At 71.3% G+C, this 114171-nt stretch carries 104 protein-coding genes, 4 tRNA genes, 1 pseudogene and 1 riboswitch (1 of these 110 running past the window's edge); of the genes and pseudogenes, 70 read left to right on the top strand and 39 right to left on the bottom strand.

Translation table 11 applies throughout. The features are described from left to right. Both BJ965_RS16035 and BJ965_RS16030 read right to left on the bottom strand, forming a co-directional pair. Positions 1-90, bottom strand: partial view of a hypothetical protein gene (locus BJ965_RS16035; protein ID WP_376777923.1) — the beginning only. It extends 966 nt beyond the left edge of the window; the window shows 90 of its 1056 coding nt (coding positions 1-90); the start codon lies at positions 88-90; its stop codon lies off the left edge, out of view. Next, positions 87-737 (bottom strand): hypothetical protein, encoded by a 651-nt coding sequence (locus tag BJ965_RS16030; RefSeq protein WP_184909234.1) that lies wholly within the window; start codon positions 735-737, stop codon positions 87-89. The genes BJ965_RS16035 and BJ965_RS16030 overlap by 4 nt, the downstream gene beginning before the upstream one ends. 448 nt (positions 738-1185) lie before the next feature. Here BJ965_RS16030 and BJ965_RS16025 point away from each other — a divergent pair, with 448 nt between their 5' ends. Then, on the top strand, positions 1186-4080 hold the full coding sequence (locus BJ965_RS16025; RefSeq protein ID WP_184909233.1) for a BTAD domain-containing putative transcriptional regulator: 2895 nt from the start codon (positions 1186-1188) through the stop codon (positions 4078-4080). Beyond that, positions 4077-4805, top strand: a complete 729-nt coding sequence (locus BJ965_RS16020) for a prepilin peptidase (RefSeq protein WP_184909231.1) — start codon at positions 4077-4079, stop codon at positions 4803-4805. Before BJ965_RS16025 ends, BJ965_RS16020 begins: the two co-directional genes overlap by 4 nt. A 25-nt stretch (positions 4806-4830) precedes the next feature. Here BJ965_RS16020 and BJ965_RS16015 read toward each other — a convergent pair whose 3' ends face one another. Beyond that, complete coding sequence (locus tag BJ965_RS16015) at positions 4831-5139, bottom strand: hypothetical protein (protein WP_184909229.1); 309 nt, start codon at positions 5137-5139, stop codon at positions 4831-4833. Between the two features lie 80 nt (positions 5140-5219). On the opposite strand from BJ965_RS16015, the gene BJ965_RS16010 reads away from it, so the two are divergent. From BJ965_RS16010 to BJ965_RS16000, 3 genes are all read left to right on the top strand, one after another. Then, positions 5220-6353: a CPBP family intramembrane glutamic endopeptidase gene (locus BJ965_RS16010; protein ID WP_246545908.1), complete on the top strand. Its 1134-nt coding sequence runs from the start codon at positions 5220-5222 to the stop codon at positions 6351-6353. Positions 6354-6423: 70 nt separating this feature from the next. Beyond that, positions 6424-7623, top strand: coding sequence for a cyclic dehypoxanthinyl futalosine synthase (gene mqnC / locus BJ965_RS16005; RefSeq protein ID WP_184909228.1), 1200 nt, complete (start codon positions 6424-6426; stop codon positions 7621-7623). 7 nt (positions 7624-7630) lie between these two features. After that, positions 7631-8308, top strand: a complete 678-nt coding sequence (locus BJ965_RS16000) for an imidazolonepropionase-like domain-containing protein (RefSeq protein WP_184909226.1) — start codon at positions 7631-7633, stop codon at positions 8306-8308. Positions 8309-8419: 111 nt separating this feature from the next. Here BJ965_RS16000 and BJ965_RS15995 read toward each other — a convergent pair whose 3' ends face one another. Further along, the gene (locus tag BJ965_RS15995) at positions 8420-9442 is read right to left on the bottom strand and encodes a chitinase (RefSeq protein ID WP_184909224.1); all 1023 of its coding nucleotides are present in this window, start codon (positions 9440-9442) and stop codon (positions 8420-8422) included. Positions 9443-9828: 386 nt separating this feature from the next. Here BJ965_RS15995 and BJ965_RS15990 point away from each other — a divergent pair, with 386 nt between their 5' ends. Next, positions 9829-10524 (top strand): demethylmenaquinone methyltransferase, encoded by a 696-nt coding sequence (locus BJ965_RS15990; RefSeq protein ID WP_031105539.1) that lies wholly within the window; start codon positions 9829-9831, stop codon positions 10522-10524. An 18-nt stretch (positions 10525-10542) separates the two neighbouring features. Here the strand turns inward: BJ965_RS15990 and BJ965_RS15985 are convergent, their stop codons facing one another. Together BJ965_RS15985 and BJ965_RS15980 are read right to left on the bottom strand one after the other, a co-directional pair. After that, on the bottom strand, positions 10543-10875 hold the full coding sequence (locus BJ965_RS15985; RefSeq protein WP_184909222.1) for a PASTA domain-containing protein: 333 nt from the start codon (positions 10873-10875) through the stop codon (positions 10543-10545). An 89-nt stretch (positions 10876-10964) separates the two neighbouring features. Further along, entirely contained in the window at positions 10965-11489 is a 525-nt protein-coding gene (locus BJ965_RS15980) for a GNAT family N-acetyltransferase (RefSeq protein ID WP_184909220.1), read from the bottom strand. 100 nt (positions 11490-11589) lie between these two features. Between BJ965_RS15980 and BJ965_RS15975 the strand changes: the two genes are divergently transcribed. Then, complete coding sequence (locus BJ965_RS15975; RefSeq protein WP_184909218.1) at positions 11590-12882, top strand: geranylgeranyl reductase family protein; 1293 nt, start codon at positions 11590-11592, stop codon at positions 12880-12882. Here the strand turns inward: BJ965_RS15975 and def are convergent, their stop codons facing one another. Together def and BJ965_RS15965 are read right to left on the bottom strand one after the other, a co-directional pair. Then, the gene (gene def / locus BJ965_RS15970; RefSeq protein ID WP_184909216.1) at positions 12883-13509 is read right to left on the bottom strand and encodes a peptide deformylase; all 627 of its coding nucleotides are present in this window, start codon (positions 13507-13509) and stop codon (positions 12883-12885) included. Positions 13510-13890: 381 nt separating this feature from the next. Then, on the bottom strand, positions 13891-14724 hold the full coding sequence (locus BJ965_RS15965; protein WP_184917212.1) for a C40 family peptidase: 834 nt from the start codon (positions 14722-14724) through the stop codon (positions 13891-13893). 724 nt (positions 14725-15448) lie between these two features. Here BJ965_RS15965 and BJ965_RS15960 point away from each other — a divergent pair. The 15 genes from BJ965_RS15960 (at position 15449) to recQ (ending at position 33841) form a co-directional block, all read left to right on the top strand. Beyond that, positions 15449-15808, top strand: a complete 360-nt coding sequence (locus BJ965_RS15960; RefSeq protein ID WP_003974383.1) for an NADH-quinone oxidoreductase subunit A — start codon at positions 15449-15451, stop codon at positions 15806-15808. 13 nt (positions 15809-15821) lie between these two features. Next, the gene (locus tag BJ965_RS15955; RefSeq protein ID WP_018528252.1) at positions 15822-16376 is read left to right on the top strand and encodes a NuoB/complex I 20 kDa subunit family protein; all 555 of its coding nucleotides are present in this window, start codon (positions 15822-15824) and stop codon (positions 16374-16376) included. Next, positions 16373-17113, top strand: coding sequence for an NADH-quinone oxidoreductase subunit C (locus BJ965_RS15950; RefSeq protein WP_184909214.1), 741 nt, complete (start codon positions 16373-16375; stop codon positions 17111-17113). Before BJ965_RS15955 ends, BJ965_RS15950 begins: the two co-directional genes overlap by 4 nt. Further along, positions 17110-18432: an NADH-quinone oxidoreductase subunit D gene (locus BJ965_RS15945; protein WP_030839947.1), complete on the top strand. Its 1323-nt coding sequence runs from the start codon at positions 17110-17112 to the stop codon at positions 18430-18432. Before BJ965_RS15950 ends, BJ965_RS15945 begins: the two co-directional genes overlap by 4 nt. Then, positions 18429-19289, top strand: coding sequence for an NADH-quinone oxidoreductase subunit NuoE (nuoE, locus tag BJ965_RS15940; protein ID WP_184909212.1), 861 nt, complete (start codon positions 18429-18431; stop codon positions 19287-19289). The genes BJ965_RS15945 and nuoE overlap by 4 nt, the downstream gene beginning before the upstream one ends. After that, positions 19289-20635, top strand: coding sequence for an NADH-quinone oxidoreductase subunit NuoF (nuoF, locus tag BJ965_RS15935; RefSeq protein ID WP_221513138.1), 1347 nt, complete (start codon positions 19289-19291; stop codon positions 20633-20635). The genes nuoE and nuoF overlap by 1 nt, the downstream gene beginning before the upstream one ends. Continuing rightward, positions 20632-23136 (top strand): NADH-quinone oxidoreductase subunit G, encoded by a 2505-nt coding sequence (locus BJ965_RS15930; protein ID WP_184909208.1) that lies wholly within the window; start codon positions 20632-20634, stop codon positions 23134-23136. The genes nuoF and BJ965_RS15930 overlap by 4 nt, the downstream gene beginning before the upstream one ends. Next, positions 23133-24506 carry an NADH-quinone oxidoreductase subunit NuoH gene (gene nuoH, locus BJ965_RS15925; protein WP_104785713.1) on the top strand — a complete coding sequence of 458 codons (1374 nt, stop codon included), beginning with the start codon at positions 23133-23135 and terminating at the stop codon, positions 24504-24506. The genes BJ965_RS15930 and nuoH overlap by 4 nt, the downstream gene beginning before the upstream one ends. After that, positions 24499-25164 carry an NADH-quinone oxidoreductase subunit NuoI gene (nuoI, locus tag BJ965_RS15920; RefSeq protein WP_142160724.1) on the top strand — a complete coding sequence of 222 codons (666 nt, stop codon included), beginning with the start codon at positions 24499-24501 and terminating at the stop codon, positions 25162-25164. Before nuoH ends, nuoI begins: the two co-directional genes overlap by 8 nt. Then, positions 25161-26003, top strand: coding sequence for an NADH-quinone oxidoreductase subunit J (locus BJ965_RS15915; RefSeq protein WP_184909207.1), 843 nt, complete (start codon positions 25161-25163; stop codon positions 26001-26003). The genes nuoI and BJ965_RS15915 overlap by 4 nt, the downstream gene beginning before the upstream one ends. After that, a complete protein-coding gene (gene nuoK / locus BJ965_RS15910; protein ID WP_003992252.1) occupies positions 26000-26299 on the top strand; it encodes an NADH-quinone oxidoreductase subunit NuoK in 300 nt (99 codons plus the stop codon). Before BJ965_RS15915 ends, nuoK (BJ965_RS15910) begins: the two co-directional genes overlap by 4 nt. 15 nt (positions 26300-26314) lie before the next feature. Continuing rightward, positions 26315-28279, top strand: a complete 1965-nt coding sequence (gene nuoL / locus BJ965_RS15905) for an NADH-quinone oxidoreductase subunit L (RefSeq protein WP_184909206.1) — start codon at positions 26315-26317, stop codon at positions 28277-28279. 5 nt (positions 28280-28284) lie between these two features. Then, positions 28285-29856, top strand: coding sequence for an NADH-quinone oxidoreductase subunit M (locus BJ965_RS15900; protein WP_184909205.1), 1572 nt, complete (start codon positions 28285-28287; stop codon positions 29854-29856). After that, positions 29853-31502, top strand: a complete 1650-nt coding sequence (gene nuoN / locus BJ965_RS15895; RefSeq protein WP_184909204.1) for an NADH-quinone oxidoreductase subunit NuoN — start codon at positions 29853-29855, stop codon at positions 31500-31502. Before BJ965_RS15900 ends, nuoN begins: the two co-directional genes overlap by 4 nt. Before the next feature lie 236 nt (positions 31503-31738). Next, a complete protein-coding gene (gene recQ, locus BJ965_RS15890) occupies positions 31739-33841 on the top strand; it encodes a DNA helicase RecQ (RefSeq protein WP_376777978.1) in 2103 nt (700 codons plus the stop codon). Between the two features lie 47 nt (positions 33842-33888). Here recQ and BJ965_RS15885 read toward each other — a convergent pair whose 3' ends face one another. The 8 genes from BJ965_RS15885 to fahA all read right to left on the bottom strand — a co-directional run bounded on the left by BJ965_RS15885 (position 33889) and on the right by fahA (position 43550). Beyond that, positions 33889-36741 (bottom strand): fumarate reductase/succinate dehydrogenase flavoprotein subunit, encoded by a 2853-nt coding sequence (locus BJ965_RS15885; RefSeq protein WP_376777922.1) that lies wholly within the window; start codon positions 36739-36741, stop codon positions 33889-33891. A gap of 11 nt (positions 36742-36752) precedes the next feature. After that, positions 36753-37646, bottom strand: coding sequence for an ABC transporter ATP-binding protein (locus tag BJ965_RS15880; protein WP_246545906.1), 894 nt, complete (start codon positions 37644-37646; stop codon positions 36753-36755). Continuing rightward, complete coding sequence (locus BJ965_RS15875; RefSeq protein ID WP_184909203.1) at positions 37630-38514, bottom strand: ABC transporter permease; 885 nt, start codon at positions 38512-38514, stop codon at positions 37630-37632. The genes BJ965_RS15880 and BJ965_RS15875 overlap by 17 nt, the downstream gene beginning before the upstream one ends. Beyond that, positions 38511-39857 carry an ABC transporter substrate-binding protein gene (locus BJ965_RS15870; RefSeq protein WP_184917200.1) on the bottom strand — a complete coding sequence of 449 codons (1347 nt, stop codon included), beginning with the start codon at positions 39855-39857 and terminating at the stop codon, positions 38511-38513. The genes BJ965_RS15875 and BJ965_RS15870 overlap by 4 nt, the downstream gene beginning before the upstream one ends. A gap of 60 nt (positions 39858-39917) precedes the next feature. After that, positions 39918-40145, bottom strand: coding sequence for a 4Fe-4S dicluster domain-containing protein (locus tag BJ965_RS15865; RefSeq protein WP_043497678.1), 228 nt, complete (start codon positions 40143-40145; stop codon positions 39918-39920). Positions 40146-40178: 33 nt separating this feature from the next. Continuing rightward, complete coding sequence (locus BJ965_RS15860; protein ID WP_184909202.1) at positions 40179-40967, bottom strand: GntR family transcriptional regulator; 789 nt, start codon at positions 40965-40967, stop codon at positions 40179-40181. Between the two features lie 215 nt (positions 40968-41182). Beyond that, complete coding sequence (locus BJ965_RS15855) at positions 41183-42121, bottom strand: M56 family metallopeptidase (RefSeq protein WP_184917197.1); 939 nt, start codon at positions 42119-42121, stop codon at positions 41183-41185. A 217-nt stretch (positions 42122-42338) separates the two neighbouring features. After that, positions 42339-43550, bottom strand: a complete 1212-nt coding sequence (gene fahA, locus BJ965_RS15850; protein WP_184909201.1) for a fumarylacetoacetase — start codon at positions 43548-43550, stop codon at positions 42339-42341. Between the two features lie 309 nt (positions 43551-43859). Between fahA and BJ965_RS15845 the strand changes: the two genes are divergently transcribed. The 5 genes from BJ965_RS15845 to BJ965_RS15825 all read left to right on the top strand — a co-directional run bounded on the left by BJ965_RS15845 (position 43860) and on the right by BJ965_RS15825 (position 51063). After that, positions 43860-45119: a DegT/DnrJ/EryC1/StrS family aminotransferase gene (locus tag BJ965_RS15845; RefSeq protein ID WP_184909200.1), complete on the top strand. Its 1260-nt coding sequence runs from the start codon at positions 43860-43862 to the stop codon at positions 45117-45119. Further along, positions 45112-47403, top strand: a complete 2292-nt coding sequence (locus tag BJ965_RS15840; RefSeq protein ID WP_313666889.1) for a lipopolysaccharide biosynthesis protein — start codon at positions 45112-45114, stop codon at positions 47401-47403. The genes BJ965_RS15845 and BJ965_RS15840 overlap by 8 nt, the downstream gene beginning before the upstream one ends. Positions 47404-47663: 260 nt before the next feature. Then, a complete protein-coding gene (locus BJ965_RS15835) occupies positions 47664-49496 on the top strand; it encodes a glycosyltransferase (protein WP_184917194.1) in 1833 nt (610 codons plus the stop codon). Further along, the gene (locus BJ965_RS15830) at positions 49493-49921 is read left to right on the top strand and encodes a hypothetical protein (protein ID WP_184909199.1); all 429 of its coding nucleotides are present in this window, start codon (positions 49493-49495) and stop codon (positions 49919-49921) included. Before BJ965_RS15835 ends, BJ965_RS15830 begins: the two co-directional genes overlap by 4 nt. Next, on the top strand, positions 49918-51063 hold the full coding sequence (locus BJ965_RS15825) for a glycosyl hydrolase (RefSeq protein ID WP_376777921.1): 1146 nt from the start codon (positions 49918-49920) through the stop codon (positions 51061-51063). The genes BJ965_RS15830 and BJ965_RS15825 overlap by 4 nt, the downstream gene beginning before the upstream one ends. A gap of 34 nt (positions 51064-51097) precedes the next feature. On the opposite strand, the gene BJ965_RS15820 is transcribed toward BJ965_RS15825, so the two are convergent. The 3 genes from BJ965_RS15820 to BJ965_RS15810 form a co-directional block, all read right to left on the bottom strand. Continuing rightward, positions 51098-51853, bottom strand: coding sequence for a polysaccharide deacetylase family protein (locus tag BJ965_RS15820; RefSeq protein WP_184909197.1), 756 nt, complete (start codon positions 51851-51853; stop codon positions 51098-51100). An 83-nt stretch (positions 51854-51936) separates the two neighbouring features. Then, positions 51937-53256 (bottom strand): glycosyltransferase, encoded by a 1320-nt coding sequence (locus BJ965_RS15815; RefSeq protein WP_184909196.1) that lies wholly within the window; start codon positions 53254-53256, stop codon positions 51937-51939. A 29-nt stretch (positions 53257-53285) separates the two neighbouring features. Next, the gene (locus tag BJ965_RS15810; RefSeq protein WP_376777977.1) at positions 53286-54356 is read right to left on the bottom strand and encodes a GNAT family N-acetyltransferase; all 1071 of its coding nucleotides are present in this window, start codon (positions 54354-54356) and stop codon (positions 53286-53288) included. 186 nt (positions 54357-54542) lie between these two features. Here BJ965_RS15810 and BJ965_RS15805 point away from each other — a divergent pair, with 186 nt between their 5' ends. Continuing rightward, positions 54543-55397 (top strand): Cof-type HAD-IIB family hydrolase, encoded by an 855-nt coding sequence (locus BJ965_RS15805; RefSeq protein WP_184909194.1) that lies wholly within the window; start codon positions 54543-54545, stop codon positions 55395-55397. Here BJ965_RS15805 and BJ965_RS15800 read toward each other — a convergent pair. Continuing rightward, positions 55361-56140 (bottom strand): transglycosylase SLT domain-containing protein, encoded by a 780-nt coding sequence (locus tag BJ965_RS15800; RefSeq protein WP_184909193.1) that lies wholly within the window; start codon positions 56138-56140, stop codon positions 55361-55363. The genes BJ965_RS15805 and BJ965_RS15800 overlap by 37 nt on opposite strands. Positions 56141-56143: 3 nt before the next feature. Beyond that, positions 56144-56319, bottom strand: a riboswitch (cyclic di-AMP (ydaO/yuaA leader). Positions 56320-56821: 502 nt separating this feature from the next. Between BJ965_RS15800 and BJ965_RS15795 the strand changes: the two genes are divergently transcribed. The 4 genes from BJ965_RS15795 to BJ965_RS15780 all read left to right on the top strand — a co-directional run bounded on the left by BJ965_RS15795 (position 56822) and on the right by BJ965_RS15780 (position 61218). Beyond that, the gene (locus BJ965_RS15795) at positions 56822-57832 is read left to right on the top strand and encodes a polyprenyl synthetase family protein (RefSeq protein WP_184909192.1); all 1011 of its coding nucleotides are present in this window, start codon (positions 56822-56824) and stop codon (positions 57830-57832) included. Positions 57833-58063: 231 nt separating this feature from the next. Continuing rightward, the gene (locus BJ965_RS15790) at positions 58064-59317 is read left to right on the top strand and encodes a LolA family protein (protein WP_184909191.1); all 1254 of its coding nucleotides are present in this window, start codon (positions 58064-58066) and stop codon (positions 59315-59317) included. A 43-nt stretch (positions 59318-59360) separates the two neighbouring features. After that, a complete protein-coding gene (locus tag BJ965_RS15785; RefSeq protein ID WP_184909190.1) occupies positions 59361-60347 on the top strand; it encodes an ABC transporter ATP-binding protein in 987 nt (328 codons plus the stop codon). Next, on the top strand, positions 60334-61218 hold the full coding sequence (locus tag BJ965_RS15780) for an ABC transporter permease (RefSeq protein WP_184909189.1): 885 nt from the start codon (positions 60334-60336) through the stop codon (positions 61216-61218). Before BJ965_RS15785 ends, BJ965_RS15780 begins: the two co-directional genes overlap by 14 nt. Before the next feature lie 21 nt (positions 61219-61239). Here BJ965_RS15780 and BJ965_RS15775 read toward each other — a convergent pair whose 3' ends face one another. From BJ965_RS15775 to BJ965_RS15765, 3 genes are all read right to left on the bottom strand, one after another. After that, positions 61240-61821 carry a flavodoxin family protein gene (locus BJ965_RS15775; protein ID WP_184909188.1) on the bottom strand — a complete coding sequence of 194 codons (582 nt, stop codon included), beginning with the start codon at positions 61819-61821 and terminating at the stop codon, positions 61240-61242. A 156-nt stretch (positions 61822-61977) separates the two neighbouring features. After that, positions 61978-63132, bottom strand: coding sequence for an amidase (locus BJ965_RS15770; protein ID WP_184909187.1), 1155 nt, complete (start codon positions 63130-63132; stop codon positions 61978-61980). 26 nt (positions 63133-63158) lie between these two features. Then, positions 63159-63662 carry a DUF6668 family protein gene (locus tag BJ965_RS15765; protein WP_184909186.1) on the bottom strand — a complete coding sequence of 168 codons (504 nt, stop codon included), beginning with the start codon at positions 63660-63662 and terminating at the stop codon, positions 63159-63161. Between the two features lie 159 nt (positions 63663-63821). On the opposite strand from BJ965_RS15765, the gene BJ965_RS15760 reads away from it, so the two are divergent. Beyond that, entirely contained in the window at positions 63822-65171 is a 1350-nt protein-coding gene (locus BJ965_RS15760) for a tetratricopeptide repeat protein (protein ID WP_184909185.1), read from the top strand. A 16-nt stretch (positions 65172-65187) separates the two neighbouring features. Here BJ965_RS15760 and BJ965_RS15755 read toward each other — a convergent pair whose 3' ends face one another. Beyond that, positions 65188-66138 carry a M28 family metallopeptidase gene (locus BJ965_RS15755; RefSeq protein WP_184909184.1) on the bottom strand — a complete coding sequence of 317 codons (951 nt, stop codon included), beginning with the start codon at positions 66136-66138 and terminating at the stop codon, positions 65188-65190. A 190-nt stretch (positions 66139-66328) separates the two neighbouring features. Beyond that, positions 66329-66802 (bottom strand): VOC family protein, encoded by a 474-nt coding sequence (locus tag BJ965_RS15750; RefSeq protein WP_184909183.1) that lies wholly within the window; start codon positions 66800-66802, stop codon positions 66329-66331. Positions 66803-66871: 69 nt separating this feature from the next. On the opposite strand from BJ965_RS15750, the gene BJ965_RS15745 reads away from it, so the two are divergent. Continuing rightward, the gene (locus BJ965_RS15745) at positions 66872-67447 is read left to right on the top strand and encodes a CGNR zinc finger domain-containing protein (protein WP_184917191.1); all 576 of its coding nucleotides are present in this window, start codon (positions 66872-66874) and stop codon (positions 67445-67447) included. On the opposite strand, the gene BJ965_RS15740 is transcribed toward BJ965_RS15745, so the two are convergent. Then, on the bottom strand, positions 67434-67883 hold the full coding sequence (locus BJ965_RS15740) for a winged helix-turn-helix transcriptional regulator (RefSeq protein WP_184909182.1): 450 nt from the start codon (positions 67881-67883) through the stop codon (positions 67434-67436). The two genes, BJ965_RS15745 and BJ965_RS15740, sit on opposite strands and share 14 nt — an antisense overlap. A gap of 92 nt (positions 67884-67975) precedes the next feature. Here BJ965_RS15740 and BJ965_RS15735 point away from each other — a divergent pair. Beyond that, positions 67976-69130: pseudogene (locus BJ965_RS15735) on the top strand (MFS transporter); the annotation flags it as partial. An 80-nt stretch (positions 69131-69210) separates the two neighbouring features. On the opposite strand, the gene rarD reads toward BJ965_RS15735, so the two are convergent. Continuing rightward, complete coding sequence (rarD, locus tag BJ965_RS15730) at positions 69211-70224, bottom strand: EamA family transporter RarD (protein WP_313666884.1); 1014 nt, start codon at positions 70222-70224, stop codon at positions 69211-69213. Between the two features lie 124 nt (positions 70225-70348). Beyond that, complete coding sequence (locus BJ965_RS15725; RefSeq protein WP_184909180.1) at positions 70349-71203, bottom strand: SDR family oxidoreductase; 855 nt, start codon at positions 71201-71203, stop codon at positions 70349-70351. Between the two features lie 91 nt (positions 71204-71294). Between BJ965_RS15725 and BJ965_RS15720 the strand changes: the two genes are divergently transcribed. After that, complete coding sequence (locus BJ965_RS15720) at positions 71295-71675, top strand: winged helix-turn-helix transcriptional regulator (protein WP_184909179.1); 381 nt, start codon at positions 71295-71297, stop codon at positions 71673-71675. A gap of 33 nt (positions 71676-71708) precedes the next feature. Here BJ965_RS15720 and BJ965_RS15715 read toward each other — a convergent pair whose 3' ends face one another. The 5 genes from BJ965_RS15715 to BJ965_RS15695 form a co-directional block, all read right to left on the bottom strand. Further along, positions 71709-72788: a 2-oxoacid:ferredoxin oxidoreductase subunit beta gene (locus BJ965_RS15715; RefSeq protein ID WP_184909178.1), complete on the bottom strand. Its 1080-nt coding sequence runs from the start codon at positions 72786-72788 to the stop codon at positions 71709-71711. Beyond that, a complete protein-coding gene (locus tag BJ965_RS15710; RefSeq protein ID WP_184909177.1) occupies positions 72781-74709 on the bottom strand; it encodes a 2-oxoacid:acceptor oxidoreductase subunit alpha in 1929 nt (642 codons plus the stop codon). Before BJ965_RS15710 ends, BJ965_RS15715 begins: the two co-directional genes overlap by 8 nt. A 261-nt stretch (positions 74710-74970) precedes the next feature. Further along, positions 74971-75642 carry a response regulator transcription factor gene (locus tag BJ965_RS15705; protein ID WP_030839810.1) on the bottom strand — a complete coding sequence of 224 codons (672 nt, stop codon included), beginning with the start codon at positions 75640-75642 and terminating at the stop codon, positions 74971-74973. Positions 75643-75857: 215 nt separating this feature from the next. Continuing rightward, a complete protein-coding gene (locus tag BJ965_RS15700; RefSeq protein ID WP_184909176.1) occupies positions 75858-77219 on the bottom strand; it encodes a sensor histidine kinase in 1362 nt (453 codons plus the stop codon). 297 nt (positions 77220-77516) lie between these two features. Further along, positions 77517-78725 (bottom strand): sensor histidine kinase, encoded by a 1209-nt coding sequence (locus tag BJ965_RS15695; protein WP_184909175.1) that lies wholly within the window; start codon positions 78723-78725, stop codon positions 77517-77519. Between the two features lie 223 nt (positions 78726-78948). Between BJ965_RS15695 and BJ965_RS15690 the strand changes: the two genes are divergently transcribed. The 12 genes from BJ965_RS15690 (at position 78949) to BJ965_RS15635 (ending at position 91101) form a co-directional block, all read left to right on the top strand. After that, a complete protein-coding gene (locus tag BJ965_RS15690; protein ID WP_030234112.1) occupies positions 78949-79356 on the top strand; it encodes an NADH-quinone oxidoreductase subunit A in 408 nt (135 codons plus the stop codon). Continuing rightward, positions 79347-79997, top strand: a complete 651-nt coding sequence (locus BJ965_RS15685; RefSeq protein WP_184909174.1) for an NADH-quinone oxidoreductase subunit B — start codon at positions 79347-79349, stop codon at positions 79995-79997. The genes BJ965_RS15690 and BJ965_RS15685 overlap by 10 nt, the downstream gene beginning before the upstream one ends. Continuing rightward, positions 79994-81712 carry an NADH-quinone oxidoreductase subunit C gene (locus tag BJ965_RS15680; protein ID WP_184909173.1) on the top strand — a complete coding sequence of 573 codons (1719 nt, stop codon included), beginning with the start codon at positions 79994-79996 and terminating at the stop codon, positions 81710-81712. Before BJ965_RS15685 ends, BJ965_RS15680 begins: the two co-directional genes overlap by 4 nt. After that, the gene (locus BJ965_RS15675) at positions 81709-82677 is read left to right on the top strand and encodes a complex I subunit 1/NuoH family protein (protein ID WP_030839798.1); all 969 of its coding nucleotides are present in this window, start codon (positions 81709-81711) and stop codon (positions 82675-82677) included. The genes BJ965_RS15680 and BJ965_RS15675 overlap by 4 nt, the downstream gene beginning before the upstream one ends. A 2-nt stretch (positions 82678-82679) precedes the next feature. Further along, a complete protein-coding gene (locus BJ965_RS15670) occupies positions 82680-83375 on the top strand; it encodes a NuoI/complex I 23 kDa subunit family protein (protein WP_184909172.1) in 696 nt (231 codons plus the stop codon). Next, the gene (locus BJ965_RS15665) at positions 83372-84055 is read left to right on the top strand and encodes an NADH-quinone oxidoreductase subunit J family protein (RefSeq protein WP_221513137.1); all 684 of its coding nucleotides are present in this window, start codon (positions 83372-83374) and stop codon (positions 84053-84055) included. Before BJ965_RS15670 ends, BJ965_RS15665 begins: the two co-directional genes overlap by 4 nt. Next, the gene (gene nuoK / locus BJ965_RS15660) at positions 84055-84453 is read left to right on the top strand and encodes an NADH-quinone oxidoreductase subunit NuoK (protein ID WP_184909171.1); all 399 of its coding nucleotides are present in this window, start codon (positions 84055-84057) and stop codon (positions 84451-84453) included. The genes BJ965_RS15665 and nuoK (BJ965_RS15660) overlap by 1 nt, the downstream gene beginning before the upstream one ends. Continuing rightward, on the top strand, positions 84450-86444 hold the full coding sequence (locus BJ965_RS15655; protein WP_184909170.1) for an NADH-quinone oxidoreductase subunit 5 family protein: 1995 nt from the start codon (positions 84450-84452) through the stop codon (positions 86442-86444). The genes nuoK (BJ965_RS15660) and BJ965_RS15655 overlap by 4 nt, the downstream gene beginning before the upstream one ends. Positions 86445-86450: 6 nt before the next feature. Further along, the gene (locus tag BJ965_RS15650; RefSeq protein WP_184909169.1) at positions 86451-88025 is read left to right on the top strand and encodes a complex I subunit 4 family protein; all 1575 of its coding nucleotides are present in this window, start codon (positions 86451-86453) and stop codon (positions 88023-88025) included. After that, positions 88022-89545, top strand: coding sequence for an NADH-quinone oxidoreductase subunit N (locus BJ965_RS15645; protein WP_184909168.1), 1524 nt, complete (start codon positions 88022-88024; stop codon positions 89543-89545). Before BJ965_RS15650 ends, BJ965_RS15645 begins: the two co-directional genes overlap by 4 nt. 303 nt (positions 89546-89848) lie before the next feature. Further along, complete coding sequence (htpX, locus tag BJ965_RS15640) at positions 89849-90712, top strand: zinc metalloprotease HtpX (RefSeq protein WP_184909167.1); 864 nt, start codon at positions 89849-89851, stop codon at positions 90710-90712. After that, complete coding sequence (locus BJ965_RS15635) at positions 90709-91101, top strand: YccF domain-containing protein (protein ID WP_031108328.1); 393 nt, start codon at positions 90709-90711, stop codon at positions 91099-91101. Before htpX ends, BJ965_RS15635 begins: the two co-directional genes overlap by 4 nt. A 310-nt stretch (positions 91102-91411) precedes the next feature. Here the strand turns inward: BJ965_RS15635 and BJ965_RS15630 are convergent, their stop codons facing one another. Beyond that, positions 91412-92668 (bottom strand): APC family permease, encoded by a 1257-nt coding sequence (locus BJ965_RS15630; RefSeq protein WP_184909166.1) that lies wholly within the window; start codon positions 92666-92668, stop codon positions 91412-91414. 194 nt (positions 92669-92862) lie between these two features. Between BJ965_RS15630 and BJ965_RS15625 the strand changes: the two genes are divergently transcribed. Further along, positions 92863-93129 (top strand): GlsB/YeaQ/YmgE family stress response membrane protein, encoded by a 267-nt coding sequence (locus tag BJ965_RS15625; RefSeq protein ID WP_184909165.1) that lies wholly within the window; start codon positions 92863-92865, stop codon positions 93127-93129. Positions 93130-93354: 225 nt separating this feature from the next. On the opposite strand, the gene BJ965_RS15620 is transcribed toward BJ965_RS15625, so the two are convergent. Further along, positions 93355-93843, bottom strand: a complete 489-nt coding sequence (locus BJ965_RS15620) for a YajQ family cyclic di-GMP-binding protein (RefSeq protein WP_031108414.1) — start codon at positions 93841-93843, stop codon at positions 93355-93357. A 221-nt stretch (positions 93844-94064) separates the two neighbouring features. Between BJ965_RS15620 and BJ965_RS15615 the strand changes: the two genes are divergently transcribed. The 4 genes from BJ965_RS15615 to BJ965_RS15595 all read left to right on the top strand — a co-directional run bounded on the left by BJ965_RS15615 (position 94065) and on the right by BJ965_RS15595 (position 97567). Beyond that, positions 94065-94146: transfer RNA gene (locus BJ965_RS15615), tRNA-Tyr, on the top strand. A 548-nt stretch (positions 94147-94694) separates the two neighbouring features. Continuing rightward, entirely contained in the window at positions 94695-95252 is a 558-nt protein-coding gene (locus BJ965_RS15610; protein ID WP_184909164.1) for a CAP domain-containing protein, read from the top strand. A 232-nt stretch (positions 95253-95484) separates the two neighbouring features. After that, on the top strand, positions 95485-97017 hold the full coding sequence (locus BJ965_RS15605; protein WP_221513136.1) for an FAD-dependent monooxygenase: 1533 nt from the start codon (positions 95485-95487) through the stop codon (positions 97015-97017). A gap of 337 nt (positions 97018-97354) precedes the next feature. Continuing rightward, on the top strand, positions 97355-97567 hold the full coding sequence (locus BJ965_RS15595) for a hypothetical protein (protein WP_030839769.1): 213 nt from the start codon (positions 97355-97357) through the stop codon (positions 97565-97567). A 31-nt stretch (positions 97568-97598) separates the two neighbouring features. On the opposite strand, the gene BJ965_RS15590 is transcribed toward BJ965_RS15595, so the two are convergent. Both BJ965_RS15590 and BJ965_RS15585 read right to left on the bottom strand, forming a co-directional pair. Next, positions 97599-98255, bottom strand: coding sequence for an NAD(P)H-binding protein (locus BJ965_RS15590; protein ID WP_184909163.1), 657 nt, complete (start codon positions 98253-98255; stop codon positions 97599-97601). A gap of 169 nt (positions 98256-98424) precedes the next feature. Then, positions 98425-99684, bottom strand: a complete 1260-nt coding sequence (locus tag BJ965_RS15585; RefSeq protein WP_184909162.1) for an amidohydrolase family protein — start codon at positions 99682-99684, stop codon at positions 98425-98427. Between the two features lie 237 nt (positions 99685-99921). Between BJ965_RS15585 and BJ965_RS15580 the strand changes: the two genes are divergently transcribed. From BJ965_RS15580 to BJ965_RS15540, 9 genes are all read left to right on the top strand, one after another. Next, positions 99922-99994 (top strand) — tRNA-Thr (locus BJ965_RS15580). A gap of 47 nt (positions 99995-100041) precedes the next feature. Beyond that, positions 100042-100114 (top strand) — tRNA-Met (locus BJ965_RS15575). Positions 100115-100204: 90 nt separating this feature from the next. Further along, positions 100205-100369 carry a 50S ribosomal protein L33 gene (gene rpmG, locus BJ965_RS15570; protein ID WP_003948671.1) on the top strand — a complete coding sequence of 55 codons (165 nt, stop codon included), beginning with the start codon at positions 100205-100207 and terminating at the stop codon, positions 100367-100369. A gap of 102 nt (positions 100370-100471) precedes the next feature. After that, a complete protein-coding gene (locus BJ965_RS15565) occupies positions 100472-100924 on the top strand; it encodes a MaoC family dehydratase N-terminal domain-containing protein (protein ID WP_142160623.1) in 453 nt (150 codons plus the stop codon). 8 nt (positions 100925-100932) lie between these two features. After that, the gene (locus BJ965_RS15560; RefSeq protein ID WP_030839760.1) at positions 100933-101361 is read left to right on the top strand and encodes a MaoC family dehydratase; all 429 of its coding nucleotides are present in this window, start codon (positions 100933-100935) and stop codon (positions 101359-101361) included. Between the two features lie 146 nt (positions 101362-101507). Further along, positions 101508-102062, top strand: coding sequence for a TetR/AcrR family transcriptional regulator (locus tag BJ965_RS15555; protein ID WP_184909161.1), 555 nt, complete (start codon positions 101508-101510; stop codon positions 102060-102062). Positions 102063-102154: 92 nt separating this feature from the next. Next, on the top strand, positions 102155-103591 hold the full coding sequence (locus BJ965_RS15550) for an MFS transporter (RefSeq protein ID WP_184909160.1): 1437 nt from the start codon (positions 102155-102157) through the stop codon (positions 103589-103591). Between the two features lie 30 nt (positions 103592-103621). Further along, complete coding sequence (locus BJ965_RS15545; RefSeq protein WP_184909159.1) at positions 103622-104002, top strand: DUF3291 domain-containing protein; 381 nt, start codon at positions 103622-103624, stop codon at positions 104000-104002. A gap of 97 nt (positions 104003-104099) precedes the next feature. After that, on the top strand, positions 104100-105155 hold the full coding sequence (locus BJ965_RS15540) for a UDP-N-acetylmuramate dehydrogenase (protein WP_184909158.1): 1056 nt from the start codon (positions 104100-104102) through the stop codon (positions 105153-105155). An 811-nt stretch (positions 105156-105966) separates the two neighbouring features. Here the strand turns inward: BJ965_RS15540 and BJ965_RS15535 are convergent. Together BJ965_RS15535 and BJ965_RS15530 are read right to left on the bottom strand one after the other, a co-directional pair. After that, positions 105967-106998, bottom strand: coding sequence for an adenosine deaminase (locus BJ965_RS15535; RefSeq protein WP_184909157.1), 1032 nt, complete (start codon positions 106996-106998; stop codon positions 105967-105969). A 137-nt stretch (positions 106999-107135) separates the two neighbouring features. Continuing rightward, positions 107136-108362 carry a pyridoxal phosphate-dependent aminotransferase gene (locus tag BJ965_RS15530; RefSeq protein ID WP_184909156.1) on the bottom strand — a complete coding sequence of 409 codons (1227 nt, stop codon included), beginning with the start codon at positions 108360-108362 and terminating at the stop codon, positions 107136-107138. A gap of 306 nt (positions 108363-108668) precedes the next feature. Here BJ965_RS15530 and BJ965_RS15525 point away from each other — a divergent pair. From BJ965_RS15525 to rplL, 8 genes are all read left to right on the top strand, one after another. After that, positions 108669-108741, top strand: a tRNA-Trp gene (locus BJ965_RS15525). Positions 108742-108849: 108 nt separating this feature from the next. After that, positions 108850-109134 (top strand): preprotein translocase subunit SecE, encoded by a 285-nt coding sequence (gene secE, locus BJ965_RS15520; protein ID WP_030839741.1) that lies wholly within the window; start codon positions 108850-108852, stop codon positions 109132-109134. 80 nt (positions 109135-109214) lie between these two features. Next, a complete protein-coding gene (gene nusG, locus BJ965_RS15515; RefSeq protein ID WP_184909155.1) occupies positions 109215-110063 on the top strand; it encodes a transcription termination/antitermination protein NusG in 849 nt (282 codons plus the stop codon). Positions 110064-110229: 166 nt separating this feature from the next. Beyond that, complete coding sequence (gene rplK / locus BJ965_RS15510) at positions 110230-110664, top strand: 50S ribosomal protein L11 (protein ID WP_003992325.1); 435 nt, start codon at positions 110230-110232, stop codon at positions 110662-110664. A gap of 78 nt (positions 110665-110742) precedes the next feature. Next, positions 110743-111468, top strand: a complete 726-nt coding sequence (gene rplA / locus BJ965_RS15505) for a 50S ribosomal protein L1 (RefSeq protein ID WP_031102571.1) — start codon at positions 110743-110745, stop codon at positions 111466-111468. A 128-nt stretch (positions 111469-111596) separates the two neighbouring features. Next, positions 111597-112454, top strand: a complete 858-nt coding sequence (locus tag BJ965_RS15500; RefSeq protein WP_184909154.1) for a hypothetical protein — start codon at positions 111597-111599, stop codon at positions 112452-112454. Positions 112455-112802: 348 nt separating this feature from the next. Next, on the top strand, positions 112803-113333 hold the full coding sequence (gene rplJ / locus BJ965_RS15495; protein ID WP_030839726.1) for a 50S ribosomal protein L10: 531 nt from the start codon (positions 112803-112805) through the stop codon (positions 113331-113333). A 114-nt stretch (positions 113334-113447) separates the two neighbouring features. Continuing rightward, positions 113448-113831: a 50S ribosomal protein L7/L12 gene (gene rplL, locus BJ965_RS15490; RefSeq protein WP_030839722.1), complete on the top strand. Its 384-nt coding sequence runs from the start codon at positions 113448-113450 to the stop codon at positions 113829-113831. The last annotated feature ends 340 nt before the right edge of the window (positions 113832-114171 follow it).

Raw genomic sequence — 114171 nt, 5'->3', positions numbered from 1 at the left:
GCCTCCGAACGCGCCGGCGGGCGTCGATGCCAGCAGGGCCGAAGCGAGTGACGTGACGATCAGTGGTATCGCCCGGTAGCGCGCCCTCACTTGGAGCACCCGCCTCGCTCGGAGTGCACCGACGCGTTCTGCCACACGCCCTGCTCGCTCTTCGCCAGGGAGACCGAGTAGCTGACGTAGGGGTTCGTACCCGCCGGATTCCCCTCCATCTTGCCGGTCTTGCGGTCCCTGGTCTTCGCCCGGGTCTCGTCGGTGCAGTAGCTGAGCGAGGCTCCCTTGCCGTCCTTGGCCACGTTGACCTTGGGGGCGAACACGGGCAGCTCGCCGATGACGGTGAGGTTCTTGTCCGTGTAGGTCTTGATCCATTCCTTGGTCTGCCCACGGACGCCCTCGGTGTCGTAGAACGCGACGGCTTCACTGTCCGGGTCGTTGGCGATGATCGCCGCGTAACCGGCCCGGACTTCTTCCTTCGCGTCGTTCAGCACCGCCTGCTCCACCGGATCGCTGCTCGTCCAGTTCTCGAACGTCAGCTGGAAGCTGCTCGGGAGCTTGGTCACCGGGCGCTTGACGTCGGACCCCGCGGAGGGCGAAGCCGGTGCCGAGGGGCTGTTGGAGCTGTTGCCCGCGCCCTTGATGTCGTCCGACGACGAGTCGTCGCCCCCGCCACAGGCGGTCAGAAGCAACGCCGCCGTCACGGCGAACGCTGCTGCAGTGGTGGTCAGTGCGCGGCGGGCCACGGCTTCTCCCCCGAAGTTCGGTGTGTGCAACAGAGAACGAAGCTATCAGTGACCCGTGGTGCCCCCTGAACGACCATGAGAGGTTGTGTGGGGAACGTGACGAGCCTGCGTGGCAGTTGCGAAGGCGGAGTTCCTGGTCGTGCGGGCGCAGCGGCAACTGTCCCCGGCTAAAGGGGTAAACCGGACGTCGGTGGCGTTCCCTCACTCCGCCCTTCGACGACCCCGATAAGAGTCCATAAGATCTCTGTAGGCTCAGCACACCCCTCACCTCACAGCTCGGCCTCACCTCACTCGGCTCACTCCACACTCGACACTCGACCCCAGGACACCCGCCATGCCGCGACGCCGCACCTCAAGCTCGTCAAGCTCGACGGGAAGTACGTCGGGAAGTACGACGGGAACGACGGCGGGGGCCACGGCCGCCCCGCGGAACCGGACCCCGCAGGCCGTGCGGATCCGGCGACGCTCGTTCGGGGACTTCGTGAAGGCGTTCTTCGCCTTCCTCGCCCTGGCCGTGCTGCTCGTCGGTGTGCCGGGCGCGCTGGCCACGCAGATCGGGTGGCCGCTGCCGGACGGGGTGCCCAGTTTCGACTGGCTGCAGCAAGAGATCACCGTTCATACCTTCCTGAACATCCTCACCGTCATCGTGTGGCTGGCGTGGGCGCAGTTCACGGCGTGCGTGCTCGTGGAGATGAAGGCCGCGCTGTCGGGTGTCGGCGTGCCGGGCCGGGTGCCGGGCGCGGGGCCGAGCCAGTTGCTGGCGCGCCAGCTCGTCGCCGCGCTGCTGCTCGTCGGCGCGACCGCCGCCAGCTTCACGCCCGGGCTGTCGCAGCTGGGGAACGGCTACGACGCCAACCAGAAGCCGACCGTCGCGGCCGCCCAGGCCACCCCGGGCATCTTCGCCCAGCAGCAGGAGCAGGCCTCCGGCGCCGCCGCGGCCCTCGCCGAGCAGGCCTCGCACGCCGCCGCCCACGCCGATGCCGGCGGCAGCACCGCCAAGCAGGGCGACACGAAGTTCTACCGGATCCAGCCGCCCGAGGGGCGTCACCACGACTCACTCTGGGAGATAGCCCAACGGCACCTCGGTGACGGGCGCCGCTACAAGGAGATCTTCGAGCTCAACAAGGACCGCGTGCAGCCGGACGGGTCCAAGCTCTCCGAGGCCAGTCTCATCCGGCCCGGCTGGATCATGGAGATGCCGGGCGACGCCCGCGGCGGCGACCTCGTCGAGATGCCCGACGAGGCGCCCCACGTGTCGCCGGACGTGCAGCAGCAGATCAGCGACTACGCCCGGACCGGGGACCACGCCCAGGGCGGTGGCGGCTCCGGCGCCCAGGGCGGCGGACACGAGCACGCCGGTGGCGGCGCCACCCAGGTGTCCGTCCCCGACCAGCAGCGGCCCGCCCCCGGCACCGGGCACCAGCAGGCCACCGCCGTCGGCGCCGAGTCCGACAGCTCCTTCGGCCTCCCCGAAGCCCTCCTCACCGCGCCCCTCCTCGCCGCCGGTCTCCTCGGCGCCCTGGGCCGGCGGCGCCGGCAGGCGCTGTGGCAGTCGGCGTTCGGTGCCGTCGGCGGGCGCCGCGGCATGGAGCCGCCCACGCCGAGCGGCGACGCGCAGGACGTCCAGGACGCGCTGCTCGTCGGCGCCGACCCCGAGGGCGTACGGCTGCTCGACCGGAGCCTGCGCGGTCTCGCCGCCTCCCTCGCCGAGGAATCGCGCGCGCTGCCGGTCGTCTACGCGGCCTGGCTCAGCAGCGGCGACCTGCACCTCCAGCTCGCCCAGCCCGCCGGGAAGCCCCCGGCCCCCTGGCAGCAGGGGCAGGACCAGACGTTCTGGATGCTGTCCCGGACCGACGCCGAGCGCTACGAGGACACCGACACCGCAGCGCCCTACCCGGGGCTGGTCAGCCTCGGCACCATGGACGACTCTCGGCTGCTGCTCAACCTGGAGGCCGTGCCCGGCATCGTGTCGCTGAGCGGCCGGGAGGCCGACCGGGCCGCCGTCTTCGCGTCCGTCGCCGCCGAGTTGGCGACCAACGGCTGGTCCGACCGCATGACCATCACGCTCGTCGGGTTCGGCGAGGACCTCACCCCCCTCGCCCCGAACCGGATCCGCCACCTCGAGGACATCGAGGCGCTCGTCGAGACCATGGAGGCCGAGACGCGACAGCGGCGCGGAGCGCTGGGCGCCGCCGGGCACGACTCCGTCCTCACCGGGCGTACCGGCCCCGCCCAGCACACCCGCTGGGCCCCGCACCTCGTCCTGCTCGCCGCCCAGCCGTCCGCCGAGGAGGCCGTCACGCTCGCCGAACTGGCCGCCGACGCCAGCCGTCTCGGCATCGGCTACCTCGTCGGCACCGAGACCGGCGATCTGCCGGGCGCCGCCTGGGAGATGGAGATCACCGGCGAGGGCAAGCTGCTCGCACCCCTCCTCGGACTCGAACTCGACGCCCAGTTGTTGCCGGTCGCCCAGCAGCGGGCCGTGGTCGAGCTGTTCGTCGAGTCCGACCCGGAGCGCGACACGGACGGACCCGCGACCGCCCCGCCGTTCCTCGTCGACATCAGCGAGCAAGGGCGGCCGGCCGTGTACGCCCGGCTCGTCGGACCGTACGAGATCATCGGCCTGGACACCCCGGACGGGGAGCGCAGCGCGCTGCTGCACGAGGCGCTCGCCCTGCTGCTCCTGCACCGCGAGGGTGTGCACCCGCGGGTGCTGTCCTCCGCGCTGTGGCCGCGCGGCGTCACCGACGACGTGCGCAACGCGCTGCTCGACCGGCTGCGGATCTGGCTCGGCACCGACCCCGACGGCACGCCCCGCCTCGGCCGGGACGCGAGCGGGCGGCTCACGCTCGCCAAGACGGTCGTCTCCGACCTCGACGTGCTGCGGTCCCTCTACCACGAGGCCACGCAGGGCAAGGGCGTCGGCAGCCGGGCCGTGCGCGGGCGGCTGCTCACCGACGCGCTCGTGCTGGTGCGCGGGCCGCTGCTCGCCGACCGGCCCGAGGGGCGCTACCGGTGGCTCACGCACGAGATCGTCGACGCCCAGCTGCCGCTGCTCGTCGCGGACACGGGACTCGCGCTGTGCGAGTTCCACATGGAGAAGGACCGTACGGAGAAGGCCATCGAGGCGCTGAACGCGGCGCTGCGTACCGCTCCGGCCGACGAGCGCCTGTGGCACGAGCTGCTGCGCGCCACGCACTCCACCGGCGACGCGGTCCGGCTGACCGAGCTCGCCACCGACCTCATCGGCCGCAGCGGGGCCCGCGGGCTGCCGCCGCGCACCGAGGCGCTGCTCGACGAGCTGCTGCCGACGTGGCGTGACGCGATCGCCGCGGTGGGATGAGTACCGGGCCGCTGGTCGTCGCCGCCGCGCTGTGGGGTGCGGTGGCGGGAGCGCTGCTGCCGCGCGCGGCCTACCGGTTTTCGGCGCCCTCGGGTGAGGCATGGCGCGGGGAGTGCCCCGGCGGTCACGCCCTCGGGGGCTGGCTGGGGCGCGCGGCGTGCCCGGCGTGCGAGGAGCGCGGATACGGGCCGCGTACGGTCCCCCTGATGGTCGCCACCGCCCTGGTCTGCGCGCTCCTCGCCGCCGCGACCGGCACCCGCCCGGAGCTGGGCGTCTGGCTGCTGCTGGCCCCGGCCGGCGTGCTGCTCACGGTCGTCGACTTCCGCGTACGGCGCCTGCCCGACCCGCTCACGCTCCCCTTCGCCGGTGCCGCACTCGCCCTGCTGGGCCTCACCGCCCTCGTCCCCGAACACGCGGGCGTCTGGACGACCGCCCTGCTCGGCTCCCTCGCCCTGGGCGGCGGCTACTTCGTCCTGTTCCTCATCAACCCCGCGGGCATGGGCTTCGGCGACGTCAAGCTCGCCCTCGGTACCGGCGCCGCCCTCGGCTGGTACGGCTGGCCGACCGTCATGCTCGGCACCTTCGCCGGCTTCCTCCTGGGCGCCCTGTACGGCGGAGCCCTGCTGGTCACCCGCCGGGCCACCCGCAAAACGGCCATCCCCTTCGGCCCGTTCCTGATCACGGGGGCGTACCTGGGCCTGCTGGTGGGCGCGTACACGGCTTGACACCGGTGCCCGGCGTCTCACGGGATCATCCCGTGAGGTCGTGGAGGACGCGAAACGTGACGTACAGGCCGTAGGCAGCGAGAAGTGCGCCGAGTAAGCGTGTCCAGCCGGGCTGGGCGCGGCGCTGGTGTGTGGCCCACATCCGCCGCAGACATACGGCGGCGCTCACCACGCCGAGCACGGCCACGGCCGCGAACAGCCCGAACAGCACGGGCCGGTCGCCGGCCGACGCCTTCGCGGTCCCGGCGTCGGCCAGGACGAGCAGAAGGTAGGGGGCGATGTACCGAGCGGGGCCGAAGTCCCGGGGCTCGGCGGAGCGGGCGGAGTCGATCATCTGGGTGCCTCCTGGGCGAGGTGGGCGAGTGCGCTGAAAGGCGTGTGATCCACGCAACCGGCGCTGTCATGATGCTGATCATGACAAACGCATCGCCCTACCCCGCCTACCCGACCGCGCACCCCGTCGGCCCGCTCCCGGACCCCACCCCTCACCCGTACCACCGCATGGACCGCACCACCGGATGTCACCGCTGGTGGCGGCCGTTGGTCGGCACCGTGCTGATGAGCTTCGCCTACGTCGTCCTCCTGCTCGTGCTGCTGGCCGTCACCTACGGTCTGGGCACGGCGCTCGGCGCGCCGGAACTGCCCGACGGGGGCGTCGACTTAGGGCCGCTCGGGAACACGGCGATGGATCTGGTGTCCCTCGCGATAGCCCTGCCCCTGGTGCTGCTGGCCACACTGTGGCCGGCGAGACGGCGCGCCGGCACAGTCTCCTCGGTGACCGGCCGACTGCGGATCGGCTGGCTCGGGAGGTGTCTGCTGGCCGGGCTGCTGCCCATCCTCCTGCTCACGGGGACGGCGTTCCTCCTGCCGGGCGACTCGGGCGAGTCCGACACCTGGGTGGGGTGGAGTTCCTTCCTCACGGCCCTGGCCGTACTGGCCGTCCTCGTGCCGCTGCAGGCCGCGGCCGAGGAGTACGTGTTCCGGGGCTGGCTGACCCAGGCGGTCGGGGCGTTCGTGCGCTCCCCGTGGTTCGCCGTGCTTCCGCAGGCCGTGCTGTTCGCCGCCGCCCACGGCTGGGGGACCCGGTGGGGCTTCCTCGGTCTGCTGGTGAACGGCCTGGTGGCGGGGCTCCTCACGATCCGCACCGGCGGGCTGGAAGCGGCGATCGCCCTGCACGTCCTGAACAACCTGCTGGCCTTCGGCGCCTCCGCCGCGGTCGTCGACGGACTGACGTCGGACGAGACCGCCGCCGACGCGCCCTGGCCGCTGGCCCTCACCGCCGTGGTCACCGACCTGCTCTACGCCGCGCTCGTGCTGTGGCTCGCCCGGCGTCACAAGCCCCAGCGCCTCTCGTCCCCGGCGCCGCCGCCCACCCCGTACCCCGGGCACCCCGTGACCCCCGCGACCCCTGGATACCCCGTGGCTCCCGGGTACACCGCGGCTCCCGGGCACCCCGTGACCTCCGACCACCCCGTGACCTCCGACCACCCTGCGCCCGCCGACCACCCCGCGCCCCCCGACCACCCCGGCCCCGCCCGCACGGCCTGACGTCCAGCCCGCCGAACCCCTGGCGTACGCTGGGCTGGTCCGTCCACAACCCTTACGAAAGGGACGCCCGGTGACCGAGAAGGCCGACCTTCAGCCCATCCTCGACCGTGCAGCCGCCGGTGGGCGGATCACCCCGGACGAGGCACTCGTGCTGTACCGGGACGCCCCGCTGCACGCGCTGGGCGCCGCCGCCGACGCCGTACGCCGCCGCCGGTACGCCGGGACCGAGCACATCGCGACGTACATCATCGAGCGCAACATCAACTACACGAACGTGTGCGTCACGGCGTGCAAGTTCTGCGCGTTCTACGCCCCGCCGAAGGCCACGGACAAGGGCTGGACGCGTGACCTGGACGACATCCTGCGCCGCTGCGCGGAGACCGTCGAGCTGGGCGGCACCCAGATCATGTTCCAGGGCGGGCACCACCCGGACTACGGCGTCGAGTACTACGAGAAGCACTTCGCGGCGATCAAGAAGGAGTTCCCGCAGCTGGTCATCCACAGCCTGGGGGCGTCCGAGGTCGAGCACATGGCCCGGATCTCCAAGGTGAGCGTGGAGGAGGCCATCCAGCGCATCCACGCCGCCGGCCTCGACTCCTTCGCCGGCGCCGGTGCCGAACTGCTGCCCGAGCGGCCCCGCAAGGCCATCGCCCCGCTGAAGGAGTCCGGCGAGCGCTGGCTGGAGATCATGGAGATCGCGCACAACCTGGGCGTGGAGTCCACCTCCACCATGCTCATGGGCACCGGCGAGACCAACGCCGAGCGCATCGAGCACCTGCGCATGATCCGGGAGGTCCAGGACCGCACGGGCGGCTTCCGCGCGTTCATCCCGTACACCTACCAGCCCGAGAACAACCACCTGAAGGGCCGCACGCAGGCGACGCTCTTCGAGTACCTGCGGATGATCGCCATCGCGCGGCTGTTCATGGACAACATCGCCCACATCCAGGGCTCGTGGCTGACCACGGGCAAGGAGGTCGGGCAGCTCTCCCTGCACTACGGCGCCGACGACCTCGGCTCGATCATGCTGGAGGAGAACGTGGTGTCGTCGGCCGGTGCCAAGCACCGGTCCAACCGGATGGAGATCATCGATCTGATCCGGAAGGCCGGCCGGGTGCCCGCCCAGCGCGCGACCACGTACGAGCACCTCGTCGTCCACGACGACCCGGCGAACGACCCGGTCGACGACCGCGTCGTCTCGCACATCTCCTCGACGGCCATCGAGGGCGGCACGGCTCACCCCGAGCTGAAGCTGCTGGCGCCCAACTGACCCGGCCGTGCTGACGATTCACGCCGCCCCGCTGGTCCTCCCGGCGGGCGTGGACCCCGGCATGGACGGGCCCGTGGTGGACGGCGCCGTGGTGGTCGACGGCGACCGGATCACCGCCGTCGGGCCCTACGACGAGGTCGCCGAAGACGCGCCCGGCGCGCGGGTGCGGCGCTGGCCCGGCGTGCTCACCCCGGGTCTGCGCCAGTGGCATCCGCTGTGGCTGCTGCGCCACTGCTACCACCCCGACCCGCGCGAAGCCGACGAGCTGGGCGAACAGCCCCTGTGGGGCGAGCGGTTGGCCGCCCTGGGCGACCTCACCGAGACCCGCTGGTCGGGCAGCGTGCGGCGCGGTGTGCAGCGGATGCTGCGCCACGGCACGACGGCGGTCGCCGCACCCGGCGCCCGCTTCCGCGATCCGATGGTGGCCACGGCCGTCGCCCGGTCCGGGCTGACCGTCGTGGGGACCACGGGCGCTCCCGGCACACTGCTGGGGGAGCGGCCGGACCTCGACCCGTTCGCCGAGGGGTACGACCTCCCCGGCACGGTTTACGGCCCGCTGACCGTCGGTGGCCGGGCCGACCTGGCCGTGTTCGACGTGCCCGACGAGTCGGCCCTGCGCGAGCGCGGCGCCGCGACCTGTGTGGCGACCGTGCTGGCCGGCCGACTGGTGTACCGGGGCCGCTGACCCCGGGCGTTCGATTCAGCCGCGAAACCCTGACCGCCCCCCGGTTTCAGCCCGCGAACCGCGTACCGCCCCCCGTTTCAGCCCGCGAACCCCTTACCTCCCCCCCCCGTTTCAGCCCGCGAACGCCTTCCCGAACGCGCCCGCCCTTTGCGTCACCCCGCTGCAATCCGTCGCAGCCTTGGCCGAATCGGAGCCGTCCGCGCACTGGCGGTCCCGGGCCGTCGCCCACATCGACACCCAGGCGATGCCCTTCTCCTCGGCGAACGCCCGCACCTCGGCGGCGTCCTCGAGCGTGAAGGTCTCGTTCGCGACGTCGTTGACGCCGATCATCGAGGTGAGCGCCAGGCCCTGCCAGGCGGTCGCGTCCGAGGTGCCGAAGACCTTCTTCAGCTGGGTGTGCGCGGCCTTGGCGGACGTGAGGGCGTAGCCACCCATGTCCTCGTCGTACGAGGAGCCGTAGTTCATCGTCATGAGATTGACGGTGGAGACTCGCACGCCGTTGTCGTTGGCGGAGCCGAGCAGTGCCAGGCCCTCCTCGTCCAGGCCCGAGGGCATCACCGGGAGCGTGAACGAGACCTCCAGGCCGGTCCGTTCCTTCTGCAGCTGCGCGATCGCCTTCGAACGCAGGGCGATGGAGGCGGAGTCGGAGAGTTCGTCGCCCTCGATGTCGAAGTCGGCGAGGGTGGTGCCGGCCGCGTCCAGGGCCTTGCCGTACGCCGCCGCCAGTTCCGCGGGGCTGTCGCAGTTCGCCGCGAGTTCCTTGCCGGAGGCGCCGCCGAAGGAGACCCGGACCCGGCCGCCGTCCTCCTTGAGCTTCGCGATCCGGGACGCGACCGTCGCGTCGCCGATGGCGTGCGTGCCGTTCCAGCGCGGGGTGCAGTCGTCGCCGTCGGCGATGACGAACGCCAGGTTGTACGCCGTGGGGGAGCCGGCCGCGTCGGTGCCGGCGGCCTCGGTCGCGCTGAGGTACGGGGCGTACGAGGTGCCGGCCGCGGCCGTCGCCGTGGGGGACGTGGTGGACGTGGGGGCCTCTGAGGCCGCGGGTGCCGCGTCGCCCTGCCCGGAGCATGCGGCGGTGGCGAGGGCGAACAGACAGCCCAGCCCGGCCGCCGCCGGTTTCCGGTAACTCCTCATGACGTGCGCTCCCGTTCTCGTGAGGTCAGGGGGTAGGACAGGAGGTACGTTTTCCGGCAGCAAACGTCTCACGAGGTCGGATGTGCGCGGCGAGTTCCGCGGGCCTCCCCGGGAACTCCCAGAGAAAGGACGGCCTCTGTCGTTTCTCATGGGTCTCTCACGAAAAACCCGAGTTTAGGGCACATAAGGCGCCCTGCCGTCCGGGGAATGCGTTCCGAGTCCGCCATGGAAAACCGCGCTCCTCGCGGTCGCCGCAGCAAACGCGGCAACGGCTGCCCCGTCGAAGGCTCCGTGGGTGTTCGTGCTGTTGTGCGGCTGGTGGAGGACGTCGCGGCGCGCAGGCGGCCGGGGCTCCTGCCCGGAGGGGGTGCTGCAAGAATGGGCCCGTGACCCGCGCATCCCTGGACAAGCAGCCGCACGAAGTCGCCTCGATGTTCGACGACGTGGCGGAACGGTACGACCTGACCAACGACGTGCTGTCCCTCGGCCAGGACCGGCGATGGCGCAAGGAGGTCGCCAAGGCGGTCGACGCGCGCCCGGCGCAGAAGATCCTCGACCTGGCGGCGGGCACGGGCACCTCCTCGCTGCCCTTCGCCCGCACCGGCGCCTACGTCGTCCCCTGTGACTTCTCCCAGGGCATGCTCCAGGTCGGCAAGCAGCGGCAGCCCTGGCTGCCGTACACCGCCGGCGACGCGACCCGGCTCCCCTTCAAGGACGACACCTTCGACGCCGTCACCATCTCCTTCGGGCTGCGCAACGTGCAGGACACGGACGCGGGCCTGCGCGAGATGCTCCGGGTGACCCGGCCCGGCGGGCGGATCGTGATCTGCGAGTTCTCGCACCCGACGTGGGCGCCGTTCCGCACGGTGTACACGGAGTACCTGATGCGCGCCCTGCCGCCGGTCGCCCGGGCCGTGTCCTCCAGCCCCGACGCCTACGTCTACCTCGCCGAGTCGATCCGTGCCTGGCCCGACCAGCCCGCCCTCGCGGAGCGGCTGGGCAAGGCCGGCTGGTCGCGGGTGGCCTGGCGCAACCTGAGCGGCGGGATCGTCGCCCTGCACCGGGGCTTCAAGGCCGAGTGAGGCCGGGTCCAGTCGGTCCTAGGGCGAGCTGAGGACCATGGAGGGGTCGCCCGGCTCGTCCAGCTCGCGCTGGAGACCGCCCCTGGGCGGACGCGGGATCCGCGGTTCGTGCACGCCCCCGCCGCCCTCACCGGGGCCGAAGTCGAACCACACGTAGACCATCGAGTCCCGCGGCACCTCGGCACCGGGCTGCGGGTACTGGCGTACGACGTAGTCGACGACGGCGAGAGGGAGCTCGGGCCGGTCCGGTGCGGTGAGGAGGAGGCCCCGCGCCCGGGCCGTCTCCCTCGCGTCCACGGCCATCAGGCCGACCAGACGCGGTACGCGCACCTCGGGTGTCTTGCGGGACATGTGCACAGATGTCACCCCCAGCGGTACGGGAAGGGTAACTCCCGCCCCGTACCGACCGGAAGCGACTGATGTCTTTCCGTGACAGTCGACTACGTTGCGTCAGCGCTCTGGAGGTCGAGCCGGTAGCAGTGCCCCACCCGCCGCGGGGCCGGGGTCGTGAACGTCTCGGCGAGGCGCATCCCCAGGCGCTGTGTCACCGCGATGGACCGGCTGTTGCGCGCGTCGACCATCGCGACGACGCCCGGGACGCCCCTCGCCCGCATCCGCTCCAGCGTCTGCCGCGCGGCCGCGGTGACGTAGCCCTTGCCCCAGTGCTCCCGGCCCAGCCGCCAGCCGATCTCGATCTCGCCGGCCGGGCCCCAGGACCGCTCCCACGGCTGGGCGCCGGTGAAGCCGATGACCTGCCCCGACCCGTCGAGCACGGTCCACAGGCAGAAGCCGAGCTCCGCGTCGTGCCGACGCTGGCGGGCGGTGAGCTCCTCGTAGACCGAGAGCTCCGCGGCCCTGCCGCCCTGGAACTCCATGACGTCCGGATCGTCGAAGATCCGGTGCCAGGCGAACGCGTCCTCGTGGGTGGGGACGCGAAGCCGCACGGCGGGGAGAACTCGGTTCACGAAGGCAGCCCTTCAGCCGGGTGATGAATGCTGCTGCATAGACTGCCCATGTCCAGTGCCGGTCGGCACGCAAGATTGACGAACTTGGGGAGATCCCGCCGTGACCGTCGTGACCGAGCCCCTCTCCGAGAACACCGCCGATGTGATCGTCGTGGGCGCGGGGCCGGCCGGCTCCACCACCGCCTACCACCTCGCCAAGGCCGGACTCGACGTCCTCCTGCTGGAGAAGACCGAGTTCCCCCGCGAGAAGGTCTGCGGCGACGGCCTCACCCCTCGTGCCGTCAAGCAGCTGGTGGCGATGGGCATCGACATCTCGGAAGAGGCCGGCTGGCTGCGCAACAAGGGCCTGCGCATCATCGGCGGCGGGGTGCGGCTCCAGCTCGACTGGCCGGATCTCGCCTCCTTCCCCGACTACGGCCTCGTCCGCAAGCGGGACGACTTCGACGAGCAGCTCGCCCGGCAGGCCCAGAAGGCCGGAGCCCGGCTCTTCGAGCGGTGCAACGTGGGCGCGCCGATCGTCGACGAGCGCACGGGCCGCATCACCGGGGTGCACGCCAAGCTCGGTGAGGAGAAGCGCGAGGTCACCTTCCGCGCGCCGCTGGTCGTGGCCGCCGACGGCAACTCCACCCGGCTGTCGCTGGCGATGGGCCTGCACCGCCGCGAGGACCGCCCGATGGGCGTGGCGGTGCGCACGTACTTCACCAGCCCGCGCCACGAGGACGACTACCTGGAGTCCTGGCTGGAGCTGTGGGACCGCCGCGGCGCCGAGGACCGCCTGCTGCCCGGCTACGGCTGGATCTTCGGCATGGGCGACGGCACGTCGAACGTCGGCCTCGGCGTGCTCAACACCTCCGACTCCTTCAAGGAGCTGGACTGGCGCGAGGTCCTGAAGGCCTGGTGCGCGTCCATGCCGGAGGACTGGGGGTACACCCCCGACAACATGACCGGCCCGATCCGTGGCGCCGCGCTCCCCATGGCCTTCAACCGCCAGCCGCACTACACCAAGGGCCTGCTGCTCGTCGGTGACGCCGGCGGCCTGGTGAACCCCTTCAACGGCGAGGGCATCGCCTACGCCATGGAGTCCGGCCAGATCGCCGCCGACGTCATCGTCCAGGCCCACGCCCGTCCGACGCCCGCGAGCCGCGAACTGGCCCTCCAGCGTTACCCGCGCGTCCTGAAGGACACCTACGGCGGCTACTACACGCTCGGCCGCGCCTTCGTGAAGCTCATCGGCAACCCGAAGGTCATGCAGATCGCCGCCCAGCGCGGTCTCACCCACCCGATGCTGATGAAGTTCACCCTGAAGCTCCTCGCGAACCTCACCGACCCGACGGGCGGCGACGCGATGGACCGCATCATCAACGGGCTGAGCAGGGTGGCCCCGAAGGCCTGATCAGGCGTTCAACGCCGCGATGTTGGCGGCCCGGCGTGCGTACACCGACTCGCGCCGGTCCGCCGTCTGCCGCAGCGCGGCCTTCCGCTCCCGTGCGGAGAGCCGGTCCAGATAGAGCTGCCCGTCGCAGTGATCGGCCTCGTGCGCGAGGCAGCGGGCGAAGTAGCCGGTGCCCTCGATCACGAGCGGCTCGCCGTCCCGGTCGACGCCGCGCACCACGGCCCGGTCCGGACGCGGCACGTCCATGGTGGCGCCCGGCACGGAGAGGCAGCCCTCCGCCTCGTCGAGGAGCCTCCTGCGCGACGCGTCGGGCGGATCCAGGACCGGGTTGACGATGTGCCCGACGTGCCGCACCCCGTCGTCGTCGGGGCAGTCGTACACGAACACCCGCACACCGACCCCGACCTGGTTCGCCGCGAGCCCGGCCCCGTCCGCGGTGTACATGGTCAGGAACATGTCGGCGATGAGCGCGGCGAGGTCCGGACCGAACTCGGTGACGTCCCGGCACGGCTTGTGCAGGACCTCCTCGCCGGCTTCGGTGATGCGCCGGACCTTCCCCCGGCGGGCCTCGGGCGCGAGCCGCGGGTACGAGTCGACGGGCCGTCCCTGGACGAAGACGCTCGGCATCGGTTGTCTCCCTGTGTTGGTGCCGTGGTGGCGGGAGAGCGGGCTTCCGGCGTCGGGAGCCCGCCCCGCCCTTCGGCACTCATCACAACAGAACACCCGGGCCGGTCCCAGGAGCAGTCCGGCCACGCGGGACCGTCGGCGCCAACATCCGGCCAGGCCGTGACAATTCGGGCGCGAGATGTCGGAGTGACGGGAGTGCACGGGCGGGTCGCGATGCCGGGTGGCCCCCAGGAGGGCCCTGACGGCCCCTGGGGCGGCCCGGGGGCGGGCCGGGAGGGTGACGGGGCCTGAACGGCCCCGGACAGGCCGGGAGGGCCGATGCCTCACAGCGGCAACGGCCCTCGAGCCCGAACGAACGGATGCGTCAGAGGACGCGTGACGTCAGAGGACGCGCACCGCGCCCGACGCCGGGTAGCCCGACAGGTCCTGGATGACGACGCCCTTGGACGGGTTGGCCGCGTCCAGGTACTGGCCGTCGCCGATGTAGACACCCACGTGGTACGCGGAGCCCTTACCGCCCCAGTACAGGATGTCGCCGACCTGGACGCTGGACAGCGGCACGTCCGTGCCGGCCATCGACTGGTCCTGCGAGACGCGCGGCAGATCCACACCAACCTGCTTGTACGCGGCCTGCACGAGGGAGGAGCAGTCCCAGGCGTTGGGACCGGTGGCGCCCATGACGTAGGCGTCGCCCACCTGGGCCTTGAGGAACGCGATGACCGTCGCGACGCTGCCGCCGGCGGGCGCCGACACGGACGTCGAGGTGGACGCGGAGGCGGACAGGGTGGCGCGCTCGGTGCTGCGGTTGGCACGCTCGGCGGCGGCCTTGCGGGCGGCCTCGGCGGCCTTCTTCTTGGCCTCCGCCTTCTTCTTCGCCTCGGCGAGGTCCTTCTTGGCCTCCGTCGCGGCCTTGGCGGCGGCGGCGTCACGCTCGGCGCGCAGTTCGTAGTTCGCGGCGGCCTGCTGGGTGGCGGCCGCGGACTGGGCGACCTGAGCGGACAGGTCGGCCGTCAGGGTGGGCAGTTCGATGGTCTGCGTCACCGGCTCGGCGGCGCTCGCCGAGGCCGACGCACCAGCCGCTGCCATGCTGAGAACGCCACCGGCAACGCCGGCGCGCAGAGCGATCGATGAGGTCGCGCTGCGGCGGGGTTTCCGGTGGCTGCGTATGTGAGCGGTGTGGGACATGGGAATAACCGGTACCAGGGGCTCCTTCATATCTTCAAGAAACGTGTGCTGCGCCACAGTTGTTCATCCGAGCCCTCAAAACCCCCCAACGGGCCCCTTTATTGACGCCGTAACGGACATTGCGGGCGCACCGTGATCGGCCTGTGATCACGGTGTTTGATCAATACGCCCGAATTGCCCCGCGCCTACCATCGGTTGGGTTGATTGGCCAAGCCCCGTTCTCATGGATCTCTCATCCATGTGACGGAGGTCACGGAACGGCCGCCCCGCCGGTCGCGTCCCGGTGCGTGGATCACGGCGGAGTCACGACCTCGCGAAGATCGTGAACGCGTGCACGCGTCCACACTCCGCCTCGCATGCCCCCTGATGTGTGAACGCGCCTCTATCAAGAGATCGAGTTCAGCTCCAATTTGCATGCAAGGGAACCCTCTTGATATTGAGACGACCCCTCCGGCCTGCACTGACGAGCCAAAATGTCACCTCTCGTGATCACTCGGACGCTTCGCGTGTGAAGATCACCGCTCATCCGACTTCATGATCGATCGTCAGGTGGCAGAGATCACAAAGGTTGAGTAATACCCCGTGTCGCAGATCACAGAGCGTCGGGCATAAGATGCACGCGGTTGGGCTTGTGACCTGCTTCACATGTTCCCGATCTTCGCCGGGGCGGGCGGGGTTCGAGGGACAGGTGGGGCGGAAGTGAGCCCGACGCAAACCGCCAGCAGTCAGTGCCGACTGAGAGGAGCGAGGAGCGGTGAACGCTTATGCGCCCATCCTCGTACTGGGAGCCCTCGGGGCAGGCTTTGCGATCTTCTCCGTGGTCATGGCCACGTTGATCGGGCCCAAGCGGTACAACCGGGCCAAGCTCGAGGCCTACGAGTGCGGTATCGAGCCGACCCCCACGCCGGCCGGCGGCGGGCGCTTCCCCATCAAGTACTACCTGACGGCGATGCTCTTCATCATTTTCGATATCGAGATCGTCTTCCTCTACCCCTGGGCCGTCACCTTCGACGCCCTGGGGATCTTCGGGCTCGTGGAGATGCTGCTCTTCGTGCTCACCGTCTTCGTCGCGTACGCGTACGTATGGCGGCGCGGCGGCCTGGAATGGGACTGAGGGGCCACACGTCATGGGACTCGAAGAAAAGCTGCCGAGCGGCTTCCTGCTGACCACCGTCGAGCAGGCCGCGGGCTGGGTGCGCAAGTCGTCCGTCTTTCCGGCCACGTTCGGCCTCGCCTGCTGTGCCATCGAGATGATGACCACCGGCGCGGGCCGCTACGACCTGGCGCGCTTCGGCATGGAGGTCTTCCGCGGCTCGCCGCGCCAGGCGGACCTGATGATCGTCGCCGGCCGGGTGAGCCAGAAGATGGCGCCGGTGCTCCGGCAGGTCTACGACCAGATGCCGAACCCCAAGTGGGTGATCTCCATGGGGGTCTGCGCCTCGTCCGGCGGCATGTTCAACAACTACGCCATCGTCCAGGGCGTCGACCACATCGTGCCGGTCGACATCTACCTCCCCGGTTGTCCGCCCCGGCCGGAGATGCTCATGGACGCGATCCTCAAGCTCCACCAGAAGATCCAGAGCTCCAAGCTCGGCGTGAATGCCGAGGAGGCGGCCCGCGAGGCGGAGGAGGCGGCGCTCAAGGCCCTGCCCACGATCGAGATGAAGGGGCTGCTGCGGTGAGCGACGCGAACGGCAACGGTGTCAATCCCGAGAAGGACCTCTCCGCGGAGAACCTCCCGGGCCAGCGCGGCCAGGGCGGTGAGGAGATCCGCGTCCAGCGCGGCATGTTCGGCGCCGACAACGGCGGCGACACCTCCGGCTACGGCGGCCTGGTCCGCTCGGTCCGGCTCCCGGGACCGGCGAGCCGCCCCTACGGCGGATGGTTCGACGAGGTCGCCGACGAGCTGGAAGGCGCGCTGGAGGAGCAGGACCTGGTCCCCGGCAACGCCATCGAGAAGACGGTCGTCGACCGCGACGAGCTGACCTTCCACATCGAGCGCGAGCACCTCGTCCGCGTCGCCCGCACCCTGCGCGACGACCCGGCCCTGCGCTTCGAGCTGTGCACGGGCGTCAGCGGCGTGCACTACCCGAACGACAAGGGCCGCGAGCTGCACGCCGTCTACCACCTGCGGTCGATCACCCACAACCGGGTGATCCGCCTGGAGGTCAGCGCCCCCGACAGCGACCCGCACATCCCGTCGCTGTTCGAGGTCTACCCGACGAACGACTGGCACGAGCGCGAGACGTACGACTTCTTCGGAATCGTCTTCGACGGTCACCCGGCCCTGACACGGATCATGATGCCGGACGACTGGCAGGGCTTCCCGCAGCGCAAGGACTACCCCCTCGGCGGCATCCCCGTCGAATACAAGGGCGCCCAGATCCCGGCTCCGGACCAGCGGAGGTCGTACTCATGAGCACATCGCACGCCTCCCCCCGGGAGACCACCGAGGGCACCGTCTACACCGTCACCGGCGGCGACTGGGACGAGGTCGTCCAGTCCGCGGCCCGCGCCGACGACGAGCGCATCGTCGTCAACATGGGCCCGCAGCACCCGTCCACCCACGGTGTGCTCCGCCTGATCCTGGAGATCGACGGCGAGACCGTCACCGAGGCCCGCTGCGGAATCGGTTATCTGCACACCGGCATCGAGAAGAACCTCGAGTACCGCACGTGGACCCAGGGCACCACGTTCGTGACGCGCATGGACTACCTGACGCCGTTCTTCAACGAGACGGCGTACTGCCTCGGCGTCGAGAAGCTCCTCGGCATCGAGGACCAGATCCCGGACCGCGCCTCGATCATCCGCGTGCTCCTGATGGAGCTGAACCGGCTCTCCTCGCACCTGGTGTGCATCGCCACAGGCGGCATGGAGCTCGGCGCGACCACGATCATGATCTACGGCTTTCGTGATCGTGAACTCATTCTCGATATCTACGAGCTGATCACCGGCCTGCGGATGAACCACGCGTACATCCGCCCCGGCGGACTCGCCCAGGACCTGCCGCCCGGCGCGGTGGACCAGATCCGCGAGTTCGTGAAGAAGATGAAGAAGAACCTCCCGGAGTACGACAAGCTCGCCACCGGGAACCCCATCTTCAAGGCCCGTATGCAGGACGTCGGCTACCTCGACCTGGCCGGCTGCATGGCCCTCGGCGCGACGGGCCCGGTCCTGCGCTCCACCGGCCTGCCGCACGACCTGCGCAAGGCGCAGCCCTACTGCGGCTACGAGACCTACGACTTCGAGATCCCGACCGCCGACACCTGCGACTCCTACGGCCGCTTCCTCATCCGGCTGGAGGAGATGCGCCAGTCCCTCCGGATCGTCGAGCAGTGCCTGGACCGGCTCCAGCCCGGCCCGGTCATGGTCGCCGACAAGAAGATCGCCTGGCCGGCCCAGCTCGCCCTGGGCCCCGACGGCCTCGGCAACTCCCTCGACCACATCAAGAAGATCATGGGCACCTCCATGGAGGCCCTGATCCACCACTTCAAGCTGGTCACCGAGGGCTTCCGCGTCCCGCCGGGACAGGCGTACGCGGCGGTCGAGTCGCCCAAGGGCGAACTCGGGGTGCACGTCGTGTCCGACGGCGGCACCCGCCCCTACCGGGTCCACTTCCGGGACCCGTCCTTCACCAACCTTCAGGCCATGGCGGCGATGTGCGAGGGCGGCCAGGTCGCCGACGTCATCGTCGCCGTCGCGTCCATCGATCCCGTGATGGGAGGCGTCGACCGGTGACCACATCGTCTTCCGAGCGGGGCGTCAGCCTGGGCATGCCCGAACTGCCCGCACCCGCCTACCCGGACGAGGTCCGGGCCCGTCTGGAGTCGGACGCGCGGGAGATCATCGCCCGCTACCCGGACTCCCGGTCCGCCCTGCTGCCGCTGCTGCACCTCGTGCAGGCCGAGGAGGGGCACGTCACCCGCACCGGCATGCGGTTCTGCGCGGACGTGCTCGGCCTGACCACGGCCGAGGTCACCGCGGTCGCCACCTTCTACACGATGTACCGGCGCAGGCCGAGCGGTGACTACCAGGTGGGGGTGTGCACCAACACCCTGTGCGCCGTCATGGGCGGGGACGCGATCTTCGAGGAGCTCCAGGAGCACCTGGGCCTCGGCAATGGCGAGACCACCGGCGACGGCAAGGTCACGCTGGAGCACATCGAGTGCAACGCGGCCTGCGACTTCGCGCCGGTCGTGATGGTCAACTGGGAGTTCTTCGACAACCAGACCCCGGCCAGCGCCAAGAGCCTCGTCGACGACCTGCGCGCGGGACGGCCGGTCACGCCCACCCGCGGGGCGCGCATGTGCACCTTCAAGGAGACCGCCCGGATCCTGGCCGGCTTCCCCGACGAGCGGGACGGCGCCGTGGAGTCCGGCGGAAGCGCGGGACCCGCCTCCCTGATCGGCCTGAAGCTCGCCAAGGGGGAGGCCTCGCCCGCCCGCGTGGTGCACCCGCGCGGTGAGGCGGCCCGGACCGGGGCACCGCACGAGCCGTCACCGACCGAGCACCTGAGCTCGCACGACGCGCCGCAGGACACATCGGCCTCCGACCCGGCCCACCCGGCCGGGCCCACCGCCGAGGAGGGGGAGTGATGACCTTGGCACCCGAGTTGAAGGACACCAGCCCCGAGAAGCTGCTCGCACCGGTGCTGTCGGCCTTCTGGGACGAGGACAAGTCCTGGACGCTGGACGTGTACCGCAGGCACGACGGCTACGAGGGGCTGCGCAAGGCGCTCGCCATGACGCCGGATGACGTGATCGCGTACGTCAAGGAATCCGGTCTGCGCGGCCGCGGCGGCGCGGGCTTCCCCACCGGCATGAAGTGGCAGTTCATCCCGCAGGGGGACGGCAAGCCGCACTATCTTGTTGTCAACGCCGACGAGTCGGAGCCGGGGACGTGCAAGGACATCCCGCTCCTCTTCGCGAACCCGCACAGCCTCATCGAGGGCATGATCATCGCGTGCTACGCCATCAGGTCGTCGCATGCCTTCATCTATCTGCGTGGTGAAGTCGTCCCGGTGCTGCGGCGGTTGCACTCGGCCGTGCGCGAGGCGTACGAGGCCGGCTTCCTCGGCGAGAACATCCAGGGCAGCGGACTCGACCTCGACATCACCGTGCACGCGGGCGCGGGCGCGTATATCTGCGGCGAGGAGACCGCACTGCTCGACTCGCTCGAAGGCCGCCGGGGCCAGCCGCGGCTTCGTCCCCCCTTCCCTGCCGTCGCGGGCCTCTATGCGTGCCCGACTGTGGTGAACAACGTCGAATCGATCGCGTCGGTTCCCGCGATCATGCAGCGGGGCAAGGAGTGGTTCCGGTCGATGGGGAGTGAGAAGTCGCCCGGCTTCACGCTCTACTCCCTCTCCGGCCATGTCGCCGGCCCCGGCCAGTACGAGGCACCGCTCGGGATCACGCTCCGCCAGCTCCTCGACATGAGCGGCGGGATGCGCCCCGGGCACCGCCTCAAGTTCTGGACGCCGGGCGGCTCCTCGACCCCGATGTTCACCGACGAGCACCTCGACGTCCCCCTCGACTACGAAGGGGTGGGCGCCGCGGGTTCCATGCTCGGCACCAAGGCCCTCCAGTGCTTCGACGAGACGACCTGCGTGGTCCGTGCCGTCACCCGCTGGACGGAGTTCTACGCCCACGAGTCCTGCGGCAAGTGCACGCCCTGCCGCGAAGGGACTTACTGGCTCGTGCAGTTGCTGCGCGACATCGAGGCAGGCAAGGGACGGATGTCCGACCTCGACAAGCTGAACGACATCGCCGACAACATCAACGGCAAGTCCTTCTGCGCCCTCGGCGACGGCGCCGCCTCGCCGATCTTCTCCTCGCTCAAGTACTTCCGCGAGGAGTACGAGCAGCACATCACGGGCCGGGGCTGTCCCTTCGACCCGGCCAAGTCGACGGCCTGGGCCGACCGCACGGAGGTGAACGCATGACCGTGACCACCAGCTCTCCCTCCGGCGGGGGAGAAGCGGCGGTCCCGCCGGAGGACCTCGTGTCGCTGACGATCGACGGCGCGGAGATCAGTGTGCCCAAGGGCACCCTGGTCATCCGGGCCGCCGAACAGCTCGGCATCGAGATCCCCCGGTTCTGCGACCACCCCCTGCTCGACCCGGCCGGCGCCTGCCGCCAGTGCATCGTCGAGGTCGAGGGCCAGCGCAAGCCCATGGCGTCCTGCACCATCACCTGCACCGACGGGATGGTGGTCAAGACCCACCTCACCTCCCCGGTCGCGGAGAAGGCCCAGAAGGGTGTGATGGAGCTCCTGCTCATCAACCACCCGCTGGACTGCCCGGTCTGCGACAAGGGCGGCGAGTGCCCGCTGCAGAACCAGGCCATGTCGCACGGCGCTGCCGACTCCCGCTTCGAGGGCCGCAAGCGGACCTACGAGAAGCCCGTCCCGATCTCCACGCAGGTGCTGCTCGACCGCGAGCGGTGCGTACTGTGCGCCCGCTGCACCAGGTTCTCCAACCAGGTCGCGGGCGACCCGATGATCGAGCTGATCGAGCGGGGCGCGCTCCAGCAGGTCGGCACCGGCGAGGGCGACCCGTTCGAGTCGTACTTCTCCGGCAACACCATCCAGATCTGCCCGGTCGGCGCGCTGACCTCGGCGGCGTACCGATTCCGCTCCCGCCCCTTCGACCTGGTCTCCTCCCCGTCGGTGTGCGAGCACTGCTCCGGCGGCTGCGCCACGCGCACCGACCACCGGCGCGGCAAGGTCATGCGGCGCCTCGCCGCCGACGACCCCGAGGTCAACGAGGAGTGGATCTGCGACAAGGGGCGGTTCGGGTTCCGGTACGCGCAGCAGCACGACCGGCTTCAGACGCCGCTGGTGCGCAACGCCGAGGGCGAGCTGGAACCGGCCTCCTGGCCGGAGGCGCTCCAGATCGCGGCCCAGGGGCTGCTGGCCTCCCGGGGCCGCACCGGAGTCCTGACCGGCGGCCGCCTCACCGTCGAGGACGCCTACGCGTACAGCAAGTTCGCGCGCGTGGCGCTCGACACCAACGACATCGACTTCCGTGCGCGCGTGCACAGCAGTGAGGAGGCCGACTTCCTCGCCGCCGAGATCGCCGGGCGCGGCCGGGACCTCGACGGCACGGGCGTCACGTACACCGCGCTGGAGAAGGCACCCGCCGTCCTGCTCGTCGGGTTCGAGGCGGAGGAGGAGGCCCCCGGCGTCTTCCTGCGGCTGCGCAAGGCCTGGCGGGGACACGGGCAGAAGGTCTACTCCCTGGCCACACACGCCACGCGCGGTCTGGAGAAGGCCGGTGGCACGCTGCTGCCGGCGGCTCCGGGCACCGAGACCGAGTGGCTGGACGCGCTCGCGAGCGGCGGCGGCCTGGAGGACGACGGTGCGCTCGCCGCCGAGGCGCTGCGCGCCGAGGGCGCGGTGATCGTCGTCGGCGAGCGGCTGGCCGCGGTGGCCGGCGGGCTCACCGCCGCCGCGCGCACGGCCTCCGCGACCGGCGCCCAACTGGTGTGGATCCCGCGCCGGGCCGGGGAACGCGGTGCGATCGAGGCGGGCGCGCTGCCGTCGCTGCTGCCGGGCGGGCGCCCGGCCACCGACCCCCGCGCGCGTGACGAGGTCGCCGGCGTCTGGGGCGTCGCGGGTCTCCCGCACCGCTACGGCCGTGACACCGGCCAGATCGTGGAGGCCGCCGCGACCGGCGAGCTCCAGGCCCTGCTGGTGGCGGGCGTGGAGATCGCCGACCTGCCCGACCCGGCACGCGCGCGTGCGGCACTCGACGAGGTCGGCTTCCTGGTCTCGCTCGAACTGCGGCCCAGCGAGATCACCCGCAAGGCCGCCGTCGTCCTGCCCGTGGCCGCGGTCGCCGAGAAGGCCGGCGCCTTCCTCAACTGGGAAGGGCGGGTCCGCTTCTTCGAGGCCGCGCTCAAGCCCGACCAGATGACCCGCAGCTCCGCGCCCACCGACGCGCGCGTGCTCCAGATGCTGGCCGACGCCATGGACGTCCACCTCGGACTGCCGGATCTGCGCGCCGTGCGCGGCGAGATCGACCGGCTCGGCGCCTGGGACGGACCGCGCGCCGGTGAGCCCCTGGAGACCGCGGCCGCGCTGCCGCGGCCCGCCGTCGGGGAAGCGGTCCTCGCGGGGCACCGGCTGCTGCTCGACCAGGGCCTCCTCCAGCAGGGCGACGAGGCCCTCGCCGGAACCCGGCACGCCGCACGCGCGCGGGTGTCGGCCCCGACGGCCGCCGAGGCGGGCGTCAAGGACGGCGACCTGCTCGCGGTGACCGGCCCCCAGGGGGTCGTGGAACTCCCGCTCCAGATCAGTGACATGCCCGACCGGGTGGTGTGGCTGCCGCTGAACTCCACCGGCGGCGGCGTCGCCTCCGACACCGGGGCGCGGCCCGGCTCCCTCGTCCGCATCGGCCCGGCGACGCTCGCCTCCGAGGCCCCCAAGGAGGTGGAGGCATGAGCCCGTACCTCGCCGCTGAAGACCTCTCGATGTTCGGCACCGACCCCTGGTGGCTGGTCGTCATCAAGGCGGTGTTCTGCTTCGCCTTCCTGATGGTGACCGTGCTGGTCTCCATCGTGATGGAGCGCAAGGTCGTCGCCTGGATGCAGCTGCGCATCGGCCCCAACCGGCACGGCCCCTGGGGCATGCTCCAGTCGCTCGCCGACGGCATCAAACTGATGCTGAAGGAGGACGTGATCGTCAAGCGCGCGGACAAGGCGGTCTACGTCCTCGCGCCGGTCATCGCGGCCATCCCGGCCTTCATGGCGATCGCGGTGATCCCCTTCGGCCCGGCCGGCAACGAGATCTCGATCTTCGGCCAGCGCACCACGATGCAGCTCACCGACCTGCCGATCGCGATGCTCTACATCCTCGCGGTCGCCTCCGTCGGCATCTACGGCATCGTGCTGGCGGGCTGGAGCTCCGGCTCGACGTACCCGCTGCTGGGCGGCCTGCGCTCGTGCGCGCAGATGATCTCCTACGAGATCGCGATGGGCGCCGCGTTCGCCTCCGTCTTCCTCTACTCGGGGTCCATGTCGACCTCGACGATCGTCGAGCAGCAGGCCGACCGCTGGTACATCGTGCTGCTGCCGGTCTCCTTCATCATCTACATCGTCACGATGGTCGGCGAGACCAACCGCGCCCCCTTCGACATGCCGGAGTCCGAGGGCGACCTGGTCGGCGGCTTCAACACCGAGTACTCGTCGATCAAGTTCGCGATGTTCATGCTCGCCGAGTACGTCAACATGGTGACCGTCTCGGCCGTCGCCACCACGCTCTTCCTCGGCGGCTGGCGGGCCCCCTGGCCGATCAGCACCTTCTGGGAGGGCGCCAACCACGGCTGGTGGCCGCTGCTGTGGTTCACGGTCAAGGTCCAGCTGCTGCTGTTCATGTTCATCTGGATCCGCGGCACCCTCCCGCGCGTCCGCTACGACCAGCTGATGAAGCTCGGCTGGAAGGTCCTCATCCCGGTCTCGCTGGTGTGGCTGATGCTCGTCGCGAGCGTGCGGGCCTTCCGCAACGAGGGCTACGACTTCGCCGACATCGCCCTCTACGTGGGCGGCGGCGTCCTCGCCCTGCTGCTGCTCTCCTTCGTCGCCGACATGTTCCGCGAGAAGGCCAAGAAGGCCGAACAGCCGGCCGACACCCCGGCCGCCTTCGACCCGATGGCGGGCGGGTTCCCCGTACCGCCCCTGCCCGGACAGGAACTTCCGCCGGTCCCGCGCCGCTCGCGCCGCGAGCGGGAGCTGATTGTCAGTGGTGGGCCCGATACTCAGAGTGACGAATCTCTGGGCGGAACTACGGATGGAAAGGAGGCGTCCGATGGCTGAGGAACTCGAGCGTTCGAAGGCTGAGGAACCCAAGGACACCAAGCCCGGTTTCCAGAACCCCGTGGCCGGCTTCGGCGTGACCTTCAAGGCCATGTTCAAGAAGCGGCTGACCGAGCAGTACCCGGAGCAGCAGAAGACCACGGCTCCGCGCTTCCACGGACGGCACCAGCTCAACCGCCATCCGGACGGCCTGGAGAAGTGCGTCGGCTGCGAACTGTGCGCCTGGGCCTGCCCCGCCGACGCCATCTACGTGGAGGGCGCGGACAACACCGACGAGGAGCGCTACTCGCCGGGCGAGCGGTATGGCCGGGTCTACCAGATCAACTACGCCCGCTGCATCCTGTGCGGGCTGTGCATCGAGGCCTGCCCCACGCGCGCCCTCACGATGACCAACGAGTTCGAGCTGGCCGACTCCAGCCGGGCCAACCTCATCTACACCAAGGAGCAGCTGCTCGCCGGTCTGGAGGAGGGCATGGTCGACTCGCCCCACGCCATCTACCCCGGCACGGACGAGCAGGACTACTACCGGGGCCTGGTGACGGAGGCGGCGCCCGGCACCGAGCAGCAGGTCGCCCACTCCAAGGGCGAGGTTGTGCAGGAGGCCGACTCGACCTCCGGCGGGACGGAACCCGCCTCGGAGAAGGTGATCGGCCGATGACCACCCAGCTCGCCGCCTACTCCACCTCCACCGGAGAGGCCTTCCAGTTCTGGATCCTCGGCACCGTCGCGGTGCTGGGCGCCCTGGGCACCATCCTCATGAAGAGGGCCGTGCACAGCGCGCTCTGCCTCGCCGGCACCATGATCATCCTGGCGGTGTTCTACCTCGCCAACGGCGCCTACTTCCTGGGCGTCGTCCAGATCATCGTCTACACCGGCGCGATCATGATGCTGTTCCTCTTCGTGGTGATGCTCGTCGGCGTCACCGCGGCGGACTCCCTGAAGGAGACCATCAAGGGCCAGCGCTGGCTGGCCCTGCTGTGCGGTCTCGGTTTCGGCGTCCTGCTGATCGCCGGGATCGGTCACGCGTCCCTGACGGAGTTCAACGGCATCGGCCAGGCGAACGCCGGGGGCAATGTGGAGGGCCTCGCCGCCCTCCTCTTCACCAAGTACGTCTTCGCGTTCGAGATCACCGGCGCCCTGCTCATCACGGCCGCCGTCGGCGCCATGGTGCTCACCCACCGCGAGCGCACCGAGCGCGCCAAGACGCAGCGGGAGCTCGCCGAGGAGCGCGTGCGCGAGGGCAAGCAGCTGCCGCCGCTGCCGGCGCCCGGTGTCTACGCCCGGCACAACGCGGTCGACATCGCGGGCCTGCTGCCCGACGGCACCCCGTCCGACCTCACCGTCAGCAAGACCCTGCGCGAGCGCGGCCAGATCCGCGACGTGTCGAGGGAGGCGCTCAACGACCTCAAGGCCCTGGAGCAGCGGTCCGAGGAGCGTCTCGAGCGCAGGGCGGTCGGGCCGGCGAAGTTCCAGCGGTCCGAGGAGGCGTCGAAGTGAACCCCGTCAACTACCTCTACCTCGCGGCCCTGTTGTTCACGATCGGCGCCACCGGCGTGCTCATCAGGCGCAACGCGATCGTCGTGTTCATGTGCATCGAGCTCATGCTCAACGCCTGCAACCTCGCCTTCGTCGCCTTCTCCCGGATGCACGGCAACCTCGACGGGCAGATCATCGCCTTCTTCACGATGGTCGTCGCCGCCGCCGAGGTCGTGGTCGGGCTCGCGATCATCGTGTCCCTGTTCCGTGCCCGCCACTCGGCCTCGGTCGACGACGCCAGCCTGATGAAGCTGTAAGGGGTCGGAAGAATCGTGGAGAACCTCATTGCGCTGCTGGTGGCGGCGCCCCTGCTCGGAGCGGCGGTCCTGCTGTGCGGCGGCCGGCGGCTGGACGCCGTCGGCCACTGGCTCGGTACCCTGTTCGCGGCCGTCTCCTTCGTGCTCGGCCTGGTGCTGTTCACCGACATGCTGGGCCGGGGTGCCGAGGACCGCGAGATGTCCCAGCACCTGTTCAGCTGGATCCCGGTGGAGGGCTTCCAGGCGGACGTCGCCTTCCAGCTCGACCAGTTGTCCATGACGTTCGTGCTGCTGATCACGGGCGTCGGATCGCTGATCCACCTGTACTCCGTCGGGTACATGGAGCACGACGAGCGGCGCCGCCGCTTCTTCGGCTACCTGAACCTGTTCCTCGCGGCGATGCTGATCCTCGTCCTCGCCGACAACTACCTGCTGCTGTACGTCGGCTGGGAGGGCGTCGGTCTCGCCTCCTACCTGCTGATCGGCTTCTGGCAGCACAAGCCCAGCGCCGCCACGGCCGCGAAGAAGGCCTTCCTGGTCAACCGCGTCGGCGACATGGGCCTCTCCATCGCGATCATGCTGATGTTCCTGTGGTTCGGCACCTTCGCCTTCGGGCCGGTGCTCGGCAGCCACGGGGAGGCCGGGCTCGCCGGTGCCGCCGGTGAGGACAAGCTGACCGCGATCGCGCTGATGCTGCTCCTCGCCGCCTGCGGCAAGTCCGCCCAGGTGCCGCTTCAGTCCTGGCTCGGGGACGCGATGGAGGGCCCGACCCCGGTCTCGGCCCTCATCCACGCCGCGACCATGGTGACGGCGGGCGTCTACCTGATCGTCCGCTCCGCGGCCGTCTTCAACGGCGCCCCGGACGCACAGCTGGTCGTCACCATCGTCGGCGCGGTCACGCTGCTGTTCGGTGCGATCGTCGGTTGCGCCAAGGACGACATCAAGAAGGCCCTGGCCGGCTCGACCATGTCGCAGATCGGCTACATGATCCTCGCCGCCGGCCTCGGCCCCATCGGCTACGTCTTCGCGATCATGCACCTGGTGACGCACGGCTTCTTCAAGGCCGGGCTGTTCCTCGGCGCCGGATCGGTCATGCACGGCATGAACGACGAGGTCGACATGCGCCGCTACGGCGGCCTGCGGAAGTACATGCCGGTCACCTTCGTCACCTTCGGCCTCGGCTACCTGGCGATCATCGGCTTCCCGGGTCTGTCCGGCTTCTTCTCCAAGGACAAGATCATCGAGGCGGCGTTCGCCAAGGGCGGCACCGAGGGCTGGATCCTCGGCGCCTGCGCCCTGCTCGGCGCGGCCATCACCGCGTTCTACATGACGCGCGTGATGCTGATGACGTTCTTCGGCGAGGAGCGCTGGCGCAACGCCCCGACCCCGTCACCGGCCAAGCCTGACGTGGAGCCCGCCGCCGAGACACGCGGCGAGTACACCCCGCCGCACCCGCACGAGTCGCCCAAGATCATGACGATCCCGATGATCGTGCTGGCCGTCGGATCGGTGGCAGGCGGTGCGTTCTTCAGCATCGGCGACCGGTTCATGCACTGGCTGGAGCCGGTCACCGGCCACAGCCACGGCAACCCGCCGATCAGCGCGGGCGTGGTCACCGGCGCGACCGTCGCCTGCATGATCATCGGCGTGGCCATCGCCTGGGCCCAGTACGGCCGCCGCCCGGTCCCGGCCGTCGCCCCGCGCGGCTCGCTGCTCACCCGGGCGGCCCGGCGCGACCTGCTCCAGGACGACTTCAACCACGTCGTGCTGGTCCGCGGCGGGGAGCACCTCACGCGCTCCCTGGTCTACGTCGACCACACCCTGGTCGACGGCGTCGTCAACGGCACGGCGGCCTCGGTCGGCGGCCTCTCCGGGCGGATGCGCAAGCTGCAGAACGGCTTCGCCCGCTCCTACGCGGTCTCGATGTTCGGGGGTGCGGCGGTCATCGTCGCCGCGACCCTGCTGATGAGGGCGGTCTGATACCGATGTCCTTTCCTCTGCTGACAGCGACAGCGGCGCTCCCGGCCGTCGGAGCGATCGCCACGGCCGCCGTACCGGCCGCGAAGCGCACCGCCGCCAAGTGGCTGGCGCTGCTCTTCTCGCTCGCCACGCTCGTCCTGGCGGTCACCGTCCTGGTCCGCTTCGACCCGGACGGCGACCGCTACCAGCTCACCGAGTCCCATGCCTGGATCGCGGACTTCGGCGTCCGCTACGAACTGGGTGTGGACGGCATCGGGGTGGCGCTGGTCGCGCTGACCGCCCTCCTGATCCCGTTCATCATCCTCGCGGGCTGGCACGACGCCGACCCGCTGGAGACCGGCAGCAGCCGGTGGCGGCCGACGCAGGGCTTCTTCGCCCTGATCCTGGCCGTCGAGGCGATGGTGATCCTCTCCTTCGAGGCCACCGACGTCTTCCTCTTCTACATCTTCTTCGAAGCCATGCTGATCCCGATGTACTTCCTCATCGGCGGCTTCGGGGACCGTGCCCACGAGCACGGCGAGAAGGCGGCGGCGACCCAACGGTCGTACGCGGCCGTCAAGTTCCTCCTCTACAACCTGGCCGGCGGTCTGATCATGCTGGCCGCGGTGATCGGCCTGTACGTGGTCGCCGGGAACTTCTCGCTCCAGGAGATCGCCGAAGCCCGTGCCAACGGCACGCTCGACATGGCGACCAACACCGAACGCTGGCTGTTCCTCGGCTTCTTCTTCGCCTTCGCGGTGAAGGCGCCGCTGTGGCCGCTGCACACCTGGCTGCCCAACGCCATGCAGGAGTCCACCGCCCCGGTCGCGGTCCTCATCACGGCGGTCGTCGACAAGGTCGGCACCTTCGCGATGCTCCGCTTCTGCCTCCAGCTGTTCCCGGAGGCCAGCAAGTGGGCCACGCCCGCCATCCTCGTCCTCGCCCTGATCAGCATCATCTACGGGGCGCTGCTCGCGGTCGGCCAGCGGGACATCAAGCGGCTGATCGCCTACGCGTCGATCTCCCACTTCGGCTTCATCATCATGGGCATCTTCGCGATGACCAGCCAGGGCCAGTCCGGCGCGACGCTGTACATGATCAACCACGGCATCTCGACGGCCGCGCTGATGCTGGTGGCGGGTTTCCTGATCTCCCGGCGCGGCTCGCGGCTCATCGCCGACTACGGCGGAGTGCAGAAGGTCGCCCCGGTGCTCGCCGGCACGTTCCTGATCGGCAGCCTCGCGACCCTGTCGCTGCCGGGGCTGGCGCCGTTCGTCAGTGAGTTCCTGGTCCTGGTCGGCACGTTCACGCGTTACCCGGTGATCGGCATCATCGCCACCTTCGGCATCGTCCTCGCCGCGCTCTACACCCTCGTCCTCTACCAGCGGACGATGACGGGCCCGGTGAAGCCGGAGGTCTCCGCGATGCCGGACCTCAGGATCCGTGAGCTCGTGGTGGTCGCCCCGCTGGTCGTCCTGCTGATCTTCCTGGGCGTCTACCCGAAGCCCGTCACGCAGATCATCGATCCGGCGGTCAAACAGACCATGTCCGACGTCCAGAAGAAGGACCCCCAGCCCGAGGTGGAGGCGGCCAAGTGAGCGCAACAGCCGTCCACAGCCTGTGGACAACCGCGGCCGATCCGATCACCAAGATCGACGCGCCGAAGTTCGAGTACGGCCAGCTGTCGCCGACCCTGATCGTCGTCGGCGCGGCGATCATCGGGATCCTGATCGAGGCGTTCGTCCCGCGGAAGTCGCGCTACTACGCCCAGATGTTCGTGTCCGTCGTCGCCCTCGCCGCCGCCTTCGCCGCGGTCGTGGCACTCGCGGCCGACGGGTACGGCACGACCAAGGCACGCATCGCGGCCATGGGCGCGATCGCCGTCGACGGGCCGGCCCTGTTCCTCCAGGGCACGATCCTGCTGGCGGCCCTGGTGGGCCTGTTCACCTTCGCCGAGCGGCGCCTGGACCCGGTGGTGCACGGCAACCGCGTCGACTCCTTCGCCGCGCAGGCCGCGTCCGTGCCGGGCAGCGAGAGCGAGAAGGCCGCGGTCAAGGCCGGGTTCACCACCACCGAGGTGTTCCCGCTGCTGCTGTTCGCCGTCGCCGGCATGCTGATCTTCCCGGCGGCGAACGACCTGCTGACGCTGTTCGTGGCGCTGGAGGTCCTCTCCCTGCCGCTGTACCTGCTGTGCGCGCTGGCCCGCCGCAAGCGGCTCATGTCGCAGGAGGCGGCGGTCAAGTACTTCCTGCTCGGCGCCTTCGCCTCCGCGTTCACCCTGTTCGGCATCGCGCTGCTCTACGGCTACGCGGGCTCGATGTCGTACGCGACGATCGCGCAGGTCGTCGACGGCACCGTGCAGGACGTCAACCCGGCGCTCGCCGACACCATGGGCAACGACGCGCTGCTGCTGATCGGCGCAGCGCTGCTGGTCATGGGCCTGCTGTTCAAGGTGGGCGCGGTGCCGTTCCACATGTGGACGCCGGACGTGTACCAGGGCGCGCCGACGCCGGTGACCGGCTTCATGGCGGCGGCGACAAAGGTGGCGGCGTTCGGCGCGCTGCTGCGGCTGCTGTACGTCGTCCTGCCGGGCCTGCGCTGGGACTGGCGGCCGGTCATGTGGGCCGTGGCCATCGTCACCATGCTGGGCGGTGCGATCGTCGCGATCACGCAGACCGACATCAAGCGGTTGCTGGCGTACTCGTCGATCGCGCACGCCGGGTTCATCCTCGCGGGTGTCATCGCGACCACGCCCGACGGTGTCTCGTCGGTGCTGTTCTACCTGGCGGCGTACTCGTTCGTGACGATCGGCGCCTTCGCGGTGGTCACGCTCGTCCGGGACGCCGGGGGCGAGGCGACGCACCTGTCCAAGTGGGCGGGGCTCGGGCGCAGGTCCCCGCTGGTGGCGGCCGTGTTCGCGGTGTTCCTGCTGGCCTTCGCGGGCATTCCGCTGACGTCCGGCTTCGCCGGGAAGTTCGCCGTGTTCAAGGCGGCTGCGGAGGGCGGGGCCGCCCCGCTCGTCGTCATCGGCGTGATCTCGTCGGCGATCGCGGCGTTCTTCTACATCCGCGTCATCGTGCTGATGTTCTTCAGCGAGCCGCGGCCGGAGGGCCCGACGGTGGCCGTGCCGTCGCCGCTGACGATGACGGCGATCGGGGTGGGCGTGGCGGTCACGCTGGTGCTCGGCGTGGCCCCGCAGTACTTCCTGGATCTGGCGGGGCAGGCGGGCGTGTTCGTCCGCTGACGTCCGTGTACGGCTGTGTGGGGTCCGGTCTCCTTCGGGGGCCGGGCCCCGCGGCGTTTTCGGGCGAGGTGCCGCCGTGGCGAGCCCTGTCGCACGTATGTATGGGCACCGCCTTCACCGGGCGAGACCTGTGGATAACTCCGGGGCTGTCGGTGCGGGCGCCTATGGTGGACGCAGTGGTCGAGGCGCGACGCACGGGGGACGCAACGATGGGCGCGACGGGCGGGACGGGTGTGATGACGGAACTGGACGCGATGACCGGAGCCGGGGGTACCGGAGCCGGGATCGGCGCGGGCAGTGGTCCCGCCGGGCCCCTCGACGCCGACGCGAGCGAGGCGCTGGCCGCGCTGCACCGGGTCTTCGGGTACGACGCCTTCCGCGGTGAGCAGGAAGCGGTCATCGAGCATGTGGTGGCCGGCGGCGACGCCGTCGTGCTCATGCCGACCGGCGGCGGAAAGTCGCTGTGCTACCAGATCCCGTCGCTGGTCAGGCCGGGTACGGGTGTGGTCGTCTCCCCGCTCATCGCCCTGATGCAGGACCAGGTGGACGCGCTGCGGGCGCTGGGCGTGCGGGCCGGGTTCATGAACTCCACGCAGGACTTCGACGAGCGGCGGATGGTGGAGGCCGAGTTCCTCGCCGGCGAGCTGGACCTGCTGTACCTGGCGCCGGAGCGGCTGCGGGTGGGGAGCACGCTCGACCTGCTCTCCCGCGGCAAGATCTCCCTCTTCGCGATCGACGAGGCGCACTGCGTCTCCCAGTGGGGCCACGACTTCCGGCCCGACTACCTGGCGCTGTCCCTGCTCGGCGAGCGCTGGCCGGACGTGCCGCGCATCGCGCTGACGGCGACGGCCACGCATGCGACGCACCGGGAGATCACCGAGCGGCTGAACATGCCGGCGGCCCGGCACTTCGTGGCGAGCTTCGACCGGCCCAACATCCAGTACCGGATCGTGCCCAAGGCCGACCCGAAGAAGCAGCTGCTGAGCTTCCTGCGTGAGGAGCACGCGGGCGACGCGGGCATCGTCTACTGCCTGTCGCGCAACTCGGTGGAGAAGACCGCCGAGTTCCTCAGCCGCAACGGCGTCGAGGCCGTGCCGTACCACGCGGGCCTGGACGCGGGCACGCGCGCGGCCCACCAGTCCCGCTTCCTGCGGGAGGACGGCCTGGTCGTGGTGGCGACCATCGCCTTCGGCATGGGCATCGACAAGCCGGACGTCCGTTTCGTCGCCCACCTCGACCTGCCCAAGTCGGTCGAGGGCTACTACCAGGAGACGGGCCGGGCCGGCCGTGACGGACTGCCGTCGACGGCCTGGATGGCCTACGGACTGAACGACGTCATCCAGCAGCGCAAGCTGATCCAGTCCGGAGAGGGGGACGAGGCCTTCCGGCGCCGGGCCCAGGCCCACCTGGACTCGATGCTGGCGCTGTGCGAGACGGCCCAGTGCCGCCGGGGGCAGCTCCTCGCCTACTTCGGCCAGGACCCGGACCCGTCCGGATGCGGCAACTGCGACACCTGCCTGACCCCGCCGGAGACCTGGGACGGCACTGTCGCGGCGCAGAAGGCACTGTCCACGGTGGTCCGGCTGCAGCGGGAGCGCGGGCAGAAGTTCGGCGCGGTGCAGATCGTCGACATCCTGCTGGGGAAGCGGACCGCCAAGGTCATCCAGTTCGACCACGACCAGCTGTCCGTGTTCGGCATCGGCGAGGAGCTCACCGAGGGCGAATGGCGCGGCGTCATCCGGCAGTTGCTCGCCCAGGGGCTGCTCGCGGTGGAGGGCGAGTACGGCACGTTGGTGCTGACCGAGGCCAGCGGGGCGGTGCTGCGGCGGGAGCGGGACGTGCCGTTGCGCAAGGAGCCGAAGAAGCCGGTGAGCTCCCGGTCGGGGTCCTCGTCGACGGGCTCCGGGCGGGGCGAGCGCAAGGGCAAGGCCGTCGCCGCCGAGCTGTCCGAGGAGCTGCTGCCGGCCTTCGAGGCACTGCGCGCCTGGCGCGCCGAACAGGCTCGTGAGCAGGGCGTCCCCGCGTACGTGATCTTCCACGACGCCACCCTGCGGGACATCGCCACAGTGTGGCCGACGTCGGTGGGGGAGCTCGGCGGGATCAGCGGGGTCGGCGAGAAGAAGCTCACCACGTACGGGGAGGGTGTGCTGGAGGTGCTCGCGTCGCTGGGCGGGCCGGGAGGTGCTGCTCCTGCGGGCGACGCGCCTTCGGCCCAGTTGGCTCCTTCGGGCCCCTCGCCGTCCGGCCAGACCCCGCCTCACACCCTCGGTCAGGACGCGGGCGAGCCGGACCACTGGCCGGAGATGGACGAGGAGCCGGAGCCCGACGACTGGATATAGGGCCGGGTTCCGGCCGGGTCACAGGGACGGGCGAGCCGCCGGGCCGGTCACAACGCCCTCCCCGCGTACGCCCTGACATCCGCGTCGGAGTCCGTCGTCGCCGTGGCGAGCGCCGCCCGGGCCTCCTCGGTGCCGCGGTGCCGGGTGAGTGCCAGGACGGCGGCTTTGCGGACGTCGGCGTTGGGGTCCGCCAGGGCCTTGGCGAGCGCCGGGACGGCCACGTCGGGATTGGCGACGGACAGGGCCGTGGCGGCTCCGGACCGGACCTGCCAGGCGGTCTCGGACAGGGCGGCCACGGCGCGTGCGGTGAGGGGCGCCGGGCAGCCGGTGGCGCCCAGTGCTCCGTAGGCCGCTGCCCGCACCAGGGCATCAGGGTCGTCGAGGAGACCGGTGAGGGCCGCTTCGATGGAACCGGCGTCGGGATCGGCGTCGGTCGGGGCGTCCTGCGCCGGCCGCTCGCCACCCACCGTGGCCAGGCCCTTGGCGATCGCGACCCGGACCTCGCGGGAGGGGTCGGAGAGTGCCGCGCGGGCCAGTTCGCCGGCGGCGTCCACGGACACCAGGGCGCGAACGGCCTCGATGCGGACGGCGATGTCGGAGTCCACGAGGGAGCCCGCGAACAGGGCGGCGTCTCCGAGGCGCAGGGCGCGCAGGACGTCCAGGGCCGCGGCGCGCACCACCGGGTCCGGCTCGGCCAGGGCGGCGGCGAGACCGTCGCGCAGGTCCGGCTCGGCCGGGAGCGTCTCGACCAGCTCCCGCAGTGACGCGGCAGCGGCGGCACGCACCTCGGCGGCGCTGTCGCGCAGGGCGGAGGCGAGAGCGGTGCCCGTCCCCGGCGGCAGCGTCTCGGTGAGCACGGCGACGGCCTCACGGCGGACGGTGGCGACGGGGTCGGTCAAGTAGGGCTGAAGGGCGTCGAGCTCGGGCTCTTCGTCGGCGAGCGCGACGAGTTCGAGGAGACGGGCCGGGGACTGTTCTCCGGAAGGTGCGACGGCCGGGGACCGCTCTCCGGAGGGCGCGGCGGCCGACGACAGCGGTGGCGAGACCGGTTCCGTCGCCGCGACAGCAGCCCCGACCGCGGCCGCGACCGGCGCCAGGTCACGCGAACCCGCCGTGGCCACCTCCTCGGCGTGGACCTCGCCGAGGGCACGGGACGGGCCGCCGACGGGGTCGAAACCGTCGACCGGAACGAGATAGGGAGCCACGGGCCGGGCCGTGAACTCCATGGCACCAGAGGGGGACTTGTGCAGATCGAGGTGATGGAACCAGGACGCGTCGTCGCGCTGCGGATGGTCGAGACGGTCGTGGTAGAGGCCCCAGCGGGACTCCGTACGGGCCAGGGAGGACCGTGCGGCCATCTCCGCGCAGTCGCGGATGAAGGTGACCTCGGCGCAGCGCATCAGCTCGTGCGCGGTGCGGGCGCCCATCTCGGCGATGTCGGTGTGCATGCGCTGGAAGGCCTCCAGGGCCAGCGACAGCCGGGCACCGGACTTGGGCGGAGCCACGTAGTCGTTCACGAAGCGGCGCAGCTTGTACTCGACCTGGGGCTGCGGCGGGCCGTCGGGGTTGCGCAGCGGGCGGTAGATCAGCTCGTGCGCCTCCCGCAGCTGATCGGACGGCAACTCGCCCGCGTAGGTCCGGTACTGGGACGCGTCAGCGCCCGCCAGGTCACCGAAGACGAACGCGCCGATCATGTAGTTGTGGGGCACGCAGGCCAGGTCGCCGGCGGCGTACAGCCGGGGGACGGTCGTGCGGGCGTGCTCGTCCACGCGGACGCCGGAGGCGGAGTGTCCGCCGCACAGGCCGATCTCCGAGATGTGCATCTCGATGTCGTGGGTGCGGTAGTCGTGGCCGCGGCCGGAGTGGAAGGTTCCGCGGGTGGGGCGCTCGGTGGAGTGCAGGATCGTCTCCAGGGCCGAGACGGACTCCTCGGGGAGATGGCTCAGCTTCAGGTAGACGGGCCCCCGGTCGGACGCCACCTCGGCGGCGAACTCGGCCATCATCTGGCCCGACCAGTAGTCGGAGTCGACGAAGCGTTCGCCGTGCCGGTTGACCTGGTAGCCGCCGAAGGGGTTGGCGACGTAGGCGCAGGCCGGGCCGTTGTAGTCCTTGATCAGCGGGTTGATCTGGAAGCACTCGATGCCGGTGAGCTCGGCGCCCGCGTGGTAGGCCATGGCGTAGCCGTCGCCCGCGTTGGTGGGGTTCTCGTAGGTGCCGTAGAGGTAGCCGGAGGCGGGCAGGCCGAGGCGGCCGCAGGCGCCGGTCGCGAGGATCACCGCGCCCGCGCGGACCTGGACGAACTGCCCCGTACGGGTGTTGAAGCCCGCCGCTCCGACGGCCCGTCCGTCCGCCGTGAGGACCCGCACCGGCATCACCCGGTTCTCGATGCGGATCCTCTCCCGCATCTCGCGCCGCCGCAGCTGCCGGTAGAGGACCTTCTTGACGTCCTTGCCCTCCGGCATCGGCAGTACGTAGGAGCCGGAGCGGTGGACCTGGCGGACCGCGTAGTCGCCGTGCTCGTCCTTCTCGAACTTCACGCCGTAGGACTCCAGCCGTTGCACCATGCCGAAGCCGCGGGTGGCGGTCTGGCGGACGGTGGACTGGTCGACGATGCCGTCGTTGGCGCGGGTGATCTCGGCGACGTAGTCGTCCGGTTCGGCCCGGCCCGGGATGACCGCGTTGTTGACGCCGTCCATGCCCATGGCGAGCGCACCGGAGTGGCGGACGTGGGCCTTCTCCAGCAGCAGCACGTCCGCGCCGTGCTCGGCGGCGGTCAGCGCGGCCATGGTGCCGGCGGTGCCGCCGCCGATGACGAGGACGTCGCAGGTCAGTTCCTCGGCGTCGGCGAGGGACGGGACGGCCAGGGGGGTGTCCGCAGGGGGGTTCACGGAGGTGGTCACCGGGGTGCCTTTCACGTACCGAGCGAGGTGAGGACGTCGCGCCGCAGGGCCACGCGCACCGGGTCGTCGTGTGCGCCGCGGTCGCGCGGGCGGGGGATGTCCCGGACGGCGACGAGGCCGCCCGCTCCGAGCAGGGCCATGCGGTCGCCGAGGAACAGGGCCTCGTCCACGTCGTGGGTGACGAAGACGACGGTGGCGCCCGTGCCCTGGAGCACCTCCACCAGCAGGTCCTGCATGCCCGCGCGGTTCTGTGCGTCGAGCGCGCCGAACGGCTCGTCCATCAGGACGGCGCGTGGGCGTCCGGCCAGGGCGCGGGCCAGCTGGACGCGCTGGCGCTGCCCGCCGGAGACCCGGTGCGGCAACTGCCTTGCCTGCGAGCCGAGTCCGACGCGTTCCAGCCAGGCCCGGGCCTGCTCCCGGCGCTCGGCGCGGGGTACGCCGCGGATGGCGAGGGGCAGTTCGACGTTGGCGCGCAGGGTGCGCCAGGGGAGCAGGGCGTCCTCCTGGAAGACCAGGGCGCGGTCGGCCGAGGGGCCGGTCAGCGGCTGCCCGTCCTGGGCGATCTCGCCCGCGAGCGGCGACAACAGGCCGGCCAGGGTGCGCAGCAGGGTCGACTTGCCGCAGCCGGACGGGCCGACGACGGTGAGGATCTCGCCGGGGGCGATGTCCAGATCGACCTCGTCCAGAGCGGGGGCGCCGGGGCGGCCGAGGGATGCGCCGGTGAGGGTGAGCCGGGTGCCGCGCCCCGGGGCGCCGGGGGCGGCGGCCTTGGACGACGTGCTCGCGAGGGTGTCGGACGACGTGCTCGGGGCGGTGTCGGACGACGTGCTCGGGTCGGTCTCGGACGAGGGGGCCGGGACGGCTCCGGGCGGGGTGTTCGACACGGTGTCAGACGAGGTGCTCATCGTGTGCCTCCTCGGATCGGGTGCCGCCGGGGACGGTGGCAGTGGCGGCCGGTGCCGGTGCCGGCGTCACGGACCGGCCGGGCCGGGGCGGCCGGGCCCCGGGCACGTAGGCGGTGCGGGGCAGCCAGCGGGTGAGGCGGCGGCCCAGCAGTTCCACGGCCGTGGAGGTGAGCCAGCCGAGGACGCCGATGGTGACCATGCCGACGAACACGCCGGGGTAGTCGACGACGGTGTAGTCCTGCCAGGTGCGGTAGCCGACGCCGTACTGGCCGGAGATCATCTCGGCGGAGATCACACAGATCCACGAGACGCCGATGCCGACGGACAGACCGCCGAACACACCGGGCAGCGCGCCCGGCAGCACGACCGAGCCGAGGATCCGCCACCGGCCCCCGCCCATGGTGCGAACGGCCTCCTCCCACACGGGGGTCAGGGCGCGCACCGCGTGCCGGGTGGAGACCAGGACGGGGAAGAAGGCGGCGGTGCAGGTGATGAAGACGATGCCCTGCTCGTTGGAGGGGAACAGCAGGATCGCGACGGGGACCAGGGCGATGGCCGGGATCGGCCGGATCACCTCCAGCACCGGACCGAGCAGGTCCTCGGCGAGCCGCGAGCGCGCCGCGAGCACGCCCGTCGCCACACCGAGGACGGCGGCCAGCAGGAAGCCGGTGAGGATCCGGGTGAGGCTGTCGGTGAGGTCCGTCCAGTAGTCCGGCCCGGACACCCGGGCGGCGAAGGTCCGGGCCACGTCGGTGACCGTCGGGAACTGCGAGAAGCGCAGCCACAGGTCGATGTTCAGGCTGGTCAGCGCCTGCCACAGGCCGAGGGCGGCGGCCAGGGACGCCACCCGGAGCGCGTACCGCTTCACGAGGCCCGCTCCAGGGCGTCGGCGTACGGGACCACCCGGGCTCCGCCGTGCCCGGCGATGTACGCCTGCGCGGTGTCGGGGGCGACGAAGGGCAGCAGCGTGTCGCCGTCGGCCACCCACACGGCCTTGTCGGCGAACCAGAGGGTGCCGGTGGTGGTGTCGGGGACGTAGGCGGCGCGCAGGGCGTCGCGATGCCCGGCGACGTAACGCAACAGCTTGGAGGGGGAGTCGAACGTGACGGTCTTCGAGGCGCCCTTGGGCCAGGCCTCGCTCGCGGCGGGCGCGGGCTTCGTGGCGAGGTGCCCGGCGTACGCCGCCGATCCGAGGGCCTTCTTCACGTACTGGTCGTCGACGAAGGAGTCGACGTCCACGTCGCCGGTGAGCTTCGCCGACCTGAGGATCGACACGTCCCGCTTCAGCGCCGAGACGAGCTGGGGCCTGATGGCCGGGTCGAAGGTGGCGATGCCGTGATCGCCGTTGTAGAGGTAGACGACCTCGGCGGGCAGGCCGGTCGCCTTCGCGACCTTCTCGGCGGCGTCCACCGGGCGGTCGTTCAGGTAGTCGGTCGCCTCCGCCTGGGCCTTCAGGAACGCCTCCAGCACGGCAGGGCGCTGCTTCGCGAAGTCCTCGCGGGCGGTGACGCCGTGGAAGGTGGGCAGGTTCAGCCGGGCGCCGTCGTAGATCGCCTTCGCCTTGCCCTGGAAGGCGAGCAGGCCCGGCCAGGCGACGAACTGGGAGAGCGCGTCCGTGCTGCCCGCCGCGAGGGCGGAGGCGCCGACGGAGGGCTGCTGGTTGAGCTTCTCGATGCCGCTGTCCGGGTCGATGCCGGCGCGCTGCAGGGCCCGTACGAGGGTGCCGTCGGCGGCCGAGCCCACGCTCGTGGAGACCTTCTTGCCCTTCAGGTCCTTCAGGGACGTCAGCTCGGAACCGGGCGCGGTGACGATGGTGTTGAGGCCGCCGCGGAGGTTGTAGCCGGTGACCGAGACCAGGCGGGTGGGGCTGTTCAGCTGCTTGCCGCGGGCCGCGTTGATGAGCAGCGGGAAGTCGCCCATCGAGCCGATGTCGATCTTTCCGGCGGTCATCTGGGCGGTGATGGGGGCGCCGGTGGCGTAGTCCTGCCAGTTCACCTCGTAGTGGACGCCGTCGTGCAGGGAGTTCAGCTGCTTCTCGAAGGCGCCCAGGGAGCGGAGCAGGGTGCCGGCCGTGACGGTGTTGATCGTCCTGGACTGGTAGCCGACGGTGACGGTGACCGTGGAGCCGCTGCCCGCCTCGGCGTCACCGCCGCAGGCGCTGAGCGGGAGCAGGAGCACGCCGGCGGAGATAGCGACCGCGGTGCGTTTCAGGGTGGTTCGAGGCGGGACGCTTCGGGACGTGATGGTTCGGGACATGACGGTTCGGGCCTCTCACCGGAGCAGATAGGGCATGTTGACCGTGACGGCTCCGGTGGGGCAGCGGGCCGCGCACGGGCCGCAGTACCAGCACTCGTCGACGTGCATGTAGGCCTTGCCGTTGCGCTCGTCGATGGCGAGGGAGTCCAGCGGGCACATGTCCACGCAGAGCGTGCAGCCGTCGATGCACTTCGACTCGTCGATGGTCACGGGCACGTCGGCCCGCTGGGGCACCAAGGGCATGGCTGTCTCCAGGGATGTGCGCGAGCGGGATGGTTACCGGGTCCGGTGCAGCAGGCCGCTCATGGTGATGCGGTCGCCGCGGAAACGGATGAACTCCAGGTCGACCGGGCGGCCGTCCGCGAGGTGGGTGAGGCGTTCCAGCATGAGGACGGCGGCGCCGCGCGGGGCCTCGAGCACGGCGGCCGAGTGGGTGTCCGCGCTGACCGCTTCCAGGGTGATCTCGGCGTGGCCGAGGTGCCGGCCGGTGACGGCTTCCAGGAGGCGGAAGACGTCGGTGTTCTCCAGGTCGGCGCCGAGCAGTTCGGTGCCGATGTCGAGGGGGATGTAGGTGAGGTCGAGGGACAGGGGCAGACCGCCGAGCCTGCGCAGGCGTTCGATGTAGAGGACGTCGGTGCCGGGTGCGAGCCGGAGGCGGTCGGCGACCGGGGCGGGTGCCGGGGCGGGGCCCATGGTGCGGACCTCGTTGGTGACCTGCCCGTGTTCGCGGAGGGTTTCCGCGAGGCCCATCAGGCGGTCGAGGCCGTGGGGGTACTTGTGGGCCACGACCACGGTGCCGACGCCGGGCTGACGCTCCACGAGCCCCTCGGCCCGCAGCAGGTCGAGCGCCTCGCGGACCGTGTTGCGGCTGGTGCCGTACTCGGTCGCGAGGGTCGACTCGTGGGGGAGGGTGCCGCCGGGGAAGGCGCCGGTGAGCGCCTGCTGGCGGAGCAGGTCGGCGAGTTGACGGGCCCGGTCGGCGCGCAGCCGTCGCCGCGCGCGGTGGGCGGCGACGGTGGTCGCGGCTCCCTGTCCGGCGTGGTCTCGGATGCGGTCACTGGGCATGGCTCGGACCATACCTATCCGATAGGAAAAGTGGTGTTGCGGGAATGTTGCGCCACCGGGAGTGTGACCTGTCCGACTGCTGAGCTGCGGTTTCGGTCGGCCCGCGGGGAGATCCGCCACCACGGCACGGCACGGCACGGCACGGCACGGCACGGCACGGCACGGCACGGCACGGCACGGCACGGCACGGGCAGGGCACGGCACGGCCTGCCCGGCTACGACAGCGCCGTCAGCCCCGGGGCGAACGCGATCAGCAGGGGAAGCATCGGTACGAGCGCGGCCGTCGTGGTGGTGAGGGCCCGGTGCACGCGGTCCAGCCGGGGCGGCGGTTCCAGGAGCCGGTCGACCCGTTCGCCCAGCAGGCGGTGGCTGGAGGCGCAGGACAGGACGCCGCGGTGCTGGTTGAGCTCGATCAGGGCCAGGGCGGTCGTCAGGTGGCCGCAGCGGCGGGAGGCCGTGTCGTCGGCGGCCAGTTCGACCAGGCGGTGGGTTTGGTCGCAGAAGTGGGCGAACAGCGGGATGCGGGGGAAGCCGGTGGCCAGGGCCGTGGAGAGGTGCAGCAGCCAGTCGTGGCGGGCCCGGGCGTGGCCGCGCTCGTGGGTGAGGACGGCGTCGAGCTGGTGGCCGGTGAGGCGGTGCAGGGCGCCCGTGGTGACGATCAGCTGGGGCGGGCTGCCCGGCATCCACCAGGCGTCCGGGTACTCGTCCTCCAGGACCAGCAGCGGACCCCGGGCCGCCGGCAGGCCGGCCGGGAGGTCGGGGGCGCGCTCGCGCAGATGGGCCCGGGCCAGGGCGCGGCGCCGGCGCGCCTCGACGAACTCCCGCGCGAGCATCGCCGTCGTCCAGGCGGCACCGCAGGCCAGCAGCAGGGTGAGGGCGGCGGCCCACGGCGGGGCGGTGGACAGGTCGTACGCCGCGGTGACCGCGGGCGGTGCCGGGGCGAAGAGCTGGGCGCGGACCGTGCCGAAGACGGCGGCGGCGCCGAGGGAGAGCGCCGTCACGCAGGCCAGCAGGACGGTGGCGACCAGGCACTGCCAGACCCACAGCGCGACCACCGGTTCCCGCTCGGGCCACGCGGCCCGGGTCAGCGCCCGGGGAACGGGGACGGCGGCCGTCACGGCGACGACGCTCAGCAGGAGCAGGCAGACGGTCATGGCCACGGGCTCCGGTTCCTCGTCGGAAGAGGGGCGGACACGGGTCGTGCGGGGAAGGGCGGTCGCCGTGCGCACCGATGGCCACGACGAGCGTGACGCATGAGCGGGCACACCGCCCCGCGCCCAGTATGACGGGCCGGGCGGTGTGCGTCAGGGGCCGAACGACAACGGAAGGGACCGGAGGGGCGACCGTCGGCCGGCCCCCGGTCTACCGGAGTCAGCCCTGGACCACTCGCCCGGTCACCTCGCCCAGCCCCACCCGCACGCCGTGCGGCCCCGGGGCCCAGGCCGAGAGGGTCACCACGTCGCCGTCCTCCAGGAACGTCCGCTTGCCGTCGGGGAGTTCGAGGGGCTCGCGACCGTTCCAGGTCAGCTCCAGCAGGGAGCCGCGCTCGTGTTCCGCCGGGCCGCTGACCGTGCCGGAGCCGTAGAGGTCGCCGGTGCGCAGGGAGGCGCCGTTGACGGTCATGTGGGCCAGCTGCTGGGCGGCCGTCCAGTACATGGTGGAGAAGGGCGGCTCGGAGACGACGTGGCCGTTGACGGCGACGCTGATCCGCAGGTCGTAACCGCCGGGTTCCTCGTCGCTGTCGTCCAGGTACGGCAGCAGCTCGTGCGTCCGGGCGGGGGGCGCCACGAGGGCCTCCTCCAGGGCGTCCAGCGGAGTGATCCACGCCGACACCGACGTGGCGAAGGACTTGCCGAGGAACGGGCCGAGGGGCACGTACTCCCAGGCCTGGACGTCGCGGGCGGACCAGTCGTTGAGGAGGCACAGCCCGAACACGTGCTCGCGGAAGTCGCCGAGAGCCACCGGAGCGCCCATCCGGGACGGCACGCCGACGACGAAACCGACCTCGGCCTCGATGTCCAGGCGGACGGACGGGCCGAAGACGGGAGCGGAGTCCGTGGGGGCCTTGCGCTGGCCGGACGGCCGTGCGATCTCCGTGCCGGAGACGACGACCGTGCCGGAGCGGCCGTGGTAGCCGATGGGCAGGTGCTTCCAGTTGGGGGTGAGGGAGTCCTCCGCGTCGGGACGGAAGATCTGCCCGACGTTCCGCGCGTGGTTCTCGGAGGCGTAGAAGTCGACGTAGTCCGCGACCTCGAACGGCAGGTGCAGCTCCACCGACGACAGGGGGTGGAACAGGGGTGCGACGGTCTCGCGGTGGGACGGCACGGTCACCCAGGCGGTCAGCGCGCGGCGCACGTCCGACCAGGCCGTGCGGCCGGCGGCCAGCAGCGGGTTGAGGGTCGGCCGGGCGAGCAGGGAGGCGTACGGCGAGCCGAGCGCGTGGGCCGCGGCGCCCGCGTCCAGCACATGGTCGCCGAGCCGGACGCCCACGGTCCGGTGGGACGAGCCGGGCAGGGAGAACACGCCGTACGGCAGATTGTGCGGGCCGAAGGGGTCACCCTCGGGGACATCGAAGGGGGGCATCGGGTGCTGCCTCGCTTTCGGGTGTGCCATGTCGTCACCACGTATTCGTGGTCGTGCCACACGTTACGGGTCACGTGCCGGTCCTGGGCAGAGTCCGAGGAGACGGAGAAGGGCGAACGGGGCAGGTGGGCCCGGGTGGGGCCGGACGGGGCGACTCCGGCGGCCGGGCGGGACGCCGTATGCGTACGTGCCGGAAGTTATCCACAGGACGCGACGCAATCTTGACGGAGCGGTGCGAACGGGGAGACTCTGGGCGGGTGCCGGAAGGCCTCGGGGAGGGGGCTTTCCCACGGCACATCTGGGGGGCGGATGGCCATAGGGGAGGCCGGTCCGGGTTCGGTGCGGCGTGGTGCACAGCCGAAGCGGCTGGAAGAGGCCATGCGCGTCCGGCTCGGCCGGGAATGTGTGTACGTACCGTCGTGCCGTTTCGGGTTGTACGTGGCGCTGCGCCACTGGTGCCCGCCCGGCGGACGCGTGCTGATGTCGCCGGTCAACGACGACGTGATCTTCTTCGTCGTGCTCGCGGCCGGACTGCGCCCGGTGCAGGCGCCGTTGAACCCGCTTGACGCGTCCATCGACATCGATGCCGTGCCGGACGAGGTGTGGGGCTCGGTGTCGGCCGTGCTCACGACGAACCTGTACGGGAACCCGGACCCGGCGCCGCGCCTGAGGCAGAAGTGCGACGCGCTGGGGATCCCGCTGTTCGAGGACGGGGCGCACGCGATCGGCAGCCGGGTGGGGGACCGGCCGGTCGGGGCGTGGGGCGAGGCCTCCGTGTTCAGCCTGTCCAAGCACGTCGGAGCGAAGGCCGGAGGCATGCTCTCGCTCGCCGACCCCGGGTTACGGGAGGCGGTGGAGAAGACGTGCGCGGGACTGCTCGCACCGCGCCGGACGAGCGCCGAACTCGCCTACCTGGTCCGGCCGTACGCGGAGGCGGCGGTGCGCGGGCTGCGGCTGCGGCGCGCCGCCTGGGCCGCGGTCCGGCTGCTGGGGCTGGCGGACCGCGAGGAGATCCGGATGCCGCTGCGCCCGGACGAACTCGCCCGCGCCGCCCGCGAGACGCCCGGGCTCGACGCCCACCACCCGTGGGTGCGCGTCGACATGCACGACTACCGCCTGGCGCCGGGCCGGCTGCGGCTGCGGCGCATCGGGCACAAGCTCGACCGGCTGGACGAGGTGCTGGACGCCTGCCGGGCGGGCACGGAGCTGCTGCTGTCCACGCCCTGGGCCAAGCCGCGCCAGGGCCACGGGACACAGCCGCTGTTCCGCGTCCCGCTGTTCGTGGCCGACCGGGACGCGGCGATCGCGGCGCTGGCGCGGCAGGGCATCGTCGTCGGCTACCTCTACGACCCGCCCCTGGACGACTACGCCGGTGCGGAGTTCACCGACCCCTCACCGGCCCCCGGGGCGGCCCGCTGGTTCGCGCGGCACGCGCTGCCCGTGGACCCCCTGCGGGCGCGGACGGTCGTCGAGGTGCTGGAGCGGTCCGGGGCGCAACCCGTCCGGGCGCCGGGAGAACTGCCCGGGAACAGGCCGACAGCGGGAGGGCTGGGACAGTCCCGTGGCTGAGATCCAGGTGCACGAGCCCGCCGCCGCGCGCACCGACGGCGGCGGACCGAAGCCTGCCGGCAGCGACCCGACCCACGACTCACTGTTCAAGAACGCCTACTTCCTCATGCTCAGCACCGGCGTCTCCGCCGTACTGGGCCTGGGGTTCTGGCTGGTGGCCGCCCGCTACTACACGGAGGAGGCCGTCGGCCAGGGCTCGGCCGCGATCGCCGCGATGCGGCTGCTCGCCAGCATCACCGCGACGACGATGATCGGCGCCGTCGTCCGCTTCGTCCCGCGCGCGGGACGGGAGACCGGGCGTCTGGTGGGGGGCACGTACGTGGCCAGTTCGCTGGTCGTGGCGCTCGCCGCCGCCGTCTTCCTGCTCACGCTCGACGCCTGGGGAGCGTCCTACGCACCCCTGGGCACGCCCATGGCGGGCGCGGTGTTCGTCGCGGCCTGTGTGGCCTGGGCGTTGCTCACCCTCCAGGACGGGGTGCTCACCGGACTGCGCAAGGCGGAGTGGGTGCCCGCCGGGAACGCGGTGTTCTCGGTCGGGAAACTGGCCCTCCTGGCCGTCTTCGCCGGCACGCTGCCCGTCCTCGGCATCTTCGTCTCCTGGGCGGCGGCGATCGCCTTCTCCACGCTGCCGCTGGGCTGGCTGATCTTCCGCCGGCTCATCCCGCGGCAGGCGGAGGCGGACCGCGACAAGGACCCCCCGAAGATCAAGGACATGGGCCGCTTCCTGGCCGGGGACTCCCTGGGCGCCCTGTTCAGTCTGGCGATGATCAACCTGCTGCCGGTGATGGTCGCCGTCCGCTTCAGCGCCGCCGAGAACGGCTACTTCTACGTGGCCTACACCGTCGGCGGCACGATGGAGTTCATGGCCATCAACATGGCCTCGTCGCTCACCGCGCACGCCTCGCACGACCCGCGCCAGCTCGCCGACGGCGTCCGGGGCGCCCTACGGCGTATGACCCTGCTGCTGGTCCCGGTCGTGGCCGTGCTGGTCGTCTTCGCCCCGTACATCCTCACGCCCTTCAGCCCGGACTACGCCGAGCACGGCTCGACCGTGCTCAGGCTGCTCGCCCTCGGCGCCCTGCCACGGGTGGTGGTGGAGCTGTACATCGGCGTGCTGCGCGTCCAGGGGCGCACGGGTGTGCTGGCCGCGCTCCAAGGGGCCATGTGCGCCCTGGTGCTGGGCAGCGCCGCCATGCTGTTCACCCCTTCGGGGATCGCGGGCGCCGGCTGGGCGGTGCTGCTGAGCATGACGCTGATCGCCGTCGTCTCCATGGCCGGTCTGCGCGCGGCCCTGCGCCACGACGACACCGCACCCCCCGTCCGTACGCCCACCGGCCCCGCCTACGGCACCCACTGGGCGAAACTCAACGCCACCGCCGGATACGGCACCACCTGGGCCCGCCGCGCCGCCCACCAGCCCAGGGACGGCGACCAGGACACGGTCACGCTGTTCATCGGGCGCCCCGGATACGAACGCGAGGCGCTCCAGGCGGACACGCTGGCGCTGATCGTGCGCTCGGAGGGGCCGACCAGGGAACCCCCGCACCACGAGCCCCGGGAACCGGACCGGGAGCCGCAGGAGAGGCGACTGCGAGGCGCTCTGTGGAGCCTGCTCGCGGTGGCCGCCCTCTTCTTCCTCGCCCCGTTGCGGGACCTGCCGTGGCTCGACGGCGTCTCCCGCGCCGCCCTGACCGGACGTCAGCTGCTGGAGGGCCTGCCCCTGCCGTCGCTCACCGCGGGCGGCCTGCTGCTCGTGGTGTTCGTCGCCGCCGTCACGCTGAGCACCCGGCACGACCCGTGGCTGCCCGGCACGGCGCTGGGCGCCGCCCTGCTCGCCCTGTACGCCGCACCGGTCGCCCTCGGACGGGAACCGCGGCCGGTGGAGGGGGCGTTGTATGAGAAGACGGCCGGCTTCCTGGCGGACGCGGTCGGGCTCGACGGGCCCGAACCGCTGCTGCGCTGGGCACCGCCGGCCTTCCAGTTGCTGTGTCTCGTACCGCTGGGGCTGCTGCTCGCGAGGGCGGGCGGCCGGCTGGCGTGGCCGGGGCGCTGGGGGGTTGTGTACCTCGTCGCGGTCGGCGGCTGGGTGTGGCGCGACGCGCTCGCGCCCCTCGCGCCGCCCCTGCTCGTCGCCCTGACGCTGCTCCTGCTGCTCCACCGCGCCGCGTCGGCGTGGGCGCGCTCCCGCACCACGGCCTCCACGGGCCCCCGCACCACGGCCTCGACAGGCCCCATAGCCAACCGAACGGCCGGCGGACCACCGAGCGGCCCGCCCCGCGACTGATCACACCCGAAGCCGGCACCGATCCGGGCCCAGGACCGAACAGGGACCGAACAGAGCCGAAGCAGAACCGAAGCAGAGCCGAAGAGAGCAACCGCCAGGGGGGAACCACCGTGCGTCCGCCAGTCACACCGAGGGAGAGATCCACGCCGGAACCCACACCCGCACGGGACGGCGCGAACACCTCCGGCAGCGGCCCCGAGACGGCCAGCCAGTCCTCCAGCCCCTCCTCCTCGGAGTCGTCCAGCCCCGCCCACGAGCCGGTGACGGATCTGTCCGACCTGCCGCCCGTCTGGTCCGGGCGGGGCGTGCCGGCCTGGCCCGGTGTTCCGCTGGTCGTCGCGCTCGCGCTCTGGGCGTACGCCATGCGGCACACCGACGTCGCGCGGCTCGACGACTACGGACTGGTCAGCGCTCTGCACCCGGCCTTCTGGGCAGGGCTCGCGGTGCTCACCACCGGCTTCTGGTTCACGGTCCGCGACGCGCGCCGCCCGGCCGCCTGGTCGGCGGCGTACGTGCTCGGTCTGCTGGTGGTGGAGCGGGCCACGCAGGCGGTGCTCTACCCGACCCCGCTGTACGCCTGGGGGTGGAAGCACGAGGCGGTCATCGACCATCTGCTGACGGCCGGCGGACTGCAGACGGCCGATCAGGTCGGGGACATGGCCGTGTACGACCAGTGGCCGGGCTTCTTCGCCGCCCAGGCCGCGCTGCAGCGACTGCTGGGCGTGGACTCGGTGGCGATGTACATGGCCTGGTGGCCCCTGGTCTCCAGTCTGATGCTGCTGCTCCCGCTGCTGCTGATCTACCGCACGTTCACGGAGGACCGGCGGCTGATCTGGACCGCGGTCTGGCTCTTCTACGTCGCCAACTGGGTCGGGCAGGACTACTTCTCCCCCCAGTCGGTGGCGTACGCGCTGCACGTGGGCGTGCTCGCCGTCGTCCTGCGGCGGTTCGGCCGGTCCGCGGTGCGGCGGGGCCGGCCGCGGCAGGCCGTGTGGACGGTGGTGCTCACCGTCCTGATCGTGACGATCGTCATCTCCCACCAGCTCACCCCGGGCATGCTGGTCGTCTGCCTGCTCGCCCTGTGCCTGAGCCGCCGCTACCGCGACTGGGTCCCGGTGGCCACGACCGTCGTGATCTTCCTGGCCTGGTGCCTCACGGCCGCGCTGCCCTTCCTGTCCGCGGCGATGCCGGACATGATCCGCTCCATCGGCGACCTCGGGGCCAACGTCGAGACGGGCTACGGCGCCACCCCCACCGGCACCGGAGCGATCGCCACCTCCTGGGCGGCCCGGCTGCTCTCCGGTTCCGTGCTGCTGCTCGCGGCCGTGGGCGTGCTGCGCCAGCGGGTGCTGCGCCACCGCGCGTGGCCGCTGCTGCTGGTCGCGGCGGCCCCGCTGCCGATGTTCGCGGCGAGCAGCTACGGCAGCGAGATGATCTTCCGGGTGCTGCTGTTCATGCTGCCCGGCGCCGCCTTCTTCGCCGCCGCGGCGCTGCTGCCCAAAGTCCGCACCCTGGCCGCCGACGCCGCCGCACAGCAGGCCGACAACCGGCAGGCCGGCAACCGGCAGTCCGGCGGCTCCTCCAGGGCCCGCCGGTGGGGGATCGGCACCTGGGTGCCGCTGGCGGCGCTGCTCGGCGGAAGCCTGGCGTTCGTCCCGGCCTACTCGGGCAAGGACCGGATCAACTACTTCCCGCCGCAGGAAGTCGCCCTCGTACGGCAGCTCTTCGACCAGGCGCCGGACGGGTCGCTGGTCGTGGCCGCCAACCGCAACTACCCGGACGCGTACGCCTCCTACTGGAGCGTCGACCACTACTGGTTCCTCGACGACGCCCGCAGTCACGTCGACCGGATCGTCGAGAGCCCCGCCGCCACCCTCGCGCGGGACATGGCCGGGGTGAAGCGACCGGGACGGGCCTACTTCCTGCTCACCCAGGGGCAGCTGGCCAACTCCGAGATGAACGGGCAGCTCGACAAGGCGCAGCTGGACCGCATCCGAAAGTCCGTCGCCGCCTCGCCGCGATTCCGGCTGGTCGCGGAGAACAGCGCCGGGTGGCTCTACGTGCTGAAGCAGTCAGGGGGAGCGGAGCGATGACACCGCAGGAACTCATGGTCCGGATGCTGCCCCCGTTCGGCGGCTGGCTGGCGCTCGCCGCGCTCGCCCTGCCCGGCGGATCACCGCTGCGGGGAGCGGCGGTCGTGCTCTTCCTGGCGGCGGGCCCGGGCGCGGCCATGGTCAGAGTCTGCGCCCCCGCCCTCGCGGCGCGGCCCGCCGAAGGGCCCGTGGAGCGCCGGGACCCGGACTTCGCCCGCCACTCCGACCTGCTGGAACGGCTGATGCTGACGCTGTTCCTCAGCATCGGCGCCTTGATGCTCGTCGCGACCGTGCTGATCGCCACGCACACCTTCAGCGCGCAGCGGGTGCTGCTGACGCTGACACTGCTGATCACACTCGCCGCGTTCTGCCCGCCCCTGCGCGCCTCCCCGCAGCCGAGGACACCGAAGGGTTCCGCTCAGTGAGGTTCAACCGTCCCCATCGTCCCTCTCGCCGCATGCCGAGCACGACCGGAGGACAGCACCGAAAAGATCCACACGAGGAGCGGTCCGCCGGCCCGTCGGTATCGAGCCGCCGCCGGCTGCTGATCATGTCCGCCACGGTCGTCAGCGCCGTCCTGGTCGCCGCATTCGCCCTGCGGGACGCGTCGGGGCCGGACTCGGGAGCCGCCGGCTCCAAGGCGGACTGCCGCCCGACGGCCCTCCTCGAACCGCCCTGCGGCGCCTGGTTCGGCGCGTTCGTGCCGCACGAGCGAGACGACCTGCCGGAGAAGGTGCGCGCCTACGAGAAGCGCGTGGGACGCGAACTCGACATCGTGTACACGTACCACGACATGTCCCTGGCCTCGGGCGCCCGCCGCGAGGGCCAGCTGCTGACCCCGGAGGAGCGGCGCGTCGGCGAGGACCACCTGCTGCTGCTGTCCTGGGAGAGCAAGTGGTGGGGCGGCACGAAACAGCAGCAGCCGACCTGGAAGCAGATCGCCGCCGGCGAGCTGGACGACAAGGTCATCGACGTCCAGGCCCGGCGCATCAAGGACTACGGCAAGAAGGTGTTCCTCTCCTTCGACCTGGAGATGGACACCCGCACCCCGGCCAACGGCACGCCCGCCGACTATGTGAAGGCCTACCGGCACATCCACGACCGGTTCCGCGAACTGGGCGTGGACAACGTGGTGTGGACGTGGATCACCACCGGGTACCTCGACCACGCCGACGAGATCAAGAAGATGTACCCGGGCGACGACTACGTCGACTGGGTCGGCTACAACCAGTACAACTACTACCGCTGTCACGACGCCGGCTGGCTGACCTTCGCGCAGACGCAAGCCGCCACGCACGACTGGATCCGGGCGAACATCTCCGACGACAAGCCGCTGATGCTCTCCGAGTTCGGCACGGCCGCGGACGCGAACCGCCCCGAGCGGCAGGCCGAGTGGTACGCGCGGGTGCCCGGGGTGCTGAAGGGCCTGGACGGCGTCAAGGCCGCCCTCCAGTGGAACTACCGCGACCCCGGGCCGCACTGCAACCTGGCGGTGGCGAACGACGCGGCCTGGGACAGCCTGCGCAAGGCGGTCGCCGACCCCTATCTCAACCAGCCACGGCGTTGATCTCGACCAGCCGCGGCGCTGCCCCCTGCCGGGGTCACCCGGCGAACTCGGGCCCGTGCACCACCGCACGGGCCCGGCGGTACCAGCGCCAGGCGATCGTCTTCGGCCCGTCGCGGTACGGCGCGACCCGTGCCCCCGCCCCGGCCAGCCAGCCCTCGACGTCGGCGACGGTGTGGGTGCGCCGGACGATGAGCCGGGCGATGCGGTACCGCTCGTCGCGGTCGGAGCTGAGCGCGTGCCGCACCGCGGTCGCCGTCTCGTAGCCCGCCCGGGCCGACATGGCCCGTACCCGGGGGCTGTTGTAGCCGTGCGGGTAGGCGAGGTGCCGGATCTCGTGCCCGAGTGCGTCCTCCAGCACGGACTTCGACGTACGCAGCTCGTACGCCAGGGCCTTGGCGGACAGGGTGTCGAGCTGCGCGTGGGTGACGGTGTGGCTGCCGATCTCCATGCCGGAACGTTCCAGCTCCGCCGCCCGGGTCAGGGTCATCATCGGGGCGGGCGGCAGCAGACTGCGGCCGCCCGGGGCGATGGCGCCGGTGGTGAGGTAGGCGGTGGCGGGCAGCCCGCGCGCGGCCAGGGCCTCGGCGGTGGGGCCGGGCAGATCGGCGAACCCGTCGTCGAAGGTGAGCAGCACGGGCCGGGGCGGCAGCGGCGCCCGCCCGGCCAGATGACCGGCGACCGCGCTGATCGTGACGGGCGTACGCCCACTGCCGGCGATGACGTCGAGATGTGCCGCGAACTGCCGTGGCGTGACCGTGAACTCGGCGATCCACTCCGGCGGGTCGTCCATCACCGCGTGGTAGAGGAAAACGGGGATGGCCGGGGAGCCCGAGGACGCTGTCGGACCCTCACCAGGCGCACGTGCCGACGTCGTCATCTCGCCCCCTGAGCGGTCTTCTCCCGCTGAGCCGTCGTCTCCCGAACCGCCGCGCGCAACGCGCACCGCGCCCGCAGATAGCCGACGGGCCCGTAGACCATCCCCCGGCGCTGCAACCGCGACAGCCGCCGCGGCCAGGGATGCGTCCGCTCGTCGTGGTCGCCCGGCGTGCCGGTGCCGTCCGCCGCGTCCGTCTCGCGCACCGCCGTCAGCGTGCGGGCGTGGGCGAGGCCGCGGGGCAGCCTCGCGAGGAACGCCGGCAGCAGGGCGGGCCGGTTCACCAGCACCGCGGTGAGGTAGGCGGTGAGCCCGGCGCCGTAGCCGTAGGCCTGGGTCTCCAGGTCCCGCCAGGTCTCCCGGTGGTGGTGCCACACCAGGGCGTACGGCGTGTAGTGCAGCCGGTGGCCCTGGGCCAGGACGCGGACGAAGCCGTAGAGGTCGTCGCCACCCCGGGCCGCCGTGCCCGCCCCGGTGGCCGGGTCGAAACCGCCGACGGAACGCAGCACCGCCGTCCGGAACGCCATGTTCGCGCCCGAGCCGAACCGCCCGGCCGTGAACGGGAACAGCGGCTCGTCGCCCGGCGGACGCGCAGGGTCGTACGTCCTTGGAGTGAAGCCTTTCGCGAAGCCGCCGTGGCTCTCCAGCAGCACCTGGGCCGGGGTCGTCAGCCGCGCCGGCAGGATCAACCCGGTGCTGCACCCGAGTCCGGCGTCGGCGGCGAAGGGAGCGGTCAGCTCGGTCAGCCAGCGCGGGTCGGCGACCACGTCGTCGTCGGTGAAGGCGACCACCTCGCCGCGCACCGCGTCCAGCCCGGCGTTGTGGGCGGCTGCGAGCCCCGGAACGGGCTCACAGACGTACCGCACGCGCTCGGCGTACTTCCGCTCGACCAGCTCCCGCGTCTCGTCCGTGACCGGCGCGTTGTCGACGACGACGATCTCGAACCGCGGATGGTCCTGCGCCAGCAGCGAGTCCAGCGCCCGGGCCAGCTGCCCGGCCCGCTCCCGGGTCGCGACGACGACGGTCGTGAACGGCGGCTCCCCGGGCCCGCCGACGACGCCCGGCCCGCACTCCGCCCGCGCCCGGTCCGCCAGCACGGCCCTCGGATCCGCCCCCTCCGGTACCCGCCCGAGTAGCGTGCCCACCGGCCGTCCACCCCATCTGACCAGCACGAACACCTCCCCGTGCGTCACGGGCGGACTGCCCGGGCCGGGTCTGAGCACCGCCTCGTCACCGTCGAGGTCCAGCTCGGCGACCTGCACCGCCCCGATGTCCAGGAACCGCCGTATCTCCTCCTGCGCACGCGCCGAACGGGCCATGCGCCCACCCCCCTCGTGAAGTCAGGTAGTCAGGTACGGCGCAGCCGAGCCGCGCCCTTCAGCGTCCGCGCGGCCAGCGACGCGAGCCGAGGCCTGCCGCGGACGAAGCTGTGCGCGCGGCGCGCCGGTTCGCGGCTCAGCCAGTGCAGTGCCGCGCCCACCCCCGGTCGGATCACCGCCCCCTCGTACACGGGCAGTTCACCCGTCTTCAGCGCGTCCTTGTACTCGGCCGCGCCCCGCCCCAGGTCGAGCGTGCCGACGCCCTCGGCCGCCGCCGCCTCGGCCATCCGCAGGTGCAGCACCAGACCCGGCGAGAACTTCGCGAACTCCGGGTCGTAGGCCGGGAACCAGCAGGCCAGCACCGAGGCCGAACGCAGCCCGAAGTGCGCGGCCACGGGCCGCTCACCGGCGTACAGCACGGACAGCGTGCCGCTGCACTCCGGCGCCCGGGCCCGGGCCAGCTGCCCGACGAGCCGGGTGATCCACTCCTGGGCGAACCGGTCCCGTCGGCCGGTCCTGCGGTACTGCGCCGACTTCCACTCCATGAGTGTGCGCAGCGCGGCCGGATCGCGTTCGTCGAACACGAAGCGCAGCTCACCGGCCTGCCGGCCCAGCCTGCGCTCCTTGGCCAGCGTGGTCTTCAGGAACTTCGGCGACTGCGCGCGCAGCACCGACTCGTACGTCTCGTAGCCCTTCTCCACGTCGATGACGTAGGTGGCGTACTCCTCGGCCGCGTACCGGACGAACAGCCGCTGCTCGGCCTCCAGATTGTCGAAGGCGAAGCTCGACAGCGAGCACGCCTTCAGCAGTTCGCCGGTCTCCAGGCCGAGACCCGGCCGCAGGATCGCGCCCTGCGCGTCCGAGACGCCGAGTCCGATCGCCCGGCCCTGGCCCAACGGGCCCCGCTCGTAGGGCAGGAAGCCCGCGGGCTCCGGCCCCTCGTACACCACGGCGACCCGGGCCCCGGGCCTGACCCGGCCGACGGCTTCGGTGAACTCCGGCTCCATGAAAGGGTTGCGCGGTGCCTCGGAAGCGGCGCGCAGCGCACGCCAGCGCTCCCTCTCCCCTTCACCGAGCTCCCCGGGCCCAGCCACGCGAATGCGCCCACTGCTCAACCTGACCCCCCGATCAAGTCCCCCCTGGACACTTGGAAGGTACCGCTCTATGCGGTCCCACGGGTAGGTAGCGGAGCATGTTGTTGCCAACTGGTGCAGAGGCCTTCAACCGGGCAATCGGCGTCCACCGGGTGATGAAACGAAGGGCCGCACTGTCCGTATTCTCTGATCATGGCCGCACCCATCGCATATTCACTCATCGCCACCGACCTGGACGGGACGCTGCTGCGCGGCGACGACACCCTCTCCGACCGGTCCCTCGCCGCGCTCGCGCGGGTGGCGGACGCCGGCGCCCAGCACCTCGTGGTGACGGGCCGGCCGGCGCCGAGAGTACGGCCGCTCCTGGACGACCTCCGGTGCACGGGGCTCGCGGTGTGCGGGCAGGGCGCGCAGGTGTACGACGCCGGCGCGGACCGGCTGCTGTGGTCCATCACCCTGGACCGGGAACTGGCCGAGACCGCCCTCGGCAAGATCGAGGCCGAGGTGGGGCAGGTGTACGCGGCGGTCGACCAGGACGGGGTCGACGGGCTCACGCTGATCGAGCCGGGCTATCTGATGCCGCACCCGACCCTGCCCGCCGTACGGGTCGAGCGGCGCGATGAGCTGTGGGGCGAGCCCATCAGCAAGGTGCTGCTGCGGCATCCCCATCTGACGGACGACGAGTTGGCGGCGACGGCCCGCTCGGTGGTCGGCTCACTGGCGACGGTGACCATGTCGGGGCCCGGCACGGTCGAGCTCCAGCCGTGCGGGATCACCAAGGCCACGGGGCTGGCGCTGGCAGCCGATCATCTGGGGCTGCGGCCGGCCGACACCATCGCCTTCGGCGACATGCCCAACGACATCCCGATGTTCGACTGGGCCGGCCACGGCGTCGCGATGGCCAACGCCCATCCCGAACTCAAGGCCGTGGCCGACGAGGTCACCCTGTCGAACGAGGACGACGGCATCGCCGTCGTCCTCGAGCGACTGCTGGGCGGGACGGCTCAGGCTCAGTACGGGCCGTTGACGTTGTCGATCGAGCCGTAGCGGTCGGCCGCGTAGTTGCAGGCCGCCGTGATGTTGGCGACCGGGTCGTACGGGTCGAAGGAGGTGCCGGCCACGTGGTAGGCGGCGAAGGTCGGGTCGATCACCTGGAGCAGGCCCTTGGACGGGGTGCCGGCGACGGCGTTGGAGTCCCAGTTGTTGATGGCCTGGGGGTTGCCGGACGACTCGCGCATGATGTTGCGGTGGATGCCGTCGTAGGAGCCCGGGATCCCCTTCTGCGCCATGATGTCCAGCGCCTCGCGGATCCACCCGTCGAGGTTGTCCGTGTAGGTCTTCGCCGACGCCTGGGTCGCCTGGGCGACGCCGCCGGCGGGCTTGGCGGCCGGCTTGGCGGGGGCGGACGACTTGGTCGCCGTCTTCTTCGCCGCGTCCGTCTTGGCGGCCTTCACCGTCAGCTTCAGACCCGGGTGGATCAGCTTCGGGTTGTCGCCGACGGCGGTGCGGTTGTCCTTGTAGAGCTGCTTCCAGCCGCCCGAGACGTCGTACCTGTCCGCGATGCGGGCGAGCGAGTCGCCCTTGACCACGGTGTACGTCAGGGACTTGGCGGGCTGGGCCGCCTGCGGCACGGACTGTGCGGCGGCGGGTGCGCTCTGCGGCTCCGCGGCGCTCGCGTGGGTGGCGCCGAGGAGCGGCAGGGTGAGTGCGGCTCCGCCGGTGCCGGCGGCGATGAAGCCTCGGGTCAGCGGGTTGGTTCTGGGGCGACGGTGCTTGCCTCGTCCGGCCATGGCCATGTTCCTCTCCGGCGCCTACGAGGTGAGCTGTCGGGTTCGGGCCGGGAGGTGCCCGGCCGCGTACGGCGCTGTGCCGTGCGCGGCTTCACCCCGAGCCGGGCCGCTGTGCGGACCGGCGACTTACCTGGGTCCCCCGCTCCTGCCACGCGTGAGTGAGTCGGTTCCAGTGGGGAGTCCGGGCGGCGGCAGGATTAGGCGTCCGCCGGACAGGGCCGGAACGTATGCGAGAGCACATGTCGGGAACAAGCACCTCAATCACATATCGCGCGGTTGACCTTGGTCGGGGGAGTTTGTGTCGCTTGATCCTTTGCGGGAGCCAAGGCTCAACTGGCTTTCGGGGGAAGGCGTTAGGGGTCGCTGTGGCGGGGAGGGGGAAAAGGGGAAGGAGTGATTCAACTCACTGATCACGAGCCTGTAGGGCAATTTCCGCCAAGGGGAATTCATCGAATCATCACGGCAAATCGTGCATAACTCGCTACCCCTGGGTAAGTCGATAAATATCTGTTCTTATGGGTTGATCGAAAACATAACGGTCGTGATCGGATACCACCCGGCCTGTAACCATGGGCGCTGGCGGTGATCGAAACGTGACCGGATACGCTGACTCGAGTGAGGGCAGCGACCTATCGACAATCCGCGTAATCACCGGCAGACACAGCAGACAGGAGACCCCTCGTGACCGACGTCGGGCCGTTCGGGCTGAGCGTGCGGGACCAGGCTCTGGAGGCCGATGTCCAGGCCGGATTGACGGCTGTCGAGGAAGGCTTGCTCGAGGCCACCAAGAGTGAGGTGCCCTTCATCACGGAGGCCGCCCAGCATCTGGTGCGGGCCGGCGGCAAGAGGTTCCGCCCGCTGCTCGTGATGCTCTCCGCCCGGTTCGGTGACCGCTACGCGCCCGGCATCGTGCCGTCGGCCGTCGTCGTCGAGCTGACCCACCTCGCCACGCTCTACCACGACGACGTCATGGACGAGGCCACCGTGCGCCGCGGCGTCGCGAGCGCGAACACCCGCTGGGGCAACTCGGTCGCGGTCCTCACCGGCGACTTCCTCTTCGCCCGCGCCTCGCACATCCTGGCCGACCTCGGCCCGGAGGCCGTGCGGGTGCAGGCCGAGGCGTTCGAACGCCTCGTGACCGGCCAGATCCTGGAGACGGCCGGACCGCAGGACGGCCGCGACCCCGTCGAGCACTACCTGGACGTGCTGGGCGGCAAGACCGGCTCGCTGGTCGCGGTGTCGTGCCGGTTCGGCGCGATGATGTCCGGCGCCGACGAGAGGGTCGTGGACGTCCTGACCCAGTACGGCGAGCGGCTCGGCGTCGCCTTCCAGCTCGCGGACGACGTCCTGGACATCGCCTCCAACTCCCACGAGTCCGGCAAGACCCCCGGCACCGACCTGCGCGAGGGCATCCCCACGCTGCCGGTGCTGCGACTGCGCGAGCGGGCGGCCCGGCTCGGGCTCGCCGAGGACATCGCCCTGTGCGAGCTGCTCGACTCCGACCTCACCGACGACGCGCGGCACGCCGAGGCCCTGCGCCTGCTGCGGGCCCACCCGGCGCTGGAGCAGGCCCGGCGGGACACCGTCCGCTACGCCCAGGACGCCCGTTCGGCGCTGGCACCGCTGCCGGAGTGCAGCGCGAAGGCGGCGCTCCTGGAGCTGTGCGACGCGGTGGTGCACCGGGCCGGCTAGCACGTCCTTCCCCCGCGACCCCTACGGGTCGGGGGAGAAGCGGCCCCTCCGTGTCATACCCCAGCAGTACACGGAGTTGAGTCCGGGGTCTGACGTATCTCCCTGGCCGATTTGGTCAGATGGTGACCACGGAAAACACCACTCCTCACCTGTTCGGGTGAGAATGGCGGCTCAGGGACGAGTGCGTGGACGACACGGACAGCCGCCGCCGATCACGGAGGTAGGGCACACATGGCACCGTACGCATCCGACGACAGCACGACCGCCGGGGACGTCGACGAGCAGCGCTCCGGGCGGCGCAAAGCCGCGCGGTACGTCGTCCCGGTCACGGTGATAGGGGTGGCGGCCGCGACGATCGGGCTGGTCCCCGCACTCGCCGACTCCGGTGACCCCGACCTCCCGAAGATCACCGCACAGCAGCTCATCGAGAAGATCGCGAAGTCGGACGTCCAGCAGCTGTCCGGCACGGTGAAGATCAGCACGGACCTCGGTCTGCCGAACCTCGGCGGCCTGGAGTCCGGTCTGCTGTCCGGCGCGGCGGGCCAGGGCGAGGGCGGCTCCTCCGCCGACCCGACGGCCAAGCTCACCGAACTCGCCTCCGGCACGCACACCCTGCGCGTCGCCGCCGACGGCCCCGACCGGCAGAAGCTGTCGCTGCTGGAGAACGCCGCCGAGTACAGCATCATCCACAACGGCAAGGACGTCTGGGGCTACGACAGCAAGTCCAACGAGGTCTACCACGGCACCTCTTCGAAGAGCCCGGAGCACGGCAAGGACCGGCAGCCGCCGGCCACGCCGAAGGACTTCGCCGAGGAGGCCCTGAAGGCGGTCGACGACACGACCTCCGTGACCGTCGACGGCACCGCCCAGGTCGCCGGCCGGGACGCCTACAAACTCGTCGTCGAGCCGAAGCAGTCCGGCTCGACGGTCGGCGCGATCAGCGTCGCCGTGGACGCGAAGACCGGCATGCCGCTGAAGTTCACGCTGACCCCGGCGAGCGGCGGTGCCGCCGTGATCGACGTCGGCTTCACGAAGGTCGACTTCGCCAAGCCGGCCGCCTCCACCTTCGACTTCACCCCGCCCAAGGGCGCGAAGGTCACCGAGGAGAAGGACGTCGGCCAGGGCTCGGAGAAGGCGCCGGGCAAGGCCCCCGGCACGGCCTTCGGCAAGGGCGGGGCGCGCGAACACGCCCCGAAGGCCGGGGAGGACTTCGGCAAGGGCCTCGACGGCATGAAGACCATCGGTGAGGGCTGGAACGCCATCGCCACCTTCGACACCGGCGGCGAGGGCGTGCCCTCCGGCGGGGCCGGCGGTGACCTGGGCGGCTTCATGGACTCGCTCGGCGACAAGGTCCACGGCAAGTTCGGCTCGGGCACGGTCTTCTCGACCCGCCTGGTCAACGCCCTCGTCACGGACGACGGCAAGGTCTACGCGGGCCTGGTCACCAGGGACGCGCTCGTGAAGGCGGCCGACGCCGGGAAGTAGGTCCCCCGCGGCCGCACGGGACGCCGAGAGAACGAGGAAGCCGATGAGCGAGGTGTCCGCCACGCAGCCGGAGCGGAGCGAGGCGTGGGCGGGGGCCGGGGAACCGGTCATCGCCACCCGCGGGCTCACCAAGCGCTACCGCGGCGGGCAGCTCGCAGTCGACGGCCTCGACCTGACCGTCCCGGCGGGCAGCGTCTTCGGCTTCCTCGGCCCCAACGGCTCCGGCAAGACCACCACCATCCGCATGCTGATGGGGCTGATCGAGCCCACCTCCGGCACGGCCCGGGTGCTGGGGCAGCCCATGCCCCGGGCCACCCGCGCCGTGCTGCCGCACGTCGGCGCCCTCATCGAGGGCCCGGCCCTCTACGGCTTCCTCTCCGGCCGCGACAACCTGATCCGCTACGACAGCGCCGACCCGGCCGCCGACCCGCGCACCCGGCGCGCCCGGGTCGCCTCGGCCCTGGACCGGGTGGGCCTGACGGCCGCGGCGGGCAAGAAGGCCAAGGCGTACTCCCTGGGCATGAAACAGCGGCTGGGCCTCGCGGCGGCGCTGCTCCAGCCGCGCCGGCTGCTCGTCCTCGACGAGCCGACCAACGGCCTCGACCCGCAGGGCATGCGCGAGATCCGCGCTCTGGTCCGGGAACTGGCCTCGGACGGCACGACCGTCTTCCTCTCCTCCCACCTCCTCGACGAGATCGAGCAGGTCTGTACCCATGTGGCCGTGATGGCGCAGGGCCGGCTGATCACCCAGGGCCCGGTCGCCGAACTGTCCGCCGGGGCGCGCGGCAGGCTGGTCGTGATGACACCGGACCCGGCGGAGGCGGCCCGGGTGCTGAAGGAGCAGGGTGTCGGCGACGTGGTCGTCACCGACGACCGGGTGACCGGCGAACCACCGGACCGCGACCTCGCCGAGGTGAACGCCGCGCTGGTGACGGCCGGGGTCCGGGTGCGCGGCTTCACGCTCGAACGGGCCTCGCTGGAGGACGCGTTCGTGGCGCTGACGGGGGAGGGCTTCGATGTCGCGGGCTGAAATGGCGGACCCCGTGGAGCCGGTACGGCCGGTGAGTCCGCTGTGGACCCTCGGGCTGCTGCGCAACGAACTGGTCACCACCTTCCGGCGCTGGCGCACGCTCGCGCTGCTGGCCGTGCTGGCGGGCGTGCCGGTCCTGGTCGGCATCGCCGTGAAGATCGAGACGGGTGACGGCGCGTCGCACGGCGGGGGCGGCGGCGGACCGGCCTTCATCTCGCAGATCACCAACAACGGCCTGTTCCTCGTCTTCACCGCCCTGGCCGCCACGCTCCCGTTCTTCCTGCCCATGGCGATCGGTGTCGTCGCGGGCGACGCGATCGCCGGTGAGGCCGCCTCCGGAACGCTCCGCTATCTGCTGGTCGCCCCGGCCGGCCGCAGCCGCCTGCTGCTCACCAAGTACGCGACGGTCGTCATCTTCTGCCTGGCCGCCACGCTCGTGGTCGCCGTCTCGGCGCTGACGGTCGGCGCGCTGCTCTTCCCGCTCGGCGACCTGACGACCATTTCCGGCACGCAGATCAGCTTCGCGGAGGGCCTGGGCAGAGCCCTGCTGATCGCCCTGGCCGTCGCCGCGTCACTGATCGGCGTCGCCGCGCTCGGCCTGTTCGTCTCGACCATGACGAGCAGCGGCATCGCGGCGATGGCGACCACGGTGGGCCTGCTGATCACGGTCCAGATCCTCGACCAGATCCCGCAACTGCACGCCCTCCAGCCGTACTTCTTCTCCCACTACTGGCTTTCCTTCGCCGACCTCATGCGCGAGCCGGTCTACTGGGACGACCTGACGAAGAACCTCGGCCTCCAGGCCCTGTACGCGGCGGTGTTCGGGTCGGCGGCGTGGGCGCGCTTCACGGCGAAGGACATCACGGCCTAGCGCGCCCTGCCCCGCCGGGACTCACCGCTCGTACAGGAACCGGGCGAGCGGTGCCTCCTGCTCGAAGAAGGTCTTGGCGCGGGTCAGTGCCGCGTCGTCGGTCAGCACGTCACCGGGCTTGCTGCCGTTGCCGAGCAGCACCCCGCCGAAGCGCATCCCCATGTACGCGGCGGAGTTGTGGAGCGTCCCGACGAGCGGGTCGGCGACCACCTCCTGCGTGTGCGCGAGGGCGGTGACGCCCCACAGGGTGCGGCCGGCCAGGGTCGCCTTGAAGTCGAGGCCGGGTGTGCGCAGCCAGCCCGACCAGTAGTCGAGGTAGCGCTTGGTCTGCGCGGAGACCGAGTACCAGTACAGGGGCGAGACGATCACGATGTCCGTCGCGGCGAGCGTGGCATCCAGCAGCCGGGCCACGTTGCCCTCGGTCGGACGGACGTGGTCGCTGTCGTGCCGCAGGTCCTCGAAGTCCGGCACGGGGAGCTCGGTGAGGTCGATCCACTCCTGCTCGACGTCCGGGGGCAGTTGCTCGGCGGCCCGGCGGGCCAGCAGCTCGGAGTTGCCCTCGGCGCGAGCGCTGCCCAGGACGAAAAGGAAACGGCGGGTCATGGGTGCCCCTCTGAAACTCGGCGTACGTCAATTACACGCATGTGCATCATATGCGTGTGCAAGTACATGCGCCAGGGGTGCCCGCCAGAGGAGCTCCTCAGGGGGTTCCTGCGGGGGGTGTGCGCGAGGGGCTCTCCGCCCGGGCGCCCGGGGGTGTCAGCCCGTGGCGTGTGTCTCCGCCTCCCGCGCCACGGCCAGCAGCAGCGCCTCCCGCCCGTGCGGCGCCACCAGCTGGAGCCCGGCCGGGCAGCCGTCGCCGCCGAACCCGGCGGGCAGGCTCAGGGCAGGGTGCCCGCTGAGGTTGAACGCCCAGGTGAGAGAGGTGGAGTAGCGGTCCCCGGGTCCGTCGTGACCGTGCGGGGCGGTGGGGGCCGTCGGGGTCAGCAGCAGCTCGGCGTCGGCGAACAACGCGGCGAGCCGCCGGTTGTTCTCCGCCCGGACGCGCTCGGCCCCGGCCAGGTCGGCCATACCCGGCTCTGCTCCGGCCCCGGGCGTGCGCAGGGCGAGCCAGGCCGGACCGGGGTCCGTCAGCCGCAGCGGCATCCGCGGCCGTACGAGCCGTACCACCCCTGCCGCCACCAGCCGCTCCACGGCCGCCCGGGCCAGCGCGACGGGCTCCGGGTCGGGTCCGGCGAACCCGAGGCCGGGGGACCAGACGGCCGTGACGGGGAGGGCCGCGTCGGCCGGCGCCGGCTCCTCGGAGACCACCCGCCACCACAGTTCGGCGTCCGTCGCCGTACGGGCGAGCACCCCTGGCACGGCCAGCCCCGTGCGGTCGCCCGACGGCAGCCGTCCGCTCGTTGTCTTCAGCCCGCTCACCCCGCACCACGCCGCAGGGATCCGCACCGACCCGGCTCCGTCGCCGCCCGTCGCCAGCGGTACCAGCCCGGCTGCCACGGCCGCCGCGGCCCCGGCCGACGAGCCGCCCGGCGTACGGTCGGCCCGCCACGGATTGACGGTACGGCCCCGGGCCCCGAGCCCCCAGGTCTGCCAGGGCGTTCCCGGCCCGGGCACGGACGTCGCCCCCACGGCCACGGCCCCGGCCGCGAGCAGCGGACCCGCCGCGCGCAGCCCGTGCCGCCCCTTCACGGCGACCGGCACACCGGCCAGCGGCAGGGACGGATCCGCGCCCCGCCGGTCGAGTCGCGCGTCCACCTCACCCGCCCGACGCAACGCCTCCTCGCCCCACACCTCGATGAACGCGCACAGCTGCGGATCGGCCCGCCCGATCCGGTCCAGGGCCTGCGCGGCCACCTCCGCCGCGCGCAGCTCCCGGGCCCGTACCCGCGCCGCGATCTCCGTCGCCGACAAGGGCGCGGCCGGACCGGGGACGGCCGTCAGCGTGCCGCTCCCGTCAGCCGGGCCAGGGCCACCGTCTCACGCGGTGGGGGGCCCGGCTCGCCGAGCCGCCAGGACGGCACCCACGGCACGCGGTACACGTCGATGACCGACTCCAGCGCCCTGACCCGCTGGGCGAGCGGGCGCGGCAGCCGTCCCGGGGCGTCCGCCACGAGGACGACGGCGTCCAGGTCGAGCCCCTGCGGAGCCCGGCCGCGCCGGAAGATCTCCACCGCCCCGGCGACCGTGTCCAGCCCGGCCGCGTGCGTCCGCGCGACCAGCAGCACCGACGGGGGATCACCGGGCCCGGGCCAGGACCGGCCGCAGTCGTGGCCGCCGTAGACCGCGGCGAGCGTGGTGACGCCCGCGCCGCCGTGCGTGCCGACCCAGGAGAAGCGCCGTGCCGCGGCATGGGCGTGCGCGGGCTCCGGCGGCACCGGCTCCGGGGTGGTCACCGGGCCGCGCAGCCAGATCTCCGGTCCCTGTCGCATGCCTGTGTGCATGCCCCTCTCCTCCCTCGTACGCCCGGTCTTCATGCACGTCACGACGACCGTGCCGGGGCCGACGGCCCTTGGGACGAGCCTGTGACACCGTAGTGACGTGAGAAACGGGGGCGAGCGGACACACTCGACAGTAGGTGTACGACGCCGAGTGAGGGGACGATGTCGCGACTCAGCCGCGAGAAGAAGCGGGAACACAAGCAGGCCGCACACGCGGCGACCCCGGCGGCGCCGATCGACGTCCATGTCCCCGGGCCCGGAACGGACGTGGGAGGGGGAGCCGGCGGGGTGTCCGACGGTGCCTCCGTCGGTGGCGTCCCGGTCTTCGCGGCCCCCGGTGAGGAGATCCAGCGGGCCGTCCTGAACCGCCTCCACCAGATCGCCCTCGCCACCGGCCACCCCGTCCTCGCCACGATCCGCGACGAGCGCATCGGCTACGTCGTCCCGCTCCAGGTCGACCCGGACGGCTCCAGCCACTTCACGGCCGAGCCCGTCGCCACGACCCCGCCGGAGCACCAGCAGGCCCACGGCGACGCCCTGTCGACGCCGGAGCAGCAGCACACCCCGGGCGGCGGCGACCCGACTCGGCGGCCCGAGCCCGAGCCCGGTCTCGAGTCCCGGCACCCAGGCGGCGACCGGGCCACGCACGTGCTGCGTCCCGCCCGGGAGTCCGGCCAGGGCTCGGCCCCGACGTTCCCGCTGCGGGCCGTGCCCGAGCCGCAGCCGGCCGGTGAACCCGTGCCGACGTTCGAGCTGCGCGCCGTACCGGAGTCGGCGGACCCCGCGCCGCAGGACACGCCGCCGGCCCCGGGCGCGGTGACGCCGCCCGGCACCGTCGCGCCGCCCACCGGCGCGTTCGGCCCGCCTCCGCCCATGGACGCGAGGCCGCTGCCCGTCCTCGAAACACCCCCGGCTCCGCGACCCGCACCGGTCCCCGACCCGGCCCTGATCGCCGCCGATCCCGACCCCAAGCCGACCCCTCCGCGCGGCTTCGACGCCGTCGCGGAGGCCGTGCTCGGGGACGAGCCCCTCACCGCCCCGGGCGACCCCGCCGCGCCCGCGCTCCTCGCCGAGCCGGTCGCGCGGATCAACGAGGCGGTGAAGGAGGGCAGGATCGAGACCGCCGACGGGCTGGCGCAGCAGACCGTCGCGCAGGCGTCGGGGACGCTGGGGCCGGAGCACCCCGAGGTGCTCCGGCTGCGCGAACTCACCGCGTACATCGCCTACTTGGCGGGCGACCCGCTCCGCGCCTGCCGGCTGTCGCTCGACCTGGCCGGTGCCCGGCGCCGGGCCGGCGACGCGGAGGCCGCCTACGGCAACGTGGAGAGCGCGGCCACCGCCTGGCGGGCGGTGCGTGACCCGGCGCCGGGGCTGGAGCTGGGGCGCGAGCTGATCGGACTGTGGACGGAGCTCGCCGCCGAGGGCGGCCCGGCCGCCGAGGAGGTCGAGCGGCTGGAGTCGGCCCGTGCCCGCATGGGCCGCCTTACCGAACGCGCCGCCCGCAACCCGTAGACGCCGGGCCCGGGAGCTACTGCGACAGCTCCCACACCGCGTACGCGAGGGCGTCACTGTTGCGGTTCAGGGCGGTGTCGTTGATGTTGGCGGTGGTGTCGCAGGAGGAGTGGTAGCAGCGGTCGAAGGCCCGCCCCGCCGTACCGCCCCACTTGGCCGCCTGAGCCGACGACATCGTCCGGCTCGCCCCGGTGAACAGGCCGCCCACCGGCACGCCCGCGCTCTTGAAGGGCGCGTGGTCGGAGCGGCCGTCGCCTTCGGTCTCGATCTCGGTGGGGACGCCGATGCCGCCGAAGTAGTCCTTGAACGTCTTCTCGATCGCTGGGTCGTCGTCGTAGACGAAGTAGCCGGGGTTCGGGGAGCCGATCATGTCGAAGTTCAGGTAGGCGCTGATCCTCGAACGGTCGCCGGTGGCCAGCCGGTTGACGTAGTAGCGGGAGCCGACCATGCCGAGCTCCTCCGCGCCCCACCAGGCGAACCGCAGGTGCTTGGTGGGCTTGTACTGCGCCCGGGACACGGCGAGGGCGGTCTCGAGGACGGCGGCCGAGCCGGAGCCGTTGTCGTTGATCCCGGCCCCAGAGGAGACGCTGTCGAGGTGCGAGCCGGCCATCACGACCTGGTTCGCGTCGCCGCCCGGCCAGTCGGCGATCAGGTTGTAGCCGGTGCGGCCGGACGCGGTGAACTGCTGGATCACGGTGGTGTACCCGGCGGCGTCCAGCTTGGCCTTCACGTAGTCGAGCGAGGCCTTGTAACCGGCCCTGCCGTGCGCCCGGTTGCCGCCGTTGGCGGTGGCTATGGACTGCAGCTGGGACAGGTGGGTCCTGACGTTCGCCACGGGTATGTCCGGCGCGGCGGCCGCTCTGGAGGGAGCGGACGACGCGGCGTCGGCCACGGCACCGCCGGTCAGGAGCATGGCTGTTGCCATGCCGCCCGCGGCGACGGCGCGCGCGGAAACGGAGAGCTTCATGTGGGGGCTCCGGATTCCGTCGGGCGGCCCCTGGGATGTCCACGGGCCGCCCACAGTGAATGGGGTGCCTGGATGGTGAAGCTGGTACTGACTCTCCGTCAAGGTACGTATTTGGCCAGGGCATTACGGAGTGCAGTCCTCCGGCGCCCGTCGCGCCGGACGCGGAAACCGCCCCCTTCCGGCGCCCGTGTCACTGCACGCAGAACTCGTTCCCCTCCGGATCGGCCATCACGACCCATTCGCCGCCCTGCTCCTTCACCCGCCGCAGCGCACTGGCCCCGAGCCCTTCCAGCCGTGCGACCTCCTCGTCCCGGCGCCCTCCGCCCGGGTGCAGATCGAGATGCAGCCGGTTCTTGACGCTCTTCGCCTCCGGCACCCGCTGGAACAGCAGCCGCCGCCCCAGCCCGGTCCCGCTCTCCTCCTCGTAGGGATCCTCGGGGTGCCGTACCGCGATCAGGTCGCGGAAGGCGCGTCGGCCGTGGAACTCGACCGTGGCCTCCTCCGGCAGGGCGCCGAAGCCGAGCAGCTTCCCGATCAGGGCGCTGTTGTCCTCGACCTCGTAGTGCAGGGCGGCGGCCCAGAAGTCGGCCTGGGCATGCGGGTCGTTCGCGTCGATGACGAGTTTCCAGTGCACGGGCGTCGGTGATGCGGGTGTCTGCGTCATGTAACCACTTATACTGGTTAGGTGAGTGGACGCACAGGGGAAACGCCGGACCGGACGCCCGGCCTGACACTGGTCTCGGGCCAGGGCAAGCCCTACCGCTTCGACCCCGGCACCCTGTGCCTGGAACTGACGGTGACGGGCGGCCCCGGGGCCTTCGCCCGCTGGGAAGTGCTGCACGAACCCGCCGACCTGGTCACCTGGGCCGGGCGCAGCCGGCTGCCGGACGGACTGGACCTCACCGTCACCGCCGCGGAGCTGGAACGGGCTCGCACCCTGCGCGACGCGGTGTTCCTGCTCGCCGCCGACCGCGCCCACGGGCGCCCCCTGCGAGCCGCACAGCTGGACGTCGTCAACGCGGCCGCCGCCACGCCCCCGCTCGTCGCCCGCATCACGCCCGACGGCACCCGCGCCTGGGCCCCGGGCGCCACCGGCACCCAGCTGCTCGCGACCGTCGCCCGCGACGCGATCGACCTGTTCACCGGGCCCCACGCCGACCGCGTCCGCGAATGCGGCGCCCACACCTGCCACCTGCTCTTCGTCGACACCTCCCGCCCGGGCCGCCGCCGCTGGTGCGCGATGGAGCACTGCGGGAACCGCGAGAAGGTCCGGGCGCACCGCGCCCGCCACGCCGCTACGGAGCCGTAGCCTCCGCGGCCTGGGCCGCACGGGTGTCGTACGCGGACCGGGCCTGCGCGATCTCCTCCCGGTGCGCCTCCGTCCAGGTCACCAGGGACTGGATGGTGGTGTGCAGCGTCCTGCCGAGGGAGGTGAGTTCGTACTCCACCCGCGGCGGAACCACCGGGTGCACCGTCCGCTTCACCAGCCCGTCCCGCTCCAGCGAGCGCAGGGTCACCGTCAGCATCCGCTGGCTGACCCCGTCGATCTCCCGGCGCAGTTCGGTGAAGCGCAGCCGCCGGTTGTCCAGCAGTGCGATGACCAGCAGCGACCACTTGTCGGCGATCCGGTCGAGGATCTGCCGGACCTGGCAGTCCTCGCGGGTGTCCCACTGGAAGGGATCGGCGCCGCCGTGGTCCACGGTGCTCGCGCAGTGACTCGGTGACTTCGAAGTACCTTCTTCCATGTCTGTCGATGCTGCCGCAGGGTGGGGTGTGGTTACAACAGGGAACCGACCCTCACTTGCGTAACCGCCCCCTACCGGAGGAGTGTTGACCCATGGGCACCCGTGCCTGGGCGCTGCTGCTCGTTCTGTGCGGAACGATCTTCCTCGAAGGCATCGACGTCGCGATGATGGCGGTGGCGATCCCGGCCGTCCGCGCCGATCTGGGCCTTGCCACCGGCACCGCGGCCTGGGTGATGAGCGCCTACGTGCTCGGCTACGCCGGTTTCACCCTGCTGGGCGGGCGGGCCGCCGACCTCCTCGGACGGCGGCGGATGTTCCTGCTCTGGCTGACCGTCTTCCTCGCCTTCTCGGGGCTCGGCGGCTTCGCGACGGACGGCTGGATGCTGATCGTCGCCCGGTTCGTCACGGGCGTCGCCGCCGCGTTCATGACCCCGGCGGCGCTCTCCCTGATCACCACGTCCTACGACGAGGGCCCGCCGCGCAACAAGGCCCTGCTGGTCTTCGCCGGAACGGGCGCGGCCGGCTTCTCCCTGGGGCTGGTCATCGGCGGCCTGCTCACCGAGATCGGCTGGCGCTGGGTGTTCTTCGCCCCCGTGCTGCTGGCCGCCGCCCTGCTCCTCGCGGCCGTACGCCTGATCCCGCGGCGCGACGCGCCGCCGAAGCGCGGGCGCACCTTCGACCTGCCCGGCGCGATCACCGCGGCCGGCGCCATGCTGCTCGCCGCCTACACCGTCGTGCGCCTGGAGCACGGCCTGCACCACTGGCCGCTCACCCTGGTCTCGGGCCTCGCGGCCGTGATCACGGCCGGCGTCTTCGTCGCGGTCGAGCGCCGCTGCCCCGACCCGCTCGTCCGGCTCGGCATGCTGCGCTGGAGCCCGGCCGTGCGCGCCGACCTCGGGGCGCTGCTCTTCCTCGGCGCCTTCTTCGGCTTCCAGTTCGTCGTCACGCTCTACTTGCAGGAGCTGCGCGGCTGGTCGTCCCTGCAGACGGCGGTGGCCCTGATGGTCATGGGCATCGACGCCGTCCTGGCGCCGACGCTCACGCCCGGACTGGTCGCCCGCTTCGGCCACGCCCGGGTGATCGCCGGTGGTTTCGTCCTGGCCGTGGCCTCCTATGCGCTGTTTCTGCCGGTCGGCATGGACTGGTCCTACGCCATGATGCTCCCGACCCTGCTGCTCTCCGGCTTCGCGTTCGCCCTGGCCTACGGGCCGCTGACGATCGCGGCGACGGACGGGGTCGACGAGTCGGAGCAGGGCCTGGCCGGCGGGCTGCTGGCCACCGCCACCCAGTTCGGTTCCGCGATCGGCATCTCGGCGGTGACCGCGGTCTACGGCCTGGCGTCCACCGGGTCCGGCCCGGAGGCCACGCTCTCGGCGTTCCGTGCGGCACTGACCGTGCCGGTCGCCCTGGTGGTGCTGGGCACATTGATCTCGCTGGTCAGCGTCCGGGAGGCCCGGCGGGCGGCGCGCAAGGCGTCCCAGGTGAGCAGCGTCAACGCCAGCCACACCAGCGCGAACCCGGCCCAGCGCTCCGGCGGCATCTCCTCGTGGAAGTAGAAGATGCCGAGCAGGAACTGCAGGACCGGCGTCGAGTACTGGAGCAGGCCGATGGTGGACAGCGGCACGCGGATCGCGGCCGCGCCGAAGCAGACCAGGGGGAGCGCGGTGACGATGCCGGCCGAGGCGAGCAGCGCCGCGTGTCCCGCGCCCTCGCCGGTGAAGGTGGAGCCGCCCCGCGCGGAGAGCCACACCAGGAAGGCGAGGGCGGGCAGGAACTGGATCGCGGTCTCGGCGGCCAGCGACTCGATGCCGCCGAGGCCCACCTTCTTCTTCACCAGCCCGTAGGTGGCGAAGGAGAACGCGAGGCAGAGCGAGATCCACGGGGGCCGGCCGTAGCCGATGGTCAGCACGACGACCGCCGCGCAGCCGGTCCCGACCGCCGCCCACTGCACCGGCCGCAGCCGCTCCTTCAGCAGCAGCACGCCCATCGCGATGGTGACCAGCGGGTTGATGAAGTACCCGAGCGAGGCCTCGACCACGTGCCCGGAGTTCACGGCCCAGATGTACAGGCCCCAGTTGACGGTGATGACCGCCGCGGCGACCGTGATCAGCGCCAGCTTGCGGGGCTGCCGCAGCAACTCGCCGGCCCAGGCCCAGCGGCGCAGCACCAGCAGGGCGGCGCCCACGAAGACCAGCGACCACACCATCCGGTGGGCCAGGATCTCGACCGCGCCGGCCGGCTTCAGCAGGGGCCAGAACAGGGGGACGAGCCCCCACATCCCGTAGGCCGCGAAGCCGTTCAGCAGTCCTATGTGCCGCTCACCCCTCGGCTTGCCGGTCACGGGCCCCTCCTTCGCGCCTGGCGTGTGTCCGCGTGGACGACGGTAACGCCGAGCGCCCCCGGCTGTCATGCCCGTATCGGCATACGGTCATGACAGTCCGGGGGTGGCGTGCCGCGGGGGAGGGTCAGCCCTTGAGCGCGGCGGCGATGGCCTCGGCGAACGGGGTGGTGGGGCGGCCGGTGAGGCGGGACAGGTCGCCGGTGTCGACGACCAGCTCGCCCTTCTCGATGGAGGCGTCGACACCCGCGAGGATCCGGGCGAACGGCTCGGGCAGGCCCGCGCCGGTCAGGATGCCCACGAGGGCTTCGGCGGGGACGGCGTTGTACGCGATCTCCTTGCCGGTCTGCCGGCTCAGCTCGGCCGCGTACTCGGCGAAGCTCCAGGAGGTGTCGCCGCCCAGCTCGTACGTCTTGTTCTCGTGCCCCTCACCGGTGAGCACGGCGACGGCGGCAGCGGCGTAGTCGGCGCGGGAGGCGGAGGAGACCCTGCCCTCACCGGCGGCGGCGACGACCGCGTTGTGCTCCAGCACCGGGGCGAGGTTCTCGGTGTAGTTCTCGTGGTACCAGCCGTTGCGCAGCAGCGCGTAGGGCACACCGGAGTCCAGCAGGATCTCCTCGGTGCCGCGGTGGTCGTCGGCGAGCGCGGCGGTCAGGGTGCCGGGGGCGCTGGTGTAGGCGAGCAGGGCGACACCGGCGGCCTTGGCGGCGTCGATGACGACCTTGTGCTGCTGCACCCGGCCCTTGTCGAACTCGTTGCCGGAGACGAGCAGCACCTTGTCGCCGGCGGAGAACAGCCCGTCGAAGGAGGCGGGGTCGTTGTAGTCGGCGAGGGCGATCTTCACGCCCCGGTCCGCGAGGTCGGCGGTCTTCTCCGCATTGCGTACGACCGCGGTGATCTGCCCGGCGGGCACCTTCTCCAGCAACTGCTCCACGACGTGGCGGCCGAGCTGTCCGGTGGCGCCGGTGACGACGATGCTCATGGTGAGGACTCTCCTTGTGGGGTGCGTTGACACTAACCCTAGGAGATGCGCTAACTTCTGGAAAGTACCCACTTTGAAGTAAGGTACTGGCATGGCGGTAAGTGAGAACGAAGCCCTGTGCCCGTACCGGCTGGTCCTGGAGCACGTGACCAGCCGCTGGGGCGTGCTCGTCCTGATCGAGCTCCTGGACCGGCCCTACCGGTTCAGCGAGCTGCGCCGGGCGATCGGCGCGTACGTCGGCCGGGGCGTCAGCGAGAAGATGCTCACGCAGACCCTCCAGACCCTGGAGCGCGACGGACTCGTCCATCGCGACGCCAAGGCCGTCATCCCGCCGCGCGTCGACTACTCCCTCACCGGCCTCGGCCGCGAGGCCGCCGAGCAGGTGAAGGCCCTCGCCGCCTGGACGCACCAGCGCATGGACGACGTGGAACAGGCCCGCCAGGCGTACGACGAGGCCCGGGCCGCCTCGTAGACGGCCCGGGCCCCGGGGTGGCTTTCGGCCGGGTCAGCCCACGACCGTCCACGTGTCGCCGCCCGCCAGCAGCGCGCCCAGGTCGCCCTTGCCGTGCTGCTCGATCGCGGTGTCCAGCTGGTCGGCCATCTGCGTGTCGTAGACGGACCGCTCGACCGAGCGCAGGACCCCGATCGGCGTGTGGTGCAGGGTGTCCGGGTCGGCCAGGCGGGACAGCGCGAACGCCGTGGTCGGGGACGGTGAGTGCGCGTCGTGGACGAGCACCTGGTCCTCGTTCTCCGGCGTCACCGCCACCACCTTCAGATCACCGGTCAGCGGATCCCGGACGACACCCTTGGCCTGGTCGGCGCCGAACCGGATCGGCTTGCCGTGCTCCAGCCGGATCACGGCCTCCTCGGCCTGCTGCTTGTCCTTCAGGGCGTCGAAGGCGCCGTCGTTGAAGATGTTGCAGTTCTGGTAGATCTCGATCAGCGCCGTGCCCTGGTGGGCGGCGGCCTGGCGCAGCACCTCCGTCAGGTGCTTGCGGTCGGAGTCCACCGTCCGCGCCACGAACGACGCCTCCGCGCCGATCGCCAGCGACACCGGGTTGAAGGGCGCGTCCAGCGAGCCCATCGGCGTCGACTTGGTGATCTTCCCGACCTCGGAGGTCGGCGAGTACTGGCCCTTGGTCAGACCGTAGATCCGGTTGTTGAACAGCAGGATCTTGAGGTTGACGTTGCGGCGCAGCGCGTGGATCAGGTGGTTGCCGCCGATGGACAGCGCGTCGCCGTCACCCGTGACGACCCATACCGACAGATCCCGGCGGGAGCTCGCCAGACCCGTGGCGATGGCGGGGGCGCGGCCGTGGATGGAGTGCATCCCGTACGTGTTCATGTAGTACGGGAAGCGGGAGGAGCAGCCGATGCCCGAGACGAAGACGATGTTCTCCTTCGCCAGCCCCAGCTCGGGCATGAAGCCCTGCACCGCGGCGAGGATGGCGTAGTCGCCGCAGCCGGGGCACCAGCGCACTTCCTGGTCGGACTTGAAGTCCTTCATCGACTGCTTGCCCTCGGCCTTGGGGACGAGGGAAAGCGCCTCGATGGTGCCCGTGCCGTGCGTGGACGTCTCAGCCATCGATGGCCTCCTTCAGAGCCGCGGCGAGCTGCTCCGCCTTGAACGGCATGCCGTTGACCTGGGTGTACGAGTGGGCGTCGACCAGGTACTTCGCCCGGATGAGCATGGCGAGCTGCCCGAGGTTCATCTCGGGGATCACCACCTTGTCGTAACGCTCCAGCACAGAGCCCAGATTCCGCGGGAAGGGGTTGAGATGACGCAGATGCGCCTGCGCGACGGACTCCCCGGCTCTGCGCAGCCGCCGCACGGCCGCCGTGATCGGCCCGTACGTCGAGCCCCAGCCCAGGACCAGCGTTCTCGCCCCGTGCGGGTCGTCCACCTCGACGTCCGGCACGTCGATGCCGTCGATCTTCGCCTGCCGGGTGCGCACCATGAAGTCGTGGTTGGCCGGGTCGTAGGAGATGTTGCCCGTGCCGTCCTGCTTCTCGATGCCGCCGATCCGGTGCTCCAGACCCGGCGTGCCCGGGATCGCCCACGGGCGGGCCAGCGTCTGCGGGTCCCGCTTGTACGGCCAGAACACCTCGGTGCCGTCGTCGAGCGTGTGGTTCGGCCCCTGCGCGAACTGCACCCGCAGGTCCGGCAGTTCCTCGATGTCGGGGATCCGCCAGGGCTCGGAGCCGTTGGCCAGGTAGCCGTCGGACAGCAGGAACACCGGCGTGCGGTACGTCAGCGCGATCCGCGCCGCCTCCAGCGCGGCGTCGAAGCAGTCCGCCGGAGTGCGCGGCGCGACCACCGGCACCGGCGCCTCGCCGTTGCGCCCGTACATCGCCTGCAGCAGGTCCGCCTGCTCGGTCTTGGTGGGCAGACCGGTCGACGGGCCGCCGCGCTGGATGTCCACGACCAGCAGCGGCAGCTCCAGGGAGACCGCGAGACCGATCGTCTCCGACTTCAGCGCCACACCCGGGCCGCTCGTCGTGGTCACGGCCAGCGAACCACCGAAGGCCGCGCCCAGCGCGGCCCCGATGCCTGCGATCTCGTCCTCCGCCTGGAAGGTACGCACGCCGAAGTTCTTGTGTTTGCTCAGCTCGTGCAGGATGTCCGACGCCGGAGTGATCGGGTACGACCCCAGATACAGCGGCAGATCCGCCTGCCGGCTCGCCGCGACCAGCCCGTACGACAGGGCGAGGTTGCCGGAGATGTTGCGGTAGACACCCGGCGGGAACGCCGTGGCCGCCGGGGCGACCTCGTAGGAGACGGCGAAGTCCTCCGTCGTCTCGCCGAAGTTCCAGCCGGCCCGGAACGCCGCGATGTTGGCCGCCGCGATGTCGGGCTTCTTCGCGAACTTCGACTTCAGGAACTTCTCCGTGCCCTCGGTGGGCCGGTGGTACATCCAGCTCAGCAGGCCCAGCGCGAACATGTTCTTGCTGCGCTCGGCCTCCTTGCGGCTGAGATCGAACTCCTTCAGCGCCTCGACCGTGAGCGTGGTCAGCGGCACGGGGTGCACCTGGTAGCCGTCCAGCGACCCGTCCTCCAGCGGGGACGTCTCGTAGCCGACCTTCTGCATCGCCCGCTTGGTGAACTCGTCCGTGTTGACGATCACCTCGGCGCCGCGCGGCAGGTCGCCGATGTTGGCCTTCAGCGCGGCCGGGTTCATCGCCACCAGCACGTTCGGCGCGTCACCGGGGGTGAGGATGTCGTGGTCGGCGAAGTGCAACTGGAAGGACGACACACCCGGCAGGGTTCCGGCGGGTGCCCTGATCTCGGCCGGGAAGTTCGGCAGGGTCGACAGGTCGTTGCCGAACGACGCGGTCTCCGAGGTGAAACGGTCACCGGTGAGCTGCATACCGTCACCCGAGTCCCCCGCGAACCTGATGATCACCCGGTCGAGGCGACGGACATCCTTCGCGCCCGCCGCTTTGCGCTGCTCCCCTACGACTGCTCCGTCGGCCTGCTCCGCTGGGCTACTGACCTGGCTGGTCACTGAACTGGACCTCCCTCGAGGACGCTGTCCGGGACAGGCCTTCCCGCAGGCCCTCCCAGGATCAACCCTACGACCGCAGGGGTCGCCTTCTTCGGGTCATTCGCATCTTGGACACGACTTTGGGATGATCACGCGCCCGAAAATCGTCCGGATTCTCCGCGAGTCTCACGTCGGGGTGCGCCAGGAGTTGTGGTAGGTCGCGGTGCATCGGGAGTGGAGGCAGATCGCGGTGTGTCAGGAGTTGCGGCAGGTCGCGGTGCGTCAGGAGTTGAGGTACGTCAACACGGCCAGCACCCTGCGGTGGTCGCCCTCGCTCGGCGACAGCCCCAATTTCAGGAAGATGTTGCTGACGTGCTTCTCGACCGCCCCGTCGCTGACCACGAGCTGCCGCGCGACCGCCGAGTTCGTCCGTCCCTCGGCCATCAGCCCCAGCACCTCCCGCTCCCTCGGGGTGAGCCCCGCCAGCACGTCCTGCTTACGGCTGCGGCCCAGCAGCTGCGCGACCACCTCCGGGTCGAGCGCCGTACCGCCCTCGGCCACCCGCACCACCGCGTCCACGAACTCCCGCACCTCGGCCACCCGGTCCTTCAGCAGGTAGCCGACCCCCCGGCTGGACCCGGCGAGCAGCTCGGTGGCGTAGCGCTCCTCCACATACTGCGACAGCACCAGCACCCCGAGTCCCGGGTGCGCCTTGCGCAGCTGCACCGCCGCCCGCACTCCCTCGTCCGTGTGGGTCGGCGGCATCCGCACGTCCGCCACGACCACGTCCGGCAGCTCACCCTGCGCGTCCAGCTCCGTGATGGTCTTGATCAGTGCCTCGCCGTCACCCACACCGGCGACCACCTCGTGCCCACGGTCGGTCAGCAACCGGGTCAGGCCCTCTCTGAGCAGCACCGAATCCTCGGCGATGACCACCCGCACCCTGTCCTCCACGATGTTCGGCCCCCCACAGCCCGCTGTCGCCCGTCCGCAGCCCACAACGGCTCCGCGCCCACCCGTGCGACAGGTCCAGCATTTCAGGATCGGGGGGTCCATGGGGACGGGACCGGCTTCTTGACTGGCCGATCGGGTGGTGAGGGAAAGATGAGGGGCCGGAGGCGACGGCCCCCGGCCCTGTCACGGCTCACGGGGGCCGGGCCCCGCGAAGGTCACCGCACGTGCTCCCCCCGCCACGGCAACTCGGCGGTCACCCGGGTCGGCCCGCCCGCCGGAGAGTCCACCACCAGGATCCCGTCCACCGCGTCGAGCCGGTCCGCCAGCCCCGCGAGCCCGGACCCCTGGGACACGTCGGCCCCGCCCACGCCGTTGTCCACGACCTGCAGCATCAGCCGGTTCTCCGTCCGCCACACCTCGACGCCCGCCCACGTCGCCCGCGCGTGCTTGCTGACGTTCTGCAGCAGCTCCGACACCGTGAAGTAGGCGATCCCCTCGATCGCCGGCGCCGGCCGCTCCGCCAGGTCGACCTCGACCTGCACCGGCACCGTGCACCGCGACGCCACCGCCGACAGCGCCGCGTCCAGCCCCCGGTCCGTCAGGACCGCCGGATGGATCCCCCGGGCCAGGTCCCGCAGTTCCTGGAGAGCCGTCTTCACCTCACCGTGCGCCTCGTCCACCATCCGCGCGGCCGCCCGCGGATCCTCCTGGAGCTTCTCCTTCGCCAGCCCCAGGTCCATGGCCAGCGCCACCAGCCGGGCCTGCGCCCCGTCGTGCAGATCCCGCTCGATGCGCCGCAGGTCGGCCGCGGCCGTGTCGACCACGACCCCCCGGTCCGACTCCAGCTCCACCACCCGCGAGACCAGCCGCGACGGCCCGAGCAGCCCGTGCACCATCAGCCGGTCCACCATCGTCAGCGCCCGCACGATCCACGGCGTGGCGATCGTGACCAGCAGCCCCACCAACGCGGTCACCGTGATCTCGAAGGGGTTGTCCAGATAGATGCGGTGCGCCTCGTCGCCGTACAGCTGAACCCCCTCCTGGCCCGCGTACACCGGGAACACCCAGAACCACAGCGGGTACGTCAGCAGCGCCCAGCCCAGCACCCACACGTTCACGGCCACCACGAACGAGAACACCGACCAGGGCAGCTGCAGCACCGCGTACAGCAGGGCCCGCCACGACGCGCCGCTCTTGAGGACGGCCCCCATCCACGCCATCGCGCCCGGCTTCCGCATCCGCAGCGGCTCCGGCTCGGCCACCTCCAGGCCCAGCAGCCCCCGCGCACGCGTCCGCTCCAGCGCCCCGAAGCCGCGGCACCCGGCGAGCGCCGCCGCAAGCACCGGCACACCCAGGAACGTGACCAGCAGTCCCGCCCCCAGCGACACCATCGTGACCGCGTAGGTGAACAGCAGGATGCTGATCGGCAGGCTGAGCAGCACATGGGTGAGCTCCCGCCAGGTGCGGCCCTCGACCGGCGCCCGCAGCACGGCCGGCAGCCGGTGGCGCCGTTCGGTGCTCCCCGGGAAGCCCGACCCGCTGTCGAGCCCGTATCCCTGTCCGTACTCCGTGGCCATCGGCGTCGTCCTTCTCCTCGTCCCGCGGCTGTGCTCTCGTACCTCCACCCTGCTCCGCCGCAGGTCGGCGGACCATGGAGTCCGTCGGCGTCTTGGACGGGGGGTTTTCCCTACCCCCCCGGGGGCCTCTGCCTCGGGGCCTCTATCCGGGGGCCTCTATCCGGGGGCCTCTATCCGGGGGTTTCTGCCTCGCGGTCTCTGTCCAGGGGCCTTTGCCTCGCGGTCTTTGCCCCGGGGCCCCTGCCCAGTGGCCTCTGCCTCGCGGGTCTCTGTCCCGTGGTCTCTGTCCCGTGGCCTCTATCCCGCGGCCCCGGACCGGTCACGCCACGGCAGTTCCGCCGTGACCGTCGTCGGGCCGCCCTCCGGCGACTCCAGGACGAACAGCCCGTCGACGGCGTCCAGCCGCTCCGCCAGGCCCTTCATCCCCGTACCGCCGTCGAGGCTCGCGCCCCCGTGCCCGTCGTCCCACACCTGGATGAGCAGCCGTGTGTCGGTCCGCCACACATCCACCGAGGCGGACTTCGCCCGGCTGTGCTTGCTGACGTTCTGCAGCAGCTCCGAGACCGTGAAGTAGGCGATGCCCTCGATGGCCGCGGCCGGCCGCTCCGGGAGATCGACCGTCACCTTCACCGGGACCGTGCAGCGCGAGGCGACCGAGGACAGGGCCGCGTCCAGACCACGGTCGGTCAGGACCGCCGGATGGATGCCGCGCGCCAGATCCCGCAACTCCTGGAGCGCCAGCTTCACCTCGCCGTGCGCCTCCTCGACCATCGCCGCCGCCGCGTCGGGATCCTCCAGCACCTTCTCCTTGGCCAGGCCCAGTCCCATGGCCAGATTCACCAGCCGTGCCTGCGCCCCGTCGTGCAGATCCCGCTCGATGCGTCGCAGGTCCGCCGCGGCCGTGTCCACCACGACCCCCCGGTCCGACTCCAGCTCGGCGATCCGCCGCTCCAGCTCGTCGGAGGGTGACAGCAGCCCGCGCACCATGGCCCTGTCGGCGTTGGTCAGCCCCCGCGCGATGAACGGCAGCACCGGCCACAGCACGAACAGCGAGGCCAGTGTGACCGTGAACGTCAGCACACCCCACGGCAGCCGGACGAACTCGTACAGGGCCGTGCGCCAGCCCACCGGATCCTTCAGCTGCATCCACAACCGCGGGAAGAAGCCGCCCCCGCCCCGCATCCGCAGCCGGCTCGGCTCCTCGATCCGCACCCCGAGCAGCGCCCGGGCCCGTGCCCGCTCCAGCCTGCCCAACTGCCGCGCCCCCACGAGTCCGGCCGCGAGGAGCGGGAACCCGATCACCGTGACGGTCAGTCCGAGACCGGTGGAGAACACCGTCACGACATAGGTGAAACCGAGCAGCGCGACCGGAAGGTTGGCCAGCAGGTGCGCGATCTCTTTCCAGGTGTGCCGGTCGTAGGCGAGCCGGGCCGGCGGCGGACGGTCGTCCTGCCCGGCGGCCCCCCGGGCCGCCGTCGTCCCCTGGGACGGGATGCGTTGGGTCATATGCGTTAGCGTGCCCGGCGGCGGGCGACGGCGCCATGAGGTGGGCCGCCAGGATCACCTGAGGAAAACCCCACCCTCGCGTGCATGGCCCATGACGGGCTGCTTACCCTGCCTTTATCAGGGCCTAGACTCCCGTGCGTACAGATCGTCGAACGGCGGCGCCCCGTGAGCCGCAGCATCGTCGCAGGATCCAGGTCCGAGTTTCAGGGAGCGAGGGACGGACGTGCCGGAACCGACCGTCGTCACCACGACCGTCGTCGCGGCGGACTACTTCCAGTCCTACTCGGTCGTCGGACTGCTCGCCGTCGTCGGCGTGCTGTTCGTCGCCGTCGCCTTCGGGGCCGGCCGCCTGCTGCGGCCCGTGGTCCCCACCCCCGAGAAGCTCCTGACGTACGAGTGCGGCGTCGACCCGGTCGGTGAGGGCTGGGCCCACACCCAGGTCCGCTACTACGTCTACGCCTTCCTCTACGTGATCTTCGCCGTCGACTCGATCTTCCTGTTCCCCTGGGCGACCGTCTTCGCCGCCCCCGGTTACGGCGCGGCGACCCTGGTCGAGATGTTCATCTTCCTCGGCTTCCTGGCCGTCGGCCTGCTCTACGCCTACAAGAAGGGCGTCCTGGCATGGACGTGAACCCCTCGGTGTCCGAGCCTGTCCTGCTGCCCGAGCCCAAGCGGCTGGGCGCCCTGGCCCGCCTCGCCCCCGAGCCGATGAAGGTCGTCCTCAACTGGGGCCGCCGCTACTCGCTCTGGGTCTTCAACTTCGGCCTCGCCTGCTGCGCGATCGAGTTCATCGCCGCCTCGATGGCCCGCCACGACTTCATCCGCCTCGGCGTCATCCCCTTCGCACCGGGCCCGCGCCAGGCCGACCTGATGGTCGTCTCCGGAACCGTCACGGACAAGATGGCCCCGGCCGTCAAACGCCTCTACGAGCAGATGCCCGAGCCGAAGTACGTCATCTCCTTCGGCGCGTGCAGCAACTGCGGAGGCCCTTACTGGGACTCCTACTCCGTCACCAAGGGCGTCGACCAGATCATCCCCGTCGACGTCTACGTCCCCGGCTGCCCGCCCCGGCCCGAGGCGCTGCTCCAGGGCATCCTCAAGCTCCAGGAGAAGATCGCCCGCGAGTCGCTGGGGGAGCGGTACGGCAGCGGGGCCGGCCGGCCATCGGCGGCGGCACTGCAGAGCGGACTGGTGCAGCCACCGGCCCCCGCTGCGGACCCCGCCCCGGGCCCCCTCCCGGGCTCGGACTCGACGCAGGGGGAGGGACGATGACCGCGGTCGGCTGGCTGCCCGCCGATGCCGAGGAGCTCTTCGGCACGGACGCCACGGCCGAGGAGTCGTACGACGTCCTGACCGTCGACGTACCTCCGGCCGCCTGGATCACCGCCCTGGAGACCGCCCGCGACCGGCTCGCCTGCACCTACTTCGACTGGCTGAGCGCGGTCGACGAACCGGGCACGGGCTTCCGCGTCACCGCCCATGTCGCGGCCTTGTCCCCGCTGCGACGCCTCCTCCTGCGCACGACGGTCCCGCACGAAGCTCCCGTCCTGCCCTCCGCCGTCGGTGTCTACGCGGGTGCCGCCTGGCACGAACGCGAGACGTACGAAATGTTCGGCATCACCTTCGAAGGCCACCCGGCGCTGGACCACCTCCTTCTGCCCGAGAACTTCGAAGGCCACCCCCTGCGCAAGGACTTCGTCCTGGCCGCCCGCGTCGCCAAGGCCTGGCCCGGCGCGAAGGAACCGGGCGAGTCGGAACACGGCGGCCCCAAGCGCCGCCAGATGCTCCCACCCGGCGTCCCCGACCCCAACGAATGGGGCCCCCTCAAAGGCCAACTCCCCCCCGCTCCCACCCGAGCCGCGGGCCGCACAGCAGGCGACCGCCCCACCCGAGGCGCAGCCCGCCCCGCAGGGGAACGCCCGGTACGTCGCGCCCGCTCGGTGTCGGAGGGCTCGGCCAGTCAGTCTGCGGCTGGTGAGGGTGCTCCGGCCGGTGGTGCGAGTGCGCCGACTGACCGTGCGGGGGCGTCGGCCGGCGGTGCGGGGGCTTCGGGCGCTCCGCGTCGGGCCCGTTCGGCGGCTGAGGGTTCGGTGAGTCAGTCTGCGGCTGGTGAGGGGACTCCGGCCGGTGGTGCGGAGGCGTCGGCCGGTGGTGTGGGGGCTTCGGGCGCTCCGCGTCGGGCCCGTTCGGCGGCTGAGGGTTCGGTGAGTCAGTCTGCGGCTGGTGAGGGGACTCCGGCCGGTGGTGCGGAGGCGTCGGCCGGTGGTGTGGGGGCTTCGGACAGCGGAGCTCCGGCCGGCGGTGCGGAGACGCCGACTGGCGGTGCGGCGGCTCCTGCCGGTCCGCGTCGGACGCGTTCTGCCGCTGAGGGTTCGGTGAGCCCGGCCACGCCGGGTCGGTCGACCGCTCCGGCTTCGGCCGGTCCGCGGCGTAACCGCTCGGCGTCGCAGGGGTCGGCGAGTCAGCAGCCCGGCGGTCCCGCATCCCCGGAGCCCGGCCCCGCGTCCCCCGCGACCGGCCGCGGTGCCGCGAGGCCCGGTTCCGTATCCCCGACCTCCGACGCCCCCTGGCACCACGCCCGCCCGGCCTTCGACGAACCAGCCCCCGAAACGGCACCGGAGGCAGCGAAGCCACCGGCCCCGGAGCCGTCGGACGGGTCGCAGACCTCGTCGACCTCCGAGCCCGCGGAGGCGCCGACGTCCCCGAGCCGACCTGAGAGCCCGGCCGCACCGACGTCCCCGAGCCGACCTGAGAGCCCGGCCGCGCCGGAGTCCTCGACTCCACCCGAAGGCCCGGCCGCACCGGAGTCCTCGACTCCACCCGAAGGCCCGGACACACCGGAGTCCGAGAGCCCGTCAGAGAGCCCGGACGCCGCGGATGCTCAGGACCCGGCGACGGAGCCGCAGCCGGCGGACGGCAACGTGAAGCCCGCCGACAGCCCGAGCAAGCCCGACAATCCCGAGGACCCCGCAGGAGGCCCGCAGTGAACGACGTGCTCGACGTCGCCCTGCGACTCCTGGTCGTCTTCGTCGTCTTCCTCACCCTCCCCCTGGTCATCGGCCAGACCGAACACAAGGTCATGGCTCACATGCAGGGCCGCCTCGGCCCCATGTACGCCGGCGGCTTCCACGGCTGGGCCCAGCTGATCGCCGACGGCGTGAAGTTCGCGCAGAAGGAGGACGTCGTCCCCGCGGGCGCCGACCGACGCATCTTCCAACTCGCCCCCGCCGTCGCCCTCCTGCCGTACCTCCTCGTCCTGCTCGCCATTCCCATCGGCCCCGGCGAGGGAGCCGTCGGCCAGGTCATCGACGCGGGCGTCTTCTTCGTCCTGGCCGTCATGGGCGTCGGCGTCCTCGGCTCGCTCATGGCCGGCTGGGCGTCCGCGAACAAGTTCTCCCTCCTCGGCGGCCTGCGCACCGCCGCCCAGCTCCTCGCCTACGAGCTGCCGATGCTGCTGACCGCCGCCTCGGTGGCGATGGCGGCCGGCACCGTCTCCCTCCCCGGCATCCTCGACGCCTTCGAGTGGTGGTGGCTGCCCTGGCAGATCGTCGGCGCGATCGTCTTCTTCGTGGCCGGCCTCGCCGAACTCCAGCGCCCACCCTTCGACATGCCCGTCGCCGACTCGGAGATCATCTTCGGCGCGTACACGGAGTACACCGGCCTCCGTTTCGCTCTCTTCCTCCTCGCCGAGTACGCCGGCATCGTCGTCCTGTGCGGCCTCACCACCGTCCTCTTCCTGGGCGGCTGGCACGGCCCCTGGGGCGCCGACGGACTCGGCTGGGTCTGGACCCTGCTGAAGACCGCCGTCCTCGCCTTCCTCGTGATCTGGCTGCGCGTCACCTATCCCCGCCTGCGCGAGGACCAGCTCCAGAAGCTGGCCTGGACCCTCCTCGTCCCCCTTTCCCTCGCCCAGATCGCCCTCACCGGCATCGTCAAGGTGGTGATCCAGTAACCATGGCCCCCATTCCTGGCAGTGGCCTCGCCAAGGGCCTGGCCGTCACCCTCCGCACGATGACGAAGAAGTCCGTCACCGCGCAGTACCCGGACGCCCAGCCCGACCTCCCGCCCCGCACGCGCGGTGTGATCGGCCTGTTCGAGGAGAACTGCACGGTGTGCATGCTGTGCGCCCGCGAGTGTCCCGACTGGTGCATCTACATCGACTCCCACAAGGAGACGGTCCCGGCGGCGACCCCGGGCGGCCGGGAGCGCAGCCGCAACGTCCTCGACCGCTTCGCCATCGACTTCTCCCTGTGCATGTACTGCGGTATCTGCATCGAGGTCTGTCCTTTCGACGCCCTGTTCTGGTCCCCTGAGTTCGAGTACGCCGAGACCGACATCCGCGACCTCACCCACGAGCGCGACAAGCTCCGCGAGTGGATGTGGACCGTCCCGGCCCCGCCGGCCCTCGACCCCGGCGCGGAGGAACCGAAGGAACTCGCCGCCGCCCGCAAGACAGCCGACAAACTCGCCGCCCAGCTGGCCCCGCCGGCCACCGAGTCCCACGCCGACGAGCAGGCCCGCGCCGCCGAGCAGCCCACCCGGCCGCAGGGTGACTCCAAGCAGCAGACGGACCAGCCGAAGTCGGATCAGCCGAAGTCGGATCAGCCGAAGCCGGGGCAGCCGAAGCCGGGGCAGGAGGGCTCGGCATGACCCTCGCCGCAACCGCCGGTCTCCTTGCGACGGGCCCGACCACCGGTGCCGCCGCCGGAACTCACGGTTTCCTCTCCCCGACCGGCGTCGAGATCGCCTTCCTCCTCGTCGGCCTGGTGACCTTCGGCGCCGCCCTGGTCACCGTCACCACCCGGCAGCTGGTGCACGCCGCCCTGTGGCTGGTGGTCACCCTCGGCGGCCTCGCCGTCGAATACCTCCTGCTCACCGCCGAGTTCATCGCATGGGTGCAGGTCCTCATCTACGTCGGTTCCGTCGTCGTCCTCCTCCTGTTCGGTCTGATGCTCACCAGAGCCCCCATCGGCCGCTCCCCGGACGCCGACTCCGGCAACCGCTGGGCCGCCCTCACCGTGGCCGTCGCCGCTGCCGCCGCCCTGGTCTGGGTCGTGGTCGACGCGTTCCGCACGACCTGGGTCGACCTGGACGGCCCCGCCGCGGGCTCCACCGAGGCCACCGGCGCCAGCCTCTTCCAGAACTGGGTCCTGCCCTTCGAGGCCCTCTCCGTCCTCCTCCTCGCCGCCCTGGTCGGCGCGATCGTCCTGTCCCGCAAGGCGAAGGCGGAGTCGAGCTCTCCCCCCGTGAACGCCCCGGCCGTCACCAAGAGTTCCCGATCGGTCACAGATGGTGGTTCTGGGAATTCCGAGCAGGAAGGCGCCCGCTGATGCACCTCGCCTATCCCGCCGTGCTCTCCGCGCTCCTCTTCTGCACGGGCCTGTACGGCGTCCTCGCCCGCCGCAACGCGATCCTGGTCCTGATGTCGGTCGAGCTGATGCTCAACGCCGTCAACCTCAACCTGGTCGCCTTCGACGTGTGGCTCAGCAGGACCGCCGAGGAGACCCTCCACTCCGGCCAGGCCCTCACCCTCTTCATCATCGCCATCGCCGCGGCCGAGATCGGCATCGGCCTGGCGATCGTCCTCGCGGTCCACCGCAACCGCGGCACCGCGGACATCGACAAACTCCGCGACACCTCCGAGCGGCACGACCCCGACGACCCCGACCACGACGCCCGCACGGCCGAGCAGTCCGACGAGGCCCAGAAGGCTGAGGCCACCGCGTGACCACGACCACCCTCGCCGTCCTCGTCCCCCTCCTCCCGTTCCTCGGCGCCGCCGCCGGTCTGCTCCTCGGCCGCACGGCACCCGGCTTCGTCCGCCCGCTCGCCGTCCTGCCGGCGCTCACCTCCCTGGTGCTCGCCGCGCTGGTCGCCGTACGCCAGGGCGGCGGCGCGGCCGCCGACTCGGCCACGGAACTCACCCCCACCGGCTCGGTGCCCATCGAGCTCGCCCTGCACATCGACGGCTTCGCCGCGCTCGTCGCCGTCCTGGTCGGCCTGGTCGCCTCCTGCGTGCAGATCTACTCGACGGGCTATCTGCGCGACGACCCGCGCTACCCCTCCTACGCCGCCCTCGTCTCGCTGTTCACCTCCGCGATGCTCCTGGTCGTCTACTCAGGCGACCTGATGGTGCTGCTGGTCGGCTGGGAAGTCATGGGCATCTGCTCCTACTTCCTTGTCGGCCACTACTGGGAGACCCCGGAGGCCCGCGCCGCCTCCCTCAAGGCCTTCCTGGTCACCAAGCTCGGCGACGTCCCCTTCCTCATCGGCCTGTTCGCCCTGGCCACCGACGCCGGTTCGTTCCGCATCACCCGGATCCTCGGCACCGTCGCGAGTGGCGGACTCGACCACCCGACGCTGATCGCCCTGCTGCTCCTCGCCGGTGTGGCGGGCAAGTCGGCCCAGTTCCCGCTGCACACCTGGCTCCCCGACGCGATGGCGGGCCCGACCCCCGTCTCCGCGCTGATCCACGCCGCGACGATGGTCGCCGCCGGTGTCTACTTCATCGCCCGGCTCCTCCCGGTCTTCGAGGCCTCCCAGGCCGCGATGGTCGTCCTCGCCGTCATGGCCGCCGTGACGATGACCGGCTCGGCGCTCGCCGCGCTCGCCCAGGACGACATCAAGCGCGTCCTCGCCTACTCGACGATCGGCCAGCTCGGCTACATGACCGGCGCCCTCGCCGTCGGCGACCGCGGGGCCGCCGTCTTCCACCTCCTGTCCCACGGCGCCTTCAAGGCGCTGCTGTTCCTCGCGGCCGGCGTGATCATCCACGCCGCCGGCACCAACTCGCTCGCCGCCATGTCCCGCATGCGGAACCTGCGCGACCGCGTCCCCGACGCCTACTGGACGATGACCGTGGCGCTGCTCGCGCTCGCCGCGATCCCGCCGTTCAGCGGCTTCTTCTCCAAGGAGGCCGTCCTCGGCGTCGCCGAGCACGTCGTCACCGGCCACACCGAGCACGCCCCCGCCGCGGCGGGCTGGATCGTCCTCGTCGCCGGTCTCGTCGCGGCCGTGCTCACCGCCGCCTACGCGATGCGCCTGTGGCTGCTGGCCTTCCGGGGCCGGGGCATCGAAGCCCCTGACCACGGCCGGCAGCCACTGACGATGACCGTCGTGCTGTGGGTGCTGGCCATCCCCTCCCTGGCCCTCGGCGGCTTCGCGTTCCGACTGCTGCCCGACTGGTTCGACGGCCGCGACCTCAGCCCGACCCTGACCACCTCCGTGCTCGGCACGGGCGTGGCCCTGGTCGGCGGCATCGTCACCTATGCCGCCTGGCGGCACACCGCCGCGCTCACGGCCCGCGTCCCGCTCGGCGCGGTCGCGGCCCACCCGGAGGGCGACGCGGCGCAGGTCGAGGCGGAGGCCATCGCCACGCACGAGCCGGCCTACGGGGACATCGCCTACGCGCCGGACCCCGCCGACCCCGGACGGCTGCTGCTCGGCCCCCTGCACCGGCACGCGGCCGCCGGCTTCCACCTGGACGCCGTGTACACGGCCCTCTTCGTCCGCCCGGTCCAGGCCGGAGCGGCCCTCGTCCGGTTCCTCGACCGCGAGGTCGTCGAGACCTACGTCCGCGGTGCCGGTGCGCTGCCCCGCTGGCTCGGCGCCGCCGTACGACGCGCCCAGACCGGCAACGTCCAGACCTATGTGAGCGCGCTGCTCGCCGGCACCGTCGTCCTCGCGGTCGCCGTCGTCCTCGCCGCCACGGGAGCGTGAGCAGGCGTGATCGATATCAACGAGTCCGTGATGCAGTTCCTTCTGGCGTTCGTCGTCGTCGGGCCGCTCCTCGGCGCCGCCGCCGCTCTCCTGCCGGCCCCACCCGGGCTGAAGGGGAAGTCACCCGAGCAGGCCGTGCTCCGGCACGGCGTCACCGTCACCGGCGCGATCCTCATCGCGGCGATCGTCCTCGCGCTCGGCTTCGACCACGACCAGCCGTCGAAGATGCAGGCCAGCACCGACATCAGCTGGATCCCCGCACTCGACGTACGCATCCACCTCGGCATCGACGGCATCTCCCTCCCCCTTCTGGTCCTGACCGCGCTGCTGACCTTCCTCTGCGCGCTCTACTCGTACTTCAAGATGCCCGCGGGGCCGACTCCGAAGGCCTTCGTCGCCCTGCTGCTCGTCCTCGAGTCCGGCACGCTCGCCACCTTCGCCGTCCTCGACCTGGTGCTGTTCTTCCTCGCCTTCGAGATGGTCCTCATCCCGATGTACTTCCTCATCGCCCGCTGGGGCGGTGAGGGCCGGAGCCAGGCGGCCTGGCGATTCATCCTCTACACGCTGCTCGGCTCCGTGGTCATGCTGCTCGGCCTGCTCCTGATCGGAATCCAGGCGGGCACGTTCGACATGGTGGCACTCGCCACTGACAACGGCCGGTCGCTGACCACATCCGTGCAGGTCATCGCCGTTCTGGCGATCGGGATCGGGCTCGCCGTGAAGACGCCGATGTGGCCCCTGCACAGCTGGCTGCCAGACGCCCACACCGCCGCGCCGACCGTCGGCTCGGTGCTCCTGGCCGGCGTCCTGCTGAAGATGGGTACGTACGGATTCGTCCGGATCCTGCTGCCCATCACACCGGACGGGTTCCGCACCTTCGCTCCCTACCTCGCCGCCCTGGCCGTCGTCGGCATCATCTACGGATCGCTGGCCTGCCTGGCCCTCGCCAAGCAGGGCGCGAAGGGCGACCTCAAGCGCCTCATCGCCTACTCCTCCGTCGGCCACATGGGCTTCGTCCTGCTCGGCATCGCCACGATGACCCCGACCGGTGTGAACGGCGCCCTGTTCGCCAACATCGCCCACGGCCTCATCACCGGCCTGCTCTTCTTCCTGGTCGGCGCCCTGAAGGACCGTACCGGCACCACCGACCTCGACACCCTCGCCGAGGAGACCGGAGCCGCCCTCTACGGCAAGGCGCCGCGCCTCGGCGGCCTGCTCGCCTTCGCCGCTGTCGCCTCGCTCGGCCTGCCCGGTCTGGCCGGCTTCTGGGGCGAGATGCTGGCCCTGTTCGGCGCCTTCCAGCCGGCGGAGGGCCTCAGCCGCCCCGCCTTCCTCACGTTCATGGCGATCGGCGCGTTCGGCACCCTGCTGACCGCCGCGTACCTGCTGATCGTGGTCCGCCGCGTCTGCATGGGTGCCCTGCCCCAGGACGCCCCGAAACTCACCGACGTGCGCTCCTACGAGTTCGCGGCGTGGACCCCGCTCGTCGCCCTCACCGTCGTCGCGGGCCTGTGGCCCAAGGCACTCCTCGGCCTGAGCGACCCGGCCGTCCAGCAGCTCCTCGCAGGAGGCACCCGATGAGCTCCCCGGCCCAGCCCCCGGCCGCCTCGCTGGTCCAGTCCGTCGACTGGCTCGCCATCGCCCCGCCCACCATCGTGGCGGTCGTCGGACTCACCGTCCTGGTCGCCGACCTGTTCGTCGCCGAGCACCGCAAGGCCCTCCTCGGCTGGACGTCGGTGGCGGGCCTGGCCGCCGCCACGGCGATGCTGCTGCCCCTCCTGGACGGCGACCGCAGCACCTTCTGCCTGACCGGCGACGCCACCGTGTGCAGCTACACGGCCGACCGCTTCACCCTGGTCATCCAGTTCCTCGTCCTCGGTGGCGCCCTCCTCGCCGCCCTCCTGTCGGTCACCGCCCTGAAGGACGCTCGCAAGGGGCTGCCCGAAGGCGAGTACTGGTTCCTGCTGCTGTCCTCCGCGGCCGGCGCCGCTCTCCTGCCCGCCTCGCGCGACCTCGCGACCCTGATCGTCGCCCTGGAGGTCGCCTCCCTGCCCGCTTTCGCGCTGGTCGGCCTCAAGTACGGCGACCGCAAGTCCTCCGAGGCGGCCCTGAAGTTCTTCCTGTCCTCGGTCACCGCGACCGCGGTCAGCCTCATGGGCATCAGCTTCGTGTACGCCACCACCGGGACCCTCTACCTGACCCAGGTCGCCGACCGCATCCAGAACGTCGACGGGCAGTTCCACACGCTCGCCCAGACCGGAGTCGTCCTCACCCTCGTCGGCTTCGCCTTCAAGACGGCCGCCGTGCCCTTCCACTTCTGGGTGCCCGACACCTACGTGGGCGCGCCCCTGCCGATCGCGGCCTACCTGTCGGTCATCGGCAAGGCGGTCGGCTTCAGCGGCCTGATCCTCGTCACCGTCGTGGCCCTTCCGTCGTACGCCGATGTGTGGGGCCCCGCCCTGGCGGCCCTGGCCGCGCTCACCATGACCGTGGGCAATGCCGGAGCCCTGCGCCAGCAGGCCACGCGCGCGTACAGCGCGGTACGCCTGCTCGCCTGGTCCTCCGTCGGCCAGGCCGGCTATCTCCTGGTGCCGATCGCCGCCGCCGCGTACTCCGGGGACGCCGAGAAGTCGATCGGCTCCACCGTCGCCTACGCCCTGATGTACGGCGCCGTGAACCTCGGCGCCTTCGCCGTGGCCGCGCTCGTCGGCAGGACGAAGGTCCTCAACCGGGTCGCCGACTACCGCGGCCTGTATGCCTCCAGCCCCCTGTCCGCATTGCTCCTGGCGTTCTTCCTGCTGTGCCTCGCCGGGCTGCCGCCGGGCATCATCGGCCTCTTCGCCAAGGTCACCGTCTTCTCGGCGGCCGTCGACGCCGGGCTCGGCTGGCTGGCCGTGGTCATGGCCGTCAACGTCGTCATCGCGCTCTTCTACTACCTCCAGTGGACGGCCCTGCTGTTCCGTGCCCCCGAGGGTGAGCCCGAGAAGCACCGCGTTCCCGGCCCCGTCACCGCCGCGATCGCCCTGACCGGCGTCCTCGGCATCGCCCTGTCCGGCGCACCCCAGCTGATCCTGCGCTTCACCGACACCGGGCTTTTCTGAACAGTCCGACACCGGGCTTCTCCGGGCAGTCCGACACCGGGCTCTTCTGAGCAGACCGGGCTGCCCGGGAACCCGGCCGCTTACACCGCGCGCGTGGGGCACTCGCCCTCACGCGCGCGTGCCGCTTCCCGGCGCCGTCACCCGGACGGGCCACACCCGCCGCCGCACACGCAAGGGAACTACCGCCTCCCGCCTGGCGTTGACCAGTACGGGAGGGTCCACTGGACGTGAGAACGCGGCACCAGTGGCACCGCAGAGACAGCAAGCAAGGGTCCCCCTGCCGCACCACCTGGAGGGCGTACCGTGCACCGCCGGCACAACGGGCTCAGGACAGCGATCCTCCTCGGAGGACTGTCCGCACTCATCATCGTCATCGGCAGCTTCTTCGGCCGCATGGGGCTCGTCATCGCCGTCCTGGTAGCACTGGCCACCAACGCGTACGCGTACTGGAACAGCGACAAACTGGCACTGCGCGCGATGCGCGCCCGTCCGGTGAGCGAGTTCGAGGCCCCGGCGCTCTACCGCATGGTCCGCGAGCTCTCCACCCAGGCGCGCCAGCCCATGCCGCGCCTGTACATCTCCCCGACGGAGGCACCCAACGCCTTCGCCACGGGGCGCAACCCGCGCAATGCCGCCGTGTGCTGCACCGACGGCATCCTGCGCCTGCTGGACGAGCGTGAACTGCGCGGCGTCATCGGCCACGAACTCAGCCATGTCTACAACCGCGACATCCTCATCTCGTCCGTCGCGGGCGCCCTCGCCTCCGTCATCTTGTTCCTGGTCAACTTCGCCTGGCTGATCCCCATCGGACGCTCGGACGACGATGACGGCCCCGGCCTGCTCGGCATGTTGCTGATCATGATCCTGGGCCCGCTCGCCGCTTCGCTCATCCAACTGGCCATCAGCCGCTCCCGGGAGTACCAGGCGGACGCCTCCGGCGCCCAGCTCACCGGCGACCCGCTCGCCCTGGCCAGCGCCCTGCGCAAGCTCGAACTGGGCACGAAGCAGCTCCCGCTGCCGCCCGAGCCGCGCATCGAGACCGCCAGCCACATGATGATCGCGAACCCGTTTCGGCCCGGTCAGGGCCTCTCGAAGATGTTCTCCACACACCCGCCGATGGCGGAACGCATCGCCCGGCTCGAGAAGATGGCAGGTGGGAACCAGTGAGGACCATACTCAACGTCATATGGCTCGTGTTGAGCGGCTTCTGGCTGTTCCTCGCTTACATGCTCGCGGGCCTGCTGCTCTGCATCACGATCATCGGCATCCCGTTCGGCATCGCGGCCTTCCGCATCGGCGTCTACGCCCTGTGGCCCTTCGGGTACACGACGATCGAGCGCCGTGACGCGGGCGCGCCTTCCTGCGTGGGCAACGTGCTGTGGCTGGTCCTCGCGGGCTGGTGGCTCGCCCTCGGCCACATCGCCACCGGCATCGCCCTGTGCGTCACCATCATCGGCATCCCACTGGGCATCGCCAACTTCAAGCTCATCCCCGTCTCGTTGCTCCCGCTCGGCCGCGACATCGTGCGGACCGACGAGCCGTTCGCGGTGCGCTGACGGAAGGGCCTTCGGCCCGCCGACGGCTTTCCCCATATCCACAGGCCTGGGGTTATCCACAGGCCCGCCCGGTTGTCAGTGGCGGCCCGCATGATGAACCCATGACCGCGATCGAGCAGTTGCCGACCCGTGCGACAGCCAAGACCCACACCACTCGCCCGGAGGCTCGTACTTCGCCCTCCGAGTCGCCTGCCTCGGTGAAGGGCGCCGAGAGACCCAGGCCACGTGGCCTGAAGAAACAAGGTTAGAGAGGGTCCTGAAGGCCCGGCCCGGCCCGGGCAGGCCCGGCCCGTAGCGGAGGGGCCGACCGCTACTCCCGCCCCGCCCCGGCCTTCATCCACCCACGCACGGCGTACGCAGCCGCCCCCACCGCCAGCACCCCCGCGCCCGCGACCACCGACACCCCGGGCAGCGAGAACGCCAGCACCACGCACCCGATCAGCCCCACCACCGGCACCAGCCGCGCCGCCGGTGCCGAAGACAGCGTCCAGGCCGACGCGTTGGCCACGGCGTAGTACGCCAGCACACCGAAGGAGGAGAACCCGATCGCGCCCCGCACGTCCACCGTGGCGGCCAGGACCGCGACCACCGCACCCACGGCCAACTCCGCCCGGTGCGGTACCTGGAACCGCGGATGCACGGCGGCCAGCGCCCCCGGCAGATGCCGGTCCCGGGCCATGGCCAGCGTCGTCCGCGACACACCGAGGATCAGCGCGAGCAGCGAACCCATCGCAGCCACGGCCGCACCGATCCGCACCACCGGCACCAGCGAGGGCACCCCGGCCGCCCGCACCGCGTCGGCCAGCGGCGCCGTCGCGTTCCCGAGACCGCCCGACCCGAGTACCGAAAGGGCAGCCACCGCCACACACGCGTACACCACCAGCGTGATGCCCAGCGCCAGCGGGATCGCACGCGGAATGGTGCGCGCCGGATCCCGCACCTCCTCGCCGAGCGTCGCGATCCGGGCGTACCCGGCGAAGGCGAAGAACAGCAGCCCTGCCGCCTGCAACACCCCGTCCGCCCCGCCCGAGGCCCCGACGTCCAGCCGCCCGGCATCGGCCTCACCCGACCCCAGACACACGACCACCACGGAAGCGAGGACAGCCAGGACCAGCGCCACGATCACCCGCGTCAGCCACGCGGACTTCTGGACACCGCCGTAGTTCACCGCGGTCAGCGCCACCACGGCCGCGACCGCCACCGCGTGTGCCTGCTCCGGCCAGACGTACGTGCCCACGGTGAGCGCCATCGCCGCACAGGAGGCTGTCTTCCCGACCACGAACGACCAGCCCGCGAGATACCCCCAGAACTGCCCGAGCCGCTCCCGCCCGTACACATAGGTGCCGCCCGAGGCCGGATACAGGGCGGCGAGGCGAGCCGATGACATGGCGTTGCAGTACGCGACCACAGCTGCCACGGCCAGCCCGACCAGCAGCCCGGAGCCGGCCGCGTGCGCGGCCGGCGTGAGGGCGGCGAAGATCCCGGCTCCCACCATCGAGCCGAGTCCGATGACGACGGCGTCGCCCACGCCGAGAGTGCGGCGCAGCCCGGGATCGGAGGCAGTCATGCGTCGCACCCTACTGATCAGTGCAACCGGCAGGTGCGGCCAGGACGTCCTCCAGGCCAAGACAGCGTGAACGTGCGTGGCAAGGACGCCGCGCGCGGGACGCCGGACGTACGACGCACCGGCTCGGCGTGGCCGAAAGCAGGATCACACGGCCGGGACAGTGCGGGCACAGCGTGAAAGGGCAGGTTCACGGCATGACCATCATCAGCTGGATCATCCTGGGACTGTTGGCCGGAGCCATCGCGAAGTTCCTGCTGCCGGGGCGCGACCCGGGCGGCCTCATCGGCACGACCCTGATCGGCATCGCCGGCGCGTTCATCGGCGGCTGGATATCGGCTCGCTGGATGGACCACCCGATCACCAAGGGCTTCTACGACGGCGCGACCTGGGCAGCCGCGATCGGCGGATCGCTCGTCCTGCTGATCTCCTACCGGCTGTTGTTCGGCAACTCACGCGACTGACCGCGCCACGGTGGGGCAACGCCGCCGACTGGCCCTGCCACCGACTGGCCGTGCCACGAGCTGACCTTGCCACGGACTGGCCGCGCCACGAACTGGCCCGCGCCACGGTGGGGCAACGCCACGCTTTGACGGTGCCACCGATGACAGCCGGAGGACGAAGAGGGTGGGCACCGGCGGCGCCCACCCCTCCTCGTAAACGTGCGGGCGCGAGCCCGGGGACCGGACCTACCGGTAGTTCACGAACTGCAGGGCGAAGTCGAAGTCCTTGCCCTTCAGCAGGGCGATGACGGCCTGCAGATCGTCACGGTTCTTGGAGCTGACGCGCAGCTCCTCGCCCTGCACCTGCGCCTTCACGCCCTTGGGGCCCTCGTCGCGGATGGTCTTCGCCACCTTCTTGGCGTTCTCCTGGGAGATGCCCTCCTTGATCGACGAGAAGATCTTGTACTCCTTGCCGGAGAGCTGGGGCTCACCTGCCTCCAGAGCCTTCAGCGAGATGCCCCGCTTGATCAGCTTGGACTGGAAGACGTCGAGGATGGCCTTCACCCGGTCCTCGGAGTTCGCCTCCATGAGGATCTGCTCACCGGACCACGAGATCGAGGCACCCACGCCCTTGAAGTCGTAGCGCTGCGAGATCTCCTTGGCGGCCTGGTTGAGTGCGTTGTCGACCTCCTGCCGCTCGACCTTCGAGACGATGTCGAAACTGGAGTCGGCCATGTCCTGTGGCTCCTTGTATCGGGGTGCGTATCGTGCGTACCGGCGTGTGGGGGCGGTCGCAGGGCCCGTTCAGGTCCCGGGCCGCATCCGGACAAGCCTAGCCACCCGTGGCCCTCCGAGCGCCGATCAATCGGGTGGCGGAGCACCCCTCCGCATCAGGTATTGTTTACGTCGTTGCCACGGAGCGCCGCGGAAAAGCGGCTCGAAGGGCAGCAAACCCCGGCGGTGTGCCCGAGCGGCCAAAGGGAGCAGACTGTAAATCTGCCGGCTCAGCCTTCCCAGGTTCGAATCCTGGCGCCGCCACACTGGGGAAGACCCCCTCCGAACTGCGGAAACGCAGAGCGGAGGGGGTCTCTTCGTTGTGCTGCAGCGCTGTCCGATCAGGTGGGAAGAGCGTCGAGCACCTCCGCGCGGAGTCCATCGGGTCCGCTCCGAGCCGAGCCGGAGAGAACTCCCGTGATGAAGGTCATAAGGAGTGGCTCCTCGGCTTTCAGCCCGCCTCACGAAGCAACGCGGCAGCCGCACAGCAGTGCCCGAAGGCGTTGATCTCGCCCGACGGCCGGGCGATCGGAGGGCATGAACGCGTCAGGTCGGCTGCCGCAGCGGCGTGCTCGCCGCGACCTGGAAGGGCCGCGTCCAGCTGAAGCTGACGTGCCCTGACGCTTTTGGAAAGGCCTCTTCTGCACTGGGGAGGCGCAGTGGGGAAATGGCCTCTCGCTTTGCTTCGTTACCCCGAATGAACGGCTGGGCGCGGCACCGGACATGGAATTCACTACGGTGTTCAGTGCTGTGTGCGGAACGGATACCGCACAACGCGGAGAGCGGAGCGCCGAGAAAAGAAGAGGGAGACGATGACCGGGATGCGCAGGGCCGCGCTTGCCCTGGGAGCCACCCTTTTCGCCTGGGCCGGGCCGCCCGTGCCGATGCCGCCGCCCTACCAAGAGGCGCCCTCGCGACCCCTGTCGGCACCCGGACCGGTCCAACTCCGGGACAGCGCCCCGCACGCCCGCCCCGGCCGGGTCCGTGACGATGTGGCGGCCGAGGTCCTCGACGCCGTCAACCGACAACGCGCCCAGGCCGGTTGCAGACCCCTGCGGCTTCGGGCCTCCCTCAACCGCGCAGCCCAGAGACACAGTGCCGACATGGCCCGCAGCCAGCGCCTCACCCACACCGGCAGCGACGGCAGCAGCCCGGCCACGCGGATGCGGGACGCCGGCTACCACCCCGGCTACATCGCCGAGAACATCGCGGCCGGTCCCAGCACTTCCGGGTCCGCCGTCCGCACCTGGATCGACAGCCCCGAGCACCGGGACATCATCCTGACCTGCCGTTACATAGACGCGGGGGTCGGCTTCGCGAACGGCCGCGGGGGACCCTGGTGGACGCTGGACCTGGCCACCGGCTACTGAGCCGGCCAGTGCCCTTACTCGGTACACCCGGTACACCTCATGCCCCACCACACGCCGCTGCTTTCAGGCCTTTTCAGAAAGGAAGGGCGGAGGGGGAAAAAGGAAAGGCAAGGAGCCATCCGCTCCTCGCCACTCTCAACATATAGCGCATGGGGGGCCTTGTGGCAAGGCCCCCGTCGTGCCGCAGAATTTCCGATCCGAAGCCGGAAACAGGAGACAATTGGGGTCTGCCTTGATTGATGTGATCATTGCCGGCGGTGGCCCGACCGGAATGATGCTTGCCGGGGAGCTGCGGCTGCATGGCGTGGATGTGCTCGTGCTGGAGAAGGAGGCGAAGCCGACCCCGTACGTTCGCGCGCTCGGACTTCATGTGCGCAGCATCGAGGTGCTGGACCAGCGCGGTCTGCTGGAGCGGTTCCTCGCCGAGGGCAGGACGCACCCGGTCGGCGGTTTCGCCGGCCTCACCAAGCCGTCACCCGACCGGCTGGACACCGCACACGGGTATGTCCTCGGCATCCCGCAGCCCGTCACCGACCGCCTCCTGGCCGAGCACGCCGCCGGGCTCGGCGCCGAGATCCGGCGCGGCTGCGCCCTGGCCGGGCTGAGCCAGGACGGCGACGGGGTGACCGCCGAACTGGCCGACGGCACGCGGCTGCGCTCCCGCTATCTGGTCGGTTGCGACGGCGGCCGCAGCACGGTGCGCAGGCTGCTCGGCGTCGGCTTCCCCGGCGAGCCCTCCAGGGTCGAGACGCTGCTGGGCGAGATGGAGCTGACCGCGTCGCCGGAGGAGCTGGCGGCCGTGATGGCCGAGGTCCGCAAGACCCATTTCCGCTTCGGTGCCATGCCGTTGAAGAACGGGGTACACCGGGTCATCGTGCCCGCCGAGGGAGTGGCCGAGGACCGCACGGTCCCGCCGACCATCGAGGAGTTCAAACAGCAGCTGCGGAGGTTCGCCGGCACCGACTTCGGCGTGCACTCCCCACGCTGGCTCTCCCGTTTCGGCGACGCCACCCGGCTGGCCGAGCGCTACCGCGTGGACCGGGTCCTGCTGGCCGGCGACGCCGCGCACATCCACCCGCCGACCGGCGGGCAGGGGCTCAACCTCGGCATCCAGGACGCGTTCAACCTCGGCTGGAAACTGGCCGCCGAACTGCGCGGCTGGGCACCGGAGGGCCTCCTCGACAGCTACCACACCGAACGCCACCCGGTGGCCGCCGCCGTGCTGGACAACACCCGTGCGCAGATGCAGCTGCTGTCGCCGGAACCGGGGCCACGGGCCGTGCGCCGGCTGCTCGCGGAGCTGATGGACTTCGAGGAGGTGAACCGGTACCTGATCGAGAAGATCACCGCGATCGCCGTCCGCTACGACTTCGGCGCCGGCCACGAAGACGTGAACGCCGGCCGCGAAGACGTGGGCGCAGGCCACATAGACGTGAGCGCAGGCCACAAGGACTACGGCGCAGGCCACGAACGCGTCGGCGTGGGCCACGAGTTGCTCGGTCGGCGGCTGCGGGACGTCCGCTTGAAGCGAGGCCGCCTCTACGAGCAGATGCGCGGCGGCCGCGGACTGCTGCTCGACCAGACCGGCGGCAGGCTTTCGGTGGCGGGCTGGTCGGACCGGGTCGACCACGTCGTGGACGTCAGCGAGGAACTCGACGTGCCCGCGGTGTTGCTCCGGCCGGACGGCCACGTGGCCTGGGTCGGCGAGGACCAGCGGGAACTGGTCGCCTGGTTGCCGCGGTGGTTCGGAGCGGCAACCGGTTGAGTGCGCGTGAACGGCCGGGGGGGCGGTTCGAGCACCCCACCCAATCCCACCCAATCGGATTGAGGCTCGGAGGCCCTGGGACCCGCATGCCCGGCGGCGGCCCGTCTCCCCGGCGCCCGCATGCCCGGCGGCCCGTGTACCCGGGGACCCGCAAGCCCGGCGGCCGGCGTACCCGGGACCGCAAGCCCGGCGGCCCGTGTACCCCGGGACCCGCATGCCCGGGGGTCCGCGTACCCGGGGACCCGCACCGGGGGTCCGGTGGTCCGGGGCGCCACGAAGGGGACAGCTCTCGCAGGGGAGAGGCATGTCCGGCCCACCCGCGCGGCACACTTGCCCCATGTCCTCCCGCCGCAGAGTCTGCCCCGAGTGCCGCCGCGAGATCGCCGTCGTCGCCGGGCGGTACGCGCGCCACGACCCGCCCGGCGCCCGCGAGCACGGCGAACTCACCTCATGCCCGGGCTCCCGCCGTCAGGCCCGCCCGGGCCCTGAGCAACCCTCGTTGGACGGCTACACGGTCCCGGACTTCCCCGGCCAACTGCCCCTGTTCTAGGGCGGCCCGGCCATGCGGCCGGCCACCGGCGTCAGTTCCCCGCCACCGACTTCACCGCCACCGACACTGGCGCCGACCCACTGATCAGCTCCAGAGTGAGCCCGGCCGTCGCTGGGGTGTCCACCAGCTCCGCCAGTACGGCGGCCACGTCGTCGCGCGGGATCGGGCCGCGGCCCGTACGCGCCTCCAGGCGGACGAGACCGGTGCCGGCGTCGTCGGTGAGCTGGCCGGGGCGCAGGATCGTCCAGTCCAGGGCGTCCAGTCCGCGCACGTACGCGTCCGCCTCGCCCTTGGCGCGCAGATACACGTCGAAGATCTCGTCCCCCTGGTGGCGCGGGTCGGCGCCCATGGACGACACGATCACGAAACGCCGAACGCCCGCCTTCACCGCCGCGTCCGCGAAGAGGACCGCCGCGGCCTTGTCCACCGTGTCCTTGCGGGCCACCCCGCTGCCCGGGCCCGCGCCCGCCGCGAAGACCGCCGCGTCGGCGCCCCTGAGCCGCTCCGCGACCTCGTCCACGGACGCCGACTCCAGGTCGAGCACGACCGGTTCGGCACCGGCCTCCCGCAGATCGTCGGCCTGTCCGGCCTTGCGGATGATCCCCGCAACCTCGTCCCCACGCGCGGCGAGCAGTCGCTCCAGCCGCAACGCGATCTGACCATGACCACCAGCGATGACAATGCGCATGCCTTCGACCGTACGCCTGGACAGCCCCGTCCGCCGCACGACTTCGACCGCACCACGCCGCCGGTTCCACGGCCCTTCGACCACACTCCGCGGCAGGCCCTGCGACACTCCCCAGCAGGCTCCACCCCACTCCGAGTCCACACCGCTTCGCCCCCACCCCCCGCAGCCCCTACGGCACGTCACCCCGCCCCTGCCGTGGCAGCCCCAGCTCTGCCGAAGCCGCCGAACTGCAGTACTCCCGCACCGCGCTGGTCCGCGCCACCACGCGCCCCTGGTGCACGACGATCCGGCTGTACGCCAGCGACAGCACCCCCGCGAGCCGCTCCCCGCGCACCGCGAGCAACTCGGCCGGGAATCCCGCCTCCACCCGCACCTCGGGCAGCCCCAGCACCGACCGCGCCGACGCGCTCACCGCGTCGTAGGCCTCCTCGGGCGGCAGGCCGTAGCGCGAGGCCAGCAGGAAGGCCGCCTCCAGCGGGTCGCCACGCCCCACCGGGTTGGACACGTCCCGCAGTGCCCCGCTCCCGGCGGCCACCCGCACCCCGGCCGCGCGCAGCAGCCGTACCGGAGCCGCCCCCCGCCGGTCGGCGCCGCCGCAGCCGCCCTGCGGCAGGCACACCACCGCCACTCCGGCCGCCGCGAGTTGGTCGGCCGTCCGCGAGGCCACCTCGGAGGGCAGCCGACCGAGGTCACCGCACGGGCTGAGGGTCACCCCGGGACGCAGTCCGCCCGCCATGGCCGCGAGCCGGGCCAGCCGGGCCGGGTCGCCGGCGTCCGTGTGCAGGTCGACGGGGCAGCCGTGCTCGGAGGCCATCTCCAGGACCGCCTCCACGTACCCCGTCGGGTCCGGGTCGAGGTCCGGCCGCCCGCCCACCACCGAGGCGCCCATCTTCACCGCGTCCCGCAGCATCGCCAGTCCGTCCGCGCCGGCCACCCCGGTCAGCACCCGGGGCATCGCCACCGTCGTCAGCTCCGCCAGTCCGCGCAGCGATCGTCGCGCCTGCAGTACTGCCGCCAGCGCGCCCAGCCCCTGCACGTCCCCGACGCGCACATGCGCCCGCATCGCCGTCGCCCCGTGCCCGAGCTGGAGCAGCGCGGCCTCCGTCGCCCGGCGCTGCACGTCCTGCGGCTGGTAGGAGACCGGCCCCTCGGCGTCGGCCGACAGGGCCGTGTCGGCGTGGGCGTGCGGCTCGGCCGGGGCCGGCAGCAGCAGATAGCCGCTCAGGTCCACGCGAGCCCGGCACGCGCGCGTGCCACCGGCTCCCAGGCTGCCGACCGTGCCGACCGCCTCGATGCGCCCGCCGCCCAGCCGCACGTCCACGGTCCGGCCGTCGGTGAGCCGCGCCCCGCACAGCAGCAGCGAGGACGGATCGGCCGGACCAGGCGAGGACGACGGGGGCGGTGGCGGCTGCGGCCGGCTGTCGGGCATCGCACTCCAGGGGCTCGGGCTGCGCGCGGGAGGACGCGTGATCACGCAGAGTGAGACGAGCCTAGGACGGCCTCCCGCCCGCAGCCGGGAGGAGCGCAATAGTCGTACCGGCGTGGTCCGCTCGCGGGGCGGGAGACCCCCACGGGGCTGCCGGGAGGACGGTCCGGGCGTCCGGGGCAGGCGCCTCGAAACGGATTTGGGCGAACGGCGGCCGAGCGTGTAATGTCTTCATCGCTCGCCCCAATAGCTCAGTCGGCAGAGCGTCTCCATGGTAAGGAGAAGGTCAACGGTTCGATTCCGTTTTGGGGCTCTGGTGTGACTGGCTCCCGTCGCGAGACGGGGTCCGGACCACATCAAAGCGGTGTAGCTCAGTCGGTAGAGCAAGCGGCTCATAATCGCTGTGTCACCGGTTCAAGTCCGGTCACCGCTACTGACAGTAGCCGATTGCGGGGTCGGTCCTTCGATCGGCTACTCTTTCTTGCGTTGAATAAGTCCATCCGTTCGTCTTAGGAGCACTCACGTGGCTGCCACCGACGTCCGCCCGAAGATCACGCTGGCCTGCGTGGAGTGCAAGGAGCGGAACTACATCACCAAGAAGAACCGGCGTAACAACCCGGATCGTCTTGAGATGAAGAAGCACTGCCCGCGTTGCAATGCGCACACCGCGCACCGCGAAACGCGATAATTCAGGCTCGTACACGAGGCCGTTCCCGAGAGATCGGGGGCGGCCTCGCGTCGTTGAGGGACCGCGTACCGGTCAGTAGAGCTAACCAGGAGGTGCCGAGCCATGGCGCTCGACCAGTCCTTCGTGGGGCGGACGTACCCGCCCACCGCGCCCTACGAGGTGGGCCGGGAGAAGATCCGTGAGTTCGCCGAGGCGGTCGGGGACGCCAACCCGGCGTACACGGACGCGGAGGCCGCCAAGGCGCTCGGTCACCCCGATGTGATCGCTCCGCCGACCTTCGTCTTCGCGATCACCTTCAAGGCCGCCGGTCAGGTCGTCCAGGACCCGCAGCTCGGCCTGGACTACAGCCGCGTGGTGCATGGCGACCAGAAGTTCGCCTACCGCCGACCGGTTCGCGCCGGGGACCGGCTCACGGTCACCTCGACCATCGAGGCGATCAAGTCTCTCGCGGGCAACGACATCGTGGACATCCGCGGTGAGGTCCACGATGAGGCAGGCGAGCACGTCGTGACCGCCTGGACCAAGCTCGTGGCCCGCGCGGCCGAGGAGGCGTGAGCGATTTCATGACCGCGAAGATCTCCTACTCCGACGTCGAGGTGGGCACCGAACTGCCCGCGCAGACCTTCCCCGTGACCCGCGACACCCTCGTCCGGTACGCGGGCGCCTCCGGTGACTTCAACCCGATTCACTGGAACGAGAAGTTCGCCAAGCAGGTCGGCCTGCCCGACGTCATCGCGCACGGCATGTTCACCATGGCCGAAGCGATTCGCGTGGTCACCGACTGGACCGGCGACCCGGGCGCGGTCGTCGAGTACGGCGTCCGCTTCACCAAGCCCGTCGTCGTCCCGAACGACGACCAGGGCGCAGTGATCGAGGTGGCCGGCAAGGTCGCCGCCAAGCTCGACGACAACACGGTGCGCGTGGACCTCACGGCGACCTGTGCCGGGCAGAAGGTGCTGGGCATGTCCCGGGCTGTCGTGCGACTGGCCTGACACGGCCGCGACACGTTGTAAGGGGCGCTCACCACTGCGGAGCGCCCCTTACGCATGGCGTGGCCTCTTCCACGCGTTCTCCCTGTGTGTGGCGTGCGCGGTCCACCGCTTGACATGGTTAGTGATTGAGCACTAACTTCGAATGCATGGCCAGGATGAGTGCGGAAGAGCGACGCGAGAGCGTCATCCGGGCGGCGTCGACCGAGTTCGCTCGCGGTGGCTACCACGGCACCTCGACCGAGGCGATCGCCCGCCGGGTCGGCGTCTCGCAGCCGTATCTCTTCCGCCTCTTCCCGGGCAAGAAGGCGATCTTCCTGGCGGCGGCCGAGCGGTGCGTCGAGGACACCATCCGGATGTTCGCGGAGGCCGCCGAGGGGCTGGAGGGTGAAGAGGCCCGCCACGCCATGGGCGGCGCTTACATCGAGGCCATTTCCGAGCAGCCCGAGCGGCTGATGATGCAGATGCAGATGTACCTCGCCGTGGCGGCTGCGGAGGAGGAGGGGGACCGCGAGTTCGGCGAGGCCGTGCGCGCGGGCTGGATGCGGCTGTGGGACACCATCCACGGGCCGCTGGGTGCCGACGCCCAGGAGACGACGACCTTCCTCGCCCAGGGCATGCTCATCAACTGCCTGGTGGCCATGGGCTTCCCGGCCGATCACCGGGTCTGGGCGGGACTGGCCCCGCCGGAGTCCGGCAGTTGACAGTTCAGGGCGACGAAACGGGCCCTTTTCATGACCTCGAAAGTTAGTAATCAATAACTAATCGATCACGGCACACACTCCATGGGGGAGCGATGTCACAGCAGACCGCACGTCGCGGGGGAGCCGCCTGGGCCCTCGTCATCACCAGCGTCGCCGGATTCATGGCGGCCCTCGACAACCTCGTCGTCACCACCGCCCTGCCCTCCATCCGCGAGGACCTCGGCGGCGGGCTGCACGACCTGGAATGGACCGTGAGCGCCTACACGCTCACCTTCGCCGTTCTGCTGATGTTCGGCGCGGCTCTCGGCGACCGCTTCGGCCGCCGCCGGCTGTTCATCGCCGGACTCACCGTCTTCACCGGCGCCTCCGCCGCCGCGGCCATGGCGCCCGGCATCGACTCCCTCATCGCCGCCCGCGCGGTCCAAGGCGTCGGCGCGGCCGTGATGATGCCGCTGACGCTCACCCTGCTGACCGCCGCCGTGCCCGTCGCCAAGCGCGGCATGGCGTACGGCATCTGGGGCGCCGTCAACGGACTCGCCGTCGCCTCCGGACCGCTCGTCGGCGGCACCCTCACCGAGCACATCTCCTGGCATTGGATCTTCTGGCTGAACGTCCCGCTGGGTCTGGCCCTGCTGCCGCTCGCCCGGCTGCGCCTCGCCGAGTCCCACGGCACCGGAGCCCCGCTCGACATCCCCGGCACCCTGCTCGCCAGCGGCGGCCTCTTCGGCATCGTCTACGGCCTGGTCCGCGGCCCGGCCGACGGCTGGACCGGTTCCCTCGTCCTGACGGGCCTGTTCGCGGGCTCCGCGCTGCTCGCCGGCTTCATCCTCTACAGCGCCCGCGCCAAGAACCCCATGCTCCCGATGCGGCTGTTCCGCTCCCGTGCCTTCGCCGGCATCAACGCGGCGAGCCTGCTGATGTTCCTCGGCATGTTCGGCTCGATCTTCCTGCTCAGCCAGTACATGCAGGGCGTCCTCGGCTACTCGCCCACCGAGGCGGGCCTCAGGATGCTGCCCTGGACCGGCATGCCGATGCTGGTCGCCCCGATCGCCGGCATCCTGGCCGACCGCATCGGAGGCCGCCCGGTGGTCGCCACGGGCCTCTTCCTGCAGGCCCTGGGCCTCGGCTACATGGCGGTGGTGGCCACGGCGGACGCCTCCTACGGCTCGCAACTGCCCGCCCTGATCGTCAGCGGCATCGGCATGGCGCTGTACTTCGCCCCCGCCTCCCACCTGGTGATGTCCAGCGTGCGGCCGTCGGAGCAGGGCATCGCCTCCGGGGCCAACAACGCGCTGCGCGAGGTCGGCGGGGCGCTCGGCATCGCCGTCATGGCATCGATCTTCGCCGCTCAAGGCGGCTACGAGACCGGCCAGACCTTCGTCGACGGCATGCGGCCCGCCCTGGTGACGGGCTCCGCGGTGGTCGCCCTCGCGGGCATCGCCGCCCTGCTGATACCGACCCGGCGGCGCACGGAACGGCAGGCGCAGTCGGCCGAACCGGCACCGGTGCTGGAGACGGCCGCCCACTGACCCCGAAGGACCCGAACAAGGAGAAGCGGCATGCCCACTCTTCCCTGGACCGTCCCGAACACCCCGCCCCGCGCCACCGAGGTGCACGTCTTCGCCTCCCGCTTCGAGACCCGCACGCTCTGGGGAGCCCTGAGGTTCCTCGCCGGTACGCCCGCCGTCTGGAGGCAGGTCCGCCGTAGCCCCGGCGCCTATGGGGCGACCCTCAAGGCGAAGCCGTTGCGGCGGACCTTCTGGACCCTGTCGGCCTGGGAGTCCAAGGACGCGCTCCACGCCTTCGTCCGCGCGGGTGCCCACGGCCCCTCCTCCCGGGGCCTCGCCCCGCAGATGAAGGACTCGGCCTTCACCACCTGGCAGGTGAGCAGCGACGAACTCCCGCTGCCCTGGTCCGAGGCGCTCCGCCGCCTGCCCTGACGACCCCCACGCGCGCGTGCGGCCCCGTTTCCCTGCGGAACGGGGCCGCACGCACGCGTGCCCGGCCCTGTCCGTGCCGTCTCGTACTCTTGAGCCCGTGCAGGAACTCCACGACGCCCCCCTCGCCCCGCTGACGACCTTCCGGCTGGGCGGCCCCGCGACCCGGCTGGTCACCGCGACGACGGACGACGAGGTGATCGCCGCCGTCCGCGAAGCCGACGAGGCGGGCACCCCGCTGCTGCTCATCGGCGGCGGCTCGAACCTCGTCATCGGCGACAAGGGCTTCGAGGGCACCGCCCTCGTCCTCGCCACCAAGGGCTACTCCCTCAACGGCACGAGCCTGGAGCTCGCGGCCGGCGAGGTCTGGACCGACGCGGTCGCCCGTACGGTCGAGGCGGGCCTGGCCGGCATCGAATGCCTGGCCGGCATCCCCGGCTCGGCGGGCGCGACCCCCATCCAGAACGTCGGGGCGTACGGCCAGGAGGTCTCCTCGACGATCACCGAGGTCGTCGCCTACGACCGCCGCACCGGCGAGACGGTCACGCTGGCGAACGAGGACTGCGCCTTCTCCTACCGCCACAGCCGCTTCAAGTCCGACCCCGAGCGGTATGTGGTCCTGCGTGTCCGCTTCTCCCTGGAGGACGCCGAGGGACTCTCCGCGCCCCTCCGCTACGCCGAGACGGCCCGCGCCCTCGGTGTGGAGGCGGGCGACCGAGTCCCCCTCGCCTCGGCCCGCGAGACCGTGCTCAAGCTGCGTGCGGGCAAAGGCATGGTCCTGGACCCCGAGGACCACGACACCTGGTCGGCCGGCTCCTTCTTCACCAACCCGATCCTCACGGACACGGACTTCGCGGCGTTCCGCGCCCGCGTGCGCGAGCGGCTCGGCGACGGGGTGGAGCCTCCCGCGTACCCGTCCGGTGAGGGCCACACCAAGACCTCCGCGGCCTGGCTGATCGACAAGTCCGGCTTCGCCAAGGGCTACGGCGACGGCCCGGCCCGCATCTCCACGAAGCACACGTTGGCGCTCACGAACCGGGGGAGTGCGACCACCGAGGATCTCCTCGCCCTGGCCCGCGAGGTCGTGGCCGGAGTCCACGAGGCCTTCGGAATCACCCTGGTCAACGAGCCGGTCACGGTCGGCGTCAGTCTGTAGACACCCGGCGCCGCCACTGAGGCCGGCTGGGTCCGCAGCCCGGCGAGGCGGGGTGCCGCTGCGCCCACCCGTGCCGCCCCCAGCGGCACGCATGCCCGCAGCGGGGGCGGCTCGCAGCCAGGCGGGGCAAGCCCCCGCAGCCGAGGACAGCCGCCACGCACACGCTGCGCGCAGCGAGACGTCCCCCCCGCCACGAATGCCCGCAGCCGAGCCGGACAGACGGCCCCCGCGCCGCGCGCATGCGGCGCCGACCGGTCCCCGCAGCCGCCGGACGACGCAAGGGCCCGTGTTGGGGTGTCCGCCCGCAGCGGGGCTGCGCGCAGCCGACCAGGACGGGCGCCCGGAGCTGGGCCAGCCGCCACGCGCACGCGACGCGAAGCGGCACGCCCCCGCACCCGAGCACCTGCGGCGCAGGCCGCGACGCTCCCGCATCCGCCCGTGCACCCGCACCCGAGCACCTGCTGCACAGGCCGCGACGCTCCCGCACCCGCGTACGGCGAGAAGGGGTCGTGTCGGGGGGTGTCCGCCCGCAGCGGTTGGCGCGTCAACGGACAGTGAGTCGGTGTGGCACCCCATCGCGCCGTTCCGAGGACGGACACCCCCCGGCGCGGCCCCGACCCACCTCCACCCGGGCGCCGACCCCGCGACCCACGACCACCCGGGCGCCGGTCACGCGACCCACCCCCACCCGGGCGCCGACCCCGCGACCCACGACCACCCGGGCGCCGATCACGCGACCCACCTCCACCCGGGCGCCGACCCCGCGACCGACCCCCACCCGCTGGCCGGCCACGCGGACCACCCCCACCCCCTACGACGTCAGCCAGTCGTCCACCCCCGCCAGCAGCTTCGTCTTCACGTCCTCCGGCGCCGCCGACCCCCGCACCGACTGCCGAGCCACCTCCGCCAACTCCGCATCCGTGAACCCGTGATGCCGCCGCGCGATCTCGTACTGCGCGGCAAGACGCGACCCGAACAGCAACGGGTCGTCCGCGCCCAGCGCCAACGGCACCCCCGCCTCGAACAACGTCCGCAGCGGCACGTCCTCCGGCTTCTCGTACACCCCCAGCGCCACGTTCGACGCCGGACACACCTCGCACGTCACCTGCCGGTCCGCGAGCCGCTTCATCAGCCGCGGATCCTCCGCCGCCCGCACCCCGTGCCCCACCCGGTCGGCCCCCAGGTCGTCCAGGCAGTCCCGCACCGACGACGGCCCCGCGAGCTCACCCCCGTGCGGCGCCGACAGCAATCCGGCCTCACGCGCGATCCCGAACGCCCGGTCGAAGTCCCGCGCCATCCCCCGACGCTCGTCGTTCGACAGCCCGAACCCGACGACCCCCCGGTCCGCGTACCTCGTCGCCAGCCGCGCCAGTGTCCGCGCGTCCAGCGGATGTTTCATCCGGTTCGCCGCGACCAGCACCCGCATCCCGAGCCCGGTCTCCCGCGATGTCGTCTCCACCGCGTCGAGGATGACCTCCAGCGCCGGAATCAGCCCACCCAGCCGCGGCGCGTACGACGTCGGGTCGACCTGGATCTCCAGCCACCCCGACCCGTCCCGCAGATCCTCCTCCGCGGCCTCCCGCACCAGCCGCTGGATGTCCTCCGGCTCCCGCAGACACGAGCGCGCCGCGTCGTACAGCCGCTGGAAGCGGAACCAGCCCCGCTCGTCCGTGGCCCGCAGGCTCGGCGGCTCCCCGCCGACCAGGGCCTCGGTCAGCGCGTCGGGCAACCGCACCCCGTGCTTGTCGGCCAGTTCCAGCACGGTCGAGGGCCGCATCGACCCGGTGAAGTGCAGGTGGAGATGGGCTTTCGGCAGCTCAGAGACATCACGTTCACGCTCCATCCCAGGATCCTGCCGCATGCCTCAGCAGTCCCGACAGCGTTTTCCCCGAACGTGGTCTTGCTCGCACGTGCACACGACAGAGCGGGCCGCTCCCCGCAAGGGGAACGGCCCGCCCACCACCTCACGTGAGGTGCAGGTCAGTCCCGCGCCTCCGCCAGCAGCTTCTGGATCCGGCTCACACCCTCGACCAGATCCTCGTCACCCAGCGCGTACGACAGCCGCAGGTAGCCCGGCGTACCGAACGCCTCACCCGGCACCACCGCGACCTCGGACTCCTCCAGGATCAGCGCGGCGAGCTCGACCGTGTCCTTGGGCCGCCGGCCCCGGATCTCCTTGCCGACCAGCGCCTTCACCGACGGATAGGCGTAGAACGCGCCCTCCGGCTCCGGGCACACCACACCGTCGATCTCGTTCAGCATCCGCACGATGGTCTTGCGCCGCCGGTCGAACGCCTCACGCATCTTCGCGACGGCGTCCAGCTCACCGGAGACGGCGGCCAGCGCGGCGGCCTGGGCGACGTTGGACACGTTCGACGTGGCGTGCGACTGCAGGTTGGTCGCGGCCTTGACGACGTCCTTCGGGCCGATGATCCACCCGACCCGCCAGCCGGTCATCGCGTACGTCTTCGCGACACCGTTGACCACGACGCACTTGTCGCGCAGCTCGGGCAGCACCGCCGGCAGCGACACGGCGGAGGCGTCGCCGTAGACGAGGTGCTCGTAGATCTCGTCGGTCATCACCCACAGGCCGTGCTCGACGGCCCAGCGGCCGATGGCCTCGGTCTCCTGCTCGCTGTAGACCGCGCCGGTCGGGTTGGACGGCGAGACGAAGAGGACGACCTTCGTCTTCTCCGTACGGGCCGCCTCCAGCTGCTCGACGGTCACCCGGTAGCCGGTCGTCTCGTCGGCGACGACCTCCACCGGGACACCCCCGGCCAGCCGGATCGACTCCGGGTAGGTCGTCCAGTACGGCGCGGGCACGATGACCTCGTCGCCCGGGTCGAGGATCGCGGCGAAGGCCTCGTAGATGGCCTGCTTGCCACCGTTGGTGACCAGGATCTGCGAGACGTCGGGCTCGTAGCCGGAATCCCGCAGCGTCTTCGCGGCGATGGCGGCCTTCAGCTCGGGCAGACCGCCGGCCGGCGTGTAGCGGTGGAACTTCGGGTTCTTGCAGGCCTCGATCGCGGCCTCGACGATGTAGTCCGGGGTCGGGAAGTCGGGCTCACCGGCGCCGAAGCCGATCACCGGTCGCCCGGCTGCCTTGAGGGCCTTGGCCTTGGCGTCCACGGCGAGGGTGGCGGACTCGGAGATCGCGCCGACTCGGGCGGAGACCCGGCGCTCGGTGGGAGGGGTTGCAGGGCTCATGGGCCCCATCGTTTCAGACCGGAAACGCGCGCGGCACGGGGGTTTCACAGACTGAACAACGTCGGGCAAACCCCTGAACAACAGTGCGGATCGCCCGCACGGCCTGGGCGATCTTCAGCGGATTCACGTCAGTCCGCCCCCGGTTCCGGCGGCGATCTTCCGCCAACGAGCCCTGACGCGAGCCCTATCTGTTCGACGACCGGCCGCCGAGCACGTACACTCACACCTCGTTGGCCTTCAGCAGGCCGCGCCCGTTCGGTGCACACCAAGCATCCGGATGGATGCGGTACGTTGGGGGGCACACAAAGGGTCGTAGCTCAATTGGTAGAGCACTGGTCTCCAAAACCAGCGGTTGGGGGTTCAAGTCCCTCCGGCCCTGCTACACACACCTTCGCCAGGATGTGTGCGCATGTACGTACAGCAATGCACCGCCGTGCGGCTCAGACCGGGCGCGGCACGGCCACGACCCGGAATCAGGTGAGGACGAGTGACGGACGCCGTGGGCTCCATCGACATGCCTGATGCCCAGGACGAGGCGCCGGAGTCCAAGAAGACTCGCAAGGGCGGCAAGCGCGGCAAGAAGGGCCCGCTGAAGCGGCTCGCCCTCTTCTACCGTCAGATCGTCGCGGAGCTGCGCAAGGTCGTCTGGCCGACGCGCAACCAGCTGACGACCTACACGACCGTGGTGATCATTTTCGTCGTCATCATGATCGGCCTGGTCACCGTGATTGACTATGGGCTCAGCAACGCCGCCAAGTACGTGTTCGGCTGAGCAGTCCGCGAAGAGCGCCGAGGTACCCGGCGCTCCTTTCGCATGTTCCACCCCCATGTATCCAGGAAGAAGCAGCCACCGTGTCTGACCCGAACGTGAACGACGCCATCGAGCCTGTCGAGTCCGTCGAGGACGAGCTCGACATCGTCGAGGGCGCGGACAACGAGGACACCGAGGCCTCCTCCGAGGTCGAGGCTGCCGACGCCGTCGCGGACGACGCCGACGAGGCGGAGACCGAGGACGCCGACGAGGCGGAGACCGAGGACGCCGACGAGTCCGCGGAAGAACTCGAGGAAGAGCCCGAGGACGACCGCGACCCGATCGAGAAGCTCCGCGAGGAACTGCGGGTCCTGCCCGGCGAGTGGTACGTCATCCACACGTACGCCGGCTACGAGAACCGCGTGAAGACCAACCTGGAGCAGCGCGCCGTCTCGCTGAACGTCGAGGACTACATCTTCCAGGCCGAGGTGCCGCAGGAAGAGGTCGTCCAGATCAAGAACGGCGACCGCAAGACGATCAAGCAGAACAAGCTTCCGGGCTACGTCCTCGTCCGTATGGACCTGACGAACGAGTCCTGGGGCGTCGTCCGCAACACCCCCGGCGTCACCGGCTTCGTGGGCAACGCCTACGACCCGTACCCGCTGACCCTGGACGAGATCGTCAAGATGCTCGCCCCCGAGGCCGAGGAGAAGGCCGCCCGCGAGGCCGCCGAGGCCGAGGGCAAGCCGGCTCCGCAGCGCAAGGTCGAGGTCCAGGTGCTGGACTTCGAGGTCGGCGACTCGGTCACCGTCACCGACGGCCCGTTCGCCACGCTGCAGGCGACCATCAACGAGATCAACCCGGACTCGAAGAAGGTCAAGGGCCTGGTCGAGATCTTCGGCCGCGAGACGCCGGTCGAGCTCTCCTTCGACCAGATCCAGAAGAACTGACTTCCGGACTCACCGCTTCCGCGCAGGTCAGGCGATCGCTCGAGCGGCCGCCTGACCTGCGCGGTTTTTGGCCGCACATCTATACCCGTTATCGTTGTGCGGTATGCCTGCGTCCGGGTGGTCCCCGTACGCAGGCAGGACCCGAATCGAAAGGACCCGGAGAGCTATGCCTCCCAAGAAGAAGAAGGTCACGGGGCTCATCAAGCTCCAGATCCAGGCCGGTGCCGCCAACCCGGCCCCGCCGGTCGGCCCCGCGCTGGGTCAGCACGGCGTGAACATCATGGAGTTCTGCAAGGCCTACAACGCCGCGACCGAGTCGCAGCGTGGCTGGGTGATCCCGGTGGAGATCACGGTCTACGAGGACCGTTCCTTCACCTTCATCACCAAGACGCCGCCGGCCGCGAAGATGATCCTGAAGGCCGCGGGCATCGAGAAGGGCTCCGGCGAGCCGCACAAGACCAAGGTCGCGAAGATCACGCGTGACCAGGTCCGTGAGATCGCCACGACCAAGATGCCCGACCTCAACGCCAACGACCTGGACGCCGCCGAGAAGATCATCGCCGGCACCGCCCGCTCCATGGGCGTCACGGTCGAGGGCTGAGCCCCAACCCACCACCAGCAGTAGTGGCGGGGCCTGCTCGGCCCGGACCACGACTCCTAAGAATCCACAGGAGCAGTAGTGAGCAAGCGCAGCAAGTCCCTTCGCGCTGCGGACGCCAAGGTCGACCGGGAGAAGCTCTACGCCCCGCTCGAGGCCGTCCGTCTCGCCAAGGAGACCTCCACGACCAAGTTCGACGGCACCGTCGAGGTCGCCTTCCGCCTGGGTGTCGACCCGCGCAAGGCCGACCAGATGGTCCGTGGCACCGTGAACCTTCCGCACGGCACCGGTAAGACCGCCCGGGTCCTGGTCTTCGCGACCGGTGACCGTGCCGAGGCCGCGCGTGCCGCGGGCGCCGACATCGTCGGCGCCGACGAGCTGATCGACGAGGTGTCGAAGGGCCGTCTGGACTTCGACGCCGTCGTCGCCACCCCGGACCTCATGGGCAAGGTCGGCCGCCTCGGCCGTGTGCTCGGTCCGCGTGGTCTGATGCCGAACCCGAAGACCGGTACCGTCACCCCCGACGTCACCAAGGCCGTCACCGAGATCAAGGGCGGCAAGATCGAGTTCCGCGTCGACAAGCACGCGAACCTGCACTTCATCATCGGCAAGACGTCGTTCGACGACACCAAGCTGGTGGAGAACTACGGCGCGGCGCTGGAGGAGATCCTCCGTCTGAAGCCGTCCGCCGCCAAGGGTCGCTACATCAAGAAGGCCGCCATCAGCACCACGATGGGCCCCGGCATTCCGGTCGACTCCAACCGCACCCGCAACCTCCTCGTCGAGGAGGACCCGGCTGCGGTCTGAGCCTGACGGCTCACCCAACCGGTCACGGGCCCCGCACCTCTTACAGGTGCGGGGCCCGTTCCCTTTTCCGGTACGTACGCCGGTGGCCTGGGTTAACGTGCGGGAACCGGATGCGAACGGGGGGACGTATGCAGGGCACGACCGTGCGCCGCGTGGGCCTGGTGCTCGCGGTGGCGACCGCGCTGACGGGGGTGGCCGCCTGCACGTCCCAGGACTCCTCCGACGGGCCAGGCCGGGACGACCGGGCCCCGCGCGGCCGCACCCTCGCGGCCCTGCGCTCCGCCGAGCGTGCCACCCAGCACGCCGAGTCCGCCCGGGTCGAGTCCACGACGACCATGGGCTCGCTGATGTCCATGACCGCCGACGGCACCCTCGGCTGGAACGACGGCATCACCGGCACCCTCACCATCACATACACCGGCGGCACCGTGGCCGACACGATGCGCCGGCTCGGCACCACCTCGATGGAGGCCCGCTACCTGCCCGAGGCGTACTACGCGCGTATGGGTGAGAAGTTCGCCGAGCGGGCCGGCGGCAAGCACTGGATCCGGTACGCGTACGACGACCTCGAAGCCCTCACCGGCGGCTCGGGCGGCCACCTCGGTGACCAGATGCGCAGCACCACGCCCAACCAGTCCGTGAAGCTCCTGCTGTCCTCCGGCGATGTCAGGAAGGTCGGCGAGGAGACCGTCCGCGGCCGGTCGGCCACCCACTGGTCCGGCACCGTGACGGCGGCCGACATCGCCGACACCGGCCTGCGCAAGCAGCTCACCGAGGCCGGAGTGACCACGGAGACCGTCGACATCTGGGTGGACGAGCGGAACCTGCTGGTCAAGAAGGTCGAGAAGGCACGGATGGCCACGGGCCTGATGACCCAGACGGCGCACTACGCCGACTACGGCGCGGAGGTCCGGGCCGAGCGCCCCCCGCGGTCCGACACCGGGGACTTCGAGGACCTGATGCGGAAGCAGACCGGCAGGCCCTGAGACCCTCGAGGACGACACGGCGGAGACCCGAGCGGGACCACGCCGAGCAGTTGCTGATCAGCCGTACGGGCGGATTTGCTTGACGGCGATCCGTTCCCGTATTCTCCTACAGAAGCCAAAGACCGCTGGTCGTTACCGCGTGCTCATCAGAGGGCGCGGTGGCCGAAGGATCCGCTGAACGGCGGACGACCCGCGCAGGTGACACTGGAGAAGCTCCCGGAGTCCGCCGCCTTGTGCGTGCGAAACCGGTCGAGCTACGCCCCGTGCGCTTGCGCCGGGGCGTTTCGTTTTCCCCAGTCCTCCTTCGGGTCCGCGCGGTCCGACACACCCGGAAGGAGGCCGAGGCTCATGGCGAGGCCTGACAAGGTCGATGCCGTCGAGGAGATGCGGGAGAAGTTCCGCAACTCCAACGCTGCCGTCGTTACCGCGTACACCGGTCTCACCGTCGCGCAGCTCCAGCAGCTGCGTCGTTCACTCGGTGAGAACGCTCAGTACCGTGTGGCGAAGAACACGCTGACCAAGATTGCGGCCAACGAGGCCGGGATCACGACGCTGGACGACCTCTTTGCGGGTTCGTCGGCCGTCGCCTTCGTGACCGGTGACCCGGTCGAGGCGGCGAAGGGTCTCCGTGACTTCGCCAAGGACAACCCCAACCTCGTCATCAAGGGCGGCGTCCTTGACGGCAAGGCGATGTCCGCCGATGAGATCAAGAAGCTTGCGGACCTCGAGTCCCGCGAGGTTCTGCTCTCCAAGCTGGCGGGTGCCTTCAAGGGCAAGCAGTCCCAGGCTGCTCAGCTCTTCCAGGCGCTTCCCTCGAAGCTCGTCCGCACCGTGGACGCGCTCCGTGCCAAGCAGGACGAGCAGGGCGGTGCCGAGTAACTCGGCTCGCATCCCGGCCGCCGCTGCCTGAACGCGGCGACCGTCGCGGGCCAGTAGTACGCCCGCCTCACATGTACATCCGGCACCTGCCGATTTAGTGGAAGGACCGCCATCATGGCGAAGCTCAGCCAGGAAGACCTGCTCGCGCAGTTCGAGGAGATGACCCTCATCGAGCTCTCCGAGTTCGTGAAGGCGTTCGAGGAGAAGTTCGACGTCACCGCCGCCGCGGCCGTCGCCGTCGCCGGCCCGGCCGGCCCCGCCGCCCCGGCCGAGGCCGAGGCCGAGCAGGACGAGTTCGACGTCATCCTCACGGGTGCCGGCGACAAGAAGATCCAGGTCATCAAGGTCGTGCGTGAGCTGACCTCCCTGGGTCTGAAGGAGGCCAAGGACCTCGTGGACGGCGCCCCGAAGCCCGTCCTCGAGAAGGTCGCCAAGGACGCCGCCGAGAAGGCCGCCGAGTCCCTCAAGGGCGCCGGCGCCTCGGTCGAGGTCAAGTAACACCCTCGGATCCGTCAGGATCCACAACACGTCCCGCCGGACGTGTAACGCGTAAGCGCGGAAGAGCGATCATCCATCCGGGTGGTCGCTCTTCGGCGTTTCCGGGGGCCGGCCACGGTTGCCTTGAACCCTTTGTGACGGGGGGTATGGTGATCTTCGTCGTGTCTCCGGGCGGCCCCGGATCGGGCAGGGGGGCCTTGACGAACCGCACGCAGCGCGCAATTCTCAGGACGCGTCGTCACAGGATCCGAATCCGAGGCATGGATCGGCGACGAAGAGGGCAGTATCAACGTGCGTTGAGGGCAGCGCCGTGTCGCAGGAGTGGAACAACGAGGGTGAA

The sequence above is a fragment of the Streptomyces luteogriseus genome (assembly GCF_014205055.1).
Classification (GTDB): Bacteria; Actinomycetota; Actinomycetes; order Streptomycetales; family Streptomycetaceae; genus Streptomyces; species Streptomyces luteogriseus.
The sequence above is the reverse complement of the archived record's forward strand: the minus strand, read 5'-3'. Positions and strand labels throughout refer to the sequence as shown.

Coding starts and splice junctions, on each gene's coding strand:
- BJ965_RS16020 (WP_184909231.1), top strand. CDS start 4,077: ATGAGTACCGGGCCGCTGGTCGTCGCCGCCGCGCTGTGGGGTGCGGTG.
- BJ965_RS16015 (WP_184909229.1), bottom strand. CDS start 5,139: ATGATCGACTCCGCCCGCTCCGCCGAGCCCCGGGACTTCGGCCCCGCT.
- BJ965_RS16010 (WP_246545908.1), top strand. CDS start 5,220: ATGACAAACGCATCGCCCTACCCCGCCTACCCGACCGCGCACCCCGTC.
- BJ965_RS15995 (WP_184909224.1), bottom strand. CDS start 9,442: ATGAGGAGTTACCGGAAACCGGCGGCGGCCGGGCTGGGCTGTCTGTTC.
- BJ965_RS15985 (WP_184909222.1), bottom strand. CDS start 10,875: ATGTCCCGCAAGACACCCGAGGTGCGCGTACCGCGTCTGGTCGGCCTG.
- def (WP_184909216.1), bottom strand. CDS start 13,509: ATGCCGAGCGTCTTCGTCCAGGGACGGCCCGTCGACTCGTACCCGCGG.
- BJ965_RS15965 (WP_184917212.1), bottom strand. CDS start 14,724: ATGAAGGAGCCCCTGGTACCGGTTATTCCCATGTCCCACACCGCTCAC.
- BJ965_RS15955 (WP_018528252.1), top strand. CDS start 15,822: ATGGGACTCGAAGAAAAGCTGCCGAGCGGCTTCCTGCTGACCACCGTC.
- BJ965_RS15945 (WP_030839947.1), top strand. CDS start 17,110: ATGAGCACATCGCACGCCTCCCCCCGGGAGACCACCGAGGGCACCGTC.
- nuoF (WP_221513138.1), top strand. CDS start 19,289: ATGACCTTGGCACCCGAGTTGAAGGACACCAGCCCCGAGAAGCTGCTC.
- BJ965_RS15930 (WP_184909208.1), top strand. CDS start 20,632: ATGACCGTGACCACCAGCTCTCCCTCCGGCGGGGGAGAAGCGGCGGTC.
- nuoH (WP_104785713.1), top strand. CDS start 23,133: ATGAGCCCGTACCTCGCCGCTGAAGACCTCTCGATGTTCGGCACCGAC.
- nuoI (WP_142160724.1), top strand. CDS start 24,499: ATGGCTGAGGAACTCGAGCGTTCGAAGGCTGAGGAACCCAAGGACACC.
- BJ965_RS15915 (WP_184909207.1), top strand. CDS start 25,161: ATGACCACCCAGCTCGCCGCCTACTCCACCTCCACCGGAGAGGCCTTC.
- BJ965_RS15900 (WP_184909205.1), top strand. CDS start 28,285: ATGTCCTTTCCTCTGCTGACAGCGACAGCGGCGCTCCCGGCCGTCGGA.
- recQ (WP_376777978.1), top strand. CDS start 31,739: ATGACGGAACTGGACGCGATGACCGGAGCCGGGGGTACCGGAGCCGGG.
- BJ965_RS15880 (WP_246545906.1), bottom strand. CDS start 37,646: ATGAGCACCTCGTCTGACACCGTGTCGAACACCCCGCCCGGAGCCGTC.
- BJ965_RS15865 (WP_043497678.1), bottom strand. CDS start 40,145: ATGCCCTTGGTGCCCCAGCGGGCCGACGTGCCCGTGACCATCGACGAG.
- BJ965_RS15860 (WP_184909202.1), bottom strand. CDS start 40,967: ATGCCCAGTGACCGCATCCGAGACCACGCCGGACAGGGAGCCGCGACC.
- BJ965_RS15855 (WP_184917197.1), bottom strand. CDS start 42,121: ATGACCGTCTGCCTGCTCCTGCTGAGCGTCGTCGCCGTGACGGCCGCC.
- fahA (WP_184909201.1), bottom strand. CDS start 43,550: ATGCCCCCCTTCGATGTCCCCGAGGGTGACCCCTTCGGCCCGCACAAT.
- BJ965_RS15845 (WP_184909200.1), top strand. CDS start 43,860: ATGGCCATAGGGGAGGCCGGTCCGGGTTCGGTGCGGCGTGGTGCACAG.
- BJ965_RS15830 (WP_184909199.1), top strand. CDS start 49,493: ATGACACCGCAGGAACTCATGGTCCGGATGCTGCCCCCGTTCGGCGGC.
- BJ965_RS15820 (WP_184909197.1), bottom strand. CDS start 51,853: ATGGACGACCCGCCGGAGTGGATCGCCGAGTTCACGGTCACGCCACGG.
- BJ965_RS15815 (WP_184909196.1), bottom strand. CDS start 53,256: ATGGCCCGTTCGGCGCGTGCGCAGGAGGAGATACGGCGGTTCCTGGAC.
- BJ965_RS15805 (WP_184909194.1), top strand. CDS start 54,543: ATGGCCGCACCCATCGCATATTCACTCATCGCCACCGACCTGGACGGG.
- BJ965_RS15800 (WP_184909193.1), bottom strand. CDS start 56,140: ATGGCCGGACGAGGCAAGCACCGTCGCCCCAGAACCAACCCGCTGACC.
- BJ965_RS15790 (WP_184909191.1), top strand. CDS start 58,064: ATGGCACCGTACGCATCCGACGACAGCACGACCGCCGGGGACGTCGAC.
- BJ965_RS15785 (WP_184909190.1), top strand. CDS start 59,361: ATGAGCGAGGTGTCCGCCACGCAGCCGGAGCGGAGCGAGGCGTGGGCG.
- BJ965_RS15780 (WP_184909189.1), top strand. CDS start 60,334: ATGTCGCGGGCTGAAATGGCGGACCCCGTGGAGCCGGTACGGCCGGTG.
- BJ965_RS15775 (WP_184909188.1), bottom strand. CDS start 61,821: ATGACCCGCCGTTTCCTTTTCGTCCTGGGCAGCGCTCGCGCCGAGGGC.
- BJ965_RS15765 (WP_184909186.1), bottom strand. CDS start 63,662: ATGCACACAGGCATGCGACAGGGACCGGAGATCTGGCTGCGCGGCCCG.
- BJ965_RS15760 (WP_184909185.1), top strand. CDS start 63,822: ATGTCGCGACTCAGCCGCGAGAAGAAGCGGGAACACAAGCAGGCCGCA.
- BJ965_RS15755 (WP_184909184.1), bottom strand. CDS start 66,138: ATGAAGCTCTCCGTTTCCGCGCGCGCCGTCGCCGCGGGCGGCATGGCA.
- BJ965_RS15750 (WP_184909183.1), bottom strand. CDS start 66,802: ATGACGCAGACACCCGCATCACCGACGCCCGTGCACTGGAAACTCGTC.
- BJ965_RS15740 (WP_184909182.1), bottom strand. CDS start 67,883: ATGGAAGAAGGTACTTCGAAGTCACCGAGTCACTGCGCGAGCACCGTG.
- BJ965_RS15725 (WP_184909180.1), bottom strand. CDS start 71,203: ATGAGCATCGTCGTCACCGGCGCCACCGGACAGCTCGGCCGCCACGTC.
- BJ965_RS15720 (WP_184909179.1), top strand. CDS start 71,295: ATGGCGGTAAGTGAGAACGAAGCCCTGTGCCCGTACCGGCTGGTCCTG.
- BJ965_RS15715 (WP_184909178.1), bottom strand. CDS start 72,788: ATGGCTGAGACGTCCACGCACGGCACGGGCACCATCGAGGCGCTTTCC.
- BJ965_RS15700 (WP_184909176.1), bottom strand. CDS start 77,219: ATGGCCACGGAGTACGGACAGGGATACGGGCTCGACAGCGGGTCGGGC.
- BJ965_RS15695 (WP_184909175.1), bottom strand. CDS start 78,725: ATGACCCAACGCATCCCGTCCCAGGGGACGACGGCGGCCCGGGGGGCC.
- BJ965_RS15685 (WP_184909174.1), top strand. CDS start 79,347: ATGGACGTGAACCCCTCGGTGTCCGAGCCTGTCCTGCTGCCCGAGCCC.
- BJ965_RS15680 (WP_184909173.1), top strand. CDS start 79,994: ATGACCGCGGTCGGCTGGCTGCCCGCCGATGCCGAGGAGCTCTTCGGC.
- BJ965_RS15670 (WP_184909172.1), top strand. CDS start 82,680: ATGGCCCCCATTCCTGGCAGTGGCCTCGCCAAGGGCCTGGCCGTCACC.
- BJ965_RS15665 (WP_221513137.1), top strand. CDS start 83,372: ATGACCCTCGCCGCAACCGCCGGTCTCCTTGCGACGGGCCCGACCACC.
- nuoK (WP_184909171.1), top strand. CDS start 84,055: ATGCACCTCGCCTATCCCGCCGTGCTCTCCGCGCTCCTCTTCTGCACG.
- BJ965_RS15645 (WP_184909168.1), top strand. CDS start 88,022: ATGAGCTCCCCGGCCCAGCCCCCGGCCGCCTCGCTGGTCCAGTCCGTC.
- BJ965_RS15630 (WP_184909166.1), bottom strand. CDS start 92,668: ATGACTGCCTCCGATCCCGGGCTGCGCCGCACTCTCGGCGTGGGCGAC.
- BJ965_RS15625 (WP_184909165.1), top strand. CDS start 92,863: ATGACCATCATCAGCTGGATCATCCTGGGACTGTTGGCCGGAGCCATC.
- BJ965_RS15620 (WP_031108414.1), bottom strand. CDS start 93,843: ATGGCCGACTCCAGTTTCGACATCGTCTCGAAGGTCGAGCGGCAGGAG.
- BJ965_RS15610 (WP_184909164.1), top strand. CDS start 94,695: ATGACCGGGATGCGCAGGGCCGCGCTTGCCCTGGGAGCCACCCTTTTC.
- BJ965_RS15595 (WP_030839769.1), top strand. CDS start 97,355: ATGTCCTCCCGCCGCAGAGTCTGCCCCGAGTGCCGCCGCGAGATCGCC.
- BJ965_RS15590 (WP_184909163.1), bottom strand. CDS start 98,255: ATGCGCATTGTCATCGCTGGTGGTCATGGTCAGATCGCGTTGCGGCTG.
- BJ965_RS15585 (WP_184909162.1), bottom strand. CDS start 99,684: ATGCCCGACAGCCGGCCGCAGCCGCCACCGCCCCCGTCGTCCTCGCCT.
- BJ965_RS15565 (WP_142160623.1), top strand. CDS start 100,472: ATGGCGCTCGACCAGTCCTTCGTGGGGCGGACGTACCCGCCCACCGCG.
- BJ965_RS15560 (WP_030839760.1), top strand. CDS start 100,933: ATGACCGCGAAGATCTCCTACTCCGACGTCGAGGTGGGCACCGAACTG.
- BJ965_RS15555 (WP_184909161.1), top strand. CDS start 101,508: ATGGCCAGGATGAGTGCGGAAGAGCGACGCGAGAGCGTCATCCGGGCG.
- BJ965_RS15550 (WP_184909160.1), top strand. CDS start 102,155: ATGTCACAGCAGACCGCACGTCGCGGGGGAGCCGCCTGGGCCCTCGTC.
- BJ965_RS15545 (WP_184909159.1), top strand. CDS start 103,622: ATGCCCACTCTTCCCTGGACCGTCCCGAACACCCCGCCCCGCGCCACC.
- BJ965_RS15535 (WP_184909157.1), bottom strand. CDS start 106,998: ATGGAGCGTGAACGTGATGTCTCTGAGCTGCCGAAAGCCCATCTCCAC.
- BJ965_RS15530 (WP_184909156.1), bottom strand. CDS start 108,362: ATGAGCCCTGCAACCCCTCCCACCGAGCGCCGGGTCTCCGCCCGAGTC.
- rplK (WP_003992325.1), top strand. CDS start 110,230: ATGCCTCCCAAGAAGAAGAAGGTCACGGGGCTCATCAAGCTCCAGATC.
- BJ965_RS15500 (WP_184909154.1), top strand. CDS start 111,597: ATGCAGGGCACGACCGTGCGCCGCGTGGGCCTGGTGCTCGCGGTGGCG.
- rplJ (WP_030839726.1), top strand. CDS start 112,803: ATGGCGAGGCCTGACAAGGTCGATGCCGTCGAGGAGATGCGGGAGAAG.
- rplL (WP_030839722.1), top strand. CDS start 113,448: ATGGCGAAGCTCAGCCAGGAAGACCTGCTCGCGCAGTTCGAGGAGATG.